The following is a 115,343-nucleotide window of genomic DNA, read 5'->3' as shown; positions in this document are numbered from 1 at the left end:
AAAAAAATAATTTAATTGAAAAAATTTTTGCATTACAAAAACAATTAATTTCCGGTTTTAATTTATTTTTAAAAGAGAAAGATAAAAATATTTATCAATTAGTAAAATCATTAAATATTAATAATTTAAAAAATCTTATTAGAGAAAAAAAAGATAAAATTAAAGGTTTTGACAAATCTCTTTTTAATTTATTAAAAAATAAATTTAAATATTTTCAATTAAATTTAAATGGTATTTTTTCTAGATTAAATAGCTTAGATACTAATAGAATTCTAAAAAGAGGTTTTTCAATTGTTAGAGATTTAAATAATAATATTATTTACAAAAAAGATAGTGCTAATAAAAATAATGATATTACAATTGAATTATCAGATGGAAAAATTAAAGCTAAAATTAGTTAAAAATATTTTTTATGAAAGAAGCAAAATTAAAATTTAAACCTGCAAACTTTGAGATTATTACTACAGGTGATTATGTGCTTTGCAAAGTTTCTGGGAAGAAAATAGCTTTATCGGAACTAAAATATTGGAATGTGGAATTGCAAGAAGCTTATTTTTCCTATGTTGAGGCTGCAGAAAGATTTAAACAATTGAATAAAAAATAAATGCGTTTTTTAATTATATTATTTTTATTATTCCAATTAAACTTGGTAAATGCTTTTGAGTTAAATGGAGAAATTACTCAAGGAGCGCTTATCATTGGGAAAGAACAGACCGATAAGTCTATATATGTTAATAAGCAAAAAATAAAATTATCTAAAAATGGTATTTTTGTTTTTGGTATTAATTATAATCAAACAGGAAATATTATTATTGAGTCAGTTGATAAGAACAATCAAGTAATTTCTAAAACTTACAAAATAAAGAAAAGACAATATAAAATTCAAAGAATAGATGGTCTTCATGAAAAAATGGTAACTCCAGATCAAGAGTCATTAGAAATAATAAAAAAAGAAAATAATTTAATTAAAAATGCTCAATTAATTAATTCAGATTTTGAATTTTTTTTATCTGGCTTTAGTAAGCCTATTGATGGTGTAATTTCAGGGGTTTATGGAAGTCAAAGAATATTGAATGGTAAGCCTCGTTCACCACATTTAGGTATTGATTTTGCAGCGCCCAAAGGAACAGAGGTTAAATCTCCAGCAGGTGGATATGTGACCCTTGCTGAGAAAGGTTTTTATTTTACAGGAGGAAGTGTAATTTTAGATCATGGACATGGGGTTTCGACAATTTACGCTCATTTAGATGAAATTTTAGTAAGAAAAGATGAATTAATTAAAAAAGGGCAAGTAATAGGAAAGGTCGGTTCAACAGGTAGAGCCACTGGACCACACTTGCATTTCGGAGTGAACTGGTTTGATGCTAAAATTGATCCAGAATTAATTCTTAAATAATATTTTTATTTCCATCTATCATGGGACCACAGCCAGTGAGCTGGATCTCTTTTTATAAATTCCTCAATTTTTTTATTCATGATTTGGGTAATATTAAAAATATCTTTATCATAATCACTAGTTCTGTTTATTATCAAAGGCTCTTCAATAAAAAATTCAAAATTAGTTTTTTCTAATCTCTTTAAAAATACCGGAATAAGCAATGCATCATACTTAATAGCTAATTGAGCAGGAGTTGTTGTTGTTGAGGCCGGCTGATTAAAAAATGGCACACGAATACTGGATGATAATCTTTGATCAATCATTAATGCTAAAGGACCGTTAGTTGAAATGTGTTTAATTAATTTTTTAGTTCCATTGGAACCTTTTTCTATTTGAATCGGGCAAATATATTTTTTTCTAATAAATTCCATAATTGGATTTAAAAAAATATTATTAAGAGGTCTGTAAATAGCCCCAATATTAAATCCTAATTCTTGCAAACATTTTGCCATTAATTCAAAATTTGCAAAATGACCAGAAAAAAAAACTACTGGTTTATTATTTTTTTTTAATAATTCAAAATTATTTTTATTAGCAAAGACTATTTTTATTTTTTTTTGATCTATTATACTGAATTTATTTATATGGATATATTCTCCAAAAATTCTTCCTATATTTTTCCACATGCGCTCAATCATTTCATTGATTGATTTTTCATTAAGATCTGGAAATGCTATTAAAATATTTTTTTTAGCTATTGTCTTTTTCCTAAATAAAGGACCAAAGTACTTTCCTATTATTTCTCCTAAGTCAGAAGACAATTTAAGACCAATAATTTTAAATATTATAAAAAATATTATTACGATGAAAAATTCTAAAAAATATCTAATAATTTTCATTAAAATAATTTTTTAAGTTTTTCTTCTAAAGATTCTTTTTCAATTAATAGAGTATTCAATTTAGTATAATAAATTTTTTCTTTAAAATTATTATTAATTCTTAGGTAATCTTTTTCAGTCGTTAGCAAATCGCATTTATTATTTTCAGCTTCTTTAGATAAAACTTTATAATTTTTTTCAGTAAATTGAAAATGGTCTGGATAAATAATTTGTTTTATGATTTTTATGTTGTGATCTAGTAAAGTATTAAAAAAGCTATATGGATTACCAATTCCAGTAAATGCTATAAAATTTTTATTCTTTAAAGTTTCAATATTTTCAATTTTGTTTTCAGCATAAATAATCTCAATATTCGGATTTATATTTTTAACTTCCTTTTCAATAATTTGATTTTTTTCTCCTTTAACAATTATGAAGTTAGCTTCTTTTATTGATGTTAATGGCTCTCTAAGAGGTCCAGATGGTATTAAATTATTATTTCCAACCCAATTTTTTGAATCAAAGCATAGAATATTTAGATTTTTAAATATCTGATGATCTTGGAATCCATCATCTAGAATAATGGCCTCATACTTTAATTTTATAATAGTATTTATAGCCTCAGCTCTATTATTTGAAATATATACATGCCCAAATTTATTTAATAGCAATGCTTCATCACCCGTATCCTCAGCTTTTTGATTGGGTATGTTTAATTCATTTAAAAAAATATCTCTCTTACTTTTTCTTCCATATCCTTTTGTTAAAAAACAGACTTTTTTAGATTTATTTAAAATTTTAATTATCTCTATAGCTGCAGACGTTTTACCAGTGCCGCCAATATAAATATTTCCTACACAGATTATAGGAATTTTAAATTTTTGTGTAATAGTAGTTTTTTTTCTTATTATACAAATCAGATAATAAAAAAATGATAATGGATATAATAATATAGATAAAAAGGAATTATTTTTTTTATCCCAAAACTTTGGTTTAATAAAATACATCTTATTTATTAACTATATATTGATCTAATCTTTTAATTGTTGATGATAAAATTTCATCGCCCATTTTAATTATTTTTTCTTTAATATTGTTATTTTGATAATTATTAAATTTTGCTTTTAGCTGATCAATTAATTCGGCCTCAGAATTAATCTTGAAAGCAATATTTTCTTTATTTAAGAAATCATATATTTCGCTAAAGTTATGTACGTGTGGTCCATGAAAAATTAAAGCATTGTTATAAGCAACTTCAATTGGATTTTGCCCACCATGATTAACTAAAGACCCGCCAATAAAGACATATTTTGATGATTTAAGAATTTTTTTAGTATTTCCATATGAATTAATTATTAAAATATCGGTGTTATTTTCAAAATTATCAAGAGTTTCCGCAATTAAAAAATTTAATTTAGCGTTTATAATTATTTTTTTTATTTCAGGAATCCTGTTTATGTGCCTTGGTATAATGATTGTTAATAGGTTAGCGTATTGTGATTTCAAAGATGCATGTATTTTTATACAAAACTCTTCTTCTGTAGGATGAGTGCTTAGAGCTATAAATATTAATCTTTTTTGTATATTTAAATTTTCTTCTTTATTTCCAATGTCTTCTGATGTCACATATTTAAGATTACCTGATATTTTGACATTATTAGTTCCAAAATAATTAAAATAATCAGCACTTTCATTGCTTTGACATAGAATTAAATCGAAACAATTTAGTATTTTATTCATACTATTTTTTATTAATTTCCATTTAATAAATGATTTATTAGAGATTCTTGCGTTTAGTAGGATTATTGGAATATTAATATTTTTTGCGTGAAAGATCTGATTTGGCCATATTTCAGATTCAGTAAAAAAAATAATATTAGGATTCCATTTTTTAAAAAATTTTTTAATAATTTGTGGACTATCAATAGGAGAATATTGATGGATGATATTATTGGTATTGTAATATTTTTTTTGAAAGACTTCATTTGAGCCCAAGGTAGTAGTTGTAACTAGAATCTGGTTTTTTTTTAAATAGTGATCAATTATTGGAAATATACTTTTTAATTCTCCAATGCTTGAGCAATGAAACCACATTAAATAACCATCATTTCTGACTTTAAGTGAAACTCCTAATTTTTCTCGATAGCGTAATGGACACTCTTTTTTTTTTAAAATTCTAAAATAAAGGTAAGGATATAATAGGTAATAGAAGACCGTTGTTATTAAATAATAAGCAATCCTCATTAATTTATAATTTGTTTTTCATATAAGTTTTTGTAGATCGAAGAATTTTTTACAAGAAATTCATGACTGCCTTCATCAACTATTTGACCACTATCAAAAACTAAAATTTTATCGCATTTCATGATCGTTGATAGTCTATGAGCAATTATAATTGTTGTTTTATTTTTAGTTAAATTTTCAATAGCTTTTTGGATAACTGCTTCAGACTCAGAATCCAAAGACGAAGTGGCCTCATCTAATAATATTATTGAAGAATCTTTTAATATAGCCCTTGCTATTGATAATCTTTGTTTTTGCCCTCCAGATAATTTTATTCCATTTTCCCCAATGATAGTTTCATATTTGTTTGGAAGTTTTTCTATAAAATCTTGGGCAGCTGCAAATTTACATGCGTTTATTATTTCATCATCAGATGCTGATGCATTTCCGTATAATATATTAGATCTAATAGTGTCATCAAAAAGTATTACATCTTGACTAACTATTGAAATTTCTTTTCTTAAAGAATTTAAATTTATAGTGTTTATATTTTGGTCATCAATAAGAATTGTACCGTGTTCTAAATTAAAGAATCTTGGAATTAAATTTAAAAATGTAGTTTTTCCAGATCCGCTTATACCAACTAAACCAACTTTTTTTCCACCTTCTATTTTTGCAGATAAATTTTTTAAAGCATGTGTACCATCTGGATATGTGAAGCTGATATTTTTAAACTCTAATGTTGCGTTCTTTAATTTTAAAGAAGGAGCATTTTCATCGTTATAAATCTCATTTTTCTGATCAATTATTTCATATATTCGTTTAGCGGCTGTTACACCTTCTTGTATACCAACATTAATCCCAGCTAATGCTCTAACTGGCTGGTAGGCCAACATTAGAGCAGCTAAAAAAGAAACAAACTCTCCAAGTGTTATGGCGCCTTGCATGCTTCTGTAGCCTGCAAAAAAAACTACAATGGCAATAGCAATAGCAGAAATTATTTCCATTATTGGACCGGCGCCTAATCTTGTTTGTTCAACTTTTCTTATAGCCTTAAATCGCTCATCAATAATCATACTAATCTTTTTTAATTCATCCTCTTCTTTTTGATAGATTTTTATTAACCAAGATCCTTTAATTATCTCACTCAAAAATTTCATAAATTTATCTGAAGCTTCTAGACTTACACGGACTTTTTTGCCCATTTTTTTTCCTATATTTTTTGAAGAAATAGCGGCAATAGGTATCATTATCATAGCTAGCAAACTTAGTTGCCAGTCGTGGTAAAACATTAGTCCAAGCAATGCTATTAATGTAAATATTTCTTTAAATAACGTTACAACCACACCAGTTAAAACTGTAAATAATATAGTTGTGTCATTAGTAAAATTAGACAAATATTTTCCTGAATGTTTTTTAGTAATATGCGAGATGTCAGATAGTAAAAATTTTTGAGCCATTAGAGTTTGAATATTTTTAATTATTTTTATTCCAACTTTAATAGTAATAATTCTTGTTCCGTAAATTGAAAAAGCTTTTATTATAAAGGTAAAAACTATTGCTACAGGGATAAGATATAGCATTTGTTTATTTTTATTTTCAAAAATTTCTTTAATAGCAGGATCTAGTAGCCATGCCGTGGCAGCTGTTGTAAGAGAAGTTAAAATAATAAAAATAAAAGTTATACTTAGTTCTGGAATATACTTTTTAACCTGTGTTTTAAAGATTCTGTTTATAAGTTCTAATTTAGTCATTTATTTTCCCGCAATACTTACGTTGTTAATTCTAATTGTTGGAGAATTAGTTCTAGATTTAAATTCTAAATCATTGGCCAATAGCATTTCTTTGAACATATCTTTAATATTCCCTGCAACTGTGATCTCACTAATTGGATAAGTTATCTCACCATTTTCTATTAAAAATCCAGAACCCCCTTTGCTAAAGTCACCTGTAACACTATTAAATCCAGAGCCAAATAATTCTGTTATATAAACTCCTTTTTTAATATCTTTCATTAAATCTGTTTTTGTTATTTTTCCATTTTCAAAATAACAATTCGTCGTACCACCGCATCGCCCATTAGATTTTTTATTTAACATTTTACTAGAATAAGTGTCTAAAATGATCTCATTAAGTTTGCCTTTTTTTATTAATTCTAATTTTTTACAGTCCACACCTTCAGAGTCAAAATTTCTTGATCCCAATCCTTTTTTTATTAACGGATCATCTATGACATTAATATTCTCTTGAAATAAAATTTCTCCTATATCGCCTTTAATAAAACTTACTTTTCTAGCCAAATTATGTCCAGAAATGGACGTTATTAAATGTGACAAGAAACTCGAGGATACTCTTGGCTCAAATACGGCCGGTCCAGCAAAAGAATTTATTTTTCTTGGACTTAATCTCGCGCTTGCTCTTATAGCCGCTATCCTTCCAATGTCTTTGGGTTTAGTTAAATCACAAAAAAATCTTTTGGATGAATATTCATAATCTCTTTCCATGCTATCCTCTTCTTTTGCAACAACATCGCATGAAACACTAAAGATCGATGATCTTCGTCCATTGGAAAAACCATTAGAATTTTTCAGTATAAAATTTGATTTAGCTTCGGTAAATGAAACTCCATTAGAGTTAAAGATTTTTTTCTGTTTTAATGCTTCAGATTCGCATTCAGAAATATAATCTTTTTTAGCTTCATAAGAGATTATTGAATTGTCAAATAAATCTAAATCAATATGATCTTTTTCAAGATTATTATTGTTAGGCAGACCGCAATATTTATCTTCAGGTGTATTTTTTGCCATTTCGTAACATCTAATAATTGCCTGTTTGATATTATTTTTTGTTAAATTAGAACTGGAGATAGAAGATTTTTTTTGTCCAATATAGGCCGTTAGTCCAATGCTAATATCTTCAGATCTTGTGACCTCTTCAATTTTTCCATTTCTTTGTAACATATCCTCAGAAATTGAATGAGCTACGATTACCTCAGAGTTTGTAGCCCCGATTTTTTTTAATTCATCAATGCAATATTCACCAAGATTATTTAAGAAGGAATTATCTTTAAGCATTATAGATCTCTAAAAAAAATATTAAAAATATTAAGACTCCAAAAGAATTGTTGCTATTAAAAACTATTTGAATTTTTTCTCTATTATTAGATTTTATTTTTTGAATTATTATAACTTGATAGGCCAAATGTAACGCTGCAAGTACTAATAAGAAGAAATATGCAAGAGATCTATTTGTTAAAAATCCTAGGCCAATTAACAAAGTTATTGTTGATATATAGCAAAAAAATAAAAAATTTTTTATATCATATTCAAATTTAATTGCCGTAGATTTAACTTTTATTTTTAAATCATCACGTCTGTCCTGTAAGGCATAAATTGTGTCATATCCTAAAGTCCAAAAAACTCCCGCCATATACAAAATAATAATTTCTATCGTTAAATTTTCAAAGAACACTGACCAACCAAGTAATACACCCCAATTAAATGTAAACCCAAGAAATAATTGAGGCCAAAATGTTATCCTTTTCATAAAAGGATAAGTAAGAATTAATAATCCAGATGACAGACCTAATATTTTAGAAAAATTATTTAACTGAAATAATATTATGAAGGCAGGAATTAGTAGCAATAAAATAATAAGCCAGGCAGTTTTAGTTGTTATTTTTCCTGCAGCTATTAAACGTTTTTTTGTTCTTTGAACTTTGATATCTATTTTTTTGTCTACGATGTCATTATAGACGCAGCCAGCGCTTCTCATGATTATTGACCCAACAAAAAATAGAATAAAGTATTTAATAAATAGATAATTATTAACAACATACCATTGAGTCATTGCTAAACTCCAAGCACATGGCCAGAATAGTAAAAAGATTCCAATTGGTTTATTTAATCTTAATAGGTTGGCAAATTGGTACATTTTGTAAAAATTAGGTAATTTAGTTACAATAACAGTTATGTCTTTAAAAGTAAGAATTTATTTAGATAAAAAATTAAACCTAGATTTAGATTTAATTTTAGAAAAAGAAGATGCTCATTATCTGACGAATGTAATGCGCTTAAGAGTAGGAGATAATGTTTTTTTATTTAACTCTAAGGACGGAGAGTTCAAAGGAGAGATTATTAGTTCTGATAAAAAAAATACAAAAGTAAAATTAATCTCAAAAATTGAAAATATAAGCAAACCAGGAAAAATATCTTTGATATTTTCTTTAATTAAAAGTTCAAAACTAGATTATTTAATTCAAAAGTGTACAGAAGTGGGCATTAAGAGTTTTTACCCTGTTATTTCTGAAAAATCGGTTGCTAAAAATTTAAATGTTAAAAGAACAGAAAAAATCATAAAAGAGTCTTGTGAACAATCTAATCAGTTATCGTTGCCAGCTATTTATGCAGTTGAAAAGTTAGAGAAAAAACTCAAATCGCTTGATAAAAATTCTATAGTTTTTTTTGCAGACATTAACTGCTCCAATGAAAAAATTGAAGAAGTTTTTAAAAATAATAAAAATCAAGAATTTTATTTACTAGTTGGTCCAGAAGGTGATTTTTCATTAAAAGAAAGAGACTTATTAGGCAGTATGAATAATTGCATTCCTATTTCATTAGGACAGAATATTTTAAGATCTGAAACAGCAGCTGTTGCAGGTCTTGCTATATTAAATTCTAAGATTAATTAATTTTGAGTTCCACCAACAGTAATACCATCAATTAAAATTGTTGGTTGACCAACACCAACTGGTACCCATTGTCCATTTTTTCCACATGTTCCAATGCCAGCATCTAACTCCATATCATTACCAACCATTTTAACTTTTGTAAGCACGTCAGGACCATTGCCAATCAAAGTTGCACCTTTTAATGGTTTACCAATTTTTCCATTCTTAATTTCATAAGCTTCAGTACAAGAGAAAACAAATTTACCATTCGTGATATCTACTTGCCCACCACCAAACGCAACGGCATAAATTCCCCTATCAACTGATTTAATTATTTCATCTGGATGATATTTTCCAGAAAGCATATAAGTGTTTGTCATACGAGGCATTGGCATATGTTCAAAACTTTCTCTTCGTCCATTTCCTGTTGGCTGCACATTCATTAATCTTGCATTCAATCTATCTTGAATATAATTTTTTAAAATTCCTTTTTCGATCAGAACAGTTTTATTAGTTGGGGTTCCCTCATCATCAATAGTTATTGATCCTCTTCTATTTTCAATTGTTCCATCATCAACAACTGTTACTTGTTCATCAGCTATTTTTTGTCCCATCAAATTTGAGAATGCTGAAGTTTTTTTTCTATTAAAATCACCCTCAAGCCCGTGCCCAATTGCTTCATGAAGAAGTATTCCAGGCCAACCAGGTCCTAAAACTACTTTCATTTCACCGGCAGGAGCATCAACACTTTCAAGATTAATTAATGCTTGTTTTAAGGCAATATCACAAACTTTTTTCCAATTTAGTTCAGTGATATATTCATCTAATATTTTTCTACCACCTGTTCCATAACTTCCTGTTTCTTTTCTTCCGTTTTTTTCAACCATTACCGAAACATTAAATCTAACAAGCGGTCTTTTATCGGAATAACTTTGACTATCAGGTCTAATAATCTCTATTTGTTGGTACTCAGAAAATATTGAACTTGAAACCTGCTTAACATATGAATTCTTAGATCTTAAATATTTATCAATTTTATTTAATAGATCTATTTTTTCTGAAAAATTTTTTGCTTCAATAGGATTAACGTCTGTGTATAGATATTTATTAGTTTTTTTTGGTCCTGAGTTTATTTTTCCAGAATAATTTTTATTAGCGTCCAGAATTATTTTTGCAGACTTTTTTAGAGATTCTTCTGTTAATTCGTTGGAATGAGAATAAGTTGTAATATCATTATTAACTGATCTTAAGCCATAACCTTTGCTAGAATCGTAACTCGTATTTTTGATTTTTCCATCATCTAATACCAACGACTCTGAAACGGTAGATTCTAGAAATAACTCACCGTCATCACACTTAAAAAGAGTATTATTAACTATTGTTTCTGCTGACTTTCTTGAAATTGAATTTTCTTCTGAAAAAAACTCATTTAGATTTGGGTTCATTTTTAGATAAATTGTCGCAAATTTTTTGTATATATTTGTGATAATAATATAGTTAAATAACTATATTTACAGAGTATATCTTTAATTAATGACAAAAAAATTACTTAATAAATTTTATTTATCTTTAGTGCTTTTTATCTCGCCAAGCACATTGTTCGCAGCAGATAACTGGCAAATGGGTTTTAATGAGTCAGTAACTTCTGTTATGGACGACATTGTTCATCTACATGACCGCATATTACTTCCAATTATAGTTGCGATATCTGTTTTTGTACTTTTTTTACTTTTGTACTCAGCTATAAGATTTAGGGCTTCAAAAAATCCAATACCGTCAAAAACATCACATAATACTTTTATAGAAATTTTATGGACAGTTATCCCTTGTTTAATTTTAATAGTTATAGCAGTTCCATCATTTAGATTACTTTATAAACAAGATGTTATTCCAAAGGCTGACGTTACTATCAAAGCCATAGGTTATCAGTGGTATTGGGGTTATGAATACCCAGATCAAAATATTGCATTTGAAGCCAACATGGTTGAGACAAAAAATTTAAAACCAAATCAACCAAGACTTTTGGAAACTGACAATCATGTTGTTGTTCCAGTTGGTAAAGTTGTTAAAGTTTTAATTACAGCTAATGATGTATTGCACTCTTGGGCAGTTCCATCTTTTGGAGTTAAAAGAGATGCTGTCCCAGGAAGAATAAATGAAACTTGGTTTAAAGCTGAAAAAGAGGGAGTGTATTATGGACAATGTTCAGAATTATGTGGGTCTCGACATGCATTTATGCCAATCACAGTCAGGGTAGTTTCAGAAAAAAAATACAATGAGTGGCTTAAGGAAGCCAAAGCTAAGTTTGCGAAATATCCAGAGAATAATGTTGTTGCAGAAAATTTAAAAAAGGAGAAAAAATAAATGGCTAATACAAGTTCTGATCATTCGCATTATCCAAGTTTTTGGACTAGATGGTTGTTTTCAACAAATCATAAAGACATAGGAACTTTATATTTAATTTTTGCAATTATTGCAGGAATTATTGGAACAGCTTTTTCTGTTCTAATAAGAATGGAACTTATGTATCCGGGAGATGGAATTTTAAAAGGTGATTACCATCTTTACAATGTTCTGGTTACCGGTCACGGTTTGATAATGATTTTCTTTATGGTTATGCCAGCAATGATAGGTGGTTTTGGAAATTGGTTTCTTCCTTTAATGATTGGCGCTCCTGACATGGCATTTCCTAGAATGAATAACGTTTCCTTTTGGTTATTACCTGCAGCGTTTATTTTATTAATCGCCTCTATTTTTGTTGAAGGTCCTCCTGGCGGATTAGGAGTTGGCGGAGGCTGGACAATATACCCTCCATTATCTTCAAAAGCTGGACAGCCAGGACCAGCTATGGATCTTGCAATATTAAGTTTGCACCTTGCTGGAGCCTCATCAATTCTTGGTGCTATTAATTTTATAACTACGATTTTTAATATGAGAGCTCCTGGGATGACGATGCATAAAATGCCTCTTTTTGCATGGTCAATTTTAGTGACTGCTTTTTTATTATTGTTGTCTTTACCAGTTCTTGCAGGTGCAATCACAATGTTACTGACAGACAGAAATTTTGGAACAGCTTTTTTTGAACCCAAAGGAGGAGGGGACCCGGTTTTATTTCAACATTTATTTTGGTTCTTTGGACACCCTGAAGTTTATATTATGATCCTTCCAGGCTTTGGAATCGTTAGCCATATTATTTCAACTTTTTCAAAAAAACCTATTTTTGGATATCTTGGTATGGCTTATGCAATGGTATCTATTGGAGTTGTAGGTTTTGTTGTTTGGGCTCACCACATGTACACAGTCGGTCTAGGCGTAGATACAAAAGCATACTTTGTTTTTGCAACTATGATTATTGCGGTACCTACAGGTATCAAAGTATTTTCATGGATTGCCACAATGTGGGGAGGCTCTATTACTCTTAAAACACCAATGCTTTGGGCTATTGGTTTTATATTTTTATTTACGGTTGGGGGTGTCACAGGAGTTGTACTTGCAAACGCTGGAGTTGATACATCATTTCACGACACTTATTATGTAGTAGCTCATTTCCACTATGTACTTTCACTGGGAGCGGTATTTTCGATATTCGCAGGATTTTATTATTGGTTTGGTAAAATGTCTGGATATGAATATTCAGAAATTTTAGGAAAAATACATTTTTGGCTAACATTTGTAGGAGTAAATTTAATTTTCTTCCCTCAACATTTTTTAGGATTAGCAGGAATGCCACGAAGATACGCTGATTATCCAGATGCTTACGCGGGATGGAACTATATTTCCTCTGTTGGTTCTTATATTTCTGCATTTGGAGTTTTAATCTTTTTAGCATTAGTTGCCCACGCATTTATTAGAGGAAAAAGAGTTCCTGATAATCAATGGGGAGAAGGTGCGACTACGTTAGAATGGACTTTAAGCTCACCACCTCCATTCCATCAGTTTAATGAACTGCCTAAAATTAAATAATTAAATAAAGTGTACAAATCCACATTTGCTAATTATCAAAAAAGTAAAAATATTTTAATTCTTAAAAATTTTTATAATTTAATGAAACCAAGAGTTATGTCTCTTGTGGTTTTTACTGCTCTTGTAGGCTTAATTATTTCAAATAAGCAGGTAGATTTTTTAACATCAGCTTCAGCATTGTTTTTTGTAGCATTAGGTGCGGGCGCGGCCGGAGCACTTAACATGTGGTACGACTCAGAAATTGATGCTGTGATGTCTCGCACATGCTTAAGACCAATTCCGCTTGGTAAAATTTCAAACACACAGGCATTATATTTTGGTGTTTTTTTAAGCTTAATCTCTATTGCAGGATTGTATTTTGTTTCAAATATTCTGTCAGCTTCAATACTAGCTATTACTATCGGTTTTTATATTTTTATTTATACGATTTGGCTAAAAAGAAGAAGTGTTCAGAATATTGTAATAGGAGGAGCGGCCGGAGCATTTCCACCAGTTATAGGCTGGACTATTGCCAATAATAATTTGTCGATTGAACCAATAATTTTATTTTTAATTATATTTTTTTGGACTCCATCTCATTTTTGGTCATTATCTTTATATAAATCTGAGGATTATAAAAAAGCTAAAATCCCAATGCTACCAGTTGTATCAGGCGTAGATTTTACTAAGAAAAATATTTTTGCTTATGCACTTATGTTGTTTCCTATAACTATACTTCCTTTTTATTTTAATTTTGCAGGTTTAGTTTATTTAGTGCCAACTATTATTTTAGGATTATTTTATATTTTTTTAACATTTAAATTATTAAAAACTAATAACAAAAAAGAAACAGCAAAACTCTCAAAAAAAATATTTGCTTTTTCTATTTTGTATTTGTTTTTAATTTTTACGTTATTGTTAATTGAAAGTTTTATTAAATTTTTTTAATGAAAAAAAATTATATCACAGCAATTATATTAATATTATTAGTAATATTCTTTTTTATATTTACAATTTTAAATATAGGAAACGGAATATTTGTTAGACCTTTATGAGCTTGCAAACAAAAAATAAAATTAACCCTATTTATTTAGTAGTTATATTCTTCGTCATGTTAGGATTATCTTATGCCTCGGTTCCACTTTATGAATTATTTTGTAAAGTAACTGGATTTGGAGGAACAACGAAAGTTGCTAAAGAAGTTCCGAATGTTATTATAAATCACAATGTTACAATTAGATTTGATACTAACGTTGCAAAAGGTTTGTTTTGGGATTTTAAAGCAGAAAAAATAAAAATAGATATTAAGCCAGGTCAAGTTTCAACTAATAAATTTATAGTAAAAAATTTAGGAAACGAAACTTCAACAGCGGTTTCAACATTTAATGTCACTCCTGATTCTGCTGGGAAATATTTTAACAAAATTAGCTGTTTTTGTTTTGAGCAACAAACTTTAAAAGGCAAAGAAACAATGGTGTTTGAAATGGCATATTTTATTGACCCAAAAATAGTAGACGACTTATCTACAAAGGAAATTAAGGATATTACTTTATCTTATACTTTTTTTGATGTAGCTAATTTTAAAAAGGATAAAAATTAATGTCAGACAGTCATAAAAAAGGACATGATTATCACCTGGTAGATCCAAGTATTTGGCCGATCACCATTTCTTTTTCTGCAATGATTTTAGCATTTGGAACTGTGTACTATATGCATGCCAAATCTTTTTGGCTTTTATTAATTGGATTAGCTTTAACACTTTATTCTATGTTTATGTGGTTTAGAGACGTTGTTATTGAAGGCGAACATAAAGGCGATCACACTCCGATTGTTCAAATTGGTCTTAGATATGGAATGACACTATTTATAATATCTGAAATTATGTTTTTTGTTGCTTGGTTTTGGGCTTATTTTGATTCAAGTCTTTTTCCCGATGCAGTTATAGGAGGCGTATGGCCACCAAAAGACATTCAGACTTTAGATCCTTGGCATATACCTTTAATAAATACTTTAATTTTGCTTTTATCAGGAACGACTGTGACTTGGGCGCACCACTCCATGTTAGAGAATGACCGAAAAGGATTATTAAATGGATTGTTATTAACGGTAATTCTTGGGGTTATTTTCACTTGTTTTCAAGCTTACGAATATATGGTTGCTGACTTTAAGATTAGCACAGGTATTTATGGAGCGACTTTTTATATGGCCACAGGTTTTCATGGTTTTCATGTGCTTGTTGGAACAATCTTCTTAGCAGTTTGCTACTTTAGAGCAAAAGCTGGGCACTATAAGCCTGATCATCATTTTGGATTTGAAGCTGCAGCGTGGTATTGGCATTTTGTTGATGTAGTTTGGCTGTTCTTATTTGCTTCAATATATATTTGGGGAAGTTAATAGACTGTTTTGTTTAAAATTAAATCATTAGACATATTCTTTATATTTTTTATATTCACCGTTCTCTCTTTGGGAACGTGGCAAGTTTATAGACTGTATTTAAAAAAAAACTTAATTTCTGATTTAGAAAAAAATCTAAAAACAAGTTCAATTAATTTTAACGTAGATATAGATAAAGAATATACAAAAATTTTATTTAAAAAAAAAGATTTAAATACAAAAATATTTTTATATCATCTTAATAAAGGAGAGATAGGTTTCAAAGTTATAGTCCCTTATGAAATTAATAGTTCGTTATTAGTTTTAGTGGATAAAGGATGGATTAGAAAAGATAAGATTAATTTAATAAAAAATACCTTATTTAATGACGATATTATTGAAGGTTATACAAAGAAAATAAGAGAAAAAAACTTATTTACTCCCAATAATAATATTAAAGAAGATTTTTTATATTCAGTTGAGATTGATAATTTGAAGAAATCTCTAAACAAGAATATTTATCCATTATTAATTATTCAAACTTCAAAAACTAACAAAGATATTATTCCTAATGATTATGAGGTTCGTCTGCCAAATAATCATTTGCAATATGCTATAACATGGTATGGCTTAGCATTATTTACTATAATTTTTTTTTTATATTATAGAAAGAAATTTTAATGAAATACATCAGTACTAGAAACAATAAAAAAACTTATAATTTTATTGATACTTTTCTAAATGGGCTTGCCCACGATGGTGGCCTTTATATTCCTCAAAAGATACCGCGCTTATCCAAGTCTGCATTGAAAAGATTATCAAAATTAAATTACAATGATTTAGCTTATGAAATTATTAAGATTTACACAGGCAATACTTTTTCAAAAAATGAATTAAAAAAAATTATAAAAAGGTCTTATAAAGAATTTGACAGTAACAATGTAGTAAAATTTTCAAGAGTAAAAAAATTTAATTTAGTAGAACTGTACCACGGCCCAACTTTAGCTTTCAAAGATATTGCAATGCAAGTGATAGGCAATATGTATGAAACTATTCTTTCAAAAAGCAAAAATAGAATTAATCTAGTTACAGCAACATCTGGTGATACCGGTGCCGCAGCTATTGATGCTGTAAAAAATAAAAAAAATTTAAGAATTTTTGTTTTACATCCAAAAGGAAAAGTTTCTATAACCCAGAGGAAGCTTATGACTACAGTGAATTCAAAGAACGTGTTTAATATTGCGGTTAAGGGGTCATTTGATGATTGTCAAACATTAGTAAAATCAATGTTTAATGATCGTCACTTTAGAAGATCTATTAACATGTCAGGAGTTAACTCAATAAATTGGGCAAGAATTGTTGTTCAAATAGTTTACTATTTTTATTCACATTTTCGTTTATCTGAAAAAAATAAAAAAAGTGTTTTTTCAGTCCCAACAGGAAATTTTGGAGATATTTATGCTGGTTATATTGCTTACAAAATGGGCTTACCTATATCTAAATTAATTATTGCGACAAATGAAAATGATCTTTTATATAAATTTTTGAAAAATGGAATTTATAGGCCGTCAAAAGTAAAATTTAGTATTTCCCCAAGTATGGACATACAAGTGGCGAGTAACTTTGAAAGATTAATTTCTTCTTACTATAAAAATAATTCTAAAAAAATATCGGAGTTAATGAAGCAGCTTAATAGCATGGGTTTTTATAAGATAGATCGGAATATTTTAAATAAAATTAAAAATATTTTTTATTCCAAGTCTGTAAATGCAGATAATACTAAAAACACTATTAAATCAGTTTATAAATATAATAATAAAATATTAGATCCGCATTCCTCCGTTGGATTAAAGGCTTTGGAAGATTATTATTTAAATCATAGCAAAAAACCAGAGAATCTATTTTGTTTAGAAACCGCACATCCCGCTAAATTTGCAGAAACTATTTATAAAATATTAAGGAGAAATCCAAAGATCCCTAGTGAAATTAGTAAAAATCTTAAAAAGAAAGAATTTTATAACGTGTTGCCTAATAACTTAAATAAAATTAAAAATTATATAAGAGCTAATCGTTTGCATTAGCGGCGTTCCTTGCAAGAATATCTACTTTGTTATTATATTCGTTTATAGAGTGAGCTTTTACCCAGTTCCAAGTAATTTGCTTTTTACTAATTACATTATCTAATTTTGTCCAAAGATCTTTATTTTTTACATCTTTTTTGTTGGAATTTTTCCAATTATTTAATTTCCAATTATTAATCCATTTTTCAATGCCGTCTTTGACGTATTTAGAGTCTGTATAAATCTTTATTTTTTTATCTTGTTTAATTTTCAATAAAGCATTTATAGCCGCAGTTAATTCCATTCTATTGTTTGTGGATTCTTTTTCAGACCCAAATATTGTCTCTTCTTTGTTATCATTAATAATTACAGCGGCCCAACCTCCTTTTCCAGGATTACCTAGGCAAGAACCGTCTGTATAAATTATAATCTCATTCATTAAATAAAATATTCGTTAAAATTTTTAATAGTTGAATGAAACTCAATTTTTTTAAAGTACTCAAAAGGGTCTTTAATTTTAACATCTGCTTTATTATCAGTGTTATAAAAATCATATAGCCTTGTTAAAAAAAATCTCATAGCTGCACCCATACAAAGAATAGGTAAATATTTTTTTTCATCTTCACCCAACGCTCTTATTGATGAATATCCATCTATAAGATTTTTGGCTTTTGTCATATTGAATGTAGAATTGTTATCAAAACATATAGAGTTTAAGCAAATTGCTATTTCATAAGCAAAGAAATCGTTGCACGCGAAATAAAAATCTATAATTCCCGAAACTTTATTCTTTGTAAAAAATATATTATCTGGAAATAAATCTGCATGTATAATCCCTTTAGGTAAATTTTTAGGCCATTTATCTTTTAAAAAATTTAAATAATTATTAGTTTTTTTAATAATAGATTCGTCTAAATCTATTTTTTTTTTAATAGTTTTTTCAAAAATATTTTGCCAACTTTCAATAGATAAATTATTTTTTCTACTAATTTTAAATTTTTTTGTTATCTCGTGTAATTGCGCTGTTATTTTTCCTATTTCAAAACAGTCTTCACTAGTTATTTTATTCTTAGATTGTCCATTTAAAAAAGTTACTAAAGCAGCATTTTTATTCTTAATTTTATTAATTTTTTCATTCTTTTTATTTGCAATGGGTTTTGGGCAAGGAAATCTATTATCTGATAAGCTAGACAGCAATTTTATAAAAAACGGCAAATCATTTTCATCAACTCTTTTTTCATAAATAGTAAGAATGTAATCTTGTTCTGATGTTTTTATAAAATAATTTGTATTTTCTACTCCCTCTGTAATTCCTTTATAATCTTTAAAGTTATTAATATTGTACTGCTCTAAAAATTGCTCCACTTCTGGATGTTCTAATTTAGTATATACAGCCATTATTTAATGAGCATTGTAGGAAGTTTAAAAGAAACCTTTTCAACTGAAGTAATTACTTCTTCAAGTTTAATATTGGTAATACTTTTAATTTCTTTAATTAAATTCTCAACTAATATTTCGGGAGCTGAGGCGCCAGAACTAATACCTATATTTTTAGAATTTTTAATTTTATCAACAGGCAATGCTTGATCAGAATGCATCAGGATACTTTCCTTGCAACCAAATCTTTTTGCAACTTCTACTAATCTTTGCGAGTTAGAAGAGCTCTTGCTACCAACAATTAAAAATAAATCACATTTTTTTGCAATTTGTTTAACAGCTTCTTGGCGATTTGTAGTTGCATAACAAATGTCACTTTTAATTGGTTCTTTTATTGAAGGATATTTTTTTTTCAATAAGGATATAATTTCCAAAGTATCATCTACTGAAAGAGTAGTTTGCGTGATATATGCAAATTTATTATTTTTAATTTTTGGAAAATAACTATCTACATCGTCTTTATTTTCAATTAATGTAATATAATTACTATTTATTTGTCCTATAGTTCCAATTACTTCTGGGTGGTTTTTATGACCAATAAAAATAATATTAAACTCTTCCTCTGCTAACATTTCAGCCTCCTTATGAACTTTTGTAACCAAAGGGCATGTTGCGTCTATATAAATAATGTTATTTAATTTTGCTTCATTAATTACTTTTTTAGGAACCCCGTGAGCTGAGAATATAACAGGTCTAGATTTATCTTTTATTTCAGAAAGCTCTTCAACAAATATTGCTCCAAGCGATTTTAGATTTTCAACGACAAATTGATTGTGTACTATTTCGTGTCTCACATAAACTGGAGCTCCAAATTTATTAATAGTTTTTTTTACGATTTCAACTGCTCTATCTACGCCCGCACAAAATCCTCTTGGACTTGCTAGAAATACGTTTACAATTTTCTGTTCCATTAAATTTTTAAATATTGAACTTAGTATTATATTAGGAAGCTTTATAGAGACCAAACCAATAAATATAAATAGTATCTATAAATTCACATCTAATTAAAGTTAATTTTTTGTTCATTGAAATAACTTAAGATACAATTTATGCTATAATAACATGCAAGAAAAATTTATTAAAAAACAAAATCCAATAAAAGTCCATTTACAAAAAGACAAAGATTATTACTGGTGTGCCTGCGGACTATCTAAAGACGGTACTTTTTGTGATGGCTCTCATAAGACTACAAATTTAGCACCTATTAAATTTACAGTACAAGAAGACAAATCTTATTTTTTATGCGGGTGCAAAAAAACAAATAAAAAACCTTTTTGTGATGGGTCTCACTCAAAAAGTTAAGAAGTTTTAGAATTCTTTAAATTAACAAAAATTTTTTCCAGGTTTTTTTGATTTACCGCTTTCATTTTTTCATCATTAGTGGAATTTGATATTATTTTTTTTACCGCTTCTAGAGCAATTTTATTGGATATATTTTGTATATCTTTGATCGCCTTAATTCTCATTTGATCTAATTTTTGTTCTAATGATTTTTTTTTATTAGCAATTAATTGTTCAAATTTATTTTCCGATTCTTTAATAAAAATTTCAGTTTCTTTTTTTTCACTATTAATAATTTTACCACTTTCAGTATGGGCTTCTTCTATCTTTCTTTTGTATTTTAGTAGCAATTGTTCACTTTCGTTTTTTAAATTTTTTGCATTATCTATTTCAGATTTAATTTCATTAATTTTGTTATCTAACAAATTGTTAATTACCTGAGGAATTTTTTTATAGATAATTATTAAGCAAAAAATTACAAAGGATATTGCTACCCAGAAAGTCGCATCAAACATATTGAGATTTTTTTTCTTTGTTAGAGATCTCCAAAATCACCGCATTGAGATTGCTGCTGTTAGGAGCTGTGCCAGTTATTTTTTCTATTAATTCTTTAGAAAAATCTCCAGCTATATTTTGAATATTTTCTAAAGTTTGTTTTTTAAAATTATTTATTTCCTCCTCAGCTTTTACGGTTTCTGAATTTAGTATATTTTCAAATTCTTTTCTTTTCAAAGAAATTTTGTCATTAAAATCATTTTTTAATTTTATAGATATTTTCTGTGATTGATTTTTCGCTTCAGAAATAATTAGATTATATTCATTTTCTAATTTTTGAATTTGATTCTTGCAACTCTCAGCCTCTTCTAAAAGTGATTTAATAAAATTTGTTCTTGAGTCTATTAATGCAAACAATTTAGGACTAAAAAACTTCTGAATTAAAAAATATAGTATTACAAAAATTATAGTTAACCATAAGATTTGAGATAACCAAAACTCTGGATTAAGTTGAGGCATGCCTTCTTTGGCAAATGCTATTTTATTAGAAAATAGCAAATAAATTATAATAGCTACACTTTTGTTCTTCATTACTTAAAATTATTAAATTAATTAATTTTAATAATTAAAATGCAAAAAGTATTAAAAGAGCGATAACTAAAGCAAATAAACCTATAGCTTCTGTAAGAGCAAATCCTAATAATAAAGTAGGAAATTGTTTTTGAGCTGCAGAAGGATTTCTTATAGCTGCCGATAAATAGTTGCCGAATATTGTTCCCATACCTACTCCAACTCCAGCCAAAGCTATTGCTGCTAATCCAGCTCCTATCATTTTTGCTGCTGCTAGTTCCATTTTTTTTCTCCTTTTTTTGTTAGTTGTTAATTTTTTAGTGATGCATATTTAAAGCATCATTTAAATAAATACACGATAAAACTGCAAATACATAAGCTTGTAAAAAAGCTACCAATATTTCTAGTGCTGTTAAAGCAACAGAAAAGCTTAAAGGAAGCCACCCTCCAACAATACCTAGACTTACAACAAAACCACCAAACACTTTAAGCATTGTATGCCCGGCAAGCATATTTGCAAATAAACGAACTGACAAACTTACAGGTCTGCTTAAAAAAGATATAATTTCAATTGCAACTATAATGGGAAATAAAAAAATAGGTACTCCTGAGGGAGCAAATATTTTTAAAAATCCAATGCCGTTTTTTGCAAACCCAACTATTGTTACTCCAACAAATATTACAGCAGCAAGAAAGAATGTAATAATTATCTGACTTGTAACAGTGAAGGCATAGGGCAATAAACCAACCATATTTAGGGTTAAAATAAATAAAAATATAGTTAAGATAAAAGAAAAATAAGGTCTGGCATTTGGACCAACGGTTTCATTAATCATTTTAGAAATAAAATTGAAGACCAACTCATTAAGTAACTGAATCTTGCCAGGAACAATATTAACTCTGCTAGTTCCTGCTATAAAAAAAATAATAATTAATATTGAACTAATAAGCATAAAAAGACTTGAGTTTGTAAAAGATAGGTCCACTCCATTGAAAGATAGGGAAGGTCCTATTCTGTGAACCTCAAATTGTTGCATTGGATTAGTTGCCATAAATTTAGCCTTTATTAATCATTTTTGCAGATCGCACAACATTAAATATTCCAGCCGCAATACCAACTATAAATAGAATTATTATAAAAATTGGCTTAGTTCCTAACCATTTATCTAGGTAGTAACCAATAAAAGTTGCGACAAAAACTGCAGCAACAAGTTCTGTGCTAATTCTTAATGCTAAACCGAGTGTATTATTATTATTTTTGGATAAATTAATCTTATTTTTATTTTTAGTTAACTCGATCTTCTTTTTAAGATCGTCAAATTCTGACATTGACCTTTATGCTACCATTTCTTCTGCTTTTTCAAGATCCACAGCGACCAGTTGACTTACACCTCTCTCAGCCATCGTTACCCCGTACAATCTATTCATTCTAGACATTGTCAAAGCATGGTGAGTAATAACTATAAATTTTGTTTCGGTAATTTTTGTTAACTCTTCTATTAACGAACAAAATCTTGTAACGTTTGCATCGTCCAGTGGAGCATCTACCTCATCCAAAATGCAAATAGGAGCTGGGTTAATTAAGAATACTGCAAAAATTAAAGCCATAGCAGTCAAAGCCTGTTCGCCACCCGATAGCAAAGTAATTGACTGCAATTTTTTTCCAGGAGGACTTACTAAAAGTTCTAAACCAGCTTCCAAAGGATCGTCAGATTCTATAAGTTCAAGCCTAGCATTTCCTCCTCCGAATAATTTTGTATATACGTCATTAAATTTTCTTCCCACTTTATCATAGGCATCGATCAGTTTTTCCCTTCCTTTTTGATTTAATTGGTTAATGCTAGATTTTAGTTTTAATATTCCAGCCAGAAGATCTTTTCTATCTTCCATCATTTTATTTATTTGATTTTCAAGATTTTTAGTTTCATCATCTGCTCTTAAATTTACAGCGCCCATATTATCTCTTTCATCTTTAAGAGCTTTTAATGAGACCTCTGTTTTTTCAATACTTGTATTTTCAATAGTTAATTTATCCTCTTCATTTAATAGATCGTCTATTGAACATTTAAAATCTTCCTTAACTTTATTTTCTAACTCTGTAATTTTTACCTTATGATTATCTATAAGCGTTTCGAAGCGCACTTTTTTCTCACGTCCAATCAGAACCTTTTCATTAATATCTGTTAAAACCTTATTAATTTCCGTGATTTTATTTTCTGCAATTTCAATTTCAGAATTAATCTTTGTTCTAGCCTCTTCAGTATTTTTTATATTTTCTTGATAAAATCCTTTTTGCTCACCAATTTCACTTGGCTTAATTTGAATTTTAGTGATTTCTTTTTCTAAATTTTTTAGTCTTGATAAAAGACTTTCTGACTTTGTTTTTGAGTTTTGTTCTAAATTACGCCAGTTATCTATTTCAGTATCAATACTCTTAACTCTTTCTTTTCTTTTAATAGAATCGTTCTTTATCGTTTCATACTTGCTTAGAAATACTGCATATTTTTCTTGTAGTTCTTTAAGTAAAAAAGTTTTTTGAGTAAATTCGTTCTTTACATCTTCTTTATTAAAAGTTGATAATTGTTCATGATCTTTCTTGATTAGATTATGTAAATTTTCAATATTTTTAGATGTTTCTTCAAAACTAATTAGAACATTTCTTAAATTTTCTTTAACCTTTTGAGATCCAATGTTTTCAAAATTATTTATTGTATCATTTAATATTCTAGACTGGTTATTACTAAAATTTTTAAAATAATTTAAATAATTATTAATAGCATTTTTAGTTTCGGTATTTTCAATATTTGCAAATATTTTCTCCGATAGATTCTCAAGTGCTTTTTGTTCAAGATTTAATTCTTCTGAAATTTTTTTAAAATCGTTATTAGTTTTATTTTCAATTTCATAATAAGTTTTTTCAAACTCTAATATTTCAGACTTTTCTTCCGTTAATCGCTTAATATTAGAGTTAGCATTATTAATGTTAATATTTTCACTCTGCAGATCATCATTAGTATTTTTTAAATCAATTCTAAGTTTTTCAGATTCTTCTTTAGTTCTTTGTTCTTGCTTGAATAAATCTTCATATTCTAGATTTAGTCTTTGTAGTTTGCTTGTAATTTCTGCAAAATCATTTCTTAGAGGCTTAATTCTTTTGTTTTCACTTTCTAATAGTTCGCTGCTATAATTTTTTTCAATTGTTACTGCACTAATATCATCATCAATTTCGTTTAAGCCTTCCTGACTTTCTTTGAGTTCTTTATTAATTTCTTGAATTTTTAAATAAGAGAGCAATGCTTCACTTTTTTTAATATCATTTGATATTGTTTTATATCTTGAGGCCTCTTCTGCTTGTTTTAATAAATTTTTTAACTGAAGTTCGATTTGCTTCATTATGTCGTCTGCTTTTTTAAGATTATTTTCTGCAGCATTTAATCTTAGCTCAGCTTCATGTCTTCTAGCGTGAAGTCCTCCAATACCAGCGGCCTCTTCTAATATTGCTCTTCTATCCGTAGGCTTTGCAGTAATTAAAGATCCAACTTTTCCCTGACTTACCATTGACGGAGAGTGAGCTCCTGTAGAAAGGTCCGCAAATAATATTTGCACGTCTCTTGCCCGAACTTCTTTTCCATTAATGTAGTAACTAGAGCCTTTGTCTTTTTCTATTCTTCTTTTCACTTCTATTTCTGGAGTATCCCTAAATTGAGGAATATTTTCGTTATTTTCTAGAAGAACATTAACCTCAGCAATATTTTTAGAAGGGCGGTTTGATGTTCCAGAAAATATTACATCCTCCATGCCGCTACCTCTCAGGCTTTTTGCGGAAGTTTCTCCCATACACCATCTTAAAGCTTCGACAATATTTGATTTTCCACAACCATTTGGCCCAACAATTCCTGTAAGGCCATCCTCAATTAATAAATGAGTTCTATCGGCAAATGATTTGAAACCAACTATTTCTAGTTTTTTAAATTTCATTTTAATTTTTTAGATATTTCTTTTGATAAATTTTCAAAAGTAAGATTTCCTTCAAATTTTTTTTCATTAATAATAATAGTAGGAGTAGAGTTAATAGAATATTTTTTTTGACCATCAATTCTATCGTTTAATATTTTTTCCTCCAATTTTTGATCCTTTAAACAGTTTGAAAGTTTTTCATCAGATAAATTAAATTTATTAGCTATCAAAAATAATTTTTTATTAATTTCTTGTATCTTGTCTCCTGCGGACCAAGCATTTTGATTTTTATAAATCTCATCAATTAGCAAGATACTTGATTCTTTTGCCGAGCATCTAACAATTTTTGATGCATTTAATGCTGCAATATCTAGTGGAAAATCAATAAAGCTAATTTTAATTAAATCCTTACTTGCATATTCCTTTACTAATTTTGGATAAGTGTTCTTATGAAAATTAGCGCAATGCGGACATGTAAATGAACTGTAAATTTTAATTTCTACTTTTGCGTTTTTATTACCAATGAATATTTCCTCATTATTTTGTCCATAAGAAAAAGAGCTAAATAATATAAAAGAAGAAACGATTAAAATATTTTTTAAATAATTTTTTATTATAGTCATTATAATTTTATTTATTAAGTTTTAAAAAAATTTTTTTTAAATTTTCACTTTTAATTTCATTTATTTTTTTTAAAATATTTTCACTTAATATGATTTTTTTCTTTTTAATCTCAAAAGAAGAATCTTTAGATATAATTTGTATTTTATTAATAGCATTAAATCCGAGATAGCTATTAATTTTTTCAATAATTTGATCTCTCGAATATTCAATTTCTATCATTATATTTTTGTTAACATTTACTGAGAGAATATTTTCATTATTAATTTTTTTAATTTTTAAAGGAGCGACATTTTTAAACATTTTTTCACCAACAATGTTTTTCCAATTTTTAATTATTTCAAAATATACAAAGCCGTCTTTTTTTAGTATTTTTTTTGCATTTTCTGGTAATAAACTTTGCAAAGGTCTTAAACCTTGAGTAAATAATTTATTTGAAGATTTATCCATCACCATGAAAAATGTTTTATCAAATAAAATTCTTGCTTGGTACGATAATCATCAAAGAGATTTACCATGGCGAAGATATCGAGGTTTTCAGGATAGAATTTATAAAGTTTTAGTCAGTGAGTTTATGCTTCAACAAACTCAAGTTAAAACAGTGATTCCTTTTTTTAATAAGTTTTTAAAAGCATTTCCTAATTTAAAAAAATTATCTAAAGCAAATTTAAATAAAGTTTATAAACTTTGGCAGGGACTTGGATATTATTCTAGAGCAAAAAATTTACTTAACACTGCAAAAATAGTTCAGTCCCAATATAAAGGAATACTTCCTGCTGACTTTGAAACTTTAAAGAGTTTTCCAGGAATAGGCGATTATACCGCATCAGCTATAATGGCTATAGCATTTAATAAAGATTTTATAGGTGTAGACGGAAACGTCGAAAGATTTGTAGCTAGATTATTTGGTTATAAAAATAATAAAAAGAATTTTAAAAATAGCATTCTTTTAAAACTAAAACAAATTAAGTCAGAAGATAAATTTTCTAAATTTGCGCAAGCATTAATGGAGATGGGAGCATTAATATGCGCTCCACAAAATCCAAGATGTAATATTTGTCCTTTAAAAAAAAATTGTATTTCTTTTAAAAATAAAGATTTCGATTATAAAATAATTAATAAAAAAAAAGTTAATATTAAAAAATATTATTTATTATATGCTTTAGAAAAAAATAAAATTTTATTTTTTAATAACAAAAATAAATTATTACAAGATTTTGCAAATCTTCCGTTAATTAGTTATAAAAAAAATTTATTTGATATGAATTTTAAAAAAAATAATTTTCATTTTGAAGGGGAGCCTAAAATAATTAAGAAAAATTTCGTTCATAACATTTCTAATATTAAAATGTTAATTAAAATTGTTCTTTTTAAAAGAATTAAAAAGATAAATGATAATCAATTTTACTGGATAAATTATAATAAAATAGATAATTCATTATTATCAAGTTTTTCAAAAAAATTTATAGAATTAGTAAAAACAAAAAAAATTAAATATGTTTAAAAAAATTATTATCGTCGGAGGAGGTATTGCTGGATTAACTCTAGCCAATTTCCTTAAAAAAAGTAATTTTAATAATTTTAGGATATACGAAAGATTTGAAAGAAAGTCATCAAGACCTACCGGAATACAGTTAACTCCAAATGCAGTAAGAATACTAGATTTTTTAGATACAAAATTTTTTTTAAACAATAATTTTCACAGAATTAATTATTTAAGTATTAACCCAGTACATTCTGGTGATTTTACAAGTAAGTTTGAAGTTAGGATGAATCTTCAAAATATTGTTAGTGATAAAATTCCTTACCTAACCTGCGATAGAAATATTTTAATAAAATTTCTAGAAAAAAATTTAACTCCTAAGGAAATTTTTTATAACAAACAAGTTGTAAAAACCATTAAGGATCATAATATTATTAGAGTTAAATTTAGCGATGGTTCAGAAGATTATTGTGATCTGTTAGTTTCTGCAGATGGAATGTTTTCAAAGTCTAGGTTAGATAATAATATTATTAAAAATACAAATTTTTACGCTTACAGAGGAGTGTTAAAGAACTTTTATTCAAAATATTCATTAGAGAATGATGTTGTTCGTTTATGGCTTAGCGGCAATAAACATTTGGTAACTTATTTTATTAACAATCAAAATGATTTAAGTTTTACTGGAATTAGTAAATCTTCAAAAAAAACAACGTATACAAGCGATGATGTAAATTATTCAATTCCATTTCCAGCGGATCAGTTTAGAAGTTTATTTTTTTCAGAAAATAAAATTTTAAGAGAAACGCTAGATACATTGCATGAAGTATATCGATGGCCGATATTTTCTTTAAAAAAGAGAGTTTTTTATAGAGATAATCAAATTTTTATAGGAGATTCTTCCCATGGCACAGTGCCATTTCAGGCGCAGGGAGCAGCACTAGCAATTGAGGATTCCTATGTTTTGTATGAACAAATTGTTAAGAATGTTACTAATAACTTAGGTGTATTTTATTTTAATAAACGGAACAGTAGAGTTAGAAGAATAATTCTTAGATCACATCTAAATGTTTTTTTATTTCACTTGAAAAATCCATTCTTTATTGTTTTGAGAAGTATTTTGTTCAAGATAATAAAGAAATCTTTTTTAGCAAAAAAACTTATATTTGGATGGATTTTTAATTACAATCCAAGAAGTTCTAGTTATTTTTTCTGATTTTTTCTCTTAAGTGATCCAGTGGATATAATTTATTTTCCATTTTAATATGCCAAAAAGACCAACCGTTGCAGCTTTCGGTTCCTTGTGCTTTAGCACCAACGCTATGAATAGATCCCGTGATATCTTTGTATAAAATACTACCATCAGCCATTACATGTGCCTGAATTTTATTTTTGGCATCAAATAATTTTAATCCAGGTTCTATTATTCCACTTTCAATTAAATAACCAAAAGGTATCCTTTTTTCATTTCTTTTGTTCTCTATAGTTTTTAAAAAATTATCGTCAATTTTTTTTATTTTTTTTATTCTTGTCTCAGCAGTTTGAAAATACTGTTTATTACTTTCTATTCCGTAATAGTATCGTCCTAGTTTTTTAGCAACAGCTCCAGTTGTGCCAGTACCAAAAAATGGATCTAATATAAAATCATCTTTTTTAGTCGAAGATAAAATAATTCTGTACAATAAGCCCTCGGGTTTTTGTGTTGAATGAACTTTATTACCTTCTTCATTTTTTATTCTTTCGTTTCCGGTGCAAAGAGCCAATTCCCAATCAGATCTCATTTGTTTGTCATCATTAAAACATTTTAATGATTTGTAGTTAAAAGTGTATTTTGAATTTTTGCTTTTAGAAGCCCAGATTAGTGTTTCGTGAGCATTAGTAAATCTTGTTCCTTTAAAGTTAGGCATAGGATTTCTTTTATTCCATATTATGTCATTAAGAATCCAAAAATCTTTATCTTGTATTACTTTGCCTAACCTAAAAATATTATGATAAGTTCCGATTACCCATATTGTTCCATTCGGTTTTAAAACTCTTTTGCATTCGTTGATCCATGAAATAGAAAATTCATCATATTTTTTTAAACTATCAAATTTATCCCAATCATCGTTTACGGCTTTAACTTTAGAATGATCTGGTCTCTCTAAATTACTTTGTAATTGAAGATTGTAAGGAGGATCTGCAAAAATACAGTCAAAAGTTTCATTTGGAATTTTTTTTAATTCTTTTAATGAATCTCCAAGAATGATCGTGTCTCTATTTATTGTCATACAACTAAGGAGAGAAAATAATATTAGAAGACTCCCTCAGTCAACTTATGTCTGCATATTGATTGTGTCTTAATTTTTAATTTATCAATAGGTTGTGTATGGGGGAAAAAGTCTTCCTATGATGCTCAGTAATTCCAAATTTTTTAATAGCTTCTAGATGTTTTTTTGTTCCATAACCGCAATTCTTTTCCCAACTATAATTTGGAAACTTTAAAGACAGTTCCTCCATAAATAAATCTCTAGAAACTTTCGCTATTATAGATGCCGCTGCTATAGAAATGCATTTTTGATCGCCTTTAATAACCGTTCTAATATTTTTATTTTTGTCAGGAGAAAAATTTCCATCAACAAGAATAACATGATTTTTAATATTAATTTTTTCTAAGGCTCTATTCATTGCAAGCAAAGAAGACTGCAATATATTTAATTCTTCAATTTCTCTAACAGAAGAGATACCAACGCTATACTCACATTTTTTAATAAGTTCTTTAAATATTTCTAATCTTTTAGATTTGTTAAGTTTTTTAGAGTCATTAATTCCTTCGGGAAAATTGTTTTGATCTAACTTAATCGCAGCAGCAAAAACTGGTCCGGCTAAGCATCCTCTGCCAACTTCGTCTACACCAATTATATTTTTGCCAAATTTAAGATCATTTAAAATATTCATTAGTTTTTATATATTTCATTTCTAAATTTTTTAAGATCTTCCCATGATAATTTTTTATTTTCAGGCTCTCTTAATAAGTTTTCTGGTTCAAAAGTTGTGAATGTTATAAATTTATCTTTATTAATAATAATTGAATCCCATTTTCCATGAATGTCTAATATTTTATTTTTAGAATCATTAAAAAAGTTAGAAGCAATTTCACCAAGTAATAAAATATATTTTGGTTTGATAATTTTTAAATGTTTAATTAAAATATCTTCGTAAAAATTACTTTTATTTCTAATATCAATATCCTTTTCAAAATAAATATTAGATAAATAATATTTCTCTTTCTCGAGAGATATTGATGATAGCATTTTATTCAAAAGTTCACCCCTAGATCCAGATAAGATTTCTTGATTTTTAACATCATCATCATTCGGACAATCCCCCAGTATCATAATTTGAGAATCTGGATTTCCTTTGTAAAAAAAATTATTATTATTTTTGGTATTTAGTTGATTATTAATCTCCTTAAATAGTTGCGAAACTAACTGTTCTTTATTAGCAAAGGACTGGTGATTAGATTTAGTTATATCATTGGAAAAAATATTATTAACATTTAAAGTTGAATAGTATTCCAGTAGGTTTATAGTTTTATTACTTAAATATTTTTTGAGCATTTTTATGAATAAAAAAATTTTTTACATAGTGTTTTTTTTGTTATTTATAGCAAATTATTCGCATTTAAATGCTAATATTTTAGAAAATAAAAAAAGATTAGTTAAAAATTCTAATTACTTTTCTAATTATTTATCTGGCAGTGTTTCTTTACAAAAAAATGACTCGCGGAAAGCTTATAATTTTTTCGAAAATATTGAAAATTTAGGAATTTATCATTCAGAATTTAATCTGAAGTATGTCGAAACATTAGTTAATAATGGTAAAATTGAAGAAGCTTATATATTTATAAAAAAGTTAGATAAATCTTATCAATCTTTATATCCATTTAATCTCATATTATTTGTTCATGATTTTAAAAAAGAAAGATATTCAAAATTACAAAGCTATATCTCTTTACCCAAACAAAGCTTTAGTGACCCACTACTATTAGAGTTGTATCAAAATCTTGGTTTGTGGGCAGATTTGTCAAATAAGAATACTGAAGACTTAAACGAAAAGATTAATAGGTCAAATTCAAGTTTTAAAAATGTTTCTTTAACGCAAAAAATTCTAATTAATTTGTATTTAGATAATCAGAAAAATATTGATCTAAATTTTAGTGAAATTTCTAATAAAAAAGAATTAAATAGGTATAATTATTTTTATTTATCTTATTATCTAGAAAAAAATAATAAAGATAAAATTAATGATATTATCAATCGGAATTTAGAAATATCCTCTGAAAATTTATTATTTAAACAGCTCTTTTTAGACTCTCGTGAAAATAAATTTTATAAAATTGACAAATTTTATAAAAGAAAAAATATTAATCATGGTTTAGCAGAATTATTATATTTATTTGCTAACTTTTATCAAAACTATGAACAAGTTCAGATTTCAAATTTTTATTTAAACTTAAGTGAATATTTAAATCCTAATTTTTTGTCTAATAAAATCTTAAAAATAGAAAATCTTATTATATTAAATAATTTAGAAGAATCAGAAAAAGAAATAAAGATCATTGAAAAACTAGGAAAGGAATTTAATTGGTATGCAAATTTAACAAGGTTAAGATTTTTACCAAACAATAACACTGATAAGCAAATTAATTTACTTGAAAACTTTTTAAAAAATAATAAATTTTTTGCATCTGAAAAATATTTTGAATTGGCAAATTTTCTAAGAGCTAATAAAAATTACACCAAATCTATAGAATTATATGAAAAATCAATAGTATTAAAAAAAGATAAAAGAGATGATGATTGGATTTATTATTACAATCTAGCTATTAGCCAAGAGCGAGCAGGGACATGGGAAAATGCAGAAAAAAATTTTTTACAAGCTCTTAAAATTTCACCTAAGCAGCCTGAGGTTTTAAATTATTTAGCATATAGTTGGTTAGAAAAAAAAATTAATTTAGATAAAGCAAAAGAAATGTTAGTTGAGGCTGTCAACTTAAGTAAAGGACGAGGATATATTTTAGATTCACTTGGCTGGGCATATTTTTTACTAAAAGATTTTGATAAAGCAGAAGAAATTTTGCAGACAGCTTATGAAAAAGAACCTTCAGAAGCAGTTATTTATGATCATTACGGTGATGTTCTTTGGACAAATGGAAAACAAATCCAAGCTAGATATGTTTGGCAAAATGCTATTAAGCTTAAAAATATTGAGCAAGATTTAAAAGAATCTATTAATAAAAAAATAATTTTTGGATTAGATGATGCTGATAAAAAAAAGTCTTAAAGCTTATGGTAAAATAAATTTATATTTAAAAGTAATCAAAAAATTAAAAAATAAATATCACGAAATAGAAAGCTTATTTTGTTTTTTTAATATTTATGATCAGATTTTTGTATCTGCTAATAGAACATATAATCAGATCATTTTTACTGGAAAATTTTCTAAAGGAATAAGCAATACTAACAACACAGTATTAAAATTATTTAATATTTTAAAAAAATATCAAAAATTTAATAAACATAAATTTAAAATTAGAATTGTAAAAAATATACCACAAGGCTCTGGATTTGGAGGTGGTTCAGCAGATGTTTCTGTATTACTTAATTTTTTTAATAAATATCTAAAACTAAATTTAAAAAAAAAAACAATTTCTTTAATATGTAATAAAATAGGCGCTGACGTTGAGCCTTCTTTAAATACTAATTTTAAAATTCTTTATGGACCTAATAATAAAATTATAGAATTCAACAAAAAACCAAAATTCAATTTATTATTAGTTTATCCAAATTGTTTTAATTCCACAAAAAATATTTATCTTTCAAACAAAATATTTTCAAAAAAAAATAATTCTGAAATTTACTTTTTAAAAAAGAATATTCTAAATATGAATTATTTGTTCAAATTTTTAAATTATAAAGGAAATGATCTAGAACAGAGTGCTTTTAAAAAAAACAAGACCATATTAAAATTATTAACTTTTCTTAAGAAATTAAAAGGCTGTAAGATAGCCAGAATGACAGGTAGTGGTTCAGCTTGTTTTGCTATTTTTGAAAATAACTCACATTTAGCTGAAGCTATTCTTTCTTTAAAAAAACATTATAAAAGTTATTGGATAAGGAAAGCAAAAATAATATAACCTTATTTCTAAAATTAATATTGGGGCTTAGCCAAGCGGTAAGGCAGCGGGTTTTGATCCCGCCATCCCAGGTTCGAATCCTGGAGCCCCAGCCAAGTTAAAAATAATTGCTGTGATTAGAGAAGAAAAAAAATCAGATAATAAAAAAATTTTTTTACTCGAAGAAGTTGTTCTAGGTCCAGGAAGATATGCAAGACCTAGTTTTAGATTAAGAGAGAATCTCGAGCACAATATTAAATATTCAAAAGTTTTTTGCAAAGGACAGAAAATAATTGGAAGTGTCAGATATTTTAATTGTAAAATAGAAAATAATAGTGGGTTAATGCTTGGACCCTTAATAGTTGATCAGAAATTCAAAGGAAGAGGGATAGGTAAAGAATTAGTGAATAAAAGCATAGATGCTATCAACGAAAAGAATATTGATTTTATTATTTTAATTGGAGAATTTGATTATTACGGACAATTTAGTTTTGAAATAAATGCCAATGTATATTTTTCATTAAATGTTAGAAAAGAAAAAATCTTATTAAAAAAATTATCAGAAAAAAATAATACATTTTCTGGTAAAGTAGAATTATATTAATATTTTTAATGAAAAAATCATTTTTATTTTCTAAAGAAAATAAAAAATTAATTTCAATTTTAAACCCAATTAACTTAGAAACGCAAACACAATTCGTTGGAGGCTGTGTTAGAAAAGCAATAGAGGGAAAATTAACAACAGATATCGATTTGGCTACCGTTTATAAGCCAGAGCAAGTTAAAAAAATATTGTTAAAAAATAATTATAAAGTCTTAGATTTAGCAATTAAATATGGTTCAATTACAACCTTCTCTAAGAATTATAAATATGAAATTACATCTTTAAGAAAAGATATAAAGCCTGATGGCAGGCATACAAAGATTCAATGGACCAATAATTGGTTAGAAGATTCCTTAAGAAGAGATTTTACAATAAATGCAATTTATTGTGATAAATTTGGAAAGATTTTTGATCCGGTAAATGGAACTCTGGATTTAAAAAATAAAAAGATTAATTTTATCGGACGTGCCGATTTAAGAATTAAAGAAGATTATTTAAGAATTCTAAGATTCATAAGATTTTCATTAGAATATAATTCTAATATTAAAGATCGCAATATTATTAGAATTATTAATAAAAATGTTAGATTTTTAAAATTTATCTCCCAAGAAAGATTGTTTGTAGAGTTAAAAAAAATTTTAGAATTAAAAAATTTTTTTAAAATTAATAATATGATCTATTTCAAAAAAATTATTAGCCGAGTATATAAAATAAAATTCTTTGAAAGATTAAATAAAGTTCAGATTTTGAATGAAAAACTAGGATTAAATTTAGATTATCTTCAACTGCTTTCAATATTATTAGTTGGATATAAAAAAAAAAATATCTATTTTGCTATAGAATTTCGACTGTCTAACAAGGATAGAGACTATCTTAATTTTATTCACGAACAGCTTAAGTTATTAAAAAATAAACCTTATAGTTATCAGACAATCAGACGTCAGTTATATTTTTATAATAAAGACTTAACTTTAGATTTTTTAAATTTCATTTTTTGTTTGAAAAAAGAAATTAATTTAAAAACTTTTATAAAGTACAGACTATTTATTAAAAAATTTGAAGTGCCAAAATTTCCTATTACTGGAAATTTTTTAATTAAAAAAGGATTTAAACAAGGGAAGGAACTTGGAAAAAAATTAGAATTTTTAAAAGATTCTTGGATTGAAAATAACTTTAAATTAGATTTGCGTATTATTTAATTCATAAATTAAATGTATTTAACTTCAATAATCTCATAATTTTTTTCTCCAGCTGGAGTTTTTACAGAGACAAAATCACCCGTATGTTTTGAAACTAATTCTAATGCAATTGGTGATTTATAAAATAACAAACCTTCTTTTGCGTTCGCTTCATCTTTACCAACAATTTTATATTTTTTTTTCTCATTAGTTTCCATGTCCAATAATATAATTGTTGAACCAAAAATTACTTTGTTGTCATTCTTAATTTTTGCAACATCAACAATATTTGCAGTTGCTATTGTTGTTTCAATTTCTTGGATTCTTCTTTCATTGTGACCTTGCTCTTCTTTCGCCGCATGATATTCAGCATTTTCTTTTAAATCACCATGAGCTCTCGCTTCTGAAATAGCAGTAACAATCTTTGGTCTAGTTACAGAAATTCTCTCTTTTAGTTCTTCTTTAATTTTTTCTAAACCTTGAGGCGTAATTGGTTCTTTGTCCATTTATATTTTTACCATTTTGCAAGTGGAGGAAGCGACATAAAAATTGCTTCAATGTTACCATTGGTATTTAAACCAAATTTAGTGCCACGATCGTATAATAAATTAAATTCCACGTATCGTCCTCTTTTTATTAATTGTTTTTCTTTATCTTTTTCGTTCCATTTTAAAAACATTTTTTTTTGTATTATCTTAGAAGATACTTTTAAAAATGTCATTCCAACATCTCTCGTATAATTAAAATCTTCATTCCAGTTGTTAGAACTAAGATAATCATAAAATATTCCACCATCTCCTCTAGGTTCCTGTCTATGGGGCAAATAAAAATATTGATCACAATTTTTTTTATGCTGCGAATAATAATTTTTATTATGAAGATTGCACATTTTTTTTATTTCTTGATGAAAATATTTTTTTTGATTTAAATCTTTTATAGATGGAGTCATGTCCATTCCCCCACCAAACCAAGATTTCGACGTGACTATAAATCTAGTATTAAAATGAAATGCTGGAACTTTTGGATTTTTCATATGTGCTACAATAGAGATTCCGGAAGCCCAAAAATTAGGACTATTTAACGCTCCAGGTATTTTTTTTCTAAATTCTTTATTAAATTTTCCAGAGACTGTAGAAATATTAACTCCAACCTTTTCAAAAACTGAACCATTCTCAATTAATGCAAAGATTCCTCCGCCTTTAGAACTTCCACCAGCAATCCACTTATTTTTTTTAAAGAAAATTTTCTTTTTAGACTTAAGATATTCTATCTTTTCAAATTCTCCACAAATAGAATTTCTTAAATTTTCAAACCAATTTTTAACGATAATTTTTTTTTCTTCCAAATTTGAATTCATTATTAAATGTTATAGTAATTGTTTTGCCTAAGTGCCTCTGATAATACAATAGAAATAGATGTTACAATATTTAAAGATCTGGTATTTTTAGACATAGGTATCTTTAATCTTGTATCGACTATTTTGTGCACAGAATCTGGCACACCAGCACTTTCTCTTCCAAATAATATTGTATCATTTTTTTTAAAATCAAAATTATAATAATTTTTTTCTGCTTTAGTCGTTAATAGAATTATTCTTTTATTCTTTTTTGTTTTTATAAAATCATCAAATGATTGATGCCTTATAATTTTACAATTTTTATAATAATCCATGTAAATACTTTTGAGTCTTTTTTCATCAAACTGAAACCCACAAGGTTCAATAATTTCTAAAGTTGCATTTAAACATGCGCACAATCTTATGGTTGCAGCTGTATTTTGAGGAATATCGGGCTGAAATAATGCAATTTTAATCATATAAGAAATTTATTATTTATGCGTCATTCTGGCTATGGAAAAGAAAATAGTTTAGAAATAATTAAATTAAATATTTATGTCAGAAAACAATAATAACTCAGATAAGAAAAATAGAAGAGATTTTTTAACTGTAGCGACAACAGCTGTTGGTGCAGTAGGGATTGGGGCCGCCGTTTGGCCGGTTATAAATCAAATGAATCCGGACTCCTCAGTAAAAGCTCTTGCATCCATTGAAGTTGATTTGTCAAAAATTAAAGAAGGGCAGGAAATAACAGTTCTATGGAGAGGAAAACCTGTTTTTATCAAAAGAAGAACCAAAGAAGAAATTACCAGTGCTGAAAAAGTTGATCTTAAAGAGTTAAAAGATCCGCAAGCTGACAACAAAAGAGTTAAAAAATCTGAATGGCTAGTTTTAGTTGGAGTTTGCACTCATTTAGGATGCGTTCCGATTAGTGGTAAAGGTGATTACGGTGGATGGTTTTGTCCTTGTCATGGTTCTCATTATGATAGTTCTGGAAGAATTAGAAAAGGTCCAGCACCAACCAATTTAGAAGTTCCAACATATGAATTTGTTGGGGATAATAAAATTAAATTAGGATAAAAACTATTATGAGTGAAAAAGATTCTAATTTTAGTCAAAATGAAATCAAACCTGTACATACAAATAAAGTAGGGGGTTCTCCGTTCAAAGGAGTTGTTGGTTGGATAGATAATCGTCTTCCAATTATTAGAATGTTTAAATACGAATATTTAGATTTCCAAGTTCCGAAAAATTTAAGTTATCTTTGGAGTTTAGGCGGAATATTAATGATATGTCTAATATTTTTAATTGTTACAGGCCTGGCTCTTGGTATGCACTACAAGCCATCTTCATCTGAAGCTTTCACGTCTGTTGAGAAAATTATGAGAGATGTAAATTATGGATGGCTTCTTAGATACGCGCACATGAATTTTGCCTCTTTCTTTTTCATAGCAGTATATATTCATATTTTTAGAGGACTTTATTATGGTTCTTATAAAGAGCCGCGACAACTGATGTGGCTCATCGGAATTATTATTTTTTTCCTGATGATGGCAACTGCTTTCCTTGGTTATACTTTGCCATGGGGTCAAATGAGCTATTGGGGAGCAACAGTTATTACAAATTTATTTTCAGCTGTACCATTAGTAGGTGAGGGAATAGTTACATGGCTGTGGGGAGATTATGCTGTTGGAGATTCTACTTTAAATCGTTTTTATGTTTTGCATTGGCTTTTAGCTTTTGGAATTTTAGGCATAGTTATTTTTCACGTGATAGCCTTGCACATTGTAGGCTCTAATAATCCATCTGGAATTGAGCCAGTAGACACTAGAGATACAGTAAGTTTTGCTCCTTTTACAACTAGCAAAGATTTGTTTGCGATGTTAATTTTTTTATTAGCTTTTGTTTTAATCACAATGTACGCACCGAACTACCTTGGACACCCGGATAATTATATTCCTGCGGATCCTTTGGTAACTCCAGCTCATATTGTTCCAGAATGGTATTTTTTACCATTCTATGCAATTTTAAGAAGTATCCCCGACAAACTTTTAGGAGTTATTGCAATGGTGAGCAGTATTGCTGTTTTAGGTTTACTACCTTGGTTGGATTTATCAAAAGTTCGATCTTCGGTTTTTAGACCTATATGGAAGCAATTTGTTTTTTTATTTGTGCTAGATTTTTTTATATTGATGTACGTAGGGGGAATGCCTGCTGAAGGTATTTATGTTTTAATTTCTAGGGTAGGTACCGTTTACTGGTTTTTATTCTTTTTAGTCATAGCTCCTTTGGTATCATTAACAGAAAAAACTCTGCCTATGCCCAAAAGTATTCATGAGTATGAGGATTGGAAAAAACAAGGAAAAATTAAAACTTTTAAAATTTTTTAGAAAAAAATTATGAGCTTTTTATTAAAATTTTCATTATTTTTTTTCTTTTTAATATTTAATGTTTCACATTCTTTTTCTGCAGAAAAACAAGAGAAGCTTTTAAAGCAATCTTGGTCTTTCGATGGTTTTTTTGGAAAGTTTGATAGAGCGTCACTTCAAAGAGGCTATCAAGTTTACACAGAGGTTTGTGCATCTTGCCATTCAATGAATCTTCTAAGTTATAGAAATTTATCAGAAGTGGGTGGACCAAGTTTTTCAGAAGAGGAAGTTAAGGCAATTGCATCAAAAGTTGAAGTTTTAGACGGTCCAAATGATAGTGGGGAAATGTTCAAAAGACCTGGAAAGCCGTCTGATAAATTTGCAAGTCCATTTGCAAATGAAAAAGCAGCAAGAGCTGCAAATGGTGGAGCATATCCTCCTGATATGTCAGTTTTAGTAAAAGCAAGAGCAGGTGGTCCAGATTATATTTATTCTATCTTGATGGGTTATACAGACAAGCCTCCAAAAGAAGTAAAACTTGATGATGGAGTTTATTATAATAAATATATGCCGGGTAATAAAATTAAAATGTCAAAACCGCTAAATCAAGATTCTGTTAAATATTCCGACGGTACTCCAGCAACAGAAGAACAACTCTCAAAAGATGTAGTGACTTTTTTAACTTGGGCATCAGAACCTCATTTAGAGGCTAGAAAAAGAATAGGATTTAAGACTGTAGTTTATTTATTAATTCTTACGGTATTAGTTTATCTTGTTAAGAAAAAGATTTGGTTACGTATTGAACCTAAAGTGTAAAATATCTCCATCAGCCACTTCATAATCTTTTCCTTCTATCTTTAATTTTCCATTATCTCGAGCACCCACTTCACCTACATGCTGAATATAGTCTGCATAAGATATAACCTCAGCTTTAATGAATCCCTTTTTAAAATCAGAGTGAATAACTTCAGCCGCATCAGGAGCTTTACAGTTTTTTTCAATAGTCCATGCGTGAGTTTCTTCCGGACCTACTGTAAAATAAGTACTTAAGTTTAAAATTTTATATCCAGCTTTTATTATTTGATCTAATCCAGATTCTTTTATTCCAATTTCTTTCATAAATTCACTGGCTTCAGAATCTTGAAGTTCGGTAATTTGCTGCTCAATTTCAGCAGAAACAATTACCACCGTATCATTTTTAAATTTCTCTTTTATTTTGTCAGAATAATTATTACCTGAACTGACGCTATTCTCATCTACATTGCAGACTAAGATTCTAGGTTTAGTTGATAAAATTCCTAAATTTTTAATTAATTTTTTTTCAAATTTTTCCTCCAATTTCTCTGGTCTAATTCCTTTTTTGAGAGATTCATAAACATGCTCTAAAATTTCAAAAATATCTTTATTTAATTCATTGTTTTTATTCTTTTTTTGAGACAATCTTTTTTCAACAGATTCTAAATCTGAAATCATCATTTCAGTTTCTACTGTTTCTAAATCTCTTATAGGATCTACTGTTTTATTGACGTTTTGTATTTCACTTGAATCAAAACATCTTAGCATATGTATTACAGCATCAACTTCTCTAATATTTGCAAGAAATTTATTTCCCAAACCTTCCCCTTTAGATGCTCCGGCTACTAGCCCAGCAATATCTACAAAAGTTATATATGTTGGAATAATCTTTTTTGATTTTGCAATATTTGCAAGTTTTTCTAATCTTTCATCAGGAACCGTAACAACGCCAATATTCGGTTCTATTGTACAAAAAGGAAAGTTTGCTGCTTGAGCATTTTTAGATTTTGTAAGAGCATTAAATAGTGTTGATTTACCAACGTTGGGCAAACCTACAATTCCACATTTAAAACTCATAGAGACTTATTGATTACTTTTAGAAGTGAAATCGTCTAGTTTTTTTTCTATAAGAAGATTTATATTTTTAAATATTTTCTTAATAACTTGATCTATTGTTATTTTTTCCTCTTCGGTAAAATCATTTAGAACATGTTTGTCTACTAATTCTTTGTCTCCAGGGTGACCTATGCCAATTCTGATTCTATTGTAATCAGTACCTATTGAGTCATCTATTGACTTAATTCCATTGTGACCACCGCTAGATCCTCCCATCTTGGTTTTTATTTTCCCAATTTCGATGTCCATGTCATCATGAAATACAAAAATATTATTAGTTTTAATTCTATGATAATCAGTTATTTCTCTAATGCACATTCCGGAATTGTTCATAAAAGTTAACGGCTTCACTACTATTACTTTATTATCCTGTACTTGACCGTTAGTTAGTAGACCTTTAAATTTTGGTTTTTGTTTTGAGAGGCCAAAATTTTTATTTAAAGCATCTATAAGTTTAAAACCTACGTTATGTCTATTGTTTGCATGTTTTGGATCTGGATTCCCTAACCCCGCAAATAATAACATTTAAATGTTATTTCTTTTTATCCGCAGGCGCGGCAGCAGCAGGTTTTTTAGCGGCATCAGGAGATTTTGCTGCTTCTCCCGGTTTAGCTTTCCCATCAGCAGCTTTAGTGTCGCCCGCAGCAGCAACTCCACCTTCAGCTGGAGCAGCAGCATCGCCAGCCGCAGCATCGCCTGCAGCAGCAGCAGCCGGTTCAGGCTCTTTAACAACTGTAGGAGCAGCAATTGTTGCTATAGTAAAGTCTCGATCACTAATTACAGGTTTTGCTCCCTCAGGTAATTTTACAGAAGATATGTGAATACTTTCATTCATCTCTTTATTAGCTAAATCAACTATGATTTCAGCAGGAATATTTTCAGCAGCACATCTTAATTCTATTTTTCTTCTTACAATGTTTAAAACCCCACCCATCTTTAATCCTGGGCAATTTTCATTGTTAATAAATTTTACAGGAATATTAACAGTTACTTTTGTTCCGGGCTTAATCTTTTGAAAATCAATATGTATTGGCTCATTATTTAGAGGATGAAAATTAATATCTTTAGTTAAAACTTTATGTTTTGAACCACCTATGCTCATTTCAATAACAGAGCTCATAAAGTTAGAAGACTCTAACATTTTTTTAATTGATATTTTTTTAACTGATAAAGGTAAACTTTGTTCTTTATCACCATATAAAATGCCTGGAAGAAAACCTTCTAATCTTAACTTTTTAAGATCTCCTTTTGTATTAAGTTTTCTTTCTGATGCTTCGATCTTTAAATTTTCCATATAATCAAGATCGCTTGTTTTATATTAACTTCAAAAAAAAAACAAGTTATTGTTATTTATTTGAATAAGCTGGAAACTGAAGTTGATTGGGATATTCGCTTGATAGCTTCAGCGATTAGCGGGGCAATACTAACTACCTCTATTTTAGAAACTCCTTTAATTTTTTTTGTATTATCAATTGTGTCAGTAATAACAATCTTTTTCATCTTAGATTTTTTAATTTTATCGATAGATGAACCTGTAAGAACACCGTGAACAACGTAACAATAAACTTCCTTAGCTCCTTTTTCCATTAAAGCATCAGCAGCGTTACAGATTGTTCCGCCACTATCAATTAAGTCATCAATTATAATACAAGATTTATTTTTAACTTCTCCAATGACATTCATCACTTCCGATTGTCCTGGGCGCTCTCTTCTCTTATCAACGATAGCCAAGCCTGCGTTCAATCGTTTACCAATTGCTCTTGCTCTTTCCACGCCTCCAACATCGGGGGCGACACAAACAATATTTTTAGTACCAATATTTTTTAATATATGTTTTAAAAGTACAGGAGCTGCGTACAAATTATCAACCGGAATATCAAAAAAACCTTGAATTTGGTTTGCATGAAGATCCATTGTTAAAACTCTGTTCGCTCCAGCGTTAGTAATTAAGTTTGCAACTAATTTTGCGCTTATAGGAGATCTTGGTACAACTTTTCTATCTTGTCTTGCATAGCCGAAATAAGGAATGACAGCTGTTATATTTTTTGCGGAAGATCTTCTTAAAGAATCTATACATATTAGTAGTTCCATAATGTTGTCGTTAGCAGGATAAGAAGTTGATTGTATTAAATACACATCGTTACCTCTCATATTTTCTTTAATCTCTACGTAAACTTCTGAATCAGCGAATCTTACAATCTCTCTTTGAGTTGGTTTCGTTTTTAAATATTTACAGATTTGATCACTTAGGAAAATGCTGCTTGTTCCAGATACAATCTTCATGAGATCTTTTTATATAATTTTATAATTATTTAATCAATTAATATCTACAAATCACAGAGATACATCTTCCATAATCTGATTCATTGTTATGCACAGATCTTCTATAACTAAAAAAGTTTTTATAATCGCCATAAGTATCCTTATTAATATGATCAATATTTCTTTTTGGGATTCCAAGTCTCAAAAATTTGTTATTTACAAACAGTCTTAGATTAAAGTAAATTTTTTTATCCATATTTCTAAAATATTTTTTATAATCGTAATTATTAATTTTAATCTTTTTTATAAAGTCTGCTTTAACTTCGTAATTTTTTTGAGCTATACAAGGTCCGATTGCTACAATTAGGTTTGATATTTTTGATCTTTTTTGTTTAAATTTTTTTATTAGATTTTCAATAATTCCAGAATTTGCGCCTTTCCATCCAGAATGAATAGCTGCTATTGTTTTATTTTCTTTATCAGCAACTAATATTGGTACGCAGTCGGCGGTTAAAATTCCAAAAGAAAATTTTCGAGATGAAGTAATAATTCCATCGGCCTTGTATCTTTTTTTTACTAAAAAATTATCAAAGTTAATTATTTTATTACTGTGATATTGCTTTAACATAATTAGCTTATTTAATTTGTAGCCTGTTTTTTTTGCAATAATTTCAATATTCTTTTTAACTGTTTGTTTTTTATCGTTAGATCCCAACCCGCAATTTAAGCTTTTGTAAATTCCTTTAGATAAACCGTTTTTTCTTGAAAAAAAAAAACTCTTTAAGCCAGTTATTTTGTTAATCTTTTTTGAATAAAAAATCATTAAATAAATCCAAGATTAAATTTGCAATTTTTATTGGAAAAAGCCAATGCATGAAAAGCATTCCCCATTTCTTTTGGATTTATTAGTTTATTGATACTTAGAATTAAATTTCTACTACTTAAAGCATCTTGCTTTTTGATTATTTGATCTGCTCTTTCCATAATCCCTAATTTTTGTAAAAAAAAATTTTGGGATACAATTCCAATATTTTGGATATTATTTTTTTTAAAAATATTTTTTAAAATATTGAAATTAATATCAAAAGTAATATCGCAATCAGTATATTCTTTTAATAGATCAACAGTTTTATGTTTTCTTATTGCTTTAATGGTATTTTTCCCCAGAACGCTTGAGTAGCCGTAATCAAACATTAGAAAGATACCATTATTTTTTTTTATAATCTTAGATATTGAATTAATATATGCTTCAATATTGATTGGGTATTCTAGAATTCTACTTTTTTTAATATTGTAAAAGTTCGAATACTTTTTTAGAGAATTATTATTAATTTTATTTTTGTAATAAGTAATATTTTTTTTATAATTATTATCAAAAGTAACGCATTGTTCATGCCAACTATTTTTTTCTTTGAAAAATTGTTTTATAGGAAATGCATCAAAAAATTCATTTGCTATAATTATTGTTGGATCTTGATTGATCTTATTAATATTTTTTACCCAAATAATATTATTAAAATCATTTAAATTATTTTTTTGAATTTTTATTAATTTTTTGCTTTTTTCATGCAAATAAACAGTAAATTTTCCATTGAAAGTTTTAATTTTTTTTATTGAATTTATTATTTGTTTGATCATCAGCCCATTCCCAGGCCCTAATTCTAATATGTTAATTTTTTTTGGTTTTTTTATATATAGCCAATAGGATACAATCCATATCGATACCATTTCTGAAAAAATACTAGATATGTGAGGAGATGTTATAAAATCTCCATTTCGACCAAATATTTTTTTATTTTGATAGTAACCCAATTCCTTGTCGTATAAGGCAATATTAATAAATTGATTTAACGGAATAAATTTTTTTTTATTAATTAATTTTTCTATACGATTCATCTTTAATTATTTTAAATGCAATTATTCCAAAGATTAAAAAACATAGACTTATACACATTCCTAAAGATAGATTAAAAATTATATAGCCTATATGTTTGTCCGGCTCTCTAAACATTTCTGCAATAATTCTAAATACAGAATAAAAAATTAAAAAATAACAAGATAACTCCCCATTAAATAATTTTTTTTTATATTTTAAAATAATATTTAATAACAAGAACAATATTAAACCCTCAAGAATAGCTTCGTATAGTTGTGATGGGTGTCTTGGTTCCATGTCTATTTTTGGAAATATAACTCCATAAGTAGAAAAAGTTTTTTTTCCATACAATTCTCCATTTATAAAATTAGCTATTCTTCCTAGAAATATACCAATGGAAGCAACACAAACAATTATATCAGTTAAGACGAGTGTTTTAATTTTATTCTTTTTTGCAAAAATTATTGAAGCAATAAAAACACCTATAGTACCGCCATGAAAAGACATGCCTCCTTGCCATAAAAATAATATTTCAACAGGATTATGAGAGTAATAATTAAAATTATAAAATAAAATATACCCAATTCTGCCTCCAAAAATAATTCCTAGAATTAAATAAATTAAAAAATTATCAAGATTTTGAATATTAATTCTTTCTTTATCCCAGTATTTTTTTATTAAAAATTTTGCGTAGTAAAAACCAAAGAATATGCCGGCAATGTAAGCCAAAGAGTACCATCGAATTTCTAGAAAACCAAAATTTATAATTACGGGATTTAGATTGTGAATAAACATTTAAATAGTCTCAGAATTATTTATAACTATATTATTAATAAGAATATATGAATAATTATAAAAAAGTTATCAATGATTTTTTAAATTTATTTCAATTAGGGATTTTAACAGCAAAAGACATTAAGCAAGAAATAAGTAACATTATTCAGTTTAAAAAGGAAAAAATCATGAATCATTTCAATAATTATACTCAGGAAGATTTAAAGGAATTAAAGAAGAAAATAAATAAACTGAATTTAGAAATAGAAAGTTTAAAAAAATTAGTTAGGAAAAGATAAAGAAACTCTTAATCCTTTACCTTTTGGATTGTTTAATAGTTTTACATTACCACCGTGAGAATTAACAATATCCTCTACAATTGAAAGACCCAATCCAACATTGCTATCTTTAAGACTTCTTGATTTATCCACTCTATAAAATGGTCTAAATACCTTTTCTTTGTGTTCATCTGCAATTCCGGGGCCATCATCATCAATATCAATTTTAATAATTTTTTTCATTTTTTTACAAGTAATCAAAATATTCTCAGAATATTTTTGAGAATTATTTATAATATTAGCAATACATCTTCTAATTAGATTTTTTCTTCCAGAAAATATTAAATTTTTAGGGCTCTTTATTTTAATATTTTTTTTAAAACTTTTATCAATTAAATTTTGGATTAATTGAACAATATTAAATTTTTCTACAGGTTGAGAATATTGATTGCTCGCAAAATCAAGATATTCATTAATCATTTTCTCCATTTCATTAATTTCTTCCTTTAAAGAATTTAATTTTTGATTTTTATTTAAAAGTTCGATTTGTAATTTTAATCTGGTTAGAGGTGTTTTTAGATCGTGACTAATGCCAGACAACATAGCTGTTCTTTGACTAATATGTTTTAGAATTCTTCTTTTCATTCTTTCAAATTCATAAGAAGCTTTTCTAATTTCAAGAGCTCCCGATACTTTAAAATCACTATCAAATTGCCCTTTACCAAATCTTTCCGCCGCTTGAGAAAGAAGAACGATAGGTCTTATTTGATTACGAAGAAAAATTATTGAAACAAAAAGAAATATTAATGAAGGCACAGTAATCCAAAGTGCAAATATTCTTCCTGATGTAGATCTTATTTTTGATTTAGGTACTAAAAATTCAACAACTTCATTCTTATTTAACAGTACTAATACTTGAACAAACGAACTATTAAATCTGACATTGTGCCAGTATGGATTTTTTATTTTATCAGTAAATTCTTCAAGGACAATTTTGTCATATAAACTGTACCATCTTACTGTTTCTGTAGACGGAAGTTCTTGAGTTTCTTTTTTGATTGAAATTATTATGCCACTTTTATCTTTGTAAATATTAATTAATCCATTAGCTTTGTTTTTTTGTTTAAATTCAGGGTAAAGGGCTAAGAATGTATTTATTTCATTTGCTGCAGATCTAACCAAACCCCTATTTGTTTTATACCAAATACTATCAAAAAAAACGCCTCCAACGACAATTTGAATAAGAATTATCGGAGCTATTACAATTAATACTGATCTAAAAAGTAAAGTTCTAGGAAATATTTTTTTTAGCATTTCAATCCAGCCACAAAACATAGCCGGTACCACGGACTGTTTGTAGATACTTTGGATTTTTTGGATCCGGTTCAATTTTTTGTCGAAGTCTTGTAACCAAAACATCTATACTTCTTTCTTGTGTTAAGTTTGTGATTTTTGATATTTCTTCTCTAGAAAATATTTTTCCTGCAGAACTAATCATGTTTTCTAATAGAATTTTTTCACTAGCATTAATTTTTATTGTTTTTTTGTCTTTATGGATTTCCATTTTTTTAATATTTACATTAGCTTTTCCTATTTTAATTGCAGTTATTATATGGTCATCTTTTTTAATTCTTTTAATTACATTTTTAATTCTTAACAAAAGTTCTTTTGGTTCAAAAGGTTTTGGTAAATAATCTTCTGCACCTAATTCTAATCCTCTTACTCTATCTTCGGCTTCGCCTTTCGCTGTAAGCAGAATTATGGGTAAATCAATTTTGTCTCTAATTTCCTTTGTAAGTTGCAACCCGTCTTTGCCAGGCATCATTATATCAATAATTGCTAGGTCAAATTTGACAATTTTTAATTTTTCTTCTGCATCGGATGCATTGATCGCTGTGGATACAAAAAAATTATTATTTTTTAAATATTGTTTTAACAGATCTCTTATCTTGTCATCATCATCAACAATCAAAATATGTATTTTTGAATTATCCATGAATTATTTTTTTCATTATTGATTTAAAATTTAAAACTTCATCTGAGCTTGAATTCTCAAGTGCATTAATTATTCTTTTTTTTTGTTTGTTAAATATTTCATCGCACAGTTTTATGCCTTTTTCAGTTAGAACTAACTCTCGTTGTCTGCCGTCTCTTGTTCCTTTTTTTTGGGATATAATATTTTTTTTTATTAGATCTTGCAGAACTCTACTTAAACTTTGTTTAGTGATTTTTAATTTTCTTAATATATCGGCAATACTAATGTTAGGATTTCCTTCTATAATGCAAAGCAGCCTATGATGGGCTCTACCAAAAGAATTTTTTTTTAGTACTTCATGGGGATCTGAATATGAATCTATATACGCCTGAAAAATAAGTTCTATAATTTCTTTTAAACTTTTTTCTCTTAAATATAAAAGGTCTTTCATTTTAAAATTATATTGTATGTCAGTTTTATTGACATATCTACTTTACTTATTTACCAATATAATTTTAATTATTTAATACTTTAAACTTTAATGGATCCAATCCCTTTTGATAAAAGATCAGGAAAAATTTGGTACAACGGGAAACTAGTTGATTGGAAAGAAGCTAATTTACATATTCTTAGCCACGGACTTCATTATGCTAGCTGTGTCTTTGAGGGCGAGCGTGTTTATAATGGAGAAATTTTTAAATTAAGAGAACATACAAATAGATTGATTCATTCGGCAGAGAGAATGGGTATGAAGATTCCTTATTCTGCAGAAGAAATAGATAATGCATGTAAAGAAATAATTTCCGTTCAAAATGTTAAGAGCGGTTATGTGAGACCAGTTGTTTGGAGAGGAAGCGAAATGATGGCTATATCTGCACAAAAAAGCCAGATTCATTTGGCTATAGCAACATGGGAGTGGGGCTCTTATTTTGATCCACAAATTAAAATTAAAGGTATTAGACTTGGTATTTCTAAATGGAAAAAACCAGCACCAGATTCTATTCCTTGGGACACAAAAGCTTCCGGTTTGTACATGATATCAACTTTATCCAAACATGAAGCTGAGCAAAATGGTTATCATGATGCTTTAATGATGGATTATCAAGGCAATGTAGCAGAAGCCACAGGAGCAAATATTTTTTTTATAAATACAAAGAATAATGAAATTCATACTCCAATAGCAGATTCTTTTTTAGATGGAATTACTAGAAGATCAATTATAGGGATTGCAAAACAACTTCAGATTAAAGTTTTAGAAAGAAAAATAAAACTTGATGAACTCAATAAATTCGATGGTTGTTTTTTAACTGGTACTGCAGCCGAGGTGACGCCTGTATCTCAAATTGGAGATGTTAAATTTACCGTGGGCGATATGATTAAAAAGTTAGATGATGATTATTCAAAATTAGTAAATAAAAGTTAATTAATAATAATTAATCTATTAGATCTATTCCTTTTCTTAAGTAAGCGTATCCTGTCCAAAGTGTTAGTATTGCAGACATCCACAGCAAATATGTTCCTAATTGAATTCCATAATTAAATAAAAATTGATCCCCAGTGCTTCCGGCTAATAAAATAGAAATAGCAATCATTTGTATTACAGTTTTTCCTTTTGATAAATTTGTCACAGGAATATAAATTTGTGCTTTAGCTAAAAACTCTCTTAATCCTGAAATTAAAATTTCTCTGGTTATTATTATAATTGCCGCAACTACATGCGGTCCTTTAATGGTTTGACTCATTATTAAAAGCGCAAGCGCTGTTGAAACTAAAACTTTATCTGCGATTGGGTCTAGTAATTCACCAAATTTTGACTGTTGTTTATATAATCTTGCAAAAAATCCATCGAGATAATCTGTGAAAGCAGCTATCACAAATATTGCACAGGCTAACCAATCACTTAACTCTCCAGGAAAGTAGAAAACAACTATCAATATCGGGGCAATAAGAATTCTTCCGATAGTTAAAATATTGGGAATTTTCATTTTTTAGATATTAAACTATTTTTATTAAAAAAATTATAGATTTTATTTGCAACTAAATCACTTATTCCATCTATTTTTTTTATATCCTCTATACTTGCATTCTCTATTAATTTTACAGAACCAAAGTGATTTAAAAGTAATTTTTTTCTTCTTTTTCCTATTCCATCAATTGTATCAAGCTTAGATTGCGTAAAATTATTTTTCCTATTAATTCTATGTGAAAAGATAGCAAATCTATGAGCTTCATCACGCAATCTTTGTAGGAAAAATAGCAATACATTATTATTAATTTTGATTTTTTTATTATTGTAATAAAAAGTTTCATCACCTTGATTTCTTCTCTCGCCTTTTGCAATTGCTATCATGTTAAGACTAAAATACCCCAGCTCATCTAATATTTTTCTAGCTACATTGTAATGACCTTTGCCGCCATCGATTACAATTAAGTCCGCAGATTCATCTTCATTATTTGATTTGATTTTTGCAAATCTTCTAGAAAGAACTTCTTTTAACATTCCATAGTCATCTCCAGGATTAATATTTGTTTTCGATATATTAAATTTTCTATATTTTTTTTTAATAAATCCATTTTTTCCAAACACAACAAAGGCCCCAACGGCATTAAGTCCTTGAATATGACTATTATCGTAAACTTCAATTAGGCTTGGGTTAAAACCCAAATTAAATTCTTTATTTATTAATGATAAAAAATGATCATTATTTTCATTCTCTAATAGTTTTTTATCTAGAGCTAATTGTGCATTCTTAATGGCTAATCTTATAGAAAGCTCTTCATTATTATTTTTTGCAGTTTTTATATTAATTTTTTTATTATATTTTTTTTCTAAAGCAGTCTTGATTAGATCTAAATCTTTAATCTGTTTACTTAAAATAATTTCTTCTGGTGGTATTTTATTTTCATAAAATTGAATTAGAAAAGAATAAATAATATCGTCTATATTATCTTCTTTGTCATGTTTTGGGAAAAAAGCTTGATTACCCCAGTTTTGTTTTGATCTATAAAAAAATACTTCAATGCAAGTAATATTATTTTTTTGAAATGCAACAATCAAATCAGCGTTATTAAAATTATTTTTATTAACTTGTTGAGATGATTGAATTTGTGTTAATGCTTTTATCCTATCTCTTATTGTCGCTGCTTTTTCATAGTTAAATTTTTTACTTTCAATTTCCATTTCTTTAGAAAGTTTTTTTTGTATAAGTGCTGATTTGCCATTTAAAAAATTAATACTGTCTATAACAAGTTTATTATAATCTTTTTCGTTTATTTCATTTGTACATGGTGCGGAACATCTTTTAATTTGATGTAAAATACATGGTCTCTTTCTGCCGTTAAAAGTTGTATCGTCACATACTCTTAATAAGAACACTTTTTGTAAAGTTTTAATCGTCCAACTCGCTGCACCGGGAGATGCGAAAGGACCAAAAAAAATATCATTTTTATTTTGCTTACCTCTAAACTTAGTGAGTTGGGGAAATTTATGTGATTTGGTTAGCTGAATATAAGGAAAAGATTTGTCATCTTTTAACAATATATTATATCGGGGTTGATTTTTTTTTATTAAATTAGCCTCAAGTAGTAGTGCCTCGGCTTCATTTTGTGTTGAAATAAATTCTAGATTCTTTGTGCTAGAAATCATTCTTTCAGTTCGAATTGGTAAATAAGAAGTTGATATGTAACTATTTATTCTATTAGGTAAATTCTTTGCTTTTCCTACATAAATAATGGTGTTTTTATCATCTAGCATTTTATAAATACCAGGACCATTAGGTAAAAATTGTATTACATTTTTTATGATTTTTTTTCCTTGTTCAAAGTTTTTCATAATCATTTCTTATTTTGAAAAATTCTATTCCAACAGACTCAGTATTTTTAATTATATTTAGTTTTTCAATCTTTATTTTAATATTTAGGACGTTTTTGTTTTTAAAAATTTCATAAATAAAATCATTCGCAAAAGATTCTAAAAAATTATATTTTTTTTTTAAAAAAAAATTTATTTTGTTAATAATTTCTTCATAGTTAAGCACTGAATTAATATTGCCATCTATTACCTTTTTTTGTTTACTTAAAATTTCAACATTAAATCTTAATTTTTGTGGTTTAGTCTTTTCAAAAGAATGATAGCCAATAATTGCTTTACAGACATAATTTTTAATAAAAATTATCTCTTTAGACTTTAATTTTTTTTTATCTTCAAAAAGTTTTATAATATTGGTCTTATTCATTAGTCCCAATAATGTCTGGTGTTTTCCAATTAAGACTCTGTCCACTATCAACAGCAATGACTTGACCAGTAATTGTTTCGCTATTTGCTAAAAGATAAGCGGTTTTGCATATGTCTTCAATTTTGACACTTCTGCCAAGCAAAGTATTTTTTGATTGTTTATTAAAATGTTTTTCAGTCTGTCTTTTATTTTTAAGGACAGGACCAGGAGCTATTGCATTGACTCTAATTGTTGGTGCTAATTTCATAGCTGCAGTTTTTGTTATTGTGTGCAATCCTGTTTTACTAATAGTATATGAAAAAAAATATGGGGTTAGTTTAAATATTCGTTGATCAAGAATATTTATAATAGATTTGTTTTCAGATAGGTTTTTAATTTTAGAAAATTCTTTAATAAATATAGCGGGAGCTAAAAGATTAATTTTTATATGCTCATTCCAACTTTTTTCGTTAAAATTTAAAATATTATCATTATTAAAAATAGAGGCATTATTAATGATGCAGTTAATACTCCCTAAACTTTTATTTGAAGTGTCGATTATTTTTTTTATTGTTTTTGTATTTAAAAGATTGGCCTGAATACAAACGCATTTTACTCCGTATCTTTCTATTTCCTTTTTAAGAACGTTAGCTTGTTTTTTTGATTTATTAAAATGAATTGCTATATTCCAGCTCATTTTAGCAAAATATAAACATAGTTCCTTACCAATTCTCTGAGAGGCTCCTGTAATTAAAATATTTTTATTCATTTTATCTCTTTTTTTTTGCAATCATTCCGGCCTTACCTTGCGTTGATCTACCTATTAATTCTTTTTTTACATCATCGTTATAAACTTTAATTTTGGTGCTCATATTAATTTCTAATTCTCTTTCTTGAAGTTTTCTTATTTCATCTCTTATTTTTGCCGCTTGTTCAAATTCTAAGTTTTCGGCAGCTTTTTTCATTTCTTTTTCCAGCATTTTTAAATGTTTTTTAAGATTATCACCAATAGGGATGTCATTATCAAAAGTAACGTAATCTTTCTCAAAAACTCCCTCTAAAATGTCATTAATTTTGGATTTAATAGACTGAGCGGTTATTTTATTTTTTATATTATATTCAATTTGTTTGGTTCTTCTTCTATTAGTTTCATTGATAGCTTTTTTAATACTTTCTGTTTCCTTATCTGCGTACAAAATAACTCTGCCATCAACATTTCTAGCCGCTCTGCCGATTGTTTGTATTAAGGATCTTTCCGATCTTAAAAAACCTTCTTTATCAGCATCTAAAATTGTAACAAGAGCGCACTCGGGTATGTCCAATCCTTCTCTTAAAAGATTAATACCAATCAAAACATCGAATACACCAAGCCTTAAGTCTCTTATAATTTCTATTCTTTCGAGCGTATCAATATCGGAATGCATATAACGAACTTTAATTCCGTTCTCGTCGAGATATTCGGTCAAATCTTCAGCCATTTTTTTTGTAAGTGTAGTAACCAATATTCTTTGATTATTTTTAGAAACGGTAATGCATTCATTCAACAAATCATCTACTTGATTTTTTGCAGGCCTGATAAAAATTGGAGGGTCTATAAGTCCAGTTGGCCTTATAATTTGCTCTGCAAAAACTCCTTTGCTTTGTTTTAATTCCCATTCACTTGGTGTTGCAGAAACAAAAACTGTTTGAGGCCTCATCATATCCCATTCTTCAAATTTTAATGGTCTGTTGTCCATACAAGAAGGAAGTCTAAAGCCGTAATCAGATAAAGTTTTTTTTCTAGTATAATCTCCTTTATACATTCCGTTTAATTGAGGAATAGTAACGTGGCTTTCATCAACAAATACTAAACAATTGTCAGGAAGATATTCAAATAATGTTGGAGGTGGTTCACCAGGATTTCTTCCAGATAAAAATCTTGAATAATTTTCTATGCCAGCGCAACTTCCTGTGGCTTCAATCATTTCGAGATCATATCTAGTTCTTTCTTCTAGTCTTTGCGCTTCTAAAAGTTTTTTTTCGTTTCTAAATTTTTCTAAAGTAAAAATTAATTCTTTTTTAATTTCTTTAATTGCTTTTTCTACTGTTGGTCTGGGAGTGATATAGTGACTATTTCCATATAATTTTATTAAATTAATTTCTTTATTGTCAGCTCCAGTTAGTGGATCAAAAGATTTTATCTGAGTTATTTTATTATCTTCAATTGTTATTCTCCATGCTTCATCTTCATAATGAGATGGAAAAACTTCTATATTTTCTCCTCTAACTCTAAAAGTTCCTCTATGAAAATTTTGATCATTTCTTTTGTATTGAAGCTCAACAAGTCCTTTAATAATTTTATCTCTTTCATAGCTATCGTTTTTTTTGAAAACTAAAGTCATTTTGCTGTAAGAGTCGACAGATCCTAATCCATAAATACAAGACACGCTTGAAACAATAATGACATCATCTCTTTCCAAGAGAGATCTGGTAGCCGAATGTCTCATTCTATCTATCTGTTCATTTATAGAAGCTTCCTTTTCTATATAAGTATCAGATCTTGGAACGTAAGCTTCTGGAGTGTAGTAATCATAATAAGACACAAAATATTCAACAGCGTTATTAGGAAAAAAATTTTTCATTTCACCATATAACTGGGCAGCCAAAGTTTTATTTGGAGCAAGAATTAAAGCTGGACGATTTAATTCTTCGATAATTTTGGCCATTGTAAATGTTTTTCCGGAGCCAGTTACGCCAAGTAAAACTTGATTTTTTTTATTGTTTAATATTTCTGTTTTTAAAAATGAAATAGCCTTAGGCTGATCACCCGCAGGAGTGTATTCAGTTATTAGTTGAAATTTTTTTCCACCTTCTAATTTTTTTGAAGAAAGTTCTTTCGTATTTGATTTTTCTAATATATTAGTTTCCGAAAGATTTTGCATATCCCAAAATATTATTAATTTAGATGTCTATACTATCAACTTCTTTATCGAGAATAAAAGAATCTCCAACAATTGCAATTACTCAGAAAGCTAGATTATTAAAAGAAAGTGGAAAAGAAGTAATAGCACTAGCTTCTGGAGAACCAGATTTTGACACCCCGGACAATATAAAAGCAGCAGCAATTAAAGCTATTAAAGAAGGTCAAACAAAATATACGGCCGTTGATGGAACTCCAGAGTTAAAAAAAGCAATTGTTAATAAATTTAAAAGAGAAAATAATTTAAGTTTTGATTTAGAGAATATTACAGTTGGAACAGGGGGTAAGCAGGTAATTTATAACTGCATTCTTGCAACTATTAATCCAGGAGATGAAGTTATTATTCCAGCACCATACTGGGTTTCGTATCCTGACATTGTTTTATTAGCCGGTGGAACTCCAAAATTTGTGGAGTGTGATGAACAAAGTGATTTTAAGATTTCTGCTGAGCAACTTGAAAAATTAATAACAAATAAGACAAAGTGGTTTATTTTAAATTCTCCAGCTAATCCTACTGGAATGTGTTACTCAAGATCAGAATTAACTGAATTAGTTAAGGTTTTAAAAAAACATAAACACGTTAACATTCTAACAGATGATATCTATGAACATATTATCTATCATGATGTCAAAAGTGTTAATGATTCAAAATTTGTGAACATTTTAGAAATAGACAATTCTCTAAAAGACAGAACTATAGTTATAAATGGAGTAAGCAAAGCTTATGCAATGACAGGGTGGAGAATTGGATATGCCGCTGGTCCAAAAGAATTAATAAAAGCAATACAAAAAATTCAATCTCAATCAACGACTAATCCATCTTCTATTAGTCAGGCAGCTGCAGTTGAGGCCCTTAATGGAGATCAAAGTTTTATTAACACCAGAGCTTTAGAGTTTAAAAAAAGAAGAGATTTTATTGTTCACGCTTTAAATAATATTAATGGATTAACCTGCGTTAACCCTCAAGGTGCATTTTACGTTTTTCCTAACTGTAAAAAAATAATGAATAAAAAAACATCTGGTGGAAAAATTATTAAAAATGATACAGATTTTGCAACATACTTATTAGAAGAAACGGGCGTTGCAATTGTTCAGGGTTCAGCATTTGGATTAGAAGGTTATTTTAGAATTTCTTATGCAGCATCCATGCAGATTTTAGAAAAAGCTGTAATAAAGATTAAAACTTTTTGTGAAAGTTTAAAGTAGTCTTAGTGATTAGATAGATATTTTTCAGATTCAAGAGCGGCCATACATCCCATTCCAGCAGCTGTAACAGCTTGTCGATATACTTTATCTTTCACATCTCCAGCAGCAAATACGCCGGGTATGTTAGTCTTTGTAGAGTCAGGCTGAGTTATTATATAGCCGCTACTATCCATATTAATTTGTTCTTTAAACAACGCTGTTGCTGGGTCATGTCCGATTGCAACAAAAAGACCATGAGTTTGTAGCTCTGTGACCGCATTTGTTTTGATATTTTTTAATTTAACAGCAGTTACTCCTTTAGGGTTTTCTGTTCCAATAATTTCTGAAACAACACTATCCCAAATCACATTAATTTTAGGATGAGAAAATAATTTCTTCTGTAATAATTTTTCTGCTCTTAATTCGCTTTTTCTATGAACAAGTGTTATTTTTTTTGCAAAATTTGTAAGAAATAAAGACTCTTCAACTGCAGAATTTCCACCACCTACAACAACAACATCTTTATTTTTATAAAAAAACCCATCACAAGTTGCACAAGCGGAAACACCAAATCCTTTATATTTTTCCTCAGATTCTAAATTTAACCATCTTGCCTGTGCACCAGTTGAAATAATAACACTTTCAGCAAAGTAATGAGTTCCAGAATCTCCAATTATTTCAAAAGGTTTTTTATTAAAATTAACTGTAGAAATATGATCTTCAATGAATTTTGTCCCAACCTTTAATGCCTGTTCTTTCATTTGTTCCATCAACCAAGGGCCTTGTACTACATCTGCAAATCCGGGAAAATTTTCAACATCATTAGTGATCGTTAATTGACCGCCTGGTTGCGAACCTGCAATTAGAACTGGCTCAAGCATTGCTCTTGCTGCATAAATTGCAGCTGTATATCCGGCAGGACCAGATCCAATAATAATTACTTTATTTATCTTATCGACATTCATTGTAGATTTTAATTTATAATACTTATAATTAATTATCATTTTAAACAATGAGATATTTTAAAGCATTATTATTAACAGAGGGCGCCCATGGTATGGTGAGCCAAGTAGAAGGTTTGGCAAAAGCTTTAAAGTTGGATTTTAATCATTGTTTTGTAAATTTAAAAAAACCTTGGAGATATTTTCCTATAAACTTAGTTCCTGTTAGCAAATCTGTTATTGATGGAAAAATTCCAGATCAAATAGAGAATCAAGTACTAATTTCATGCGGCAAAAATAGCATTATTTCTTCTTTGTTTTTAAAAAGAAATAATAAGAATTTATTCAATATTCATATTCAGAACCCTAAAGTTAATTTTTCAAATTTTGATTTAATTGTCGCACCTGAGCATGATCAAATAAAAGGAAGTAACGTATTAAGCACGTTTGGAGCCCTTCATTATATTACTAAACAAGAGATCGATAACAGTAGTAATTTTTTCTCAAAATATAATTTATCTGAAAAGGATAAGATTGTTTCTTTAATCTTGGGAGGACCCAATAGGTATTATGATTTTAACGAGATTGATCTTGGAAATATTTTTTTATCAATAAAAGATAATTTTTTAGACAAAGGTTTTAAATTAATTCTCGTTAGATCAAGAAGAACGCCAGATAATATTATTGATTTTGCTAAAAAGTTTTTTTTAAATTCAGCGGTTATTATTGATTTTGTGAGTAAAGATTTTTATTTATCAGCCCTTAAATTATCCAAGACAATTATTGTAACTTGCGATTCTACTTCAATGATTTCTGAGTGTGCGATCACACAAAAGCCAATATTCGTGGCTAAAATGAAGGCCAAGAGAAGAAATAATAGGTTTGAGTATTTTCTTAATAGTTTTAGAGAGAAGGGAATTATTAAATTTTTAGGAGAAAATATTGATAATTGGAGTTATCCTGAATTAGATGAGACAAAACGTATTGCGAGAATAATAAAAGAAAGGTTAAATTAATATTAATGAGTTTTTTAAAATCATTTCAAAATAAATCAGCTTATTCGAACTACCCATTTGATCATTGGGAGTTAAATGAACCATTAACTGATGAGCAAATAGCAGAAATTTGCGAAGCGAAGGTTCCGGAAATTAAAATTGATTTTGACGGCACTAGAGCGGTAGATGGTGGCGCAGGGATATATAGATCTGGAGATCCAACCGGTGGTAAAGCAGGAAAGATAAGAGAATTTGTTACAAAGGATAATTATAAAGACTATCCACATTTAAAAAAATTTATCGATGAATTATGTAAAATGGAAACAGCTCAATATGTTGGTTCAAAAATCAAAAAAGATTTAAGTAAAGCATATGTACGAGTTGAAATTATAGCTGATAGAGTTGGTTTTTGGCTTAAACCTCATTGTGACATTAAAGAAAAATTAATGTCATGTCTGTTATTTGCAAATCCAGACAATTATGAATCTGAAGAGTTGGGCACAGATTTCTATGATAAGAATTTAAAGTTAGTAAAAACTGTTCCTTATAAAAATAATTATGGATATGTTTTTACAAGCGGTCCTGATACTTGGCATGGATTAGAGAAAAAAGAGATCAAAAGAGACAGAAGATGTCTTCAAGTAAATTATGTAACTTTCAAAACTGATTGGAAAGTTAATTAATTTATATCCTGCAAAGCAAGAACTTCAAATTTAGAATTTTTTAAGGATTTAATTGCCTCAGTAATTGCATTGGCTCCAGCAATTGTTGTGTAGTAGGGAGTGCCGCTTGTAAGAGCCGCTCTTCGAAGAGAGAAGGAGTCTTTTATAGATTGTTTACCTTGAGATGTATTTATAACTAAAGCAATTTTCTTAGCGTTAAGAGAATCCTCAATATGAGGTTTTCCTTCCATAACTTTATTAATTTTTTTACATTCAACTCCTGATGAATTTAAAAAATCAGAAGTTCCAGAAGTTCCAATAATATCAAATCCTGCTTTTTTTAGTTCTTGCGCAACCTTAAGAATATGTTTTCTATCATCTTTTTTAACGGACAAGAAAGCAACGCCAGATTTTGGAATTTTATTACCAGTTGCAAATTGACTTTTTGCAAACGCAAGACCAAATGTTTTATCAATTCCCATAACTTCTCCTGTTGATTTCATCTCTGGTCCTAGCAAGGTATCCACATTTGGAAATTTGTTAAAAGGAAATACAGCTTCTTTAACTGAATATAATTTATGATTTTTTTTATTTAAATTTAGATCTTTTAATTTTAAACCTGTCATTACTTTTGTTGCAATTTTTGCAACAGGAACTCCAATAGATTTTGCTACAAAAGGAACGGTTCTGCTGGCTCTTGGATTCACTTCTAAGACATAAACTCGATCATCTTTTACAGCAAATTGAATATTTAAAAGTCCTAATACTTTTAAACCAAAGGCAATCTTCTTTGTTTGTTTTGATATTTCATCGATAATATTTTGTTTTAATGAATACGGAGGAATACAACATGCGGAATCTCCAGAGTGAATTCCTGCCTCTTCAATATGCTCCATTATCCCTGCAATAAAAACATCTTTGCCATCGCAAATAGCATCAACATCAACTTCAATCGCATCGTTAATAAATTTATCTATTAGAACAGGTTCTTTTCCTGAAACTTTAACCGCTTCTTTTATATATTTTTTGAGATGGTCTTCGTCGTAAACAATTTCCATGGCTCTACCGCCTAAAACATATGAAGGTCTAATTACTATTGGGAAATTTATTTTTTTTGCGATTTCAAGCGCTTCAGCTTCAGTTCTTGCAAGTCCACTTTCCGCCTGAAGCAAATCTTCTTTGATTACAAAGTTTTTAAATTTTTCTCTATCTTCAGCAAGATCAATGGACTCAAGTTGAGTACCTAATATTGGAATATTGTTTTCATGAATAAATTTTGCAAGCTTTAATGGAGTTTGTCCTCCAAACTGAACTATAACACCAAAAAGAGAACCATTGCTTTTTTCTTTATTAATAATTTCAATTACATGCTCCTCAGTCAAAGGCTCAAAATATAATCTATCACTTGTATCATAATCGGTTGAGACTGTTTCAGGATTACAGTTAATCATAATAGTTTCATAATTAACTTCTTTTAATGCGTAACTTGCCTGACAGCAGCAGTAATCAAATTCTACTCCTTGTCCTATTCTGTTTGGTCCGCTCCCAAGAATAATAACCTTTTTTTTATTTGTTGGTTCAGACTCGCAAGCACTTAGATCGCTGCTTCCATAAGTAGAGTACATATAGGGAGTTTTAGATTCAAACTCTCCGGCGCATGTATCAATTTTTTTATATATAGGATGAATTCTAAATTTATTCCTAGCAGACCTAACTTCATTACTTTTTATTTTTAAAATCTTTGCAATTTTTTTATCTGAAAAACCTATTGATTTAATATATTGGAGTTTTTCTTTATTATTTAAAACATCCTCATCTTTAATTTGATTTTCTATAACAACTAGTTCCTGTATCTGCTCTAAAAACCATTTGTCTATTTTTGTCATTTCATAAATTTCATCTAGTTTCAGATCTCTTCTAAAAGCCTCTGCTACATAAAGTATTTTTTGAGGAGTTCTTTCTATAAGTTTCTTCTTTAAATCTTGCATATTTGTTTCTTCGTTTAGATCAAAGCCATCAAGTCCAATTTCTAATGAACACAATGCTTTTTGAACGGATTCTTTAAAGTTTCCTCCGATAGACATTACTTCACCAACAGACTTCATTGCTGTTCCTAGTATTGCCTCAGTATTTTTGAATTTTTCAAATGCAAATCGTGGAATTTTAGTCACCACATAATCTATAGTTGGCTCGAATGAAGCAGGGGTTGTTCCTGTGATTTCATTCTTTAATTCATCCAAAGTGTAACCAACAGCAAGCTTTGCAGCTACCTTTGCTATTGGAAACCCAGTTGCTTTTGAAGCTAATGCAGAGGATCTAGAAACCCTTGGATTCATTTCAATAATAATCATTCTTCCATTTTTTGGGTTGATTGCGAATTGAACATTAGAACCTCCTGTCTCAACTCCAATTTTTCTAATACATTTAAAAGAAGCATCTCTCATGATTTGATATTCTTTGTCAGTCAAAGTTAATGCGGGGGCCACAGTAATAGAGTCGCCAGTATGAATTCCCATTGGGTCAACATTTTCAATGGAGCAAATAATTATACAGTTATCGTTTTTATCTCTAACCACTTCCATTTCAAATTCTTTCCATCCCAATAGAGATTCTTCTATTAAAACTTCTTTGGTTGGAGAAAGATCAAGACCATTTTCTATAATTTTTAAGTACTCTTCCTCGGTAAACGCAATTCCACCTCCGGACCCCCCAAGAGTAAATGAAGGTCTAATAATTGCTGGTAGCCCAATTGATTTTAAACTTTTCTTTGCATCTTCAATTGATCTACAAATTATAGATTTTGCGCACTCAAGACCAATGTTGGTCATATTTTTTTTAAATTTTTCTCTGTCTTCAGCGTTCTCTATGGCTTCAGAATTGGCGCCTATTAATTCAATATTATATTTTTCTAAAATTCCCTCTTTCTTAAGTGCCATAGCAGCATTAAGTGCAGTTTGACCCCCCATAGTAGGTAATATTGCATCAGGTTTTTCTTTCTTAATAATCTCTTCTATAATTTCAGTGGTGATGGGTTCAATATAAGTTTTATCAGCAACATCAGGGTCGGTCATAATAGTTGCTGGATTTGAATTGATTAGAATAATTCTATAACCATCAGATCTCAGTGCTTTACAAGCTTGCGTTCCCGAGTAATCAAATTCGCATGCTTGACCAATAATAATAGGTCCGGCTCCAATAACTAAAATTGATTTTATGTCTTTTCTTTTAGGCATTAATTTTATTTTTTTCTATTAAATTTATAAAATCTTTAAAAAGGTAATTGCTATCATGCGGACCCGGAGACGCTTCTGGATGATACTGTACAGAAAATGCCGGTTTAACTTTTGATTTTATACCTTCGATAGAAGTGTCAAAAAGGGACACATGAGTAACTTCAATGTCTTTAGGTAAACTATCTTTTGTAACTTCAAACCCATGATTTTGACTTGTAATTTCTACTTTATTATTAGTTAAATTTTTAACAGGATGGTTCGCACCTCTATGGCCCTGATGCATTCTTTTTGTTTTAGCACCAAGACTTAAAGCTAGTAATTGATGGCCCAAACATATTCCAAACACAGGAGTATTTGAGGATATTATTTCTTGAATTATTTTAATTGCATATTTTCCTGTAAGATCTGGATCTCCAGGTCCATTAGATAAAAAAACACCATCTGGTTTTAAAGCAAGTATATCTTTAGCAGCGGTTGTTGAGGGGACAACAGTTACTTTACATCCCAGTTCAGAGAAATTTCTTAAAATATTAGTTTTAATACCGTAATCAATTGCAACAATATTATATTTATTATTCTTTTGAACTTCATATCCTTTCGCATTCCATAATTTATTACCAATCCATCGATAAGATTTTTTGCAAGTAACCTCTCTAGTAAGATCTGAATTTTCTAAGCTAGGTAATTTTTTTGTAATCTCTAAAAGTTCCTTTACATTATGATTGCCATCTTCTCTGAAAGCTATCGTAGCTTTTTTTGGTCCAAACTTTCTTATTTTTAAAGTAAGTTTTCTAGTATCAATCCCATAAATTGCAGTAACGTTATTTTTTTTTAACCACTGATCTAAATTTTCTAAAGCCCTATAGTTAGACGAATGAGTTACTTCAGCGCTGAATATTGCACCTTTAACCCAAGTTTTATCTCCTTCTAAGTCTTCATTATTGGCTCCCACATTACCAATATGAGGAAAAGTAAAATTTATAATTTGTCCTGAGTAAGAAGGATCCGTTAGTATTTCTTGGTAACCGGTAATTGAAGTATTAAAACATATTTCACCAGAAGAAATTCCGTAAGCACCAATTCCAAATCCATGGAACTCTTCTCCATCTTCAAGAATTAAAATAGCATTAGAATTAATAGAATTTTTTATTTTGTATTTATTTTCTAAATTAGTTTCTTTAGACAAATACAACCCATGAGTTAAGAGCTTTTAAGTTATTTAAAAGTTGGCGAACATTATGAAAAAGTTAATCGCCAGTCAAGTTGGTAATATTTTCTTTTGAGCAATTGGATTATTTAGAGTAATTTAAAACTTATGAATTTATTAGATAAGGTAAATACTCAATTAAAAGAATCAGCACTTAAACAAGATAAAGACAAGGTTCTTACTTTAAGACTCATCGTTTCTGCAGTGAAAGATAAAGAAATTGAAAAGAGAGGAGCTGGAGTAAAAGATACTTCAATTAAAGATGAAGATGTAATTGCAGTTCTTAACAAAATGTTAAAACAAAGAAGAGAATCATTAGACATCTATAAAAAAGCTTCAAGAAATGATTTGGCAGAAAAAGAAGATAAAGAAATAAATATTATTCAAGAATTTCTTCCAAAACAACTAGATGATAGTGAAACTAAAAAAGTTTGCGAAAGCGCAATCAAAGATTCGGGGGCGACCTCAATTAAGGATATGGGAAAAGCAATGGCAATTTTAAAGTCCAAATATTCTGGCAGCATAGATTTTTCTAAAGCAGGAACATTATTAAAAGAACTATTAAGTAAATGAAATTTCCAAAAGAGTATTTAGAAGAGATTAAACAAAGAATAAAAGTTTCCGACATAGTAGGATCTTCAGTTCAATTAAAAAGAAGAGGAAGAGAATTTGTAGGCTTATCTCCATTTTCTAAAGAAAAATCGCCATCATTCACTATTAATGATGAAAAGGGATTTTATCATTGTTTTAGCTCAGGTGAGCATGGAAATATTTTTGATTTTTTAGTTAAGGTTGAAAAATTAAATTTTGGTGATGCGGTTAGAAAATTAGCAGCAAAAGCTGGTATGCCAGTATTTAAATTTACGAAAGAAAGTATTGAAGTAGAAAATAGAAGAAAAAAATATGACGAAATATTAACAATTGCTTTGCAGAATTATCAAAAAAACTTTTCCGAGAATGAAAGTGTTAAAAAATATGCTCTTGCTAGAGGTTTGACACAGGAAATTTTGTCCACATTTAAAGTAGGATATTCAGGAGAATATGGTTTGAATGTTTCATTATTTAGTAATTTTAATCAAAAAGAACTTATTGAGAGTGGAGTATTTTTTCATGATGAAAAAAATAATAAACTTATTGATCGGTTTAAAAATAGATTAATTTTTCCAATTTTTGACTACAACAATAATGTTATTGGATTTGGTGGAAGAGCACTAAGTCAGAATTACTTAGCAAAATATATTAACTCTCCAGAAACTGAATTTTTTAAAAAAGGTTATAATTTATATAATTTAAACAACGCTAAAACCGAAAATAAACAAAGTGGAATTGTTTTTGTTGTTGAGGGGTACATGGATGCGATTAGTCTCTATCAGGCTGGTTTTAAAAATGTAGTTGCAACACTTGGTACAGCAATGACTGAATCCCATTTAAATTTAATATGGCGCTATTTTAATGATCCCGTAGTTTGTTTTGATGGTGATAGGAGCGGACAAAATGCTGCTCATAAAATTTCGGAAAAGTTAATTGCTCATATGAAGCCAAATTATTCATTATCATTTTTGATTTTACCAAACGGTTTTGACCCAGATTCTTTTGTAAGAAAGAATGGAAGAAATAATTTTGAGAGTTTGTTAGATCAAAAAATTGATATTGGTAACTTTATTTTTGAAAATAATTTACAAGATTTGCAATCAGAGCAACCAGAAGAAAGAGCTGGCTTTGAAAAAAAATTAATGGATTTGTGTCTATTAATTCAAGATTCGACCGTAAAAAAACATTATATAAGTTTTTTTAAAAATAAAATTTTTGAGCAATTTTCAAATAGAAAAGCTAAAAGTCTTAAACCCTTAAATAAGACTAAAGAACTTACAAGAAAAATTACAAGATATTCATCTTTTGAATTAAAAGAATTTTCTTTGATGTATCTTTTTTTAAATAATGTTCAGATTTTAAAAAATCAATCTGCAAAACTCTCAATAATTAATTTTCATAATAAAAATTTAGAAGAATTAAAGAAAGTTTTAATAAATATTTTAGAAAAGATAGAAACATTTAAAGAATTTAATTTATTAAAGCATTTAGAAGAAAATAATTTTGGTCAAATTATTAAAGATATAAATGAATTTTCATCTATAAAAGGAATTTCAGAAAATTTAGATGAAGAAAAGTTTGATAACTTTTTACAAGATTTGATTGAACAAGTTAATAATTTGAAACTTGAGAGTAAATTAAAAGATGCAGAAGAATCATTATCTAAAAATATGAACGAGGCTCAGTATAACGAACTTTTATCCTTAAAAGACCAGATTGTAGCATCAAAAAAAGTCTAGTAATTTTCTATCCTAGTAAATATATATACTGCTCCAATAAACAGATATTAAAGTGAAAGCAGATAAGCTTATTTCAAAATCATTTGAGAAATTGCTTGAGCGTGGAAAGGCTCGAGGATTTATTACTCATGAAGAATTAAAAAAATCTTTAGGAAAAAGAAATAGCACTCCAGAAAGTTTAGAAAAGGCTGTTTTAAATATTTTTGATAATCTTATTACCTTAGTAAAACAAAAGTCTGACTTTAAAGTTAAGACAAAAGAAGAAGCGCCTAAAGCTGAGAAGACTTCTGAGAGAAGTGATGATCCAATTAGAATGTATCTTAGAGAGATGGGAGGCGTTGAGCTTCTATCTAGAGAGGGTGAAATTGCAATCGCAAAGAGAATAGAATCTGGAAAATACGTAATGGTTTCTGCATTGGCAGAGAGTCCATTGATGGCAAAAAAAATATTTGAATGGAAAGATAAATTAAATGCCAACGAAATGTTGGTTAGAGATATTATTGATCTTGATAGTAATTATTTAGAAGATGAGAATTTTACAAAAGCTTTAGCTGCAAAAAGTGTTGAAAAAGTAGTTAAAGAACCAAAAACAAAGAAAGATAAAGAAGCAGATCCAGACAATAAGAGTGTTGAAGCCATTGAAGAAGAGAATGATGAGTACAATATTTCTTTAGCGGCTCTTGAAATTGAGCTTAAACCAAAAATTTTAAAAACTTTTGAAAAATTATCAAAAAATTATAAAAAACTTATTTCTTATCAGAAAGAAAAGTTAGAAACTGTACTTGCTAGATCTAAGTTTAGCCCAAGTAAAGAAAAAAATTATCAGTCAATTAAAGAGGAAATTAGCCAAGATATTTTGCAATTACAGTTAAACCCAGCGACGCAAGAAGAGTTAGTCCAACTAAATTACGTTGAGAATAAAAAATTAATAAATTTTGATGGAGAGCTTTTAAGACTTTCTTCTAAACATGGAATTCCTAGAGAGGAATTTATAAAATTTTATGTAGGAAATGAAATTAATCCAAATTTTGAAAGTTTTTTAGGAGAGAATAAAAAATGGCATAATTTCTTTACTAAAGAAAAAAAAGAATATGAAAATATTAAAAGCAAACTAATTCAAATTAGTAAAGATATAGGGTTACCAGTTTCAGATTTTAAAATCTTAGTTAATAAAATCAAAAAAGGCGAAAGAGAATCTAGAATTGCTAAGAAAGAAATGATTGAAGCTAATTTAAGATTAGTTATTTCGATTGCTAAAAAATATACAAACAGAGGATTGCAGTTCTTGGATTTAATTCAAGAAGGTAACATTGGTCTTATGAAGGCCGTTGATAAATTTGAATATAGAAGAGGTTATAAATTTTCAACTTATGCAACATGGTGGATTAGACAAGCGATCACAAGATCAATAGCTGATCAAGCGAGAACTATTAGAATACCAGTGCACATGATCGAAACAATTAACAAGATTGTTAGAACATCAAGACAAATGCTTAGTGAATTTGGAAGAGAGCCCACACCAGAAGAGTTAGCTAAAAAACTAGCTATGCCTTTAGACAAAGTTAGAAAAGTATTAAAAATTGCTAAAGAACCAGTATCTCTTGAAACGCCAGTTGGAGATGAGGAGGATAGCAATCTAGGAGACTTTATAGAAGATAAGAATGCATTAATACCTGTTGATGCGGCAATCCAAAGTGGACTTAGAAACACAACTACAAAAATTTTAGCCACATTAACTCCAAGAGAAGAAAGAGTTTTAAGAATGCGTTTTGGAATTGGAATGAATACAGATCATACTTTAGAAGAAGTTGGTCAACAGTTCTCAGTTACGCGTGAAAGGATAAGACAAATTGAAGCTAAGGCTTTAAGAAAATTAAAACATCCTAGCAGATCTAGACAATTAAAAAGCTTCTTTGATAGTTAGAATTTAGTTAATAAACTATATTTTTAATGTTATATCCGTTCGAAACGGGCCTGTAGCTCAGCTGGTTAGAGCCCCCCGCTCATAACGGGGTTGTCCGGGGTTCAAATCCCTGCGGGCCCACCAATTCAAATTAATTTGATTTATTAAAATTTTCTAGAGCGCTAATTACCCCAACAAAACCTTTGCTCGCTATTATTGATGCAAATTCTTCCTTTTGTGTTCTTGCCAAACTTAATCCTTCAACAACCAGGTCTCTTGCAAGAAGTTTTGAGTCTTTTGTAAAAATTCTCCATTCAACAGCAATCTCTTGAGCATCTTTTTTTGAAAAGATTTTAGTACTTACAATAATATTATTTTCATTAATTTTTTTTGAATCTATGACTTTAAGATCTTGATCGGCAAAATCATTTAATTTTGAAGACATATTTTTTATAAAATATTCTCTAAACAATTTATTAAAATTTTCTCTTTCAGAGGTTGTAGCCTTTTCTCTATAATCGCCAAGCGTATAACCAGCAAGAGCATCCAAATCTAAATATTTTGAAGAAAGATCATTGAGTTTTTTTAGTCTTGAATCTTTATTAAGTGATTTGTCGTTAAATATAATTTTTGCTTCATCCGTTAATTTAAGAACGAAAGCCTCAGCATTTCTTTCCGCTGAATTAGAATTTGAAGATATTAATAAGATAATGCTTATAAAAAAAAATATTTTTTTAATGAAAGTATTCATTCTTTAATTATTAAGTAGAAATGTTATTTAATTTTTTTCCACTCGTCGTCACCAGCTCCATACTGACTTTCAGATCTTTTAACGTTTTTAACTAAGTTCTCTCTTCTTTGTAAATATAAACTTTTATATGCAGAATAAAGATCTAAAGAATTTTTTTCTAAATTTTCTGAACTTTTAATATTTTGTGCTCTAAAATTAGTTATCTCAGTTCCTTTTGTTGACCAGTAAACTGTGTCGCCAAGATTTTCTCCTAAAGCCGTTCTATCTCCAGCCGAAACCATATAGAAGTAGTCACCATAAACTCCAAGAATTCTTCCAACAGCATCTCTAGGACTTGTGGGTCCAAGGAACGGAACTACAGCATAACAACCGTGATCAAAACCCCAAACCGCAAGAGTTTGACCAAAATCTTCTCTGTTTGTTTTTTCAATCCCAAGAGCTGTCGCTGGATCAAATAAGCCAAGAATTCCAACCGTAGAATTTATTGCAAATCGCGAAACAGATATTGCTGCTTCACCAAAGTTTCCTTGTAAAATTTGGTTTGGAACTGACAGGGAAGAATCTATATTCAACAAAGCATTATTTATTCCGCTTCTAATTTCAACTGGAAGAACATTGTAAACTTGCGCAATTGGTTTAAAAAAATATTTATCAACTGTCATGTTAAAGCTAAATACAGCTCTATTGATACCTTCGTTGCAATCAGGAAGATCTGCTGCAGCGTAAATAGTTTTGGAATTGAATACTGTTAAAAAAGCTATAACTAGAAATATTTTTTTCATAATCTTAAAGTTGTCTATATATACATATTTTCTACAATTACATATTAAAAACACCCAAGAAATTTAATGCTTTTTAGTGTATTTTTAGAATTTAATTATGAAAATTAAACACTTAAAATCACCTAATTATATCCATTGTAATAAAACACGTAATATTCAGTCAGTTGTTATCCATTATACAGGAATGAGATCTTTGCAATCAGCAGTAGAAAGACTTCTTTCAAAAAAATACGAGGTAAGCAGCCATTATCTTATAAGCAGAACTGGAAAAATTATACAATTAGTCAAAGATAATAATATTGCTTGGCACGCAGGCATATCAAATTGGTTTAAGTATAAAAATTTAAATAAGAATTCTATTGGCATTGAACTTGAAAATAAAGGTCATCGATATGGTTATCAAACTTTTCCAAGCAAACAAATTGTTCAACTTATTAAGATTTTAAAAATATTAAAAAGAAAATTTAAGATTAAAAATATTAACATAACTGGTCACTCTGACATTGCCCCAAATAGAAAAATAGATCCTGGTGAAAAGTTTCCATGGAAAAAACTTTATAAAAATGATTTGGCGATTTGGCATTCGCTAGATGAAAAATTTATTAAAAATTTTAGATTAAAAAAATTGATAAATATTAACAAAAAAAATATGTTAAGGATGATAAAAAAGCTAGGATATACAAGGGTTTTGACAGCAGATGGCTTAAATAAAGATTTTATAAAAGCTTTTCAAAGAAGATATAGGCAGGACTTGATCAATGGTATTTTTGATCAAGAATGTTATTTAATTTTAAATAATTTGCGAAATTCATTTAATAGTTGAATTTTAATTTTGCCTAATATATAATTTTAACTGCCAGTTAGTTGAATGGTAGCTTTGATATTTTCAAAGAGGAAAGTCTGGGCTCCACAAGATAACAGTGCCAGCTAATAGCTGGCGAGGGTGACCTCAGGGATAGTGCCACAGAAAATAAACCGCCTTATCAAGGCAAGGGTGAAAAGGTGTGGTAAGAGCACACCGGGTTTTTGGTAACAAAAACCGCATGGAAAACCCCACTGGGAGCAAGACCAAATAGAAGCAACATGATTTAAATTTATTTAAATCTAGCCTAATCTTGGGTGAGTTGTTTGGGTTGGTTGCTCGAGTTTATTGGCGACAATAGACCTAGATAAATTACCGTTTTCAATGACAGAACCCAGCTTACAGACTGACTGGCAATTAAATAATTCCTCTTAAATTTTTACCTAATTATTTTATTTGATATTTAATAATTTTTTTTAGAACAAAATAAGAACAAAAATATTAAATTAATTATACTTTTAAAGCACTTCTCCATTGACTTACTATTATATACCATGTTATCCCATGATAACCCATAAATGATAAATATTAACTATATTAGTAATAAATTTATTGGAAATTTTTTTTTAAAAAAAAATGTTTATATCAACGTTCGAAAACAAGTTAGACAAGAAAGGCAGAGTGTCAGTGCCTGCTAGCTTTAGATCTCATTTGTCATCCTTAGGATACAATAGCGTTATTTGTTACCCTTCATTTACAAATTCATCAATTGAATTTTGTCCTCAAAGTAGAATTGAAAAATTAAGCGATAGCATAGACAGTCTTAGTCCCTTTGAAGAAAATAGAGACACATTTGCAACGTCGATACTTGCAGACAGCTTTCAATTAAATTTTGACTCTGATGGAAGAGTAGTTCTTCCAAAAAAACTTTTAGATCATTCTGGAATTAAAGAAACAGTAGTTTTTGTAGGACAAGGAAAAACATTTCAAATGTGGGAACCTCAAAAGTTCTCAAAATTTAGAGAAGAGGCAAGAAAAAAAGCTAAGACATTAAGATCAGATTTAAAATGGTCTTAATGAATATTAATAAATAACAATAAAGGGAAAACAAATGACAATAAAAATAAACGTACCAGAATTAAGAGAATTAAAACCTAGAATAGTTGTTCTAGGAGTAGGAGGAGCAGGCGGTAACGCTATTAACAACATGATAGACTGTGGAGTTCAGGGTGTTGAATTCGTTGCAGCAAATACTGACGCGCAAGCTTTAAAGCACAATAAAGCTTCATGCAAAATGCAACTTGGAACAAATTTAACTAGAGGACTTGGAGCTGGAGCAAAATCCGATATCGGACAAGCAGCAGCAGAAGAATCGTTAAATGAATTAATAAATCTTTTGCAAGGTGCCAACATGGTTTTTATTACCGCTGGAATGGGTGGTGGAACAGGAACAGGCGCTGCACCCGTAATAGCTAGAGCAGCTAAAGATTTAAATTTATTAACAGTAGCAGTGGTAACAAAACCTTTTATTTTTGAAGGTCCTGGAAGATTAAAAGCCGCTGAAAGAGGTTTGGAAGAATTAAAAAAATATGTTGATACTAGCATTATAATTCCTAATCAAAATTTATTTAAAGTTGCTAACGAAAAAACTACTTTCCCTCAGGCATTTAAAATGGCCGACAATGTTTTAATGCAAGGCGTTAGAGGAATAACAGATTTAATTGTTAAGCCAGGTCTTATAAATCTAGATTTTGCTGATATCGAAACAGTAATGAAGGGTATGGGCAAAGCTATGATGGGAACTGGAGAAGCAGAGGGAGATAAGAGAGCAGTAATGTCTGCAGAAGCAGCTTTAGCCAATCCTTTAATTGATGATTATTCATTAAAAGGAGCAAGAGGTCTTCTTATTAATATTACCGGTGGTAACGATATTACTTTATTTGAAGTAGACGAAGCCGCTAACAAAATAAGAGCAGAGGTTGATCCTTCAGCAGAAATTTTAGTAGGCTCTACTTTCGAAGATGCGTTAGATGGAAAAATGAGAGTATCAATTGTTGCAACGGGCTTAGGTGGAGAAGCAGCCATTAACAATAAGCCTGTAGTTAGTATGATGAGACATATTAATAATAGAAACAGCGGATACAGCACTGTTTATAATAAACCGCAGCAATCATTTGTTCCAAATTATGTAACTCAAGCAGCTCCTCAAGCAATGACTAATGGGGCGACAGCTCTTGATATGTATCAAGAAACTTCGCATGTTGCTGAGATAAATAATCAAGCATTGAATCATATGAATGTTCAAGAGCAAGCCGTAAGTTCTAATACTGCTCAAGAACAGAATATTTCTTCTCAGAATTTAAGCGTATTAAATGAAAAAGAAAATACGCAAATAGTTGAAGAGGTTACATCTTTTCCAAAACTATTTTCTGAAGATGAAAATTTAAAAAGTATTTCTAATGATAAAGAAAGTTCTTCTCAATTCTTTAAAGATTTGGGACATGATCTTACAGACGCAGAAAAAGCAGATTTAGAAATTCCTGCTTTTTTAAGACGTCAAACTAATTAGAGAATAATTAAAGATAAAATTTCCCCATGTCACTGGAATTTAAACACATTCCAGTGATGTCAGAAGATATCGATAGGATATTAACTCCTTATAAATCTGGCTTATATATTGATTGTACTTTTGGCGGTGGGAGCATCACAAGAAAAATATTATCTAAAAAAAATACAAAAGTAATTTCTATCGACAGAGATAATTTTGTTGAATCATTTTCAAAAGAAATAGGCAAAGAATATAAAAATAGGTTCGAATTTGTTATTGATAGGTTCAGTAATTTAGAAAATATTTTAAAAGAAAGAAATCTACAAAAAATTCCTGTTGCAATAATTTTCGATCTTGGGCTTTCTTCTTTTCAGATTGATAATCCTGAGAGAGGCTTTTCTTATAGACAAGATGGATTGTTAAAAATGACCATGGGAAAAAATAATGTTACAGCGCATGATATTGTTAATAAACTTGAACAAAAAGATTTAAGAAATATTTTTAATTTATTCGGAGAAGATAAAGATTCTGGATTAATTGCAAAACTAATTGTGCAAAAAAGACAAGATAAAGAAATAAACTCAACGCAAGAATTAGCGGATATTATTTTAAGAGCTAAAAGATATAAAAATAGCAAATACAATAAAGTAGATGCTTGTGCTAAAATTTTTCAAGCAATCAGAATGATTGTTAACCAAGAATTAACAGAACTTTATGAAGGCTTAACTTCTGCGATAAAAAATTTATCAATAGATGGAAAGATTATTGTTATTACTTTTCACTCTTTAGAGGATAAAATTGTTAAAAAAATATTTGAAATTTTTTCAAATAAAAGAAAAGGAACGTCACGGTATTTGCCCGAAAATAATGAAAATGATAATTTTAATATATTAGAAATTAAAAATAGAAAACCGATTATTGCTTCTGAGAAAGAAATAAAAAATAATAACAGAGCAAGATCCGCAAAACTAAGATGTGCAACTAAAATTAAAGATCATTCTTTTGAATTTAAAAGATCATATTTAAATCTTGAAAAGTATTTTCAATTAGAAGAGGTTATGCATGCGTAAAAAAATATCAATAGTAGTATTTATCGTTATCTTTGGAACAATATGTGTGTCTTATATTAAGAACAAAACCCGTGATCTTGAAAAAGAAATATTAAAATTAAAGCAAGAACAAACGGAATTAGTTGAAAAATTAAAGAATGAAAAGTTAGAAAATAATTATCTATCAGCTCCAGAAAGAGTAAAAAAACTAGCAAAACTGAACTTATCTCCTGACTATATCGAAATGGATAAAACTAATTTTAAATATTTAAATGAAAAATAAATTAGATAATAATAAACAAAAAAGTTTTTATTTTCAGAATTTTATTAATGATGATAATAAAAATAATATAAATAGCAGTTATTCCTTATTTAATTCTAGAGTAAATTTTGTATTTAAAATTTTTTTCTTTGTATTTTTAATAATTTTATTAAAACTCTTATATCTAGGCATTAACAGAAGTAATGAGATTAATTTTGATGATTTTATTACTGACAAAGATTACAACGAAAGAAGAGATATCATTGATAGGGCTAGTTTATTAGTAGCAAAAAATATTGATATTTATGATCTTGTTCTAAGAGCTGATAAGACAAATAATTTACCTCAACTTTTAATCAAATTAAAATCACAATTTCCAGGATTAAATATAAACGAAATTCAAAAAGAAAGTGCAGATAAAAAAAGATTAGTTCTTAAAAAAAAACTTGATCATATTGAATATAAAAAAGCGATTATGTTAGGAGAGCCTGCAATAGAATTAAGCAGAAGACAGGTTAGAATTTATCCTCAGAGAAATTTATTTAGTCATGTGCTAGGTCAAACAGATGAAGACAATAAGGGTATTTCGGGCGTTGAAAATCATTTTAACAATCAAATTCTAAATACAAAATTTTCTAACAGTTCTTTTCAAATAACACTAGATACTGTGATACAGTCGCAAGTAAGGGATGCCTTAGAAAACGCAATTTCGGACTATTCAGCAAGAGGCGCGGCTTCACTTCTTATGAATGTAAATTCTGGAGAAATAATATCATTAGTCTCTTTGCCTGATTTTGACATTAATAGACGTACATTAGTAAACGACGAGAAATTTTTAAATAAAATTACTCTTGGCGTTTATGAATTAGGCTCTGTATTTAAAGCCTTAACAATTGCTAATGCTTTAGAATTAAAACTTGTTGATGAGAACACTTTATTTAAAAATTTAGAAAAACAAGTATATAATTGTGGCACTTCTCAGCCAATCAATGAACATGATAAAAATTTAAAAAGAGATCTGACCACTACAGAAATTTTAGTAAAATCATCGAATATAGGAACAGTAAAAATAATAGAAAAAATTGGAATTGAGAATTATAAAAATTTTTTAACAAAGCTAGGAGTATTTGAAAAGACATCTGTTGAACTTCCAGAAAAAGGCAAATCCCTGCCCATGAAATGGGATAATTGTACTTTAGCGACAGCTTCTTATGGTCATGGAATTAGTACTACACCAATTCAATTAGCTTCGGCTTATGCATCATTGGTAAATGGTGGATATAAAATTTATCCAACTTTAGTAAAACAAAATCAGAATACAAAAAAAGAAAGAGTTATTAGCGAAGAAACAAGTAAAAAAATGGTTAAAATGCTCAGAAAAGTTGTCGACAAAGAAGACCCTATGCAAGGAACTGCAAAAAGAGCTGATATTAATGGTTATTCGGTGATAGGAAAAACAGGAACCGCAGTTAAAGTTTCCAAAACGTCTAAAGGCTATTCAAAAGATGTTATGACTGTTTTTGTATCTGCGTATCCTGAGGAAAAGCCAGAGTATTTATTGTTGGTTATGATTGATGAGCCAAAAGCTATCCCTAGCAAAGGTTTTTATAAATCAGATTCAGGATGGAATGCTGTTCCTACCGCAGGGACTATTATAAAAAGAATTGGACCTATTTTAGCTTCAAAGAATTATAATATTGCTCTTAATGTTAAGTAAAAAAATTAAATTTTTAAAATATAAAAATAGAAACTTTTCTATAAATTCAAAAAAAATAAAAAAAAACGATATTTTTTTTGCAATGGAAGGCTCTAAACAGTCGGGGAATTTATATTCATCAGAAGCCTTATCAAAAGGTGCTTGCAAAGTCGTTACAAGTAAAAATATAAGAAATAAAAATTATTTAATAGTAAAAAACGTTAATAAATTTTTAGCGGAAGCATGCTCTATAAAATATAAAGAAAAACCGAAGAACATAATCGCAGTTACAGGAACAAATGGAAAATCGTCAGTGGCTAATTTTTATTTTCAGATTTTAAAAAATCTTAAAATAAATTCAGCAGCTATTGGCACGCTTGGTATTTTTTATAAAAGTAAAGTTAAAAGAAGCAATCTTACAACTCCAGATATTATTACAATTCATAGAGAATTAAATTTTTTAAAAAAGAATAAAATTGATAACGTATGTTTAGAGGCTTCTAGTCATGGACTTCATCAAAATAGATTGGATGGTATTAATTTTGCAGCAGGAATTTTTACAAATTTTACACAGGATCATTTAGACTACCATAAAAATTTAAAAAACTATTTACAAGCTAAGCTTTCTCTTTTTAGTTCATTATTGAATAAAAATTCTTTTGCTGTCTTAGACACAGATATCCCTGAATTTTCTATAATAAATAAAATTTGTAAGAAAAGAAAAATAAAAATTCTTTCTTTTGGATCTAGAGGAAATACAATTAAATTAATTTCTCATTACTACTTTGGAAACAAACAAATAATAAAAATTAATTTTTTAAATAAAATATATAATATTAAACTTGATTTGATAGGAGACTTTCAAATTAAAAATTTATTTGCGGCAATTTTAGCTTCATATTTATCTATAAAAAATCCAGATCAAATTATTAACACATTATCAAAAATAAAATCTGCAAATGGGCGAATGCAGTATGTGGGTAATAAAAAAAAATCTGCTGTAGTAGTCGATTACGCTCACACTCCAGATGCTTTAAAGAAGAGTCTTCAAACATTAGCAAAGCAATTTAATAAAAAAGTAGATGTTGTATTTGGATGTGGAGGGGATCGAGATAAAGGAAAAAGATATAAAATGGGCGAAATAGCAGATCAATTCGCGTCTAAAATATATTTAACAAATGATAATCCTCGATCTGAAAATCCAACTTCTATTATCAAACAAATTAAAAAAGGATGTTCGAGATCGAAGATTATATTAGATAGAAAAATGGCGATTAAATCAGCTATTAACAATCTTAATACTGACAGTATTTTATTGATTGCTGGAAAAGGACATGAAAATTATCAGATTATAAACAACCAAAAGAAATATTTTTCTGATCAGAAAGTATCTAAATTTTTTTTAAAATAAAATGAAAACAAAACTTTACTTAGGCGAAGAACTTAATGTAGTTTTTAATTCAAATATAAATAATAAGTCATTTTTTAATAAAGTTGCAATAGATAGTAGAGAAGTCAAAAATAGATCAATTTTTTTTGCAATCAAAGGAGATAATGACGATGGTCATCGATATGTTAAAAAAGTAATAAAAAATAAAAATAATTTAGCGGTCATAAGTAAAAAATTTAAAAAAAAAAGATTAGTAAGAATACAAAATACTTTAAAAGGTTTAAGAAATTTAGCATCCTACGCGCGACAGAGAAGCAAAGCTAAGATTATAGCTATAACTGGCAGCTGTGGAAAAACTTCGTTAAAAAATTTATTAAATATTTCATTAAGCAAATTTGGAAAGACACACAGTTCACCGAAATCTTTTAACAATCATTTCGGGGCACCTTACTCTTTAGCAAATTTAAATTCTGATAATAAATTTGGTATCTTTGAATTGGGTATGAGTTCAAAAGGTGAAATTGATAATCTTGTTAATTTAGTAAAACCAAATATTGCGATAATAACTAACATTGGTCCTGCACATTTAGAAAATTTTCAAAACATTTATGGTATTTGCAAAGCAAAAGCAGAGATTATGAATGGTATTCAACAAAATGGAGTTATTATTTTAAATAGAGATGATAAATTTTTTAATACTTTAAAAAAAATTGCAAATAATAAAAATATTTCAATATTAACTTTTGGTTTTTCTAAATCAGATATTCAGATTAGAAAAAATTCAGCAAAAGTATCTTTTAAAATAAAGAATAAAATATTTAATTTTAAAATAAAAAATTTTAATAAGGCTTACTTGTACAATGTGGCTGCTACATTATGTGTTCATCATTTTCTAAATCATAATTTAAAATTTTTAAAAAATAATTTTATTAATTTTAAAATTACAGAAGGAAGAGGAAATGAAAAAAAAATTAAAATCAACAATAAAAAAATTATTTTAATTAACGATAGTTATAACTCTAATCCAATGTCTCTAAATGAAGCTATTGATAATTTTTCATTAAGAAAAAAAGATAATCAAAGAAAAGTTTTGATTATGGGTGATATGTTAGAGCTTGGTAAAAGATCTAAATATTATCATCAACAAGCAGCAAAAATATTAAATAAAACTAATATAGACAAAGTTTATTGTATTGGTTCGGAAGTTAGGCATACTTATCAAAAGCTAAATCGTAGTAAAAGAGGGATGTTAGTTAAAAATATTAGTTTTCTTAAAGAAAATATTTTCAATCTTTTAGAGAATAATGATATTTTATTAGTCAAATCATCAAATAGAATTGGTTTGTTTAATTTTTTTAAGAAATTTTAATAATGCTATATTTTTTTTTTAAATATTTTTCCTCAGAAATTAATGCTTTTAATGTTTTTAAATATATTACCTTCAGAACTGGAATATCAGTTGCTACTTCCTTAGCTTTTGTACTCTTAGTTGGAGAGAGCTTAATTGCTAAGTTAAAATCATTTCAAAAACATGGCCAACCCATTCGAAATGATGGTCCTTTATCTCATATTATAAAAAAATCAGGAACTCCTACTATGGGAGGATTAATAATTATTTTAAGTATTTTATTTTCAACTTTGTTATGGGCCGATCTTACAAATAAATATATTTTGATATTAATCTTTTGTTTATTAAGTTTTGGAACAATAGGTTTTATTGATGACTATATAAAAGTTGTAAAAAATAATTCTAAAGGAATTAGTGCAAAATTAAAATTATTTTTGCAAATTTTAAGCGGTATAATTGTTATATATTTGATAATTTTAAATACTGAAGCAGAGCTTAATTATAAAGTTTATTTTCCATTGTTTAAGAATTTCATCTTAAATTTTGGAATCTTTTACTTTATATTTGGTTTAGCAGTTATCGTTGGATCATCTAACGCTGTTAATTTAACAGACGGTCTTGATGGACTTGCGATTGTTCCGGTTATTCTAGTTGCACTAACTTTTGCATTTATAGCTTATGTCTCAGGTAACATTATTTTTTCAAAATATCTTCAGTTAGCTTATATAAAAAATACAGGGGAAATTTGTATTTTTTTAGGGGCAATGATAGGCGCGGGCTTAGGATTTTTATGGTTTAATGCTCCACCAGCTAAAGTTTTTATGGGGGACACTGGCTCCTTATCTCTGGGCGCAGCACTTGGAGCTATTGGAATTATAACTAAGCATGAAATAGTATTAGCGATAGTTGGAGGTCTTTTTGTCCTGGAGGCTTTGTCAGTTATCATACAAGTTGCATCTTTTAAATTAACAGGAAAAAGAGTTTTTCAAATGGCACCCTTGCATCATCATTTTGAAAAAAAGGGTTGGAGCGAGTCTACAGTTGTAGTTAGATTTTGGATTATAGCTATAGTTTTTGCTTTAGTAGGTCTTGCATCTCTTAAATTAAGATAATGCTCTCACTAGAACAGTGTAGCCAAAAAAAATTTTTAGTTTTTGGACTTGGTATTAGTGGTAATGCAACTTTATCTCAGTTAAAAAAAAATAAAGCAAATATTGAATGCTGGGATGACAGCAAACAACTAAGAGAAAAATTTAAGAATAGATATCGAGTAAATAAAGATTGGTTTAAGAGTAGTTACGATTTTATAGTTATATCACCAGGAATTAACATCTATTCACATTCAAAAAAATCTTTTTTTCAGAAAAATAAAAATAAAATTATTACTGACTTAGATTTATTTTGTAGCTCTATTAAAGATCAAAAAGTTATTTTGGTAACTGGTACCAATGGTAAATCTACCATGTGTAAATTAATTTACGATTTGTTAAAAAATTCAAAAAAGAAAGTCTATATTGGGGGAAATTATGGAACTCCTGTATTAAATTTACCATATAAAGAAAAATCCGCAATTTTTGTACTCGAATTGTCATCTTATCAACTCGACTATTCTTTGCGTCTAACAAGCTCAGTTTCGATTTTATTGAATGTTAGCCCAGATCATATTGAAAGACACAAAAGTTTTGAAAAATATATTTTAGCAAAGCTTAAAATTTTTAAAGGATTAACACAGACAGGCAAAGGTTTTTTAGATTTAAGTAACGATAAGCAATCTAAAATATTTAAAGTTTTAAAATCTGAAAAATACAATCAAAGAAATATTCAATTAATTAAAAAAAATATTCATCATCATATTAAAGATAGTTTAATTAGCGCGGCACTAAAAGGACCTCATTTTAATAACTGTCTTTATATTACATTGCAAATCGCAAAATTATTTAACATTTCAAAAAAAGTTTATTTAAAAACAATTAAAGATTTTAGTGGGCTTTCCCATAGACAAGAAATTATCAAAATAAAAAATAATTTAACTTTTGTAAATGATTCTAAAGCGACAAATTTTGCATCAACCGAAGTTGCTTTAAATAATTATAAAAATATTCACTGGATTGTAGGTGGTATTGCAAAAGAAAAAGACAAGATAACTATTAAAAAGTTTAAGAGATCTATATTGAAAGCTTATATTATTGGGAAAAATATAAATTTTTTTCTAAAAAAAATTAAAAATACTATTAAATATAATGCTAGCCACTCTCTTAAGAATGCATTGTTATCAGCTTTAAGCGAGACAAAAAAGAATCCGAACTTAAAGCAAGTTATATTATTAAGTCCTTCTGCCGCATCTTTTGATCAGTATAAAAATTTTGAACATCGGGGCAATACTTTCAAGCAGTTAGTAAAAAAGTATTCATGATTAATTTTGGAAGAACTAACACTAATCAACTCGCTCTTTGGTGGAGGAATATTGATAAACTACTATTTATTCTAGTAATTTCCTTAATGCTTTTAGGAATATTTTTTGCTTATTCTTCTACTTCCAGTGTTGCTTCAGAAAAAATTTACAAAACAGATTATCTTTTAATAGCAAAACACATTTTATTTGCTTTTTTTAGTTTCTTAATTTTAACTTCTTTGTCTTTATTAGAAGCAAAGCAAATAGAAAAATATTGTATTTTAGGTTTCATTATTACTTCTTTTTTATTATTGTCAGTTCTAATATTTGGAGTTGAAGTTAAAGGTTCTAAAAGATGGATAAATTTAATTTTTTTTAGATTTCAGCCAATTGAAATTTATAAACCTTTTTTTATTTTGTTATGTTCTTTAATTATTTCTAATTCAAAAATTGGAGATCTTAAATTAAGAATTTTTTTTAGTTTCTGTGCATTATTTTTTTCCTTATTATTATTACTTAATCAACCAGACGTAGGTCAAAGTTTGTTAATTTTTTCAGTTTGGTTAATTTTGATATTTGTTTCTGGAGTTAGTATTGTTCTTCTTATTTCTTTGGGATCGGCTATTTTTATTGGAATAGCATCAGTAATATTATTATTTAGCGAAAGATTTTCTTATATTTTTAGAAGATTGAAAACTTTTATCGACCCCAATAATGGCGATAATTTGCAAACACAAAAAGCACTGGAGGCAATTAAACAAGGTGGATTTACAGGAAGAGGAATAGGCGAGGGAATATTAAAAGAAAGAGTTCCAGAAGCTCATACAGATTTTGTTTTGGCTGTTATAGGCGAAGAATTTGGTATTTTGATGATATTAATAATTTTTTTAATAATAACTTTTATTTTTTTAAGAGTTTATTCTCAATGCAATACTGAAAATAATCTTTTTAGAAAATTAGTATTAATAGGATTGTCCTGCTTAATTTATTTGCAATCTATTATTAACTTGGGAGTTACATTGAATATACTTCCAAATAAAGGAATGACCTTTCCTTTCATAAGCTATGGAGGCTCATCTATGATTGGCTCTGGAATAATATTTGGAATATTACTTTGTTTTACTAAAAGAAAATTATCTTAATGAAAAAAATTTTAATTTGTACCGGCGGTACCGGGGGTCATATATTTCCAGCTATATCACTTGCTCAATATCTAGAAAAAAAAAATTTTTATGTAGATTTTATTACTGATTATAGAGCTAAAAAATTTATAAATAACATTAATCTAAAAAAAATTAATTTTATCAATGTAAAAACGCCCACAGGAAAAAAAGGGTTAGGATTAATTTATTCTATATTTTTAATATTTATTTCATTTTTATATTCAATTTTTTTTCTTTTATTAAAGAAGCCACAGTTGATTATTGGTTCAGGGGGCTACGTTTCTTTTCCAATTTTATTAGCAGCGAGATTATTAAAAAAAAAGTTTGTTATTTACGAAACAAACTCCGTAGTCGGAAGGGTTAATAAATTTTTTTTAAATAGTTCGACAAAAATATTTACTGGATACCCATTAAAAAATTTAAATATTAGTAATGATAAAGTTACTTTTGTTGGTCAACTAATTAGAGAGCAAATTTATTTAGCAAAGGAAAATAATTATTTTAAAAAGGATGATAATTTTGATTTTACTTTGCTTATTATTGGCGGCAGCCAAGGTGCGGAAATTTTTAGCAAAACGTTACCTCAGTCGTTAAATAAATTATTTAATTTAAATAAAAAAATAAGAATTTTTCATCAAGTTGGAAATAAAGAACAAGAATTAAAAATAGATTTTTCTTATAAAAATAATCCTAATGTTACTATTTTTAATTTTGAACCAAATATTGAAAAATATATGATGTTATCAGATTTGGTCATTACAAGAGCTGGTTCCTCAACATTATCAGAGCTAGCTTTATTGCAGATACCATTTATAGCGGTTCCCTTTAAAGACTCTCTAGACAATCATCAATTTTATAATGCAGATTATTTTTTAAGAGTAAATGCTTGCTGGCTTATTGATCAACAAGATCTAAACAGCGAAAAATTATTTGATTTAGTCAAAGAATTGATGCTGAGCAAGGAAAAGTTACTTGAAAAAAAGAGCAAATTAAAAGAATTAACCAAAACAGATGTTAATAAAATTTTTGAAAAAGAAATTAATAAAATTCTATCATGACTTTTAAAATTACGACTAATGACCAAGTTCATTTTATTGGTATAGGAGGAATAGGCATGAGTGGTATAGCCGAAATCATGCATAATATTGGATTTAAAGTTCAGGGTAGCGATCCATCAAGAAATAATAAAAATATAAAAAGATTACAAAAGCTTGGATTAAAAGTTTTCTTTAATCATGCAAAAAAAAATGTGGGAAATTCCAAACTAGTCGTATTTTCATCTGCAATTAGCAAAGATAATCCAGAGTTAAGAGAAGCAAAAAGAAAAAAAATACCAGTTATCCAGAGAGTAGAGATGCTTTCTGAAATTGTTAAGTTAAAAAAAAACATAGTTATTAGCGGAGCTCATGGAAAAACAACAATTACATCATTGATATCAACAATTTTGTCTAAAGCAAAATTAGATCCAATGATTATTAATGGTGGAATATTAAACTCAATTAATTCAAATGCATTATTCGGAAAAGGAGATTGGGCGGTTGTTGAAGCAGATGAATCTGATGGCAGTTTTTTAAAAATACCCATTACTTATTCTGTAGTTAGTAATATTGATAAAGAACATTTAGATTATTATAAAAATTTTAATAATTTATATAAGAGTTTTGAAACTTTTATAAATAAAACACCTTTAATTGGTAAATCATTTGTTTGTACTGATGATAAATTTTTAAAAAAGATTTTAAGAAAAAAAAATAAGTCTAATATTATTACTTATGGTTTTGAAAGCGGATCAGATCTCCACCCTTACAATGTAAAGAATTCAGGGAAGATGATGGTTTTTAACATATCTGTAAAACTTAATGACAAAGTTGAACATATTAAAAATGTTGAATTAAATTTATTAGGCAGACATAATGTTCTTAATGCAACCGCTGCAATTGGAGTTGCTAAAAGCTTAGGTATTAAAAATAATACTATCAAAACAACTTTAAAAAATTTTTTGGGAGTGCAAAGAAGATTAACTAAAATAACTAATTTTAGAGGAAGTGAAATTTACGATGATTACGCTCATCATCCAACAGAAATCATCTCAGTTTTAAATGCTATTAAATCTGGTTTTAAGGAAAAAAAAATCGTAACGGTATTTCAGCCTCATAGATACTCAAGAGTAGCCTCATTAAAAAAAGAATTCGCAAATGCATTTAAGGATAGTGATTTAGTTGTTTTATGTCCTATTTATGCAGCAAGTGAGAAACCAATAAAAAATATTAATCATTATGAATTGGCTAAGCTAATCAATAAGAATTCAAAAAAAGATGTTATATGTATTGAAAATCAATTTGATTTAGAAAGATTTATAAAACGTCATACCTATGGAAATGAAGTTATAGTTTGCATGGGGGCTGGAAGTATTAGTAGTTGGATTAGAGAAATTGCTGTTAATTTAAAAAATGAGCATTAATTTTTATTCAGAACTTAAAAAAAATCTACATGGAGAGCTGAGAGAAAATTTTGATTTATCCAAATCTAATTGGCTTGGAATTGGAGGAAAAGCAAATTTTTTTTTTAAGCCAAAAGATTTAAAAGATTTACAAATATTTTTAAGAAATAATGATAAGTATTTTCCAATTATTGTAATTGGTTCTGGTTCAAATTTATTAATTAGAGATAAAGGTTTTGATGGAGTGGTTATTAAATTTGGAAAAGATTTTGATTATATAAAAATTAATAACGATATTATAAATTGTGGACCTGCAACGCCAAAATCAATTTTAGCAGAATATGCGGCCGATAATAATTTAACTGGTTTTGAATTTCTATATTGTATTCCAGGAACTATTGCTGGTGGAGTAGTCATGAATTCAGGCTGTTATGGTAGCGATATATCCAAAGTAGTATTGAGCGTTACAGTCATCGATATGAATGGTGAAATTAAAATCATTAGTAATAAAGATATTAATTTTTCGTATCGACATAGTTCACTTACTAAAAATCAAATTATTACCAATATTGAAATGAAAGGATCTTTTCTTGAAAAACAAAAAATATTAGAAATTATGAAAAATTTAAAAAATAAAAAAGATTCTGAGCAACCACAGAAAATTAAAACAGGCGGGAGTACTTTTAAAAATCCAAAGAATTCAGAAAAAAAAGCTTGGCAATTGATAAAAGAGTCTGGTTGCGCTGATTTAAGAGTTGGCGGAATTAAATTATCTAATTTACATTGTAATTTTTTAGAGAATTTAGATAAAGCAAGCTCAGAAGATGCTGAAAATTTAATTGAAAAAATAAAAAAAGAAGTTTTTAAAAAGACCAATGTAAATTTAGAGCTAGAATTAGAAGTTGTAGGAAAAAAATGAACAAAGAAAAAGTTACAGTTTTAATGGGTGGCATTTCTGCCGAAAGAGATGTCAGCTTAGATAGCGGTAAAGCCTGTGCAAAAGCTCTTTCAGAAATTGGTTTTGATGTGACAAGTCTAGATGCAAAAGATGACTTTATTGAAAAGTTAATTAAGAATAAACCTGATAAAGTTTTTAATGCTTTGCATGGAAGATTTGGAGAAGATGGTTCTATCCAGGGATTATTAGAACATTTAAAAATACCCTACACTCATTCTGGAATTTTATCTTCAGCAATTGCTATGGATAAATTAACATCAAAAAAAATTTTTAAAGAAGCCAACATTAGTTCGCCTGAGTATCAAGTAATTAAAACTGTGAAAGATTTTCAAAGTTCAAAAATTGGATACCCTTGCGTAGTTAAACCAAACAATGAAGGATCAAGTGTAGGTGTTTATATTTTTAATGAACCAAATAAATCTGATGAAGACAAAATTGTCACCTTATTAAATAAGTATAATTTTTTAATTTTAGAAAAATATATTCCAGGAAGAGAAATACAGGTTGCGGTAATGGGATCAAAAGCTTTAGGTGGAATAGAGATTGTGCCGACAAGATCCTTTTATGATTATGAAGCTAAATATTCTGCTAATGCTAAAACAAAACATATTATTCCTGTTAAAATAAATGAAGCTGACTATAAAAAGATTTTAGATATGGCTTTACAGGCGCATAATATTTTAGGCTGCAGAGGAGTAACGAGGTCTGATTTTAGATATAATGAATCTGACAAAGTTAATAAAATTTATATTCTTGAGGTAAATACTCAGCCAGGTATGACAAGTTTATCTTTAGTACCAGAGATTGCTAATTATTACGGCATTTCTTTTAATGAATTAGTTAAATGGATAATTAATGATGCTTCTATTAATAGATGATCAAAACAAAGAGATATATTTTTCTCGCTTTATTAATTTTTCTCACAACATTTAATCCAGAGCTACCTTTATTAAAGCTTGGTTTTTTTATTATTAAAACAGTTAATGTTTCTGGTTCAAAAAATACTGACCTAGAAAAACTTAAAAAACAATTTAACTTCTTAGTTAACACTAGCATTTTAAGTATTGACCATAAAAAAATGAATGAAGTAGTTTCACAAAATGAATGGATTCATTTTTTAAATATTAATAAAAAATTTCCATCAACAGTTAATGTTATGGTAGTTGAGCATGAGCCCTTTGTTTTTTGGAAAAAAGGCAATAATAATTTAATAATTACCAAAGAATTTACTTTAATAGAAAAATTTAATTCAAATAATTTTTCCAATCAAACTCAAGCAAAAGGCAATCTTGATATTGAAGATCTAAAAAGACTATATAAAGCGTTAAATAATAATAATTTTGATTTAGCCAACATTGCTAGCTTTGAATTTATAAATTCGGAAAGATGGGATTTATTTTTAAAAGGTAATAAAAAAATTATGCTCGGCAGATATGATTATAATCAACAGATTAACAATCTAAATAAAGTGCTTATTCAGTCCAAAGATGAAAAATTTACATATGTCGACTTAAGACTTAAGAACAAAATTTTTGTAAAATAGATAATGATTCAAAAAAATGAATTAATCGCATCTATAGATATTGGCTCTTCAAAAATTAAGTGTCTAATTGCAAAGTTAAAAAATAATAAAATTGAGATTTTAGGAAAATCAATTGTTGCATCAAAGGGTATTACAAAAGGCTTAGTTACGAATTTTCATGAAGCAAATGTAGCAGTACGTGAGTGTTTAGAAATTTCTGAAAAGCAAGCCGGTATTTCATTAGAAAATATTATTGTAAACGCAGAGTTTGAAAATATTTCTAGTAACTTATTAACAGAATATAAAAGTGTACATGGCGATCAAATCGAGCATGAAAAAGATATTCAAGGCTTGATACATATTGCTGTAGATGAAATTGCTAAAAATAATAAAGATAATGCAATTATACACATATTTTCATCTAATTATAAAATTGATAAAAAAATTAATGTTGAAAATCCAGTTGGATTTAAAGCAAATATTTTTTCAGCTGACATTCATGCAGTTTTAGCGGAACACTCTTCTATTGATAATTTAAAAAATATTATCAATTCTTGCGAATTGTCAGTTGAGAATTATGTCTTTGGTACTTATGCGTTAGGTTTATCTTTTTTAAATCAAAATGATTTAAACGAAGGAGCCATTTGTATTGATTTTGGGAAAGATAAGACAAGTTTCGCTATATTTGAAAATAGCACTCTTTCATATGTAGGTGTTATTCCCTACGGTTCAAATCAGGTTTCAAAAGACTTAGCTAAAGTTTTAGACATAAAAATAGAGATCGCCGAGAGAATTAAAGTTGAGAGCGGAGAATGTATATTAAATGAGAATACAAAAGATAAGATTGAATATTTACCAGTTCATTTATTCCCAGATGATGATTTTAAAAAAATATCAAAAACAATTGTTAATACTATTATTAATTCTAGAGTTGAAGAAATTTTACAGCTAATTTATAGGAAAATTAAAACTTACAATTCAATAGATATAAAAACTAAAAAAATTTATCTCTCCGGCAGAGGATCAAACTTAGTTGGTTTAACAAGTTTAATAAAAAAATACTTTTCACAAAGAACGGAGCTTGTTTTGCAAATAAAACAAGAAGATGAAAATTTAGTTAATAATTTATCACAGGATTTTTTAGTTTGTTATGGAATGGTTAAGAACTATTTTTATGGATTTCCATCGGAAGCTTTGCCAATTAAATTTAAAAATACAGGCTTTTTTTCAAGACTTTTATCTATTTTTCAAAAGTAGAAATCGTAACAAAAGGTGATTAGCTATTGTTATGGATTTTACTAAATATCTATTTCATCAAAGATATGTATCAAAAGACTTTAAAGTCAAAAATCAATTTCAAAGGTGTGGGTCTACACAGCGGATTAGTTGCTAATCTTGTTGTTAAGCCATCAGCTCCTAATTCAGGAATAACCTTTGTTAGAGTCGATTATAAAGGAAAAGAAAAAATTATTCAGGCGCATATTAGCAATGCTTTGCCAGCAAAATTGTGCACTACTATTTCTAATAAACATGTTTCAATTTCAACCATCGAACATTTAATGTCTGCTTTATCAGGAATGAGCATTGATAATGCCATAGTAGAAGTTGATAGCCAAGAATTGCCAATACTAGATGGAAGTTCAAAAGAGTTTGCGGTTGCCATACAAGACATCGGCACTACAGTACAAAGTTCAGAAAAAAAATATATTAAAATTTTAAAAAAAATTATTATTAAAGATAAAGACAAGTCTATTTCAATTGAACCAACAAATAAAAATAAATTAGAAATAGATTATGAAATTGATTTTCATGATCGTGTTATTAAAAGGCAAAGTAAAAAAATAGATCTAGAGAAAAATGGGTTTATGGAAGTTCATGACTCTAGAACCTTTTGTTTGCAAAAAGATCTAGAAAATATATTTAAGATGGGACTTGCAAAAGGAGGTTCTTTAGAAAATGCAATCGTTGTTTCTGAAGACAAAGTTCTAAACCAAGATGGTTTAAGACATAAAGATGAATTTGTAAGACATAAAATTTTAGACTGTATAGGTGACTTATATTTAGCCGGTTATTCACTTATTGGAAAAGTAAATTGTTATCAAGGCGGTCATGATATGACTCGTAAATTATTAGAAGCTTTAATAAAAAATAAAAATGCGTGGAATTTAGCAACTCAAAAAACAAAAAATTTCTCTAGTGTAAGTTCTTATTCACCAAATCAACTTGTAGTGAATTTATAGTTTTAGTGGTAAAACTTAATTAAAAGAAATAATAATTACTTTTAATTTTAATGCTCAGACTAAAAACAATATTCAATATTTTATTAATCTTTTTATTTGTTCTAAGTTGCTCTTCATCAAACGATAAACCTTTAGTCGCCCCTCCAAAAGAAAAAGTTAGTCTTCCCAAGTTATGGGGTTTTGCGATGGACGATTTTAATGAAGGTAAAGCGGAAGGAGCAATTGAAAAATTTAAGATGGTGGAAAAAGATTATTCGTACACAGAATGGGCTCCAAAATCTTTATTAATGATGGCATATGTTTACTATGAAGCAAACCGTTGTGTAGACACACTTTCTGTACTTGAACGTTATGTAAAATTTTACCCGAATAATCCTGAAAGAGTTTATGTAGAGTATTTAAAAGGTGTTTGTTATTTTGAAGAAGTAAGTGAATTTTCTAAAGATCAAGAAAAAACTGTTAAAGCAATTACTCAATTTAAATCTTTAATAAATAGTTATCCAAATACAGAATATGCAGACGATGCTAAATATAAATTAGATCTGTTGAACGATTTAATGGCCGGAAAAGAAATGTATGTTGCAAGATATTATATGAATAAACAAAAATGGGCAGCAGCAATCAATAGATTAAAAATAATTGTAGATAAATATCAAACCACAATTTATATCGAAGAGGCTTTATATAGACTCGTTGAAATTTATCATAAATTAGGGCTGGAAGAAGATGCTAGTAAAGCTGCGGCAATTTTAGGTTATAATTTTAATTCTAGCGAGTGGTATAAAAAAAGTTATTTATTAGTTTCAACAAATCAGACCACTTTACCTAAAAAAAATAAATCTCTTTTAGATGGTTTTAAAAAAATAATTAATTAACTTTTAATGAAGTCTTTATCTTTAAAAGAGTACAAAGAAAAAATTACTTTAATTCAAAAATTAAATAAGGCTTATTATCATAAAGACAAACCATTAGTTTCAGATGCTGAGTACGACAAAATTAAAAAAGATATTTTAGATTTTGAGAAAAAAAATCCTGATATTGTAGATATAAATTCCCCATCGGAAAAAATAGGTTTTGCTCCTTCAGAAAAATTTTCTAAAGTTAAACATCTTGTACCAATGTTATCTTTAGATAATGCTTTTACAAAAGATGACGTGGAAGATTTTTTAAAAAAAATCAGAAATTATCTAAATTTTGAAAAAGATACTCTTATAGAATTAACGGCAGAACCTAAGATCGATGGCATATCAGCGTCTTTAATTTACAAAAATAATAAGATTATTCGAGGACTTTCGCGAGGAGATGGTGAGTATGGAGAAGATATAACAGAAAATTTATTAACTATTAAAGATATTCCACAAGTCCTTCATGGTGAAAACATAGATAAAGAATTTGAGATTAGAGGTGAAGTTTATATTGGAAAAAAAGATTTTGAAAAAATTAAAAATGACTTTGCAAACCCTAGAAATGCGGCAGGAGGTTCATTAAGACAAAAAGATTCAAAAAAAACTGCCTTAATACCATTAAAGTTTTTTGCACATAGTATTGGTGATATTGATGAAAAGAAATTTAAAACACATATAAATTTTTTAAATTTTTGTAAAAAAATTGGTTTCAAAATAAACCCACTTACAAAAACTTTCAGTTCAGCAGATGAACTAATTAAAAGTTACCTTCATGTTGAAGAAATAAGATCTTCATTAGATTACGATATTGACGGTATTGTTTATAAAGTTAACGACTTAACCTTACAAAAAAGACTTGGAAGTTTATCGTCATCGCCAAGATGGGCTATCGCTCATAAATTTTCATCTGAAAAAGCTACAACCGTTATTCGCAAAATCGAAATACAAGTTGGAAGAACAGGAGCACTAACTCCAGTTGCAAAATTAGATCCGGTAAATGTGGGCGGCGTTCTAGTGTCTAATGCAACATTACATAATGAAGATGAAATTATTAGGAAAGACATTAGGTTGAACGATACGATTATTATTCAAAGAGCAGGAGATGTTATTCCACAAGTAGTTGAGGTTATTAAATCTAAAAGAGATAAAAATAGTAAAAAATTTATATTTCCAGACAAATGTCTTTGTGGTCGTCCTGCGGTTAAAGATTATAACGAAACCTCAAAAAAATTAGATGTAGTTAAAAGATGTACAGACACAGGATTTAATTGTGAATTTATGGCAAGAGAAAAAATTAAACATTTTGTGTCAAAAGAAGCTCTTAATATAGATGGTTTTGGAAAAAAAATTGTTGAAGATTTCTGGTCTTTAAACTTTATTCGTTTGCCTCAAGATATTTTTACTCTTGATTATAAAAAAATAGAAAAATTAGAAGGCTGGGGAGAATTATCAGTTAGTAATTTAAAGACAGCAATTGAGAAAAGCAAAGAAATTAACCTTGCAAAATTTATATATAGTCTTGGCATACGTCATATTGGTCAAGAAAATGCTAAAAATTTATCACGTTATTTTGTTTCGATGAAAAATTTTCTAAAACTTTGTAATCCAGATCTTTTAATGAGTGAAATTAATAGTTTAGATGAAATCGATGGAATTGGAGAAACTCAAATTGAATCGTTAATACATTTTTTTAAAGATAAAAAAAATAATAAAGTTGTTCATGAATTAAGTAAGATTTTGAATATCAAAGATTTTCTAGAAAAGAAAATTGATAGTTTTTTTTCAGGAAAGAATATTATGTTTACAGGGGGCTTTTCTACCATGAGCAGATCTGAAGCTAAATCTTTAGCAGAAACTTTCGGTGCTAAAATATTAAGTTCTGTTAATAAAAAATTAGATTATTTAGTTATTGGCTTATCTAAACCGACAAAAAATAAAATTGATAAAGCTAAAGAATTGGGTGTTAAAATTATAGAAGAAAAAGAATGGTTAAAGTTATCAAGAAATAGCTGAACAAGCTTTAGTTAGCATTTTAAGCTCCATGTTGTTCATGAAAGGTTTTAATATATAAAAAATATTTTGATGATAGGTATTAATCCAATTTATTTCATTTTTATTTAAAAGCTTCTTGTTAATACAATCTTTATCAAACGGAACCATTGTGAGATTTATAAATTTTGAATGATTGTTATTAATCCTTTCGCAATAAATTAAATTTTCAATTCTTATTCCAAAGTCATTTTCTTTGTAAAATCCAGGTTCATTAGACAGGATCATCCCTGGTAATATTTTATGTTTGTTATAAGGAGATAATCCTTGCGGTCCTTCATGTACATTTAAAAAATAACCAACCCCATGACCTGTGCCGTGCGAATAGTTGTAACCGAGTTTTAATAAAGGAGCTCTTGCAACTTTATCTATATGTTTTCCAAGTGTAGTTTTTTTTAATTTATATAAGGCAACCGCAATATGTGCTTTAAGAACAGTTGAATAAATTTTTTTTTGAAAATTTGATACTTTGCCAATAGCTATTGTTCTAGTTACGTCCGTAGTTCCATAAAAATACTGACTACCAGAATCTAAAAGAAATATATTATTCCCTTTGATCTGTTTGTTAGTTTTATGACTTGATCTGTAATGAACAATGGCTCCATTTGATCCAAATCCTGAAATGGTATTAAAACTTGGATACAAATATTCTTGGTGTTGTTTTTTATACATCTCTAACTTATTTTGCGCAGATATTTCAGTTAACTTTGTTTTTTTATAATTATTTTTTGACCAAAAAATAAATTTAGTTAAAGCAATCCCATCAAATAAATGAGCAATTTTTGTATTATTGATTTCTGTTTTGTTTTTAATAGCTTTTAATAAGTAGATGGGGTCTTCAATATTAATAACTGTATTTGAAGAATGAATATTTTTTTCATAATAAAAACTGCATGTTTTTTTATCTATTAAAATTTTAGATTTTTTAATTTTTCTTAAGTAGTTAATAAAAGATTCTTCTTTAATAAAAATTACTTTTTTTCCAAAAAATTTCTTAATCTGAGGTGTGACTTTATTAATGTTCGTAAAAAATATAATTTTTCTATTTTTATTAAATAAAATTTTTCCGTTGGTAAGTGGACTAGACATGGCGTCAGACCCTCTAATATTTAATAACCAAGAAATATTTTCAACAGATGTTGAAAGTAAATAATCAATATTTTTTAATTTAAGAAATTTACTTATTTTACCAATTTTATTTAAATAGTTTTCTCCTTGGTATTTTTCTTCAAAAAGATAAAATTTATTATGATTAACATTAGATTTGTTTTTCCAAATTTTATCAATTAAATTAAAATTTATAGGTTTTAAGTTAATTGAATTTTTAGAGATAATATTTTTTAAGGAATTTAAAGTAAAAAGTTTTGGATCAAATCCTAAAGTAATTTTTTTATTTATATTTTTAAGTATATGATGAGGTTCAATTTTAGGAACTTCACAAATTTTAAAATCTTTATTTACTTCAGTTTTTGCTTGTAATGTATAACGACCATCAACAAATAAATAAGATTTATTTTTTAAAATTAATGCAAGTCCTGTTGAACCAGTAAACCCAGATATAAATTTTAATCTATCTTTATTTTCAGGAACATACTCCCCAAAATATTCATCATTTTTTGGAATTAAATAAGCATCACAGGTTTCTTGATTTAAAATATTTCTTAATTGATTAATTTTGTTCATTACTTTTTTTTATAAATTTATCAATTATCTTTTTTTCACCATATTTTTTAAAACTGATAATAACTTTATTATCTTCAATATGTATTACCTTTCCATTGCCAAAATCTTCATGACTTACACTTTCACCAACTTTAAAGATTGTATTATTATTGCTGTAGCTAATTTTATTAAAATTAGTCTTATTCTGTTTTGCTTGTTTTAATCTTTCCCAACCAGGACTTCTTGACGGCTTGTCGTAGTCAATCTCCTGATTAAAATCAAAATCATTTTTTTGGTATTCTGAAAAATGATTTTTCATATTGATATTATCTTTAGGAAGTTCATCAACAAAACGTGAAGGAAGTGTTGGCATCCAGTCTATGTCCCTATCTCTCTTGCCACCATAAATTCTTCTATTATTAACAAAAGAGATAAATAATTTCTTTTTTGCTCTAGTAATTGCAACATAAGCAAGTCTTCTTTCCTCCTCAATTGCTTGGTGACCTTTTTCATCTATTGATTTTTGATGAGGAAACAATCCCTCTTCCCAACCAGGTAAAAAAACTACATCAAACTCAAGTCCTTTAGCCGCATGCATAGTCATTAAATTTATTTTTTCACCATTCCAATCTTGATCTATGGAGGTTTGTAATGAGATATTTTCAAGAAAATCTTGAAGGCTACTATAATTTTTCATTGATAATATTAATTCTTTTAAGTTTTCTAGTTTGCTGTCAGCTTCCGGTGTCTTTTCATTCATCAGCATTTGAGAGTAGCCAGATTCATCAAGGACTTTTTCCGTTAGTTCATAATGACTTATTTCTTTTGATAATTTTCTCCATAACTGAATATCAGTGATAATTTTTTTTAAGCTTAAAATAGTTTTACCAGTGGAGTTTTCTTGTTCGCAATACGTAAGTGATGCTTGTTCTAAATTAATACTTTTCTCTTTAGCGATTTTATGAATTTCTTTTAGAGTAGCATCTCCAATAGAACGTTTTGGAGTATTGATTATTCTTTCAAAGGCAAGATCGTCATTTTCCTGATAAATAATTCTAATATAACAAATAGCATCTTTAATTTCTGCTCGGTCGTAAAATTTTAATCCTCCGATAACTCTATAAGGTAGATTAATTTTTATAAATCGATCCTCAAACTCTCTTGTTTGAAAAGCAGCTCTAACCAATATGGATATTTGATTGAGTGAATATTCTTTTGATAAATTTTTTTCAATTTCATCTGCAACTGCTACTGCTTCATCGTATCCGTTATTGTAGCAATTAACTTCTATCAAATCCCCTTTAGTATTTTCAGACCATAGTTTCTTGCCAAGTCTATCCTCGTTATTAGAAATTAAAGAGGAGGCAGTATCTAAAATATTTTGAGTCGATCTATAGTTTTGTTCTAGTTTAATAACTTTTGTATTAGCGTTTAGTTTATCAAAATTTAAAATATTTTTAACCTCAGCACCACGCCAACTATAGATAGATTGATCATCATCTCCAACGCAGCATAAATTATTATTTTTTTTCGATAATAGGTTTAGCCAAATATTTTGAATAAAGTTTGTGTCTTGGTATTCGTCTACTAGAATATATTTAAAATTATTATGATATAATTCTAAAATTTCAGGCATAGTTTTAAATATTGTTACGCAATGTAAGATTAAATCTCCAAAATCCACACAGTTCATAATCCTCAATCTTTGCTGGTAAATTCTATATATTTTTAATGCAGTATCTTTAATATAGTTTTCATTATTTATTTTAACTTCACTTGGAATAAGACCTTTATTTTTCCAATCATCTATAAAAGCAGCAACTAATTTAGGTGGTATTTTTTTTATATCAATGTTTTCTGATTCAATTATATTTTTTACTAGTCTTAACTGATCAAGTGTATCTAAAATTGTAAAATTAGATTTTAAACCTACCGCCTCAGCATGACGTCTTAAAATTTTATTACTAATTGAATGAAAAGTTCCAAGCCAAGGCAGAGATGAAGATTGAGCGCTAAGAATTTTTAATATTCTTTCTCTCATTTCATTTGCAGCTTTATTAGTAAAAGTTACGCAAAGAATTTGAGTAGGCCAACACTTTTGAGTCTCAATGAGATGAACAACACGAGTTGTTAAAACTTTAGTCTTGCCAGAACCTGCACCAGCTAAAATTAACAATGGACCGTCGGCATGAATGACAGCTTCTTTTTGTTGATTATTGAGGTTTAATAAGTAATTTTGGCTAGTGGAGTTCATAAAATCAAATAGATCAAGTAGTTAACATAATATATCAAAAATTAAATGATTCTTAAGAAATTAAAGTTTTTAAAGTTATTAAACACTTTAAAATCTTTTTATAATCATAAAGTTTATAGCAGAGCGATGGTTGCTTTTGCGGGTATATTTTTTATTATTTTTTTATCACCATTTTTTATAGATCTTGATCGATATAAACCTGAGATAGAAAATCAGATTCAGGAGAAATTTTTTATTAAGGTTAAGATTAATGAAAAGATTACTTACAAACCATTTTTAAGGCCTCATATTGAATTATTTTCAGTAGATATTTTTGAAACTAACAAAAAAGAAGATGTTTATATTGGTAATATTTACAAAGTTAATCTTCGGATTAATATTTTTGATATAGTTCTGAGAAAGTTTAATATTACCGACGTTGAAGTAGTTGATGGCATTATTGAATTAGAAAACAATTACTTTGATAATTTTTTTAAAAATACAGATTCTATTAAAAATCTTAAGGCAATTAAAGTTAGCAACTTAGATTTAAAATATTCTTCACAAAACAATTCTATTGAGATTAGCGATATTAATAGTGACATTATTTTTGACAAAGGAAATTTAAAAAGATTTGATTTAACAGGAAATATTTTTAATTTACCTTTTGTAAGTGCTTTCCAAGGCGCAAGAAATAGGGATAAAAGTGTTGGTCATTTATCTATAGAGTCTAAAGATCTTAAATTTTATTTTGATGCAGATTTAGCTGATATTAATTTTTTAAAAAATGAATTTTTAGGAAATGCAAAAATTAGATTTGCAAACACCCTAAGCACAATTGGATTAAATAATTTAACTTTGCAATTTAGTTTTGATTTAAAAGATGAACATGTAGATTTAAAAAATATTTTAGTTAATTCTTTTTTATATAAAGGACAAGGTTCTGCAAAAATTGATTTTAAACCAAGACTCGCTTTGTTTAGTGAATTTAATTTTATAGATACAAATTTTAAAAAATTATCCAATGGTAATCTTAAAGATTATCTAGTGCATAATAAATTATTTAATATTCATGAAGATTTTTATGGTGTCTTCAAATTAAATTTTAAAAACATGGTCACTAATCACAATCTTTTTTCTGATGCTAATGCTGTTATTGTCGTTGAGGGTGGTGATGTAAATATTAAGGAATTAAATTTAATTTCCAAATTTAATGATTTATTAAAAATAAATGGTCGTTTTATTACTCAGAATAGAGAAACAATATTTTTTTTTAATTCACAAATTGATCTAGTAAATATTAAGAACTTTTACAAAAATACTAATGGAGCAAGGGAAAAGATAGCGCTTTTACCAAATGCTAGTTTTTCTGGAAAAATGAAAGGAGATTTAAATATGAGAAAGGGAAGAGTAGTGGTGAATGAAATCATTGGAAATAGTAATAAAAAATTTAATAAAAATAATCTTAATATTGTTCAAGAAGAATTTAATCTGCGCTTAAATAAAGATATTTTGAATGTTTTAGATCCAAGAATTTATAGTTTCTTGTTCTAATTTGGGTGTGTCATTTTTCTTGGATTAATTAATCGATCGTATTCTTTTTCATCAACTAATCCGCTTTTCAGAGCTTCTTCTTTTAAAGACGTTCCATTCTTGTGTGCTTTTTTTGCAATCATAGAAGCATTATCGTAACCAATTTTTGGAGCAAGAGCAGTTACTAGCATCAATGAACTATTTAATAACTGTGAAATTCTTTTTGTATCTGCTTTAAGACCTTTTAGACAATATTTAACAAAACATTCAATAGAGTCTGATAATAATTCAATTGATTGAATCATGCTGTGACCAATCACTGGTTTAAAAACATTTAATTCAAAATGTCCGTTTGATGCAGCAATAGTAATTGTTGTGTGGTTACCAATGACTCTTGTGCAAACCATTGTAACAGCTTCACACTGTGTTGGGTTTACTTTGCCAGGCATGATTGATGAGCCTGGTTCATTTTCCGGAAGAATAAGCTCCGCATAACCAGCTCTAGGACCTGAGCCAAGAAATCTTATGTCGTTTGAAATTTTCATCAAAGCAACAGCAAGAGTATTAAACGCACCAGATAAATTAACTATTGGTTCATGACTTGCAAGTGCTTCAAATTTATTTGGAGCAGTTCTAAACGGTAGTTTAGTAATTTTTTTAATCTCTAATGCAATTTTTTTATCAAAGCCTTTTTTAGTATTAATACCGGTACCAACAGCTGTCCCCCCTTGAGCCAGGAAATACATTTCTTTTAAAGCTATTTCTATACGTTTGATGCAATTTTTAATTTGCATATGATAGCCAGAAAACTGTTGTCCCAAAGTTAGTGGAGTTGCATCTTGAAGGTGCGTTCTTCCAATTTTAACTATATTTTTAAATTTAGTTACTTTTACAGCTAATTCTTTTTCCAATAATTTTAAAGAAGGAAGAAGTCTTTCTTTTGCATCAATAGCGACAGCTATGTGGATGGCACTAGGATAAGTATCATTTGTAGATTGGGATTTATTTACATGATCATTTGGATGTACAGGTTTTTTTGATCCTATTTTTCCACCTAAAATTTCAATTGCTCGATTAGAAATAACTTCATTAACATTCATATTTGTTTGAGTTCCAGAACCTGTCTGCCAAACTTTAAGTGGAAAATGATTGTTAAATTTTCCTTTAATTACCTCATCAGAGGCCTTGATAATTGCTTGAGAAATTTTTTTATCTAAAGATTTGAATTTAAAATTAACAATAGCAGCGGCTTTTTTAACAATAGCTATAGCTCTTATAATCTCTAGTGGGACTAATATTTTTCCAATTTTAAAGTATTTTAATGAACGTTCTGTTTGAGCTCCCCAATACTTATCTGCTGGAACTTTGATTTTACCAAAACTATCAGATTCAATTCTTGATGCCATATCAGTATTATCTTATATCACTAATGATAATTTTTAATAGTTGCTAATCAAGTAAAATTTATGAATGTTGTAATTATAGGAGCTACTTTCGGCATAGGTTACGAACTTGGCAAAAAATACTTAGATCAGTGTGATAATTTAATTTTATTAGGAAGAACTCAAGAAAAATTACAAAATTTAAAATTAGAATTCAGTTCAAAAAGAACAAAAATATCAACATTTTCTTTAGACGTTACAGATAAAGTAAATTCTCAGAGAATTATTAATGAAATTATAAAAGAATTTAAAACTATTGATTTAGCTGTTTATTGCTCTGGCTATTATGAGCCGCATAATACTTTTGATATTAGGTTAGACTTATTTGAAAAAACTTTTGCAGTTAATTTTTTTGGTATGATTAACTGCTTTTCAATTTTGTTACCTCATTTTAAAATACAAAAATTTGGTCATCTTGCAGCCATTAGTTCACTTGCAGGATTAGGTGGGTTGCCAAATTCCTCATCTTATGGACCTTCAAAAGCTGCTATGATTAACTATTTTGAGTCTATTAAAATTGATTGCGATAAAAATAATATTTCTTTAAGCATTATTAATCCTGGCTTTGTCAAATCCAGGCTAACAGAAAAAAATACATTTGATATGCCATTTATTATGGAAGCAGACAAAGCTGCTGAAATTATCTTTGAGGGTCTTCTAGCTAAAAAATACGACATTACTTTTCCAATTCAGATGAAAATTATTTTTAAAATTCTACAAATTTTACCACGACCAATTTATTTTTTATTAGTTAGAATTTTAACTAAAAATATTTAAATGTTTTTCGAAAAACATGTCTTTTGTTGTATTAATAAAAGACCCGACTCCAATCCAAAAGGCTGTTGCAGTTCAAAAAATTCTGAAAAATTGCAAATAGAATTAAAGACAAAGATTAAAGGTTTAAAACTAAATAAAAAAATTAGAATTAATAAATCTGGTTGCTTAGATAGATGCGAGAAGGGGCCAGTAATGGTTATTTATCCTGAGGGTGTTTGGTACGCTTTTAAAACCTCAGAGGACATTGATGAGATTTTAAATTCTCATTTATTAAATGACAAGATTGTTGAAAGATTAAAAATATAATTTTTATTTTAATGCAGCCGCAATATCTTTTTTAAGATCAGAAACTGTTTCTAAGCCAATTGAAAGTCTTATTAAATTTTCAGTAATACCAAGCGATAATCTTTCGTTTTCAGTCAAAATACGATGAGTTGTTGTAGTTGGGTGAGTCACAATAGATTTTGTATCACCTAAATTATTAGAAATATCAAATATTTTTAATTTATTAATAAATTTAAATGCATCTTTCTTTTTTCCTTTAATTTTAAAACTTAAAATTGTTCCACCAAGAGTTTGCTGCTTTTTAGCAAGCAAGTATTGAGAAAAATTTCTTAAAAATGGATAAAATACTTTTTCAATTTTAGAATGCTTATCTAAAAATTGAGCAATTTCTAAAGCAATATTAGACTGCTCCTCTACTCTAATTTTAATAGTTTCTAAACCTTTTAGCAAAACCCAAGCATTAAATGGACTAATAGCAGGACCCGTGTGTCTTAAGAAAGGTTTTAAAACATTCTCTTTAAATTTTGTTGAAGATAATATTGCTCCACCCAAAACTCGTCCTTGTCCGTCAATATGTTTTGTTCCAGAGTAAACAATAATATCTGCTCCTAATAAAACTGGTTTTTGCAAAACAGGACTTGCAAAAATATTATCAACAACAGTTATGATTTTATGTTTTTTTGCAATATTACAAACTGCTTTAATATCAATTAATTCTAAAAGTGGATTTGAAGGAGTTTCAAAGAAAAAAATCTTTGTATTTTTTTTAATAGCTTTTCTCCATTCATTTATATTTTTTCCATCTATAAATGTTACTTCAATCCCATATCTAGGCAAAATATTTTTGACAATCTCCTTGCAAGATCCAAATAAAGCAGAAGACGAAACCAAATGATCTCCCGCTTTTAATTGACACATTAATGAAAAGAAAACAGCAGCCATTCCACTTGCTGTTGCAAAACAATCCTCAGAACCATCTAGAAGCGCTAATCTTTTTTCAAATGTTTCAACAGTAGGATTTGAGTATCGAGTATACTGAAAGCCTTTCTTGGTACCTTTAAAAATAGCTTCAGCTTGCTCAGCGCTATCGTAAACAAATCCTGATGTTAGAAACAACGCTTCAGAGGTCTCATTAAACTGACTTCTGTTTAATCCTCCTCGAATTAAATTAGTATTAGTTCCAAGTTTTGTTTTTTTCATTTCTCGGTTCTTAATTCCTTCGCCGCTTGCACCATAGTTTCAAGTGCAGCTATTGTTTCAGGCCAGCCTCTAGTTTTAAGACCGCAATCTGGATTTACCCAAATTCTTTTCTTATCAATTAACTTAGAAGCTTTTTGAATAAGCTCTTTCATCTCATTTTTATTAGGAACCCTAGGAGAATGAATGTCATAAACACCAGGTCCTACTTCATTTGGATATTTGAACTTTTCAAATGTTTTTAATAATTCCATTCTAGATCTTGATGTTTCTATGGAGATAACGTCAGCATCTAAAGCAGCAATCGCATCAATAATATCCTCAAATTCAGCGTAACACATATGAGTGTGAATTTGTGTTTCATCTTTTGCAACAGCAGCAGAAATTTGGAAAGCATTAACAGCCCAATCTAAATATTGCTTCCAATCATTTTTCTTCAAAGGCAAACCTTCTCTTAAAGCAGGTTCATCAATTTGAATCATTTTAATGCCATTGCTTTCAAGATCTTCAACTTCATCTCTTATTGCAAAAGCAATTTGTAATGCAGTATTCTTTCTTGGCTGATCATCTCTAACAAAAGACCATTGTAAAATTGTTATTGGACCCGTTAGCATTCCTTTAACGATTTTTTTTGTTTGGTCTTGTGCAAATTTTGACCATTGTACAGTCATAGATTTTGGACGAGAAACATCTCCAAAAATAATTGGAGGTTTTACGCATCGTGAACCATAACTTTGCACCCAGCCACTAGATGTAAATGTAAATCCTTTAAGCTGTTCACCAAAGTATTCAACCATGTCATTTCTTTCAAACTCACCATGAACAATAACGTCGATATCTATTTGCTCTTGTTTTTTAATAGCATCGATTGTTTTTACTTTTAGAAAATCCTCATATTCTTTTAAGCTTAATTCATTTTTCTTAAATTTAGCTCTGGCATTTCTTACGTCAGAAGTTTGAGGAAAAGATCCAATGGTTGTTGTTGGATATAAAGGTAAGTTAAATACCTTCGTTTGTATTTCGGATCTTTTAACAAAGTTAGATTTTCTATTTAATATCTGCGTTGTAATATTTTTGGCTCTTTGTTTAACTTTATCATCATGAATTAACTCGGATGTTGCTCTGCTAGTGATATCTTTTTTATTTTCATCTAAGTAATTTTTGATTTCATCATTACCTTTGTTTAATGAAATTTTAATATGATTAAGTTCAATAAGTTTTTGCTTAGAAAATGATAGCCACTTTCTAATTTTTTCAGGAACTTTAGTCTCTAAACCTAAATCATAAGGCGTATGTAATAATGGACAAGAAGAAGAGATCCATAGGTTTTTAATATTTTTTGAATACTCTGTTATTTGTTCAATTTTTTTATTAACATCAGATTTCCAAATATTTCTTCCATCAATAATTCCAATAGAAATTGTTTTATTAGTATCCTTTAAGGAATTTATATTTGAAATCTTTCCTCGTATTAAATCAAAATGAATTCCATCTACATCGCTTTCCAAAATTTCTTTTTCAACTTCCGGATCCAACTTTTCAAAGTAAGTTGTTAGGATAATTTTAGACGAACCAGCAAATTTCTTTAATTGATTTAAAGTATTTTTGATTAGTTTAGTAAAATCAGCATTTTGATTTTTTACTAAAATAGGCTCATCAATTTGAATCCATTCAGCTCCTTTCTTATTTAAACCAGATAAAATTTCAGCATAAACTGGTAGCAAATCATCTAATAAATCAATGCTTTTAAAAGATTCATCTGTAGTCTTTCCAAGACTTAAAAAAGTAAGAGGGCCTAGAATAATTGGCTTAGTATTAAAGCCTAATTTTTTTGCTTCATCAAATTCTTCAAACGGTTTGTTTGAACTTAGTTTGAATTTTTGATTTTTTGAAAACTCTGGCACTAAGTAGTGGTAGTTAGTATCAAACCATTTTGTCATTTCAAGCGCAGGAACATCCAAATCTTTTGTTTGTGAGCCCCGTGCCATTGCAAAATAAGTTTTGAAAGAAACTTTATCGTCTTTATGTTTATATCTTTCAGGAATTGAGCCTACTAAACAAATGGTATCCAGAACTTGATCATAAAAAGAAAAATCATTTGAACAAATATAATCAACCCCATTATCTTTTTGTGTTTGCCAATTATTTTTTTTTAAATCACTAGCGCACTTTAATAAATCATTTTCAGAAATTTCAGATTTCCAATATTTTTCTAAAGCATTCTTTAATTCTCTTTTTGGACCTATTCTTGGATAGCCAATGCAGTTTATTTTTATCATTATATATATCTCTCCTTTTGTTTAAAAAATTGGTTTACGTTTTGGTTGTATTCTTTTTGTACTGCTTTTTTTTCGTTTAGTAGATTTTTACAAACCGCATATGTTAATTCATATTTATTTAGTGTGTAAAAATGAAATTCATTAACACCTTCAGCGTGCAGTTTATTTACTAAGTTACAAGCTATATCGATGCCAACAAATTTTTCGTCTTCTTTTAAATTAGAGAATTTATCTTCAATCCATTTAGGAAGGAACGTTCCGCATTTTAAACTAAAATCTTTTACTTTTTTAAAGTTATCAATAGGTAAAATTCCAGGAATAATAGGAGCTTTAATACCAAGCGCAATTGATTTATCTCTAAATCTTAAGAATTTTTCATGATCAAAGAAGAATTGAGTTATGACTTTATCAGCACCTTGGTCAACTTTAATTTTTAAATTTTCTAAATCTTCGTTTTCATTTTTAGATTCAGGATGTATGTCAGGATAACCAGCTACTGCAATTTCAAAATTACCTAATTTTTTTAAACCTTTAACCATATCAGCGGCATTAATATAGCCTCTTTCATGAGGCTTATATTTTGAATCTTTTTTTCTAACATCACCACGTAAAGCTACGATTTTATTAATTCCATTATTTAACCAATCTAGAGCAATAGTGTTAATTTCGTCTTTACTCATATCAACGCAAGTAAGATGACCCGCAACCGGAGTATTCGAATTCTTTTTTATTTTTTTTACTAAGTAATCGCTCTTATCTCTTGCACCGCCCCCAGCGCCAAAAGTAACGGATACAAACTTTGGATTAAATGCTTCAAGTTTAATAAAGCTTTCCCATAGACTTTCATCAGCTGTTTGATCTTTGGCTGGAAAGAACTCAAAACTAATATTCAAATCTTTGCTCATAATTCATTCTAAACAAAGGTTTTTTAGGAAAGTTTTCGAAAAAAACCACCAGATAAAGCGGCGGTTATAATTGCATCGCTTTAGCTGGATTTATATAGCGCCCGCAATTTGAAATAACTCGGCGCAGAAAATTAAATAACTTTATTAAGATAATTAGTCAATATAGATCTAGATTTATCAATGATACCAAACAATTATTTACTATTTGTTCAACTAATAACCATACTCTTTATTACTCCAGGTCCACAGAGAATTCTAATTATTACTAATTCTATGAACTATGGTTTTCCAAAAAGTTTATGGACAGGTTTAGGAGATGTTTCTGCAAATGCAATTCAAATGATCTGCGCAACATTTGGTGTTTATACGCTAATGAAGCCAAATCCGCAAATTTTAGATATTTTTAAATGGATTGGAGGATTATATTTAATTTATTTAGCAATAAAGTTTTTAGTAAGAAAAACTAGCCTTACAATAGACAAAACATTTGGCACTCGATCAGCATTCGATTTATTTAAAGATGGATTTATTTCTGCTTTGTTCAGTCCGGGTGCCATAGTTTTTTTTTTAGTTATGTTTCCTACTTTTTTAGATCCTAATAATAATTTTATAATCCATTTTACTATTCTAATGACAACCCATGTATTTTTAGATTTTTTCTTTTTGACAATTTACGCTGGTGTTTCAAGTAGAATTGCAATCTTTCTTAAAAATTATCCAAATTTAATTAGCAGATTATCGGGATGTGCTTTGTTATTTCTAGCTTATAGAATTTTGAGCACAAAAATTAATTTATGAACAAAACGTTTAATCAACATTTTAGACAAGGATGTATTGTTGGAATGGGAATTCCAGGAATTAGTTTAGCGGCAAGTTTTTTTGCTTTAGGTGCTCTTTTTAAAAATACAGGATTAAATGCGACACAAAGTTTTCTTTCAACTTTAATTAGTTTTGCTTTGCCAGGACAAGTAGTTATGGCTGAGACACTTATCGTTCATGGAACTTTTTTAAATATTTTTTTGTCGGTTTATCTAACTAATGCAAGATTATACCCAATGACTATAAATTTAATTCCAGTTATTAGAGAGCAAAATAGGCCAAGATGGCATTACTATGTAGTTGCGCATTTTATAGCGGTCACAAGCTGGGTTCATATGCTTAACAATTATAAAACAATTGAAAAAGAAAATCGTTTTAGTTTTTTTTTCGGTCTTAGTGCAACACTTTGGATTATGTCGACCATTACAACAGTAATTGGTTTTTATACTGCCGGAGTTATTAGTAAAAATATTTTTATAGCAATTATTTATTTAAACCCGATTTATTTTATGTGTATGATTGTTGCAGGATTAAATAAAAATTACATTATTTTAACAGTTATTTTATCAGTAATTTTATCTCCTCTGTTATTTTTGGTAACACCAAGTTGGTCTGTATTAATCGCTGGATTAATTGCAGGAATAACTTCTTATTTAATTTTTATAAGGTAAAATATGACAGCAAATTATATTTATATAGCAATCCTAATCTCAGCTGCAGCAACTTATCTGTCTAGGTTTTTAGGAGTATTATCTGCAAAATATGTAAATGAAGAGGGCAAATTATTTAAATTTGTTTCTTGTATTTCTTATGGAATTTTAAGTGCATTAATAGCTAGAATTTTTATTCATCCAGTTGGAGCTTTAGAACAAACATCAACATTTATAAGAATTTTTGTGGCAGGACTTACTATTGTTGTTCTTTTTCTTTCAAAAAAGAATGTTTTGTTGTCCTCTTTTTTTGGAATTATCTTATTTGGAATTTTAAATTTTTACATTCATTAAAATGAAAAAAATATTAATTTTATTTTTTGTTATTTTTTTTACATCGGTTTCTTACTCACAAGATAAAAAGTATGCATATTTTGCAGGAGGTTGTTTTTGGTGCATGGAGGCTGCCTTTGAAAAAATTGATGGGGTTACCGATGTCGTTTCCGGATATAGCGGTGGAACGAAAGAAAATCCCACATATGAAGAAGTTTTAAAAGGTAGAACCGGGCATATTGAAACTGTTAAAATAACATACGATCCGAAAGTAATTTCGTATTTAGAACTTCTTAAAAATTTTTGGATTAATATTGATCCTTATGATGGGAAAGGTCAGTTTTGCGACAAAGGCAATAGTTATACTTCAGTAATATTTTATCAAAATAATGAAGAAAATAAATTAATTGATCAATCTATTAATGAAATGAAATCGCTAAATAGGAAAAAAATTAAAACAGCTTTTGTTGAATTTAAGAATTTTTACCCAGCAGAAGATTATCATCAAAATTATTATAAAGAAAATCCAACGCGTTATTATTCTTATTTACTCGGCTGCGGAAGACCGGCTAGATTAAAAGAAATTTGGAAATAGTATTATATAATTTTCCAAGTTCCAGAAGCTGTTGCAACTAAATTTGTTTTCTCAAATAATTCAGCGACTACAAAAACAAGAGAATTAGTTTTTTTCGATATTTTTACTTTACCAATTAAAACATCACCTTCTTTTGATGCTGAAATAAATTTTATATCTAATGCAATGGTCACACATCTTTTTCCATCGATCACATGATAAGCGGCTGAACCCATGCCGTTATCTAGTATTGCAGCTATGTATCCTCCATGACTAATGCCACCAGAATTTAAATTGTAATTTTTTACTGTTGCACTAAATTCAAAAGTGTTCTCTGAGATTTTTTTAAAATCAATTCCACCAATGTGTGTGATAAACCCCTTTTTACTAACGTCTGAAGCAAAATTAGAATTGTTCATATTAACTAATCTTTTCTGGAATAAATTTTAAAACTATTCCATTGTTACAATATCTTTTACCAGTAGGTTCTGGGCCATCATCAAATAAGTGTCCATGATGACCGTCGCATTTTGCGCAATGATATTCTGTTCGTGGATACACCAGTTTATAATCAGTGCTGGTCTTAAAAGCACCTGGATAGGATTTATAAAATGAAGGCCAGCCTGTTCCGCTGTCAAATTTCATCTTTGAGCTAAATAATTTTGTATTACATCCAGCGCAATAATAATTTCCTTCTTTTTTTTCATCATTAAGATTACTTGTAAATGCCGGCTCAGTGCCTTGCTTTCTTAATATTATATATTGATTTTCCGTTAAATTTTGCTTCCAATCTATTTCATCTGTTTTTTTTTTATCTTTGTTCATATTTTCAAATAATCACACCACTTCAGATTGTATAAGATTATTTCCAGTTATTGCGTTTTGATATTTTTTATAATCTAATCTTATTTTAAACAATTTAAAAAGGAAGTTAACATGTTAAAAAAAATATCAGGAGCTATAACTGCTTTGATGTTGATGATGAGCTCTGCTCAGTCAGCTGAATTTATCAATATCCTAACAGGTGGAACGTCAGGAGTTTACTACCCATTAGGAGTTGGAATTTCTAAAATTTATGCAGAAAAAATTAAAGATTCAAAAGTTCAAGTTCAAGCAACAAAAGCTTCAGTTGAAAATTTAAATCTTCTTCAAGACGGAAAAGGTGAATTAGCATTTGTTCTTGGTGATTCAGTTAAATTTGCTTGGGCAGGAGATGCTGAGGCCGGCTTTCAGGGAAAACTTGATAAGTTAAGATTAATTGGAGCGATTTATCCAAATTATATACAAATTGTAGCTTCAAAAGAATCTAATATTAAAACACTAGCTGATCTTAAAGGAAAAAGACTTTCAGTAGGTGCTGCAAAATCTGGAACAGAATTAAATTCTAGAGCAATTTTTGCTGCAGCTGGGATGTCTTACAAGGATTTAGCGAAAGTTGAATATTTACCTTATGCTGAATCAGTTGAATTGATTAAAAATAGACAACTTGATGCCACTCTTCAGTCAGCTGGAATTGGAGTTGCTTCTTTAAAAGATTTAGCAAACTCAGTTGAAATCGTTGTTGTTACAGTACCCGATTCTGTTGTTAAAAAAATGGGAGCACCATTTGTTTCAGGAAAAATACCTGCAAACACTTACAAAGGTCAAACAACAGACGTTACCACTGCTGCGGTAATTAATTACCTAGTGACTAGAAAAGACGTTTCTGATGCGACAGCATACCAAATGACTAAATTGTTCTACGAGAATCTTCCTGCACTAGTTGCTTCGCATGCTGCTGCAAAAGATATTACTCTTAAAGACGCTGCAAAGAATTCACCAATTCCTTTGCACCCAGGAGCAATTAAGTTTTACAAGGAAAAAGGATTAGTTAAGTAAACCTTTTTAAGAACTGATCTTTAATTAGTTTCAGTTTTAATTATGGAAACATCACACAATGTTAGCACGGCTGAAAAAAAATCAGCCGTGTTAGCAGATACTATATTAGAAAGTTTCCCAAAAAATTTTGAAGGCAAAGTTTTATTTTATATAGCTATAGCATTTTCAACTTTTCAATTACTTACTGCGGCTCATATTGTAGATGTGCCAACACAAATTCTCAGAGCAACTCACGTCGGATTTTTAAGCTTGATTGCTTTGCCTTTAATCGGCGCTTTAAAAAATTATAAAATAGGTTTTAGATATTTGTTATGGTTTTTGGGAATAATAGGTTTTGCTGTCGCGATGTATCAGTACATTGAATACAATAATTTAATTGTTAGATCAGGAAGTCCAACGCCTAACGATGTATTTTTTGGAGTCTTGGCTTTAATAGTGATTTTCGTCACTGCTTGGATAATAATGGGACCATCACTTCCAATTATATCAGGATTTTTTTTAGCATATTGTTTTTTTGGAAATTATCTTCCAGGAATTTTTCAACATCGAGGTTACAGTTTTTCTCAAATTATTGATCAACTAACTTATGGAACTGAAGGCATATACGGGGTTCCTGTATATGTCTCTTCTACATATATATTTTTGTTTATTTTATTTGGTTCTTTTCTTGAACGAGCAGGAATGATCAAGCTTTTCACCGATGTATCATTAGGTCTCGTTGGACATAAAATAGGAGGACCAGCCAAAGTTTCTGTAATTTCTTCAGGTTTGATGGGAACAATATCAGGCTCTGGAGTTGCTAATGTAGTTACAACAGGGCAATTCACAATTCCATTAATGAAAAGTTTTGGTTACCGACCTGCTTTTGCCGGTGGTGTTGAAGCGACATCTTCTATGGGTGGTCAAATTATGCCACCAGTCATGGGAGCAGTTGCTTTCATTATGGCAGAAACTCTAGGAGTTAAATATTTTGAAGTTTGTAAAGCGGCTATTATTCCAGCTTTCTTCTATTATCTTTCTACATTTTGGATGGTTCATATTGAGGCTGCAAAAAACAAATTATATGGAATGCCAAAAAACGAATTACCCTCAGCGCTTAATGCAATAAAGACGAAATGGTATCTTATACTTCCTGTAGTTGCTTTAGTTTATTTGTTATTTAGTGGTTATACACCGCTGTATTCAGGAACTATTGGATTAATTCTTACTACCTTTTTAATTTTAGGAAGTTCAATTGCTTTAGGATTTTCATCAAAAACAATAAGGTTTATTTTCTGGATCGCTCTTGGTTTTGTATCCTCTGGTTTTTTCAAAATGGGTTCTTCCGTTATTATGTTTACGTTACTAGTTTTGATAGTTTGGAATTTTTTATCTAAAGGGGGGAGAAACACATTAATTGATTGTAGAGATGCATTGGCAGAAGGGGCAAAGACTGCACTACCGGTGGGAATCGCTTGTGCTGTCGTTGGAATTGTAATTGGAACATTAACGCTTACAGGAATAGCAAGCACGATTGGACAGGTAATTATAAGCGTTGGGAAGAGCAGTATATTTTTATCATTAGTTCTTACGATGATAATTTCATTAATACTAGGCATGGGAATTCCAACCATTCCAAATTACATAATTACCTCTGCAGTTGCAGGACCTGCTCTTTTAGAATTAGGTGTTCCGCTTATTGTAAGTCATATGTTTGTATTTTATTTTGGAATACTTGCTGACTTAACACCTCCTGTAGCGCTTGCATGTTTTGCAGCAGCGCCTATTGCAAAAGAAAAAGGATTAAAGATTTCAATCGAGGCAGTTAAAATTGCTATGGCAGGTTTTGTTATTCCTTATATGGCAGTTTATAGCCCAGCTTTAATGTTGCAAAATGTTTCAGGTCAAAGTTTGGATATGTTTTTAATTTCTGTTTTATATATTTGCTTAAAAGTATTTATAGCAATTATTTTTTGGGGAGTTGCAGTAATAGGTTATTATAAAGAAAAACTTTCTATTACTGAAAGATTGTTTGCAATTATTATCCCGGCTTTGTTAATTACTGCATTGCCTGTTAGTGATGAAATCGGTTTTAGTATACTTGCGGTATTTTTATTTCTTAGGTGGCTAAAGGTAAGAAAAAAAAATAAAATTGCAGCATGAGTTTGTGTGTACTAGCCGGAGCTAAAGTTACAACATTTGCTATTTCTTTCTTTACATTAACTTGGATGCATTCAGTTGAAAAAGTTGAGTGGCAAGAAGATTGGAGAATTATCAATTCTAAACTTAAAATTATAGAGGCCAGGATTAAAGGATCGGGTGCGGGGATGGAGCCACCAGAGGATGCAAAATTAGTTAAAGGGTGGTGGGTTTATAAACCAAGTGTTAGCGCAAAAGATGAATTAATTTTAGCAACATCTCAGACAAATATTAAGAATTGGAATATTTGTTTTAATGGGAAGTGTCAGGAACTTCCAAAAAATGAAAATAAACCATTGAAGTTATATGTTTGTGATAGTAAATAAATCACGATTTCTTTAGTAATTATGAGCAAAATCAATTCTTTTAAATCTAAGAAAACAATTAAAGTTAACAATAAAAATTACGTTATTTACAGTTTAACTGAAGCTGAAAAAAATGGACTTAAGGATATAAACAAACTTCCAAAATCTCTTAAAGTTTTATTAGAAAATTTACTTCGTTACGAAGATAATACTACCGTAGATAAAACTCAGATTAATGCTCTGCAAGGCTGGCTAAAGACAAAAACTTCAGAAATTGAAATTGCATATCGACCAACTCGTGTTTTAATGCAGGACTACACAGGAATTCCAGCTGTTGCAGATTTAGCTGCAATGCGTGATGCAGTTAAGGCAAAAAATAAAGATCCAAAAAAGATTAATCCATTATCACAAGTAGACTTAGTCATCGATCACTCGGTGATGGTTGATAATTATGCAAATAAAGATTCGTTTGATTTAAACGTTGAAAAGGAATTTTCAAGAAATGGTGAAAGATATTCATTTTTAAAATGGGGACAGCAGGCATTTAATAATTTTAAAGTAGTTCCTCCAGGAACAGGAATTTGTCATCAAGTAAATTTAGAATATTTATCAAAAGTAGTTTGGTCTTCAGAAATGAATGGAGAATTAACTGTTTATCCAGATACTTTAGTTGGAACAGATAGTCACACAACAATGGTCAATGGACTTTCAGTTCTAGGTTGGGGAGTTGGAGGAATTGAAGCTGAGGCCGTGATGTTGGGACAGCCTATTTCTATGTTAATTCCAGAAGTTATCGGATTTGAAATTAAAGGAAAATTACCAGAAGGAACAACCGCAACAGATTTAGTTTTAACTGTTACACAAATGCTAAGGCAAAAAGGTGTGGTTGGAAAATTTGTAGAATTTTATGGTGAAGGTTTAAAAAATTTATCATTAGCCGATAGAGCAACCATTGCAAACATGGCTCCAGAGTACGGTGCAACATGTGGATTTTTTCCAATCGATGAAGAGACCCTTAAATATTTAGAATTTACTGGTAGAGACAAAGACTTAATTAAACTTATAGAAGTTTATGCAAAAGAGCAGGGTCTATGGGCAAGTTCTGACATGGTATTTACAGATACTTTAAGTTTAGATGTAAGCACAGTAGTTCCAACAATTGCAGGACCAAAACGTCCACAAGATAAAGTTTTATTAACGGATGCTGCAAAAGATTTTGATAAAAACTTTAAAGAGACAATCAAAAGAACTGCGTTAAAAGAATATGCGGTTGAAAATGCAAATTATAAATTAAAAGATGGAAATATAGTAATTGCTGCAATTACATCTTGCACAAATACTTCTAACCCTAGTGTTTTAATTGCCGCAGGACTTCTTGCTAAAAAAGCAATTGAAAAAGGATTGTCCTCAAAACCTTGGGTTAAAACTTCACTAGCTCCTGGTTCTAAAGTTGTAACGGATTACTTAGAAAAAGCAGGATTAGATACTTATCTTAATCAATTAGGTTTTAATTTAGTAGGATATGGTTGCACAACTTGTATTGGAAACTCTGGACCACTGAATGACAATATTAATAATGCAATTACAAAAGGTGAGTTATACGTAGCATCAATTCTTTCAGGAAATAGAAATTTTGAAGGACGAGTGCATCCGCAAGTCAAAGCAAATTACTTAGCCTCACCTCCACTTGTTGTAGCTTACGCTATTGCAGGTTCGATGACGTTTGATCTTTATAAAGATTCACTTGGCAAAGATAAGAGTGGCAAAGATGTATTCTTAAAAGATATTTGGCCTTCTAATAAAGAGATTGCAGACACAATCTTAACTTCAATCACAGCGCAGATGTATAGATCGCGTTATGATAACGTATCAGAAGGCCCTACTAGTTGGCAGAAGATCAAAACAGTAGCAAGCAGCATTTATGATTGGGATAAAAAATCAACCTATGTAAAACGTCCACCATTTTTTGAAAATCTACCTGATAAGCCAGAAGGATTTAAAGTAATTAAAAGCGCAAGACCTCTTCTTATACTAGCAGATTCAATAACAACGGATCACATTTCCCCAGCAGGATCTATTCAAAAGTCTGGACCCACAGGTGATTATTTTATGCAGCATCAAGTATTACAAAAAGATTTTAACTCTTATGGAGCAAGAAGAGGAAATCATGAAGTAATGATGAGAGGAACATTTGCAAATATTAGAATTAAAAATGAAATGGTACCAGGGACAGAAGGTGGAGTTACAATGCTTCATCCTGATAAAAAAGTAATGCCAGTGTTTGATGCTTCAATGGAATACCAAAAAAGAAAGGTAGATCTTATTGTAATCGCAGGAAAAGAATATGGAACAGGATCGTCGCGTGATTGGGCAGCAAAAGGTACAAAACTTTTAGGAGTTAAAGCTGTTATTGCGGAAAGTTTTGAAAGAATTCATAGATCTAATTTAGTAGGTATGGGAATTTTGCCTCTTCAATTTAAAGAAGGCTTTTCTAGAAAAACTTTAAACCTAAAAGGATCTGAAATTATAAATATTCTAAATGTTGAAAAAGGTTTAAAACCTAGAGAAGAGGTGACTGTTGAATTCTTATACGAAGACGGAAGTTCAAAAAAAATTAATGTTCTTTCTAGAATCGATACTGATAATGAAACTGAATATTATAAGCACGGTGGTATTCTTCAGTACGTTCTAAGAAACATGGCTTAGATTATCCACATGCACCCTTAAAAGTAGAAAATTTGATTCAAAATAGAATCAAAAGGGAATCAAAACGAGAACATTCATCAAATATTGCTGTTATTTTATGTGGGTAACTTAGTCCTGTATCCAGGGATTTTTTTTCTTACCGTCTTTTTCGTTAAGAGCTTTAAAGAATGGTTTCTGAGGAATTAAAAAGTTGCCAAAGAAAAACATCACGGCAGCTCCAAATACAAACCCCCCGATATGAGCTCCATAAGCAACTCCACCCTGATCAGAGCTTCCACTCGAGCTAATAAATTGTAAGATAAACCAAAATCCTAAAACAAACATTGCAGGAATTTTCACCATTTGAGTAAAAAATCCAAAAGGTATTAGTACCAAAACTTTATTCCTTGGATATCTGACTAAATAAGCGCCTAGCACTCCGCTTATTGCTCCACTTGCTCCAACCATTGGGATAGTTGAATTTACATTTAAATAAACCTGAGTCATTGCAGCCGCAACACCTGATGCTAAATAAAATAAAATAAATTTTACTTTTCCAAGATCATCTTCAATATTGTCAGCAAAGATCCACATATAAAGCATATTTCCTATTAAATGCATAAAACCTCCATGCATAAACATTGACGTAATCAAAGTAAGATATGGATCAATTTTATTTAGATCGTTTGGCAAAGTTTCGGTACCAAGAAGTGAGGCCGGAACCACTCCATAAGAGTAAAATAAACTTCCATTATTAAAACCAGGAGAACTTATTTGTATTAAAAAAACTACAACGCAAATTCCTATTATTGTGTAACTTAGTATTGGAGTTGAGAGGGTACTATTTTCGTCTTTTAATGGGATCACAAACTAGTTACCGCATTGTGCTCGGTGCATCATTAAATGATCTAGCAGAATACATGCAAGCATAGCTTCTCCAATTGGAACGGCACGAATTCCAACACAAGGATCATGTCTACCACGAACAGAAATTTTAGTATTTTTTCCTTTAGTATCAATAGTGTCACGAGTGTTTAAAATTGAAGATGTTGGTTTAACTGCAAATGATGCAATAATTTCTTGTCCCGTAGAAATTCCACCTAAAATTCCACCTGCATTATTAGATAAGAATTTTGCTTTTCCGCTTTTAGATCTTATTTCATCAGAATTAGTTTCGCCTGTTAAGCTTGCAGCATTCATACCAGCACCAATGTTCACCCCTTTAACTGCATTGATACTCATAAGTCCTGCAGCAATATCTTGATCAAGCTTTGAATAAATAGGAGCACCCAGTCCAACTGGAACTCCTTTAGCTCTAAGTTCAATAACAGCACCACATGAACTTCCAGCTTTTCTAATATCTAACAAGTATTGCTCCCACACAGGCACAGTTTCTTTATCAGGACAAAAGAAAGGATTTTTTCTAATTTCTTTATCATTCCAAAGATTATGATCAATCATCAATGGACCTATTTGCGTAACCCCACCAATGATGGAGAATTTTTTTCCAACCAATTTATTTAAAACAACTTTAGCAATGGCACCTGCTGCAACTCGAGAAGCAGTTTCTCTAGCAGATTGCCTCCCGCCACCTCTAA

General features: G+C 28.6%; 114 protein-coding genes, 2 tRNA genes and 1 other RNA gene (2 of these 117 only partly in view). 63 read left to right on the top strand and 54 right to left on the bottom strand.

All coding sequences use genetic code 11. The features are described 5' to 3' along the window. The 3 genes in view from xseA to AC8GER_RS04405 are tightly spaced (at most 11 nt apart) and all read left to right on the top strand, a layout consistent with a single transcriptional unit that may run on beyond the window. Window positions 1–401: the 3' portion of an exodeoxyribonuclease VII large subunit gene (gene xseA / locus AC8GER_RS04415; protein ID WP_506597657.1), read on the top strand. The gene continues 787 nt to the left of window position 1, outside the view; 401 of the gene's 1,188 nt are visible here — the last part of the coding sequence; its start codon lies beyond the left edge, outside the window; it ends in the stop codon at window positions 399–401. A gap of 11 nt (window positions 402–412) precedes the next feature. Beyond that, window positions 413–604 (top strand): DUF2093 domain-containing protein, encoded by a 192-nt coding sequence (locus AC8GER_RS04410; RefSeq protein WP_029167643.1) that lies wholly within the window; start codon window positions 413–415, stop codon window positions 602–604. Continuing rightward, window positions 605–1,396: a M23 family metallopeptidase gene (locus tag AC8GER_RS04405; protein ID WP_506597656.1), complete on the top strand. Its 792-nt coding sequence runs from the start codon at window positions 605–607 to the stop codon at window positions 1,394–1,396. Between the two features lie 5 nt (window positions 1,397–1,401). Here AC8GER_RS04405 and AC8GER_RS04400 read toward each other — a convergent pair whose 3' ends face one another. The 6 genes from AC8GER_RS04400 to ubiA are packed head-to-tail and all read right to left on the bottom strand — an operon-like array spanning window position 1,402 to window position 8,412. Beyond that, window positions 1,402–2,277, bottom strand: a complete 876-nt coding sequence (locus AC8GER_RS04400; RefSeq protein ID WP_506597655.1) for a lysophospholipid acyltransferase family protein — start codon at window positions 2,275–2,277, stop codon at window positions 1,402–1,404. Next, on the bottom strand, window positions 2,277–3,263 hold the full coding sequence (gene lpxK, locus AC8GER_RS04395; protein WP_506597654.1) for a tetraacyldisaccharide 4'-kinase: 987 nt from the start codon (window positions 3,261–3,263) through the stop codon (window positions 2,277–2,279). The genes AC8GER_RS04400 and lpxK overlap by 1 nt, the downstream gene beginning before the upstream one ends. Before the next feature lies 1 nt (window position 3,264). After that, on the bottom strand, window positions 3,265–4,500 hold the full coding sequence (locus AC8GER_RS04390) for a 3-deoxy-D-manno-octulosonic acid transferase (RefSeq protein ID WP_506597653.1): 1,236 nt from the start codon (window positions 4,498–4,500) through the stop codon (window positions 3,265–3,267). Then, window positions 4,500–6,233, bottom strand: coding sequence for an ABC transporter ATP-binding protein (locus tag AC8GER_RS04385; protein WP_506597652.1), 1,734 nt, complete (start codon window positions 6,231–6,233; stop codon window positions 4,500–4,502). The genes AC8GER_RS04390 and AC8GER_RS04385 overlap by 1 nt, the downstream gene beginning before the upstream one ends. Next, window positions 6,234–7,553 carry a TldD/PmbA family protein gene (locus AC8GER_RS04380; protein WP_506597651.1) on the bottom strand — a complete coding sequence of 440 codons (1,320 nt, stop codon included), beginning with the start codon at window positions 7,551–7,553 and terminating at the stop codon, window positions 6,234–6,236. Continuing rightward, the gene (gene ubiA / locus AC8GER_RS04375; RefSeq protein WP_506597650.1) at window positions 7,546–8,412 is read right to left on the bottom strand and encodes a 4-hydroxybenzoate octaprenyltransferase; all 867 of its coding nucleotides are present in this window, start codon (window positions 8,410–8,412) and stop codon (window positions 7,546–7,548) included. Before ubiA ends, AC8GER_RS04380 begins: the two co-directional genes overlap by 8 nt. A gap of 37 nt (window positions 8,413–8,449) precedes the next feature. Between ubiA and AC8GER_RS04370 the strand changes: the two genes are divergently transcribed. Beyond that, on the top strand, window positions 8,450–9,169 hold the full coding sequence (locus AC8GER_RS04370; protein WP_506597649.1) for an RsmE family RNA methyltransferase: 720 nt from the start codon (window positions 8,450–8,452) through the stop codon (window positions 9,167–9,169). Here AC8GER_RS04370 and tldD read toward each other — a convergent pair. Then, a complete protein-coding gene (gene tldD, locus AC8GER_RS04365) occupies window positions 9,166–10,593 on the bottom strand; it encodes a metalloprotease TldD (protein ID WP_506597648.1) in 1,428 nt (475 codons plus the stop codon). The genes AC8GER_RS04370 and tldD overlap by 4 nt on opposite strands. An 88-nt stretch (window positions 10,594–10,681) precedes the next feature. On the opposite strand from tldD, the gene coxB reads away from it, so the two are divergent. The 7 genes from coxB (at window position 10,682) to thrC (ending at window position 17,544) form a co-directional block, all read left to right on the top strand. Then, window positions 10,682–11,512: a cytochrome c oxidase subunit II gene (coxB, locus tag AC8GER_RS04360; protein ID WP_506597647.1), complete on the top strand. Its 831-nt coding sequence runs from the start codon at window positions 10,682–10,684 to the stop codon at window positions 11,510–11,512. Continuing rightward, complete coding sequence (ctaD, locus tag AC8GER_RS04355) at window positions 11,513–13,111, top strand: cytochrome c oxidase subunit I (protein ID WP_506597646.1); 1,599 nt, start codon at window positions 11,513–11,515, stop codon at window positions 13,109–13,111. A gap of 9 nt (window positions 13,112–13,120) precedes the next feature. After that, entirely contained in the window at window positions 13,121–14,038 is a 918-nt protein-coding gene (locus AC8GER_RS04350) for a heme o synthase (protein ID WP_029166979.1), read from the top strand. A 103-nt stretch (window positions 14,039–14,141) separates the two neighbouring features. Then, on the top strand, window positions 14,142–14,690 hold the full coding sequence (locus AC8GER_RS04345) for a cytochrome c oxidase assembly protein (protein WP_506597645.1): 549 nt from the start codon (window positions 14,142–14,144) through the stop codon (window positions 14,688–14,690). Further along, window positions 14,690–15,484 (top strand): cytochrome c oxidase subunit 3, encoded by a 795-nt coding sequence (locus AC8GER_RS04340; protein WP_506597644.1) that lies wholly within the window; start codon window positions 14,690–14,692, stop codon window positions 15,482–15,484. The genes AC8GER_RS04345 and AC8GER_RS04340 overlap by 1 nt, the downstream gene beginning before the upstream one ends. A gap of 69 nt (window positions 15,485–15,553) precedes the next feature. Next, window positions 15,554–16,144, top strand: coding sequence for an SURF1 family protein (locus tag AC8GER_RS04335; RefSeq protein WP_506597643.1), 591 nt, complete (start codon window positions 15,554–15,556; stop codon window positions 16,142–16,144). Further along, window positions 16,144–17,544, top strand: a complete 1,401-nt coding sequence (gene thrC / locus AC8GER_RS04330) for a threonine synthase (protein WP_506597642.1) — start codon at window positions 16,144–16,146, stop codon at window positions 17,542–17,544. The genes AC8GER_RS04335 and thrC overlap by 1 nt, the downstream gene beginning before the upstream one ends. Here the strand turns inward: thrC and rnhA are convergent. From rnhA to ispH, 3 genes are read right to left on the bottom strand one after another with little or no spacing between them, the layout of a single operon-like run. Further along, window positions 17,528–17,962 carry a ribonuclease HI gene (rnhA, locus tag AC8GER_RS04325; protein WP_506597641.1) on the bottom strand — a complete coding sequence of 145 codons (435 nt, stop codon included), beginning with the start codon at window positions 17,960–17,962 and terminating at the stop codon, window positions 17,528–17,530. The two genes, thrC and rnhA, sit on opposite strands and share 17 nt — an antisense overlap. Beyond that, window positions 17,962–18,921 carry a homoserine kinase gene (locus tag AC8GER_RS04320; protein WP_506597640.1) on the bottom strand — a complete coding sequence of 320 codons (960 nt, stop codon included), beginning with the start codon at window positions 18,919–18,921 and terminating at the stop codon, window positions 17,962–17,964. Before AC8GER_RS04320 ends, rnhA begins: the two co-directional genes overlap by 1 nt. Next, on the bottom strand, window positions 18,921–19,871 hold the full coding sequence (ispH, locus tag AC8GER_RS04315) for a 4-hydroxy-3-methylbut-2-enyl diphosphate reductase (protein WP_506597639.1): 951 nt from the start codon (window positions 19,869–19,871) through the stop codon (window positions 18,921–18,923). Before ispH ends, AC8GER_RS04320 begins: the two co-directional genes overlap by 1 nt. A gap of 151 nt (window positions 19,872–20,022) precedes the next feature. On the opposite strand from ispH, the gene AC8GER_RS04310 reads away from it, so the two are divergent. Then, the gene (locus AC8GER_RS04310) at window positions 20,023–20,262 is read left to right on the top strand and encodes a CDGSH iron-sulfur domain-containing protein (RefSeq protein WP_506597638.1); all 240 of its coding nucleotides are present in this window, start codon (window positions 20,023–20,025) and stop codon (window positions 20,260–20,262) included. Here the strand turns inward: AC8GER_RS04310 and AC8GER_RS04305 are convergent. Genes AC8GER_RS04305 through AC8GER_RS04270 form a run of 8 tightly spaced genes read right to left on the bottom strand, consistent with a single transcriptional unit; the run spans window position 20,259 to window position 26,334 of the window. Then, window positions 20,259–20,756, bottom strand: coding sequence for a F0F1 ATP synthase subunit B family protein (locus tag AC8GER_RS04305; RefSeq protein WP_506597637.1), 498 nt, complete (start codon window positions 20,754–20,756; stop codon window positions 20,259–20,261). The two genes, AC8GER_RS04310 and AC8GER_RS04305, sit on opposite strands and share 4 nt — an antisense overlap. After that, window positions 20,749–21,327 (bottom strand): F0F1 ATP synthase subunit B, encoded by a 579-nt coding sequence (locus tag AC8GER_RS04300; RefSeq protein ID WP_506597636.1) that lies wholly within the window; start codon window positions 21,325–21,327, stop codon window positions 20,749–20,751. Before AC8GER_RS04300 ends, AC8GER_RS04305 begins: the two co-directional genes overlap by 8 nt. Window positions 21,328–21,361: 34 nt before the next feature. Then, window positions 21,362–21,589: a F0F1 ATP synthase subunit C gene (locus AC8GER_RS04295; protein ID WP_017943645.1), complete on the bottom strand. Its 228-nt coding sequence runs from the start codon at window positions 21,587–21,589 to the stop codon at window positions 21,362–21,364. A gap of 34 nt (window positions 21,590–21,623) precedes the next feature. After that, window positions 21,624–22,358, bottom strand: coding sequence for a F0F1 ATP synthase subunit A (locus AC8GER_RS04290; protein WP_506597635.1), 735 nt, complete (start codon window positions 22,356–22,358; stop codon window positions 21,624–21,626). 4 nt (window positions 22,359–22,362) lie between these two features. Further along, window positions 22,363–22,635, bottom strand: a complete 273-nt coding sequence (locus tag AC8GER_RS04285) for an AtpZ/AtpI family protein (RefSeq protein ID WP_506597634.1) — start codon at window positions 22,633–22,635, stop codon at window positions 22,363–22,365. Between the two features lie 6 nt (window positions 22,636–22,641). Then, entirely contained in the window at window positions 22,642–25,284 is a 2,643-nt protein-coding gene (locus tag AC8GER_RS04280) for a chromosome segregation SMC family protein (RefSeq protein ID WP_506597633.1), read from the bottom strand. Then, complete coding sequence (locus tag AC8GER_RS04275; protein ID WP_506578695.1) at window positions 25,281–25,886, bottom strand: thioredoxin domain-containing protein; 606 nt, start codon at window positions 25,884–25,886, stop codon at window positions 25,281–25,283. The genes AC8GER_RS04280 and AC8GER_RS04275 overlap by 4 nt, the downstream gene beginning before the upstream one ends. Window positions 25,887–25,893: 7 nt before the next feature. Then, entirely contained in the window at window positions 25,894–26,334 is a 441-nt protein-coding gene (locus AC8GER_RS04270; protein WP_506597632.1) for a DciA family protein, read from the bottom strand. 4 nt (window positions 26,335–26,338) lie between these two features. Between AC8GER_RS04270 and AC8GER_RS04265 the strand changes: the two genes are divergently transcribed. After that, window positions 26,339–27,388, top strand: coding sequence for an A/G-specific adenine glycosylase (locus AC8GER_RS04265; RefSeq protein WP_506597631.1), 1,050 nt, complete (start codon window positions 26,339–26,341; stop codon window positions 27,386–27,388). Continuing rightward, complete coding sequence (locus tag AC8GER_RS04260; protein WP_506597630.1) at window positions 27,381–28,580, top strand: FAD-dependent monooxygenase; 1,200 nt, start codon at window positions 27,381–27,383, stop codon at window positions 28,578–28,580. Before AC8GER_RS04265 ends, AC8GER_RS04260 begins: the two co-directional genes overlap by 8 nt. On the opposite strand, the gene AC8GER_RS04255 is transcribed toward AC8GER_RS04260, so the two are convergent. From AC8GER_RS04255 to AC8GER_RS04245, 3 genes are all read right to left on the bottom strand, one after another. Continuing rightward, on the bottom strand, window positions 28,564–29,634 hold the full coding sequence (locus tag AC8GER_RS04255) for a site-specific DNA-methyltransferase (protein ID WP_506597629.1): 1,071 nt from the start codon (window positions 29,632–29,634) through the stop codon (window positions 28,564–28,566). The two genes, AC8GER_RS04260 and AC8GER_RS04255, sit on opposite strands and share 17 nt — an antisense overlap. A 76-nt stretch (window positions 29,635–29,710) precedes the next feature. Continuing rightward, window positions 29,711–30,301, bottom strand: coding sequence for a ribonuclease HII (rnhB, locus tag AC8GER_RS04250; protein ID WP_506597628.1), 591 nt, complete (start codon window positions 30,299–30,301; stop codon window positions 29,711–29,713). Beyond that, window positions 30,301–30,963 carry a uracil-DNA glycosylase family protein gene (locus tag AC8GER_RS04245; protein ID WP_506597627.1) on the bottom strand — a complete coding sequence of 221 codons (663 nt, stop codon included), beginning with the start codon at window positions 30,961–30,963 and terminating at the stop codon, window positions 30,301–30,303. Before AC8GER_RS04245 ends, rnhB begins: the two co-directional genes overlap by 1 nt. A 4-nt stretch (window positions 30,964–30,967) precedes the next feature. Between AC8GER_RS04245 and AC8GER_RS04240 the strand changes: the two genes are divergently transcribed. From AC8GER_RS04240 to AC8GER_RS04220, 5 genes are all read left to right on the top strand, one after another. Beyond that, window positions 30,968–32,689: a tetratricopeptide repeat protein gene (locus AC8GER_RS04240; RefSeq protein ID WP_506597626.1), complete on the top strand. Its 1,722-nt coding sequence runs from the start codon at window positions 30,968–30,970 to the stop codon at window positions 32,687–32,689. Next, window positions 32,664–33,542 (top strand): 4-(cytidine 5'-diphospho)-2-C-methyl-D-erythritol kinase, encoded by an 879-nt coding sequence (locus AC8GER_RS04235; protein WP_506597625.1) that lies wholly within the window; start codon window positions 32,664–32,666, stop codon window positions 33,540–33,542. Before AC8GER_RS04240 ends, AC8GER_RS04235 begins: the two co-directional genes overlap by 26 nt. A 21-nt stretch (window positions 33,543–33,563) precedes the next feature. Further along, a tRNA-Gln gene (locus tag AC8GER_RS04230) sits at window positions 33,564–33,637 on the top strand. 17 nt (window positions 33,638–33,654) lie between these two features. Further along, the gene (locus tag AC8GER_RS04225; protein WP_506597624.1) at window positions 33,655–34,125 is read left to right on the top strand and encodes a GNAT family N-acetyltransferase; all 471 of its coding nucleotides are present in this window, start codon (window positions 33,655–33,657) and stop codon (window positions 34,123–34,125) included. 8 nt (window positions 34,126–34,133) lie between these two features. Then, window positions 34,134–35,324, top strand: a complete 1,191-nt coding sequence (locus tag AC8GER_RS04220; protein WP_506597623.1) for a CCA tRNA nucleotidyltransferase — start codon at window positions 34,134–34,136, stop codon at window positions 35,322–35,324. Window positions 35,325–35,332: 8 nt separating this feature from the next. Here AC8GER_RS04220 and greA read toward each other — a convergent pair whose 3' ends face one another. The 3 genes from greA to AC8GER_RS04205 are packed head-to-tail and all read right to left on the bottom strand — an operon-like array spanning window position 35,333 to window position 37,118. Next, the gene (gene greA / locus AC8GER_RS04215) at window positions 35,333–35,809 is read right to left on the bottom strand and encodes a transcription elongation factor GreA (protein WP_506597622.1); all 477 of its coding nucleotides are present in this window, start codon (window positions 35,807–35,809) and stop codon (window positions 35,333–35,335) included. Window positions 35,810–35,817: 8 nt separating this feature from the next. Beyond that, on the bottom strand, window positions 35,818–36,660 hold the full coding sequence (gene hemF / locus AC8GER_RS04210; RefSeq protein WP_506597621.1) for an oxygen-dependent coproporphyrinogen oxidase: 843 nt from the start codon (window positions 36,658–36,660) through the stop codon (window positions 35,818–35,820). 2 nt (window positions 36,661–36,662) lie between these two features. Further along, a complete protein-coding gene (locus AC8GER_RS04205) occupies window positions 36,663–37,118 on the bottom strand; it encodes a tRNA (cytidine(34)-2'-O)-methyltransferase (RefSeq protein ID WP_506597620.1) in 456 nt (151 codons plus the stop codon). Window positions 37,119–37,194: 76 nt separating this feature from the next. Here AC8GER_RS04205 and petA point away from each other — a divergent pair, with 76 nt between their 5' ends. Genes petA through AC8GER_RS04190 form a run of 3 tightly spaced genes read left to right on the top strand, consistent with a single transcriptional unit; the run spans window position 37,195 to window position 39,824 of the window. Then, a complete protein-coding gene (gene petA / locus AC8GER_RS04200; protein ID WP_506597619.1) occupies window positions 37,195–37,719 on the top strand; it encodes a ubiquinol-cytochrome c reductase iron-sulfur subunit in 525 nt (174 codons plus the stop codon). Between the two features lie 8 nt (window positions 37,720–37,727). Next, a complete protein-coding gene (locus tag AC8GER_RS04195) occupies window positions 37,728–39,029 on the top strand; it encodes a cytochrome b (protein ID WP_506597618.1) in 1,302 nt (433 codons plus the stop codon). A gap of 9 nt (window positions 39,030–39,038) precedes the next feature. Further along, on the top strand, window positions 39,039–39,824 hold the full coding sequence (locus AC8GER_RS04190; RefSeq protein WP_506597617.1) for a cytochrome c1: 786 nt from the start codon (window positions 39,039–39,041) through the stop codon (window positions 39,822–39,824). Here AC8GER_RS04190 and ychF read toward each other — a convergent pair. From ychF to lgt, 7 genes are read right to left on the bottom strand one after another with little or no spacing between them, the layout of a single operon-like run. After that, window positions 39,801–40,880 (bottom strand): redox-regulated ATPase YchF, encoded by a 1,080-nt coding sequence (ychF, locus tag AC8GER_RS04185; protein ID WP_506597616.1) that lies wholly within the window; start codon window positions 40,878–40,880, stop codon window positions 39,801–39,803. The two genes, AC8GER_RS04190 and ychF, sit on opposite strands and share 24 nt — an antisense overlap. Before the next feature lie 6 nt (window positions 40,881–40,886). Next, window positions 40,887–41,444 (bottom strand): aminoacyl-tRNA hydrolase, encoded by a 558-nt coding sequence (pth, locus tag AC8GER_RS04180; protein WP_506597615.1) that lies wholly within the window; start codon window positions 41,442–41,444, stop codon window positions 40,887–40,889. 7 nt (window positions 41,445–41,451) lie between these two features. Then, a complete protein-coding gene (locus tag AC8GER_RS04175) occupies window positions 41,452–42,213 on the bottom strand; it encodes a 50S ribosomal protein L25/general stress protein Ctc (RefSeq protein WP_506597614.1) in 762 nt (253 codons plus the stop codon). Between the two features lie 56 nt (window positions 42,214–42,269). After that, a complete protein-coding gene (locus AC8GER_RS04170; protein WP_506597613.1) occupies window positions 42,270–43,202 on the bottom strand; it encodes a ribose-phosphate pyrophosphokinase in 933 nt (310 codons plus the stop codon). Between the two features lie 37 nt (window positions 43,203–43,239). Beyond that, window positions 43,240–44,004: a peptidoglycan editing factor PgeF gene (gene pgeF / locus AC8GER_RS04165; RefSeq protein WP_506597612.1), complete on the bottom strand. Its 765-nt coding sequence runs from the start codon at window positions 44,002–44,004 to the stop codon at window positions 43,240–43,242. Further along, window positions 44,004–45,077, bottom strand: a complete 1,074-nt coding sequence (locus tag AC8GER_RS04160) for an SAM-dependent methyltransferase (protein ID WP_506597611.1) — start codon at window positions 45,075–45,077, stop codon at window positions 44,004–44,006. Before AC8GER_RS04160 ends, pgeF begins: the two co-directional genes overlap by 1 nt. Next, window positions 45,052–45,852 (bottom strand): prolipoprotein diacylglyceryl transferase, encoded by an 801-nt coding sequence (lgt, locus tag AC8GER_RS04155; protein ID WP_506597610.1) that lies wholly within the window; start codon window positions 45,850–45,852, stop codon window positions 45,052–45,054. Before lgt ends, AC8GER_RS04160 begins: the two co-directional genes overlap by 26 nt. Window positions 45,853–45,899: 47 nt before the next feature. On the opposite strand from lgt, the gene AC8GER_RS04150 reads away from it, so the two are divergent. Next, a complete protein-coding gene (locus AC8GER_RS04150) occupies window positions 45,900–46,130 on the top strand; it encodes a hypothetical protein (protein ID WP_506597609.1) in 231 nt (76 codons plus the stop codon). On the opposite strand, the gene AC8GER_RS04145 is transcribed toward AC8GER_RS04150, so the two are convergent. The 3 genes from AC8GER_RS04145 to AC8GER_RS04135 are packed head-to-tail and all read right to left on the bottom strand — an operon-like array spanning window position 46,113 to window position 48,535. After that, on the bottom strand, window positions 46,113–47,423 hold the full coding sequence (locus AC8GER_RS04145) for an ATP-binding protein (protein WP_506597608.1): 1,311 nt from the start codon (window positions 47,421–47,423) through the stop codon (window positions 46,113–46,115). The two genes, AC8GER_RS04150 and AC8GER_RS04145, sit on opposite strands and share 18 nt — an antisense overlap. Window position 47,424: 1 nt before the next feature. Next, a complete protein-coding gene (locus AC8GER_RS04140; protein WP_506597607.1) occupies window positions 47,425–48,105 on the bottom strand; it encodes a response regulator in 681 nt (226 codons plus the stop codon). Then, complete coding sequence (locus AC8GER_RS04135; protein ID WP_506597606.1) at window positions 48,098–48,535, bottom strand: MarR family winged helix-turn-helix transcriptional regulator; 438 nt, start codon at window positions 48,533–48,535, stop codon at window positions 48,098–48,100. Before AC8GER_RS04135 ends, AC8GER_RS04140 begins: the two co-directional genes overlap by 8 nt. Before the next feature lie 90 nt (window positions 48,536–48,625). Between AC8GER_RS04135 and AC8GER_RS04130 the strand changes: the two genes are divergently transcribed. Further along, window positions 48,626–49,507: a branched-chain amino acid aminotransferase gene (locus tag AC8GER_RS04130; protein ID WP_506597605.1), complete on the top strand. Its 882-nt coding sequence runs from the start codon at window positions 48,626–48,628 to the stop codon at window positions 49,505–49,507. Between the two features lie 10 nt (window positions 49,508–49,517). Here the strand turns inward: AC8GER_RS04130 and pgsA are convergent, their stop codons facing one another. From pgsA to uvrB, 5 genes are read right to left on the bottom strand one after another with little or no spacing between them, the layout of a single operon-like run. After that, window positions 49,518–50,069, bottom strand: coding sequence for a CDP-diacylglycerol--glycerol-3-phosphate 3-phosphatidyltransferase (gene pgsA / locus AC8GER_RS04125; RefSeq protein ID WP_506597604.1), 552 nt, complete (start codon window positions 50,067–50,069; stop codon window positions 49,518–49,520). Further along, on the bottom strand, window positions 50,066–51,916 hold the full coding sequence (gene uvrC / locus AC8GER_RS04120) for an excinuclease ABC subunit UvrC (RefSeq protein ID WP_506597603.1): 1,851 nt from the start codon (window positions 51,914–51,916) through the stop codon (window positions 50,066–50,068). The genes pgsA and uvrC overlap by 4 nt, the downstream gene beginning before the upstream one ends. After that, a complete protein-coding gene (locus AC8GER_RS04115; protein ID WP_506597602.1) occupies window positions 51,903–52,319 on the bottom strand; it encodes a dihydroneopterin aldolase in 417 nt (138 codons plus the stop codon). Before AC8GER_RS04115 ends, uvrC begins: the two co-directional genes overlap by 14 nt. After that, entirely contained in the window at window positions 52,312–53,088 is a 777-nt protein-coding gene (locus AC8GER_RS04110) for an SDR family oxidoreductase (protein WP_506597601.1), read from the bottom strand. Before AC8GER_RS04110 ends, AC8GER_RS04115 begins: the two co-directional genes overlap by 8 nt. Further along, window positions 53,069–55,219 carry an excinuclease ABC subunit UvrB gene (gene uvrB / locus AC8GER_RS04105; protein ID WP_506597600.1) on the bottom strand — a complete coding sequence of 717 codons (2,151 nt, stop codon included), beginning with the start codon at window positions 55,217–55,219 and terminating at the stop codon, window positions 53,069–53,071. Before uvrB ends, AC8GER_RS04110 begins: the two co-directional genes overlap by 20 nt. A gap of 23 nt (window positions 55,220–55,242) precedes the next feature. Here uvrB and AC8GER_RS04100 point away from each other — a divergent pair, with 23 nt between their 5' ends. After that, the gene (locus AC8GER_RS04100) at window positions 55,243–56,463 is read left to right on the top strand and encodes a pyridoxal phosphate-dependent aminotransferase (protein WP_506597599.1); all 1,221 of its coding nucleotides are present in this window, start codon (window positions 55,243–55,245) and stop codon (window positions 56,461–56,463) included. Between the two features lie 2 nt (window positions 56,464–56,465). Here the strand turns inward: AC8GER_RS04100 and trxB are convergent, their stop codons facing one another. Then, on the bottom strand, window positions 56,466–57,446 hold the full coding sequence (trxB, locus tag AC8GER_RS04095) for a thioredoxin-disulfide reductase (protein WP_506597598.1): 981 nt from the start codon (window positions 57,444–57,446) through the stop codon (window positions 56,466–56,468). A gap of 8 nt (window positions 57,447–57,454) precedes the next feature. Between trxB and AC8GER_RS04090 the strand changes: the two genes are divergently transcribed. Together AC8GER_RS04090 and AC8GER_RS04085 are read left to right on the top strand one after the other, a co-directional pair. Further along, window positions 57,455–58,399, top strand: a complete 945-nt coding sequence (locus AC8GER_RS04090; RefSeq protein ID WP_506597597.1) for a mitochondrial fission ELM1 family protein — start codon at window positions 57,455–57,457, stop codon at window positions 58,397–58,399. Window positions 58,400–58,404: 5 nt separating this feature from the next. Beyond that, window positions 58,405–59,061: a hypothetical protein gene (locus tag AC8GER_RS04085; RefSeq protein WP_506597596.1), complete on the top strand. Its 657-nt coding sequence runs from the start codon at window positions 58,405–58,407 to the stop codon at window positions 59,059–59,061. On the opposite strand, the gene carB is transcribed toward AC8GER_RS04085, so the two are convergent. Together carB and carA are read right to left on the bottom strand one after the other, a co-directional pair. Further along, window positions 59,058–62,273, bottom strand: a complete 3,216-nt coding sequence (gene carB / locus AC8GER_RS04080; RefSeq protein WP_506597595.1) for a carbamoyl-phosphate synthase large subunit — start codon at window positions 62,271–62,273, stop codon at window positions 59,058–59,060. The two genes, AC8GER_RS04085 and carB, sit on opposite strands and share 4 nt — an antisense overlap. Further along, window positions 62,266–63,459 (bottom strand): glutamine-hydrolyzing carbamoyl-phosphate synthase small subunit, encoded by a 1,194-nt coding sequence (carA, locus tag AC8GER_RS04075; protein ID WP_506597594.1) that lies wholly within the window; start codon window positions 63,457–63,459, stop codon window positions 62,266–62,268. Before carA ends, carB begins: the two co-directional genes overlap by 8 nt. A gap of 129 nt (window positions 63,460–63,588) precedes the next feature. On the opposite strand from carA, the gene AC8GER_RS04070 reads away from it, so the two are divergent. From AC8GER_RS04070 to AC8GER_RS04055, 4 genes are all read left to right on the top strand, one after another. After that, complete coding sequence (locus tag AC8GER_RS04070) at window positions 63,589–64,053, top strand: GatB/YqeY domain-containing protein (protein ID WP_506597593.1); 465 nt, start codon at window positions 63,589–63,591, stop codon at window positions 64,051–64,053. Then, window positions 64,050–65,810, top strand: coding sequence for a DNA primase (gene dnaG / locus AC8GER_RS04065; RefSeq protein ID WP_506597592.1), 1,761 nt, complete (start codon window positions 64,050–64,052; stop codon window positions 65,808–65,810). The genes AC8GER_RS04070 and dnaG overlap by 4 nt, the downstream gene beginning before the upstream one ends. A 52-nt stretch (window positions 65,811–65,862) precedes the next feature. Then, complete coding sequence (rpoD, locus tag AC8GER_RS04060) at window positions 65,863–67,734, top strand: RNA polymerase sigma factor RpoD (RefSeq protein WP_506597591.1); 1,872 nt, start codon at window positions 65,863–65,865, stop codon at window positions 67,732–67,734. A gap of 46 nt (window positions 67,735–67,780) precedes the next feature. After that, window positions 67,781–67,857, top strand: a tRNA-Ile gene (locus tag AC8GER_RS04055). A gap of 7 nt (window positions 67,858–67,864) precedes the next feature. Here AC8GER_RS04055 and AC8GER_RS04050 read toward each other — a convergent pair. After that, window positions 67,865–68,464 carry an MlaC/ttg2D family ABC transporter substrate-binding protein gene (locus tag AC8GER_RS04050; protein WP_506597590.1) on the bottom strand — a complete coding sequence of 200 codons (600 nt, stop codon included), beginning with the start codon at window positions 68,462–68,464 and terminating at the stop codon, window positions 67,865–67,867. A 23-nt stretch (window positions 68,465–68,487) separates the two neighbouring features. After that, a complete protein-coding gene (locus tag AC8GER_RS04045; protein ID WP_506597589.1) occupies window positions 68,488–69,246 on the bottom strand; it encodes an MlaA family lipoprotein in 759 nt (252 codons plus the stop codon). 97 nt (window positions 69,247–69,343) lie between these two features. Between AC8GER_RS04045 and AC8GER_RS04040 the strand changes: the two genes are divergently transcribed. From AC8GER_RS04040 to ligA, 21 genes are all read left to right on the top strand, one after another. Beyond that, window positions 69,344–70,069: an N-acetylmuramoyl-L-alanine amidase gene (locus tag AC8GER_RS04040; RefSeq protein ID WP_506597588.1), complete on the top strand. Its 726-nt coding sequence runs from the start codon at window positions 69,344–69,346 to the stop codon at window positions 70,067–70,069. A gap of 33 nt (window positions 70,070–70,102) precedes the next feature. Then, an RNA gene (gene rnpB / locus AC8GER_RS04035) (RNase P RNA component class A) lies at window positions 70,103–70,466 on the top strand. 218 nt (window positions 70,467–70,684) lie between these two features. Further along, window positions 70,685–71,125 (top strand): division/cell wall cluster transcriptional repressor MraZ, encoded by a 441-nt coding sequence (gene mraZ / locus AC8GER_RS04030; RefSeq protein WP_506597587.1) that lies wholly within the window; start codon window positions 70,685–70,687, stop codon window positions 71,123–71,125. 34 nt (window positions 71,126–71,159) lie between these two features. Then, the gene (gene ftsZ / locus AC8GER_RS04025) at window positions 71,160–72,617 is read left to right on the top strand and encodes a cell division protein FtsZ (protein ID WP_506597586.1); all 1,458 of its coding nucleotides are present in this window, start codon (window positions 71,160–71,162) and stop codon (window positions 72,615–72,617) included. Window positions 72,618–72,643: 26 nt separating this feature from the next. Continuing rightward, window positions 72,644–73,666 carry a 16S rRNA (cytosine(1402)-N(4))-methyltransferase RsmH gene (rsmH, locus tag AC8GER_RS04020; RefSeq protein ID WP_506597585.1) on the top strand — a complete coding sequence of 341 codons (1,023 nt, stop codon included), beginning with the start codon at window positions 72,644–72,646 and terminating at the stop codon, window positions 73,664–73,666. Then, window positions 73,659–73,928, top strand: coding sequence for a cell division protein FtsL (locus AC8GER_RS04015; protein ID WP_506597584.1), 270 nt, complete (start codon window positions 73,659–73,661; stop codon window positions 73,926–73,928). Before rsmH ends, AC8GER_RS04015 begins: the two co-directional genes overlap by 8 nt. Next, window positions 73,918–75,624: a peptidoglycan D,D-transpeptidase FtsI family protein gene (locus tag AC8GER_RS04010; RefSeq protein ID WP_506597583.1), complete on the top strand. Its 1,707-nt coding sequence runs from the start codon at window positions 73,918–73,920 to the stop codon at window positions 75,622–75,624. Before AC8GER_RS04015 ends, AC8GER_RS04010 begins: the two co-directional genes overlap by 11 nt. Next, window positions 75,614–77,014, top strand: coding sequence for a UDP-N-acetylmuramoyl-L-alanyl-D-glutamate--2,6-diaminopimelate ligase (locus tag AC8GER_RS04005; protein ID WP_506597582.1), 1,401 nt, complete (start codon window positions 75,614–75,616; stop codon window positions 77,012–77,014). Before AC8GER_RS04010 ends, AC8GER_RS04005 begins: the two co-directional genes overlap by 11 nt. A gap of 1 nt (window position 77,015) precedes the next feature. Beyond that, on the top strand, window positions 77,016–78,362 hold the full coding sequence (locus AC8GER_RS04000) for a UDP-N-acetylmuramoyl-tripeptide--D-alanyl-D-alanine ligase (protein WP_506597581.1): 1,347 nt from the start codon (window positions 77,016–77,018) through the stop codon (window positions 78,360–78,362). Window positions 78,363–78,364: 2 nt separating this feature from the next. Next, the gene (mraY, locus tag AC8GER_RS03995) at window positions 78,365–79,453 is read left to right on the top strand and encodes a phospho-N-acetylmuramoyl-pentapeptide-transferase (protein ID WP_029167032.1); all 1,089 of its coding nucleotides are present in this window, start codon (window positions 78,365–78,367) and stop codon (window positions 79,451–79,453) included. After that, window positions 79,453–80,754 (top strand): UDP-N-acetylmuramoyl-L-alanine--D-glutamate ligase, encoded by a 1,302-nt coding sequence (gene murD, locus AC8GER_RS03990; protein WP_506597580.1) that lies wholly within the window; start codon window positions 79,453–79,455, stop codon window positions 80,752–80,754. The genes mraY and murD overlap by 1 nt, the downstream gene beginning before the upstream one ends. After that, a complete protein-coding gene (locus AC8GER_RS03985; protein WP_506597579.1) occupies window positions 80,751–81,875 on the top strand; it encodes an FtsW/RodA/SpoVE family cell cycle protein in 1,125 nt (374 codons plus the stop codon). The genes murD and AC8GER_RS03985 overlap by 4 nt, the downstream gene beginning before the upstream one ends. Further along, entirely contained in the window at window positions 81,875–82,954 is a 1,080-nt protein-coding gene (locus tag AC8GER_RS03980) for a UDP-N-acetylglucosamine--N-acetylmuramyl-(pentapeptide) pyrophosphoryl-undecaprenol N-acetylglucosamine transferase (RefSeq protein WP_506597578.1), read from the top strand. Before AC8GER_RS03985 ends, AC8GER_RS03980 begins: the two co-directional genes overlap by 1 nt. Next, the gene (murC, locus tag AC8GER_RS03975; protein WP_506597577.1) at window positions 82,951–84,357 is read left to right on the top strand and encodes a UDP-N-acetylmuramate--L-alanine ligase; all 1,407 of its coding nucleotides are present in this window, start codon (window positions 82,951–82,953) and stop codon (window positions 84,355–84,357) included. The genes AC8GER_RS03980 and murC overlap by 4 nt, the downstream gene beginning before the upstream one ends. Next, window positions 84,347–85,255, top strand: coding sequence for a UDP-N-acetylmuramate dehydrogenase (gene murB, locus AC8GER_RS03970; RefSeq protein ID WP_506597576.1), 909 nt, complete (start codon window positions 84,347–84,349; stop codon window positions 85,253–85,255). The genes murC and murB overlap by 11 nt, the downstream gene beginning before the upstream one ends. Further along, window positions 85,252–86,172 carry a D-alanine--D-alanine ligase gene (locus tag AC8GER_RS03965; RefSeq protein WP_506597575.1) on the top strand — a complete coding sequence of 307 codons (921 nt, stop codon included), beginning with the start codon at window positions 85,252–85,254 and terminating at the stop codon, window positions 86,170–86,172. Before murB ends, AC8GER_RS03965 begins: the two co-directional genes overlap by 4 nt. Beyond that, a complete protein-coding gene (locus tag AC8GER_RS03960; protein WP_506597574.1) occupies window positions 86,169–86,837 on the top strand; it encodes a cell division protein FtsQ/DivIB in 669 nt (222 codons plus the stop codon). Before AC8GER_RS03965 ends, AC8GER_RS03960 begins: the two co-directional genes overlap by 4 nt. Before the next feature lie 3 nt (window positions 86,838–86,840). Further along, the gene (gene ftsA / locus AC8GER_RS03955; protein WP_506597573.1) at window positions 86,841–88,073 is read left to right on the top strand and encodes a cell division protein FtsA; all 1,233 of its coding nucleotides are present in this window, start codon (window positions 86,841–86,843) and stop codon (window positions 88,071–88,073) included. Window positions 88,074–88,138: 65 nt separating this feature from the next. Next, the gene (gene lpxC, locus AC8GER_RS03950; protein ID WP_506597572.1) at window positions 88,139–89,056 is read left to right on the top strand and encodes a UDP-3-O-acyl-N-acetylglucosamine deacetylase; all 918 of its coding nucleotides are present in this window, start codon (window positions 88,139–88,141) and stop codon (window positions 89,054–89,056) included. 50 nt (window positions 89,057–89,106) lie between these two features. Next, window positions 89,107–89,931 (top strand): outer membrane protein assembly factor BamD, encoded by an 825-nt coding sequence (locus AC8GER_RS03945; protein ID WP_506597571.1) that lies wholly within the window; start codon window positions 89,107–89,109, stop codon window positions 89,929–89,931. A gap of 6 nt (window positions 89,932–89,937) precedes the next feature. Further along, window positions 89,938–91,974 (top strand): NAD-dependent DNA ligase LigA, encoded by a 2,037-nt coding sequence (gene ligA / locus AC8GER_RS03940; protein WP_506597570.1) that lies wholly within the window; start codon window positions 89,938–89,940, stop codon window positions 91,972–91,974. Here ligA and AC8GER_RS03935 read toward each other — a convergent pair. Together AC8GER_RS03935 and AC8GER_RS03930 are read right to left on the bottom strand one after the other, a co-directional pair. Next, window positions 91,960–93,693 carry an aminopeptidase P family protein gene (locus AC8GER_RS03935; protein WP_506597569.1) on the bottom strand — a complete coding sequence of 578 codons (1,734 nt, stop codon included), beginning with the start codon at window positions 93,691–93,693 and terminating at the stop codon, window positions 91,960–91,962. The two genes, ligA and AC8GER_RS03935, sit on opposite strands and share 15 nt — an antisense overlap. Beyond that, on the bottom strand, window positions 93,680–95,926 hold the full coding sequence (locus tag AC8GER_RS03930) for an ATP-dependent helicase (protein WP_506597568.1): 2,247 nt from the start codon (window positions 95,924–95,926) through the stop codon (window positions 93,680–93,682). The genes AC8GER_RS03935 and AC8GER_RS03930 overlap by 14 nt, the downstream gene beginning before the upstream one ends. Window positions 95,927–95,971: 45 nt before the next feature. Between AC8GER_RS03930 and AC8GER_RS03925 the strand changes: the two genes are divergently transcribed. Then, window positions 95,972–97,459: an AsmA family protein gene (locus AC8GER_RS03925; protein ID WP_506597567.1), complete on the top strand. Its 1,488-nt coding sequence runs from the start codon at window positions 95,972–95,974 to the stop codon at window positions 97,457–97,459. Here AC8GER_RS03925 and fumC read toward each other — a convergent pair. After that, the gene (gene fumC, locus AC8GER_RS03920; protein WP_506597566.1) at window positions 97,456–98,844 is read right to left on the bottom strand and encodes a class II fumarate hydratase; all 1,389 of its coding nucleotides are present in this window, start codon (window positions 98,842–98,844) and stop codon (window positions 97,456–97,458) included. The genes AC8GER_RS03925 and fumC overlap by 4 nt on opposite strands. A gap of 60 nt (window positions 98,845–98,904) precedes the next feature. Here fumC and AC8GER_RS03915 point away from each other — a divergent pair, with 60 nt between their 5' ends. Both AC8GER_RS03915 and AC8GER_RS03910 read left to right on the top strand, forming a co-directional pair. Continuing rightward, window positions 98,905–99,657 (top strand): SDR family NAD(P)-dependent oxidoreductase, encoded by a 753-nt coding sequence (locus tag AC8GER_RS03915; RefSeq protein ID WP_029167048.1) that lies wholly within the window; start codon window positions 98,905–98,907, stop codon window positions 99,655–99,657. Continuing rightward, window positions 99,658–99,963, top strand: a complete 306-nt coding sequence (locus AC8GER_RS03910) for a (2Fe-2S) ferredoxin domain-containing protein (protein ID WP_029167049.1) — start codon at window positions 99,658–99,660, stop codon at window positions 99,961–99,963. A gap of 3 nt (window positions 99,964–99,966) precedes the next feature. Here the strand turns inward: AC8GER_RS03910 and metZ are convergent, their stop codons facing one another. The 3 genes from metZ to metF are packed head-to-tail and all read right to left on the bottom strand — an operon-like array spanning window position 99,967 to window position 104,323. Further along, a complete protein-coding gene (metZ, locus tag AC8GER_RS03905; RefSeq protein WP_506597565.1) occupies window positions 99,967–101,142 on the bottom strand; it encodes an O-succinylhomoserine sulfhydrylase in 1,176 nt (391 codons plus the stop codon). Beyond that, on the bottom strand, window positions 101,139–103,418 hold the full coding sequence (gene metE, locus AC8GER_RS03900; protein ID WP_506597564.1) for a 5-methyltetrahydropteroyltriglutamate--homocysteine S-methyltransferase: 2,280 nt from the start codon (window positions 103,416–103,418) through the stop codon (window positions 101,139–101,141). Before metE ends, metZ begins: the two co-directional genes overlap by 4 nt. Next, a complete protein-coding gene (gene metF, locus AC8GER_RS03895) occupies window positions 103,418–104,323 on the bottom strand; it encodes a methylenetetrahydrofolate reductase [NAD(P)H] (protein ID WP_506597563.1) in 906 nt (301 codons plus the stop codon). The genes metE and metF overlap by 1 nt, the downstream gene beginning before the upstream one ends. A gap of 180 nt (window positions 104,324–104,503) precedes the next feature. Between metF and AC8GER_RS03890 the strand changes: the two genes are divergently transcribed. The 4 genes from AC8GER_RS03890 to msrA are packed head-to-tail and all read left to right on the top strand — an operon-like array spanning window position 104,504 to window position 106,720. Then, complete coding sequence (locus AC8GER_RS03890; RefSeq protein WP_506597562.1) at window positions 104,504–105,121, top strand: LysE family translocator; 618 nt, start codon at window positions 104,504–104,506, stop codon at window positions 105,119–105,121. Continuing rightward, window positions 105,118–105,813 (top strand): AzlC family ABC transporter permease, encoded by a 696-nt coding sequence (locus AC8GER_RS03885; RefSeq protein WP_506597561.1) that lies wholly within the window; start codon window positions 105,118–105,120, stop codon window positions 105,811–105,813. Before AC8GER_RS03890 ends, AC8GER_RS03885 begins: the two co-directional genes overlap by 4 nt. Window positions 105,814–105,816: 3 nt before the next feature. Then, a complete protein-coding gene (locus AC8GER_RS03880) occupies window positions 105,817–106,146 on the top strand; it encodes an AzlD domain-containing protein (protein ID WP_506597560.1) in 330 nt (109 codons plus the stop codon). A 1-nt stretch (window position 106,147) separates the two neighbouring features. Then, a complete protein-coding gene (gene msrA, locus AC8GER_RS03875) occupies window positions 106,148–106,720 on the top strand; it encodes a peptide-methionine (S)-S-oxide reductase MsrA (protein WP_506597559.1) in 573 nt (190 codons plus the stop codon). A gap of 2 nt (window positions 106,721–106,722) precedes the next feature. Here the strand turns inward: msrA and AC8GER_RS03870 are convergent, their stop codons facing one another. Together AC8GER_RS03870 and msrB are read right to left on the bottom strand one after the other, a co-directional pair. Next, the gene (locus tag AC8GER_RS03870; protein WP_506597558.1) at window positions 106,723–107,118 is read right to left on the bottom strand and encodes a PaaI family thioesterase; all 396 of its coding nucleotides are present in this window, start codon (window positions 107,116–107,118) and stop codon (window positions 106,723–106,725) included. 1 nt (window position 107,119) lies between these two features. Then, window positions 107,120–107,524, bottom strand: coding sequence for a peptide-methionine (R)-S-oxide reductase MsrB (gene msrB / locus AC8GER_RS03865; RefSeq protein WP_506597557.1), 405 nt, complete (start codon window positions 107,522–107,524; stop codon window positions 107,120–107,122). Window positions 107,525–107,635: 111 nt separating this feature from the next. Between msrB and AC8GER_RS03860 the strand changes: the two genes are divergently transcribed. Genes AC8GER_RS03860 through acnA form a run of 4 tightly spaced genes read left to right on the top strand, consistent with a single transcriptional unit; the run spans window position 107,636 to window position 113,766 of the window. Then, window positions 107,636–108,577 carry a TAXI family TRAP transporter solute-binding subunit gene (locus AC8GER_RS03860; RefSeq protein WP_506597556.1) on the top strand — a complete coding sequence of 314 codons (942 nt, stop codon included), beginning with the start codon at window positions 107,636–107,638 and terminating at the stop codon, window positions 108,575–108,577. Window positions 108,578–108,619: 42 nt separating this feature from the next. Beyond that, window positions 108,620–110,719: a TRAP transporter permease gene (locus AC8GER_RS03855; protein WP_506597555.1), complete on the top strand. Its 2,100-nt coding sequence runs from the start codon at window positions 108,620–108,622 to the stop codon at window positions 110,717–110,719. Further along, a complete protein-coding gene (locus AC8GER_RS03850) occupies window positions 110,716–111,081 on the top strand; it encodes a DUF1850 domain-containing protein (RefSeq protein WP_506597554.1) in 366 nt (121 codons plus the stop codon). The genes AC8GER_RS03855 and AC8GER_RS03850 overlap by 4 nt, the downstream gene beginning before the upstream one ends. A 21-nt stretch (window positions 111,082–111,102) precedes the next feature. Continuing rightward, on the top strand, window positions 111,103–113,766 hold the full coding sequence (gene acnA, locus AC8GER_RS03845; protein ID WP_506597553.1) for an aconitate hydratase AcnA: 2,664 nt from the start codon (window positions 111,103–111,105) through the stop codon (window positions 113,764–113,766). 108 nt (window positions 113,767–113,874) lie between these two features. On the opposite strand, the gene AC8GER_RS03840 is transcribed toward acnA, so the two are convergent. Then, the gene (locus AC8GER_RS03840) at window positions 113,875–114,612 is read right to left on the bottom strand and encodes a rhomboid family intramembrane serine protease (RefSeq protein WP_506597552.1); all 738 of its coding nucleotides are present in this window, start codon (window positions 114,610–114,612) and stop codon (window positions 113,875–113,877) included. A 3-nt stretch (window positions 114,613–114,615) separates the two neighbouring features. Beyond that, window positions 114,616–115,343 carry the 3' portion of a chorismate synthase gene (gene aroC / locus AC8GER_RS03835; protein WP_506597551.1) on the bottom strand. Its footprint extends 358 nt past the window's final position, so 728 of the gene's 1,086 nt are visible here — the last part of the coding sequence; its start codon lies off the right edge, out of view; the stop codon is at window positions 114,616–114,618.

It is taken from the genome of Fontibacterium abundans (SeqCode), from assembly GCF_965235095.1.
Taxonomy (GTDB): domain Bacteria; phylum Pseudomonadota; class Alphaproteobacteria; order Pelagibacterales; family Pelagibacteraceae; genus Fontibacterium; species Fontibacterium abundans.
This window is presented reverse-complemented; position numbering and strand designations above follow the sequence as displayed.

Coding starts and splice junctions, on each gene's coding strand:
- pgsA (WP_506597604.1), bottom strand. CDS start 50,069: ATGAAAATTCCCAATATTTTAACTATCGGAAGAATTCTTATTGCCCCG.
- AC8GER_RS03890 (WP_506597562.1), top strand. CDS start 104,504: ATGATACCAAACAATTATTTACTATTTGTTCAACTAATAACCATACTC.
- coxB (WP_506597647.1), top strand. CDS start 10,682: ATGACAAAAAAATTACTTAATAAATTTTATTTATCTTTAGTGCTTTTT.
- AC8GER_RS04170 (WP_506597613.1), bottom strand. CDS start 43,202: ATGAAGATTGTATCTGGAACAAGCAGCATTTTCCTAAGTGATCAAATC.
- AC8GER_RS04160 (WP_506597611.1), bottom strand. CDS start 45,077: ATGAATCGTATAGAAAAATTAATTAATAAAAAAAAATTTATTCCGTTA.
- AC8GER_RS03925 (WP_506597567.1), top strand. CDS start 95,972: ATGATTCTTAAGAAATTAAAGTTTTTAAAGTTATTAAACACTTTAAAA.
- rnhA (WP_506597641.1), bottom strand. CDS start 17,962: ATGAATGAGATTATAATTTATACAGACGGTTCTTGCCTAGGTAATCCT.
- carB (WP_506597595.1), bottom strand. CDS start 62,273: ATGCCTAAAAGAAAAGACATAAAATCAATTTTAGTTATTGGAGCCGGA.
- AC8GER_RS04310 (WP_506597638.1), top strand. CDS start 20,023: ATGCAAGAAAAATTTATTAAAAAACAAAATCCAATAAAAGTCCATTTA.
- AC8GER_RS03945 (WP_506597571.1), top strand. CDS start 89,107: ATGCTCAGACTAAAAACAATATTCAATATTTTATTAATCTTTTTATTT.
- AC8GER_RS04275 (WP_506578695.1), bottom strand. CDS start 25,886: ATGACTATAATAAAAAATTATTTAAAAAATATTTTAATCGTTTCTTCT.
- AC8GER_RS04005 (WP_506597582.1), top strand. CDS start 75,614: ATGTTAAGTAAAAAAATTAAATTTTTAAAATATAAAAATAGAAACTTT.
- ychF (WP_506597616.1), bottom strand. CDS start 40,880: ATGAGTTTTAAATGTGGAATTGTAGGTTTGCCCAACGTTGGTAAATCA.
- murD (WP_506597580.1), top strand. CDS start 79,453: ATGCTCTCACTAGAACAGTGTAGCCAAAAAAAATTTTTAGTTTTTGGA.
- AC8GER_RS04040 (WP_506597588.1), top strand. CDS start 69,344: ATGAAAATTAAACACTTAAAATCACCTAATTATATCCATTGTAATAAA.
- AC8GER_RS04285 (WP_506597634.1), bottom strand. CDS start 22,635: ATGTCAGAATTTGACGATCTTAAAAAGAAGATCGAGTTAACTAAAAAT.
- AC8GER_RS03910 (WP_029167049.1), top strand. CDS start 99,658: ATGTTTTTCGAAAAACATGTCTTTTGTTGTATTAATAAAAGACCCGAC.
- murC (WP_506597577.1), top strand. CDS start 82,951: ATGACTTTTAAAATTACGACTAATGACCAAGTTCATTTTATTGGTATA.
- AC8GER_RS04380 (WP_506597651.1), bottom strand. CDS start 7,553: ATGCTTAAAGATAATTCCTTCTTAAATAATCTTGGTGAATATTGCATT.
- AC8GER_RS04260 (WP_506597630.1), top strand. CDS start 27,381: ATGTTTAAAAAAATTATTATCGTCGGAGGAGGTATTGCTGGATTAACT.
- AC8GER_RS04195 (WP_506597618.1), top strand. CDS start 37,728: ATGAGTGAAAAAGATTCTAATTTTAGTCAAAATGAAATCAAACCTGTA.
- AC8GER_RS04190 (WP_506597617.1), top strand. CDS start 39,039: ATGAGCTTTTTATTAAAATTTTCATTATTTTTTTTCTTTTTAATATTT.
- AC8GER_RS04320 (WP_506597640.1), bottom strand. CDS start 18,921: ATGGCTGTATATACTAAATTAGAACATCCAGAAGTGGAGCAATTTTTA.
- AC8GER_RS03880 (WP_506597560.1), top strand. CDS start 105,817: ATGACAGCAAATTATATTTATATAGCAATCCTAATCTCAGCTGCAGCA.
- AC8GER_RS04280 (WP_506597633.1), bottom strand. CDS start 25,284: ATGAAATTTAAAAAACTAGAAATAGTTGGTTTCAAATCATTTGCCGAT.
- AC8GER_RS04400 (WP_506597655.1), bottom strand. CDS start 2,277: ATGAAAATTATTAGATATTTTTTAGAATTTTTCATCGTAATAATATTT.
- AC8GER_RS04245 (WP_506597627.1), bottom strand. CDS start 30,963: ATGCTCAAAAAATATTTAAGTAATAAAACTATAAACCTACTGGAATAC.
- AC8GER_RS04255 (WP_506597629.1), bottom strand. CDS start 29,634: ATGACAATAAATAGAGACACGATCATTCTTGGAGATTCATTAAAAGAA.
- AC8GER_RS04070 (WP_506597593.1), top strand. CDS start 63,589: ATGAATTTATTAGATAAGGTAAATACTCAATTAAAAGAATCAGCACTT.
- AC8GER_RS04295 (WP_017943645.1), bottom strand. CDS start 21,589: ATGGAACTAGCAGCAGCAAAAATGATAGGAGCTGGATTAGCAGCAATA.
- AC8GER_RS04385 (WP_506597652.1), bottom strand. CDS start 6,233: ATGACTAAATTAGAACTTATAAACAGAATCTTTAAAACACAGGTTAAA.
- greA (WP_506597622.1), bottom strand. CDS start 35,809: ATGGACAAAGAACCAATTACGCCTCAAGGTTTAGAAAAAATTAAAGAA.
- lpxK (WP_506597654.1), bottom strand. CDS start 3,263: ATGTATTTTATTAAACCAAAGTTTTGGGATAAAAAAAATAATTCCTTT.
- AC8GER_RS04340 (WP_506597644.1), top strand. CDS start 14,690: ATGTCAGACAGTCATAAAAAAGGACATGATTATCACCTGGTAGATCCA.
- AC8GER_RS04390 (WP_506597653.1), bottom strand. CDS start 4,500: ATGAGGATTGCTTATTATTTAATAACAACGGTCTTCTATTACCTATTA.
- AC8GER_RS03850 (WP_506597554.1), top strand. CDS start 110,716: ATGAGTTTGTGTGTACTAGCCGGAGCTAAAGTTACAACATTTGCTATT.
- trxB (WP_506597598.1), bottom strand. CDS start 57,446: ATGATAATTAATTATAAGTATTATAAATTAAAATCTACAATGAATGTC.
- metF (WP_506597563.1), bottom strand. CDS start 104,323: ATGAGCAAAGATTTGAATATTAGTTTTGAGTTCTTTCCAGCCAAAGAT.
- ctaD (WP_506597646.1), top strand. CDS start 11,513: ATGGCTAATACAAGTTCTGATCATTCGCATTATCCAAGTTTTTGGACT.
- AC8GER_RS04235 (WP_506597625.1), top strand. CDS start 32,664: ATGATGCTGATAAAAAAAAGTCTTAAAGCTTATGGTAAAATAAATTTA.
- AC8GER_RS04220 (WP_506597623.1), top strand. CDS start 34,134: ATGAAAAAATCATTTTTATTTTCTAAAGAAAATAAAAAATTAATTTCA.
- AC8GER_RS04135 (WP_506597606.1), bottom strand. CDS start 48,535: ATGAAAGACCTTTTATATTTAAGAGAAAAAAGTTTAAAAGAAATTATA.
- AC8GER_RS04100 (WP_506597599.1), top strand. CDS start 55,243: ATGTCTATACTATCAACTTCTTTATCGAGAATAAAAGAATCTCCAACA.
- acnA (WP_506597553.1), top strand. CDS start 111,103: ATGAGCAAAATCAATTCTTTTAAATCTAAGAAAACAATTAAAGTTAAC.
- AC8GER_RS04345 (WP_506597645.1), top strand. CDS start 14,142: ATGAGCTTGCAAACAAAAAATAAAATTAACCCTATTTATTTAGTAGTT.
- AC8GER_RS04205 (WP_506597620.1), bottom strand. CDS start 37,118: ATGATTAAAATTGCATTATTTCAGCCCGATATTCCTCAAAATACAGCT.
- AC8GER_RS04370 (WP_506597649.1), top strand. CDS start 8,450: ATGTCTTTAAAAGTAAGAATTTATTTAGATAAAAAATTAAACCTAGAT.
- AC8GER_RS03985 (WP_506597579.1), top strand. CDS start 80,751: ATGATTAATTTTGGAAGAACTAACACTAATCAACTCGCTCTTTGGTGG.
- mraZ (WP_506597587.1), top strand. CDS start 70,685: ATGTTTATATCAACGTTCGAAAACAAGTTAGACAAGAAAGGCAGAGTG.
- AC8GER_RS04265 (WP_506597631.1), top strand. CDS start 26,339: ATGAAAAATGTTTTATCAAATAAAATTCTTGCTTGGTACGATAATCAT.
- AC8GER_RS04015 (WP_506597584.1), top strand. CDS start 73,659: ATGCGTAAAAAAATATCAATAGTAGTATTTATCGTTATCTTTGGAACA.
- ftsA (WP_506597573.1), top strand. CDS start 86,841: ATGATTCAAAAAAATGAATTAATCGCATCTATAGATATTGGCTCTTCA.
- AC8GER_RS03960 (WP_506597574.1), top strand. CDS start 86,169: ATGATCAAAACAAAGAGATATATTTTTCTCGCTTTATTAATTTTTCTC.
- ubiA (WP_506597650.1), bottom strand. CDS start 8,412: ATGTACCAATTTGCCAACCTATTAAGATTAAATAAACCAATTGGAATC.
- dnaG (WP_506597592.1), top strand. CDS start 64,050: ATGAAATTTCCAAAAGAGTATTTAGAAGAGATTAAACAAAGAATAAAA.
- uvrB (WP_506597600.1), bottom strand. CDS start 55,219: ATGCAAAATCTTTCGGAAACTAATATATTAGAAAAATCAAATACGAAA.
- murB (WP_506597576.1), top strand. CDS start 84,347: ATGAGCATTAATTTTTATTCAGAACTTAAAAAAAATCTACATGGAGAG.
- metZ (WP_506597565.1), bottom strand. CDS start 101,142: ATGAAAAAAACAAAACTTGGAACTAATACTAATTTAATTCGAGGAGGA.
- mraY (WP_029167032.1), top strand. CDS start 78,365: ATGCTATATTTTTTTTTTAAATATTTTTCCTCAGAAATTAATGCTTTT.
- AC8GER_RS04085 (WP_506597596.1), top strand. CDS start 58,405: ATGAGTTTTTTAAAATCATTTCAAAATAAATCAGCTTATTCGAACTAC.
- AC8GER_RS03930 (WP_506597568.1), bottom strand. CDS start 95,926: ATGAACTCCACTAGCCAAAATTACTTATTAAACCTCAATAATCAACAA.
- AC8GER_RS04000 (WP_506597581.1), top strand. CDS start 77,016: ATGAAAACAAAACTTTACTTAGGCGAAGAACTTAATGTAGTTTTTAAT.
- lgt (WP_506597610.1), bottom strand. CDS start 45,852: ATGTTTATTCACAATCTAAATCCCGTAATTATAAATTTTGGTTTTCTA.
- pgeF (WP_506597612.1), bottom strand. CDS start 44,004: ATGATTTTTTATTCAAAAAAGATTAACAAAATAACTGGCTTAAAGAGT.
- AC8GER_RS04270 (WP_506597632.1), bottom strand. CDS start 26,334: ATGGATAAATCTTCAAATAAATTATTTACTCAAGGTTTAAGACCTTTG.
- AC8GER_RS04045 (WP_506597589.1), bottom strand. CDS start 69,246: ATGAAAAAAATATTTCTAGTTATAGCTTTTTTAACAGTATTCAATTCC.
- thrC (WP_506597642.1), top strand. CDS start 16,144: ATGAAATACATCAGTACTAGAAACAATAAAAAAACTTATAATTTTATT.
- AC8GER_RS03915 (WP_029167048.1), top strand. CDS start 98,905: ATGAATGTTGTAATTATAGGAGCTACTTTCGGCATAGGTTACGAACTT.
- AC8GER_RS04090 (WP_506597597.1), top strand. CDS start 57,455: ATGAGATATTTTAAAGCATTATTATTAACAGAGGGCGCCCATGGTATG.
- AC8GER_RS04145 (WP_506597608.1), bottom strand. CDS start 47,423: ATGCTAAAAAAAATATTTCCTAGAACTTTACTTTTTAGATCAGTATTA.
- AC8GER_RS03855 (WP_506597555.1), top strand. CDS start 108,620: ATGGAAACATCACACAATGTTAGCACGGCTGAAAAAAAATCAGCCGTG.
- pth (WP_506597615.1), bottom strand. CDS start 41,444: ATGTTATTATTTGCGGGGTTAGGGAATCCAGATCCAAAACATGCAAAC.
- AC8GER_RS03870 (WP_506597558.1), bottom strand. CDS start 107,118: ATGAACAATTCTAATTTTGCTTCAGACGTTAGTAAAAAGGGGTTTATC.
- metE (WP_506597564.1), bottom strand. CDS start 103,418: ATGATAAAAATAAACTGCATTGGCTATCCAAGAATAGGTCCAAAAAGA.
- AC8GER_RS04175 (WP_506597614.1), bottom strand. CDS start 42,213: ATGGAAAATTTAAAGATCGAAGCATCAGAAAGAAAACTTAATACAAAA.
- AC8GER_RS04150 (WP_506597609.1), top strand. CDS start 45,900: ATGAATAATTATAAAAAAGTTATCAATGATTTTTTAAATTTATTTCAA.
- ligA (WP_506597570.1), top strand. CDS start 89,938: ATGAAGTCTTTATCTTTAAAAGAGTACAAAGAAAAAATTACTTTAATT.
- hemF (WP_506597621.1), bottom strand. CDS start 36,660: ATGAATTCAAATTTGGAAGAAAAAAAAATTATCGTTAAAAATTGGTTT.
- msrB (WP_506597557.1), bottom strand. CDS start 107,524: ATGAACAAAGATAAAAAAAAAACAGATGAAATAGATTGGAAGCAAAAT.
- AC8GER_RS03935 (WP_506597569.1), bottom strand. CDS start 93,693: ATGAACAAAATTAATCAATTAAGAAATATTTTAAATCAAGAAACCTGT.
- petA (WP_506597619.1), top strand. CDS start 37,195: ATGTCAGAAAACAATAATAACTCAGATAAGAAAAATAGAAGAGATTTT.
- AC8GER_RS03965 (WP_506597575.1), top strand. CDS start 85,252: ATGAACAAAGAAAAAGTTACAGTTTTAATGGGTGGCATTTCTGCCGAA.
- AC8GER_RS04115 (WP_506597602.1), bottom strand. CDS start 52,319: ATGAATAAGACCAATATTATAAAACTTTTTGAAGATAAAAAAAAATTA.
- AC8GER_RS04410 (WP_029167643.1), top strand. CDS start 413: ATGAAAGAAGCAAAATTAAAATTTAAACCTGCAAACTTTGAGATTATT.
- msrA (WP_506597559.1), top strand. CDS start 106,148: ATGAAAAAAATATTAATTTTATTTTTTGTTATTTTTTTTACATCGGTT.
- rnhB (WP_506597628.1), bottom strand. CDS start 30,301: ATGAATATTTTAAATGATCTTAAATTTGGCAAAAATATAATTGGTGTA.
- AC8GER_RS04305 (WP_506597637.1), bottom strand. CDS start 20,756: ATGTTTGATGCGACTTTCTGGGTAGCAATATCCTTTGTAATTTTTTGC.
- AC8GER_RS03885 (WP_506597561.1), top strand. CDS start 105,118: ATGAACAAAACGTTTAATCAACATTTTAGACAAGGATGTATTGTTGGA.
- AC8GER_RS03980 (WP_506597578.1), top strand. CDS start 81,875: ATGAAAAAAATTTTAATTTGTACCGGCGGTACCGGGGGTCATATATTT.
- uvrC (WP_506597603.1), bottom strand. CDS start 51,916: ATGAAAAACTTTGAACAAGGAAAAAAAATCATAAAAAATGTAATACAA.
- AC8GER_RS04405 (WP_506597656.1), top strand. CDS start 605: ATGCGTTTTTTAATTATATTATTTTTATTATTCCAATTAAACTTGGTA.
- AC8GER_RS04290 (WP_506597635.1), bottom strand. CDS start 22,358: ATGGCAACTAATCCAATGCAACAATTTGAGGTTCACAGAATAGGACCT.
- ftsZ (WP_506597586.1), top strand. CDS start 71,160: ATGACAATAAAAATAAACGTACCAGAATTAAGAGAATTAAAACCTAGA.
- AC8GER_RS04130 (WP_506597605.1), top strand. CDS start 48,626: ATGGATCCAATCCCTTTTGATAAAAGATCAGGAAAAATTTGGTACAAC.
- lpxC (WP_506597572.1), top strand. CDS start 88,139: ATGTATCAAAAGACTTTAAAGTCAAAAATCAATTTCAAAGGTGTGGGT.
- AC8GER_RS04010 (WP_506597583.1), top strand. CDS start 73,918: ATGAAAAATAAATTAGATAATAATAAACAAAAAAGTTTTTATTTTCAG.
- rsmH (WP_506597585.1), top strand. CDS start 72,644: ATGTCACTGGAATTTAAACACATTCCAGTGATGTCAGAAGATATCGAT.
- AC8GER_RS04240 (WP_506597626.1), top strand. CDS start 30,968: ATGAATAAAAAAATTTTTTACATAGTGTTTTTTTTGTTATTTATAGCA.
- tldD (WP_506597648.1), bottom strand. CDS start 10,593: ATGAACCCAAATCTAAATGAGTTTTTTTCAGAAGAAAATTCAATTTCA.
- ispH (WP_506597639.1), bottom strand. CDS start 19,871: ATGGAACAGAAAATTGTAAACGTATTTCTAGCAAGTCCAAGAGGATTT.
- AC8GER_RS04050 (WP_506597590.1), bottom strand. CDS start 68,464: ATGAATACTTTCATTAAAAAAATATTTTTTTTTATAAGCATTATCTTA.
- AC8GER_RS04140 (WP_506597607.1), bottom strand. CDS start 48,105: ATGGATAATTCAAAAATACATATTTTGATTGTTGATGATGATGACAAG.
- AC8GER_RS04300 (WP_506597636.1), bottom strand. CDS start 21,327: ATGAAGAACAAAAGTGTAGCTATTATAATTTATTTGCTATTTTCTAAT.
- fumC (WP_506597566.1), bottom strand. CDS start 98,844: ATGGCATCAAGAATTGAATCTGATAGTTTTGGTAAAATCAAAGTTCCA.
- AC8GER_RS03860 (WP_506597556.1), top strand. CDS start 107,636: ATGTTAAAAAAAATATCAGGAGCTATAACTGCTTTGATGTTGATGATG.